Raw genomic sequence first — 112602 nt, 5'->3', positions numbered from 1 at the left:
CATCGGCTTCACCATCTATCCCGGCTCCAGCCAGGGGTTGGAGATGTTCGAGGAAATCTCCGCCATGCGCGAGGAAGCCGCCGCCAAGGGCGTGGCGACCGTCATCTGGTCCTATCCGCGCGGCGAGGCGCTCGACAGCGCCGGCGAAACCGCGGCCGACATCTCGGCCTATGCGGCCCAGATCGCGGCGCTTCTGGGCGCCCATATCATCAAGGTGAAACTCTCTACCGACCATCTGTCGCTGCCGGCGGCCAAGAAGGTCTACGAGGGTGAGGGGATCGACATCTCCACCCAGGCGGCGCGGGTCGCGGATGTGATGAAAAGCAGCTTCAACGGCCGCCGCATCGTCGTCTTCTCGGGCGGCTCCAAGAAGGGCGCGGACAGTGTCTATGACGATGCCCGCGCGATCCGCGACGGCGGCGGCAACGGCTCGATCATCGGCCGCAACACGTTCCAGCGCGAACGCGGCGAGGCGCTCGCCATGCTCGGCAAGCTGATCGAGATCTACAAGGGCAAGGCCTGACGCCACGCCCCGTGCAGGGCCGCCAGATGGCAGGCCCTGCACCTTCCTAGTAGTCCCCTCGGCGGCCACCCCAATATCTTGTAGGCCCCCGCCCGCGCCTGATGCAGAAAAGACTCACCGTGCGGCAAAGGTGAATCAGCCCGCGAAAATATGGGCTTGCAGGCCTCCACAGGGCCGCCGCGCTCTGCCATGATCGCCGGACCCCCGCGTCAGACGGGCTTAAAAGGTGGCATCGACAGTGGACAGCACAACCCGCAGAACCGGTCTGACCGACCTCCTCGTCTACACGGGGTCGCTGCTGCTCATCGTCTATTTCACCTATGCCGCCCTGCAGGGCGAATACGGGCTCTTCCGCCTCTTCATGGTGGAAGCCAAGGAACAGGCGCTGATCGACGAGCTGGAAAGCCTGCAGGCCGACCGCGCGGTGATCGCCAACAAGACGAAACGCCTGTCCAATTCCTATCTCGACCTCGACCTGCTGGACGAACAGGCCCGCCGCATCCTCGGCATGGCCCGCGGCGACGAAATCGTCATCCGCTGAGCGCGCATCCCGCGCGCCGCACCTGCCGCCCCTTCCCGATCAGAGCCTTCCCGCCTGCACATGACAGGGTTGCAAATTTTGACGTGCTTTTTCGCGGCAGTCTCATTATAATATCGTTCAATATTAAACTAATAGAAACTGCTCGGAAGGAAACGCCATGGCGACTGCGCGCCGCAGCAAGAAACCGAACGCGTCAAAGGAAGAGCTCCTCCACTATTACCGCGAGATGCTCCTCATCCGCCGGTTCGAGGAAAAGGCCGGCCAGCTTTACGGAATGGGCCTGATCGGCGGCTTCTGCCACCTCTATATCGGACAGGAAGCCGTTGTCGTCGGGCTGGAGGCCACGGCCAAGGATGGCGACCAGCGCGTCACCTCCTACCGCGACCACGGCCATATGCTGGCCTGCGGCATGGACCCCAAGGGCGTCATGGCCGAACTGACCGGGCGCGAGGGCGGCTATTCCAAGGGCAAGGGCGGCTCGATGCACATGTTCTCGAAAGAGAAGCATTTCTACGGCGGCCACGGGATCGTCGGCGCACAGGTGCCGATCGGCGCCGGCCTCGCCTTCGCCAACAAGTATCGCGGCAATGACAATGTCTCCTTCACCTATTTCGGGGACGGCGCCGCCAATCAGGGCCAGATCTACGAGACGTTCAACATGGCCTCGATCTGGAAACTGCCCTGCATCTTCGTGATCGAGAACAACCAGTATGCGATGGGCACCTCGCTCAAGCGCGCCTCCTCCTCGCCCGCGCTCTACACGCGCGGCGAAGCGTTCGGCATCCCCGGCGAAGCCGTGGACGGGATGGACGTGCTTGCGGTCAAGGCCGCCGGAGAGAAGGCCGTGGCCCACTGCCGCGCCGGCGAAGGCCCCTATATCCTTGAAATGAACACCTATCGCTATCGCGGCCATTCCATGTCCGATCCGGCGAAATACCGGACCCGCGAGGAGGTGCAGAAAATGCGCGAGGAGCGTGACCCGATCGACCATGTGCGCGAGATGCTGCTCGCCGGCAAACATGCGACCGAGGACGAGCTGAAGGCCGCCGACAAGGACATCAAGTCGATCGTCAGCGACGCCGCGAATTTCGCCCAGGAAAGCCCCGAGCCGGATCTCTCCGAGCTCTGGACCGACATCTACGCCTGAGGGAGGACAGACACCATGGCAACCAAGATTCTCATGCCCGCTCTCTCTCCGACGATGGAGGAAGGCACACTCGCGAAATGGCTCGTCAAGGAAGGCGACACGGTCGAAAGCGGCATGGTGCTCGCCGAGATCGAGACCGACAAGGCCACAATGGAATTCGAAGCCGTCGATGAAGGCACGATCGGCAAGATCCTCGTCGCCGAGGGCACCGAAGGGGTGAAGGTCAACGACCCGATCGCCGTCCTGCTCGAAGAAGGCGAGGACGCGTCCGCCGCCGACAATCTCGGCGACGACGCAGCCCCGGCGAAAGAGGAACCGGCCGCCGACGAACCGGCCGTCGCGCAACCCGCCGCCGCCCCGGTGGCCACCGTCGCGCCGCAGGCCGAGGAAATCCCCGAAGGCACCACCTTCAAGACGATGACCGTGCGCGAAGCCCTGCGCGAGGGCATGTCGGAGGAGATGCGCCGCGACGAGGACGTGTTCCTGATGGGCGAGGAGGTGGCCGAATATCAGGGCGCCTACAAGATCTCGCAGGGCATGCTCGACGAGTTCGGCGACCGCCGCGTGATCGACACGCCGATCACCGAACACGGGTTCACCGGTCTGGCTGTCGGCGCCGCCTTTGCGGGCCTGCGCCCCGTCGTGGAGTTCATGACCTTCAACTTCGCCATGCAGGCGATCGACCAGATCATCAACTCCGCCGCCAAGACGCTCTACATGTCGGGCGGCCAGATGGGCTGTCCGATCGTCTTCCGCGGCCCGAACGGCGCCGCCGCCCGCGTCGGCGCGCAGCACAGCCAGGATTATGCAGCCTGGTATGCCGCGATCCCGGGGCTCAAGGTCGTCCAGCCCTACAGTGCGGCAGACGCCAAGGGTCTGATGAAATCGGCGATCCGCGATCCGAACCCGGTTCTGGTGCTGGAGAACGAGATCCTCTACGGCCGCAGCTTCGAGGTGCCCGAGATCGAGGATTTCACCGTCCCGATCGGCAAGGCCCGCATCTGGCGCGAAGGCTCGGACGTGACGCTCGTCTCCTTCGGGATCGGCATGCAATATGCGCTCGAAGCCGCTGACCGGCTGGCCGAGGAGGGCATTTCCGCCGAGGTGGTCGACCTGCGTTCGATCCGCCCGATGGACACGGAAACGGTCATCAACTCGGTGAAGAAAACCAACCGCTGCGTGACAATCGAGGAAGGGTTCCCGGTCTGCTCGATCGGCAACCACATCTCGGCGGTCCTGATGGAACAGGCGTTCGACTATCTCGACGCGCCGGTCATCAACTGCACCGGCAAGGATGTGCCGATGCCCTATGCGGCCAATCTGGAAAAACACGCGCTGGTCACGACGGACGAGGTGGTCGAGGCCGCCAAGGCCGTGACCTATCGCTGAGGGGAGGGACAGATGCCTATCAACATTCTCATGCCCGCACTGTCGCCGACCATGGAGGAAGGCACGCTGGCAAAATGGACCGTCAAGGAAGGCGACAGCGTCGCCTCGGGTGACGTGATCGCCGAAATCGAGACCGACAAGGCCACGATGGAATTCGAGGCCGTGGACGAAGGCACGATCGGCAAGATCATCGTTCCCGAAGGGACCGAGGGCGTGAAGGTCAACGACCTGATCGCCGTGCTGCTCGAAGAGGGGGAAAGCGCCGACGATATCGACGCGTCCGCCGGCGCGTCCGGCGGCGACGCTGCCCCGGCTGCCGAAGCAAAGTCCGACGAGGCGCCCAAGGCAGAGGCTGCCAAAGCGGATGCCCCCGCGCCCGCCGCCGCGCCGGCCGCGCCCAAGGCCGCGGACGGGGACCGGATCTTCGCCTCGCCGCTTGCGCGCCGCATCGCGGCCGACAAGGGGCTCGATCTGGCCGCCATCAAGGGCTCCGGCCCGCATGGCCGGATCGTCAAGGCAGATGTGGAGAATGCGAAACCCGAAGCCGCGAAACCGGCCGAGGCCGCCGCGGCACCGGCTGCCAAATCGGCACCCGCTGCCGGACCGGATGCCGAGACCGTCCGCAAGATGTATGCCGACCGCGAGTACGAGGAAGTCACGCTCGACGGGATGCGCAAGACGATCGCCGCCCGCCTCTCCGAGGCGAAACAGTCGATCCCGCATTTCTACCTGCGGCGCGACATCCAGCTCGACGCGCTCATGGCCTTCCGCGCCCAGCTCAACAAGGCGCTGGAGCCGCGCGGCGTGAAACTGTCGGTCAACGACTTCATCATCAAGGCTTGCGCACTGGCACTCCAGCAGGTGCCCGATTGCAACGCCGTCTGGGCCGGCGACCGGGTGCTGAAGCTGAAACCGTCGGACGTGGCCGTGGCGGTGGCGATCGAGGGCGGGCTCTTCACGCCGGTCCTGCGCGACGCGGACAGCAAGTCCCTCTCCGCCCTCTCGGTGGAAATGAAGGACCTTGCCGGACGCGCCCGCGACCGCAAGCTCGCACCGCATGAATATCAGGGCGGCAGCTTCGCGATTTCCAACCTCGGCATGATGGGGGTGGAGAATTTCGACGCCGTCATCAACCCGCCGCATGCCTCGATCCTCGCGGTCGGCGCGGGCGTGAAGAAGCCGGTCGTCAATGCCGAGGGCGAGGTCACGGTGGCAACCGTCATGTCCGTGACGCTCTCGGTCGATCACCGGGTCATCGACGGGGCGCTCGGGGCCGAGTTCCTGGCCGCCGTCAAGGCCGCGCTCGAGGACCCGATGGGCATGCTCGCCTGACCGGATAGGCCGATTGGCTCGACAAACCGCCCCCGCCGCGCACCTGCGGCGGGGGTTTTTCGTGGACCCAGTGTCCGCGACCCCGGCCCCCATTGCATTTTCCGCCCGCGCCGATACCGTGACGCCGACAGCTTCCCCGCCGATCCGGATCCGCGCCCATGGCCCATATCATCACGCTGACGCTCAATCCCGCGCTCGACATTTCCGCCGATGTGCCGGAGGTCGTGGCCGGGCCGAAACTGCGCTGTGACAATGTGCGGCTCGATCCGGGCGGCGGCGGCATCAACGTGTCGCGCGCGATCCGCATTCTCGGCGGCTATTCGACCTGCCTGATCGTCTCCGGCGGGGCCACCGGCCAGATGCTCGAAGGCCTGCTCGCCAGCGAGGGCATCCGACCCGAAATCATCCCGATGGAGGGCGCCGTCCGCCAGAGCTTCGCGGTCACCGAAGCCGGGACCGACCGCCAGTTCCGCTTCGTCCTGCCCGGCCCGGCGCTCGGCCCCGACATGATGGACCGGATCACCCGTTCCCTCCATGACAGCGCGGGCCCGGGCGATCTCGTTGTCCTGTCCGGCTCGCTCCCGCCGGGCCTGCCCGTCGACGCGTTCCGGCGCATCGCGGACGGCGTCACGCGGTCCGGCGCACGGACCATTCTCGACACGTCCGGCCCGGCGCTCACCGCCGCACTCGACGGTCCGGAGGCACCCTATGACCTCTTGCGACTCGACGGCGGCGAGGGGGACGAACTCGCGGGCCGCGCGCTCGCGACACCGCAGGATGTGGTCGGCTTCGCACGCGGATTGATCGACCGCCGCGCCGCCCGCGCGGTCATCATCGCGCGCGGCGCCGAAGGCTCGGTCTGCGTGACGGAAGAGGGCGCGTGGCTCTGCCGCACACCGGATGTAGAGGTGATCTCGAAAGTCGGCGCGGGCGACAGTTTCGTCGCCGCGACCGTGCTTGCCCATGCCAATGGCGCGCCATGGGAAGAGGCTTTCATCCGCGGCACGGCCGCGGCCAGTTCCGCCGTCAGCACACCCGCGACCGCACTCTGCACAGCCGATCAGGTCGCGGCGCTGGCCGCGGGCTGCACGGTCACCGAACTCTAGGGGAAAGCCGCGCGGGCTTCAGTCGTCGATCCCGTTCAGGATCTGGTCCATCGACTTGGACGGCTCCGAACAGCCGGCCTCGCCCACGACGCGCGCCGGCACGCCGGCCACCGTCTTGCAGGGCGGCACTTCCTGCAACACCACGGAGCCGGACGCGATCCGGCTGCAATGGCCGACCTTGATATTGCCGAGCACGGCGGCCCCTGCACCGATCAGGACACCGTCACCGATTTTCGGGTGCCGGTCATCATCCTCCTTGCCGGTGCCGCCGAGCGTCACCGAATGCAGCATGGACACATTGTTCCCGACGACCGCAGTCTCGCCGATCACGACACTATGCGCATGGTCGATCATGATGCCGCGCCCGATCCTGGCGCCGGGATGGATATCCACGCCGAACTGCTCGGATGTCCGCATCTGGATGAAATAGGCCATGTCCTGCCGGCCCTGACCCCAGAGCCAATGCGCCAGCCGGTAGGTCTGCACCGCCTGGAACCCCTTGAAGAACAGGAGCGGCTGCAACAGACGGTGGCAGGCCGGGTCGCGGTCGAGCGTGGCCAGCAGGTCCGCCCGTGCCGCCTGCCCCAGATCCGGATCGGCCGCATAGGCCGCATCGAACAGGTCCCGCAACAGGCTCTCGGACATTTCCGGCGACGACAGTTTCTGCGCCATCCGGAACCCCAGCGCATCCTCCAGCGTCTCGTGATGCAGCACCACCGCATGGACAAGGCTGCCCATCAGCGGCTCGGTCCGCGCCATCTCGGCCGCTTCCTCCCGGATCCGGTCCCAGACCGGATCGACGGAGGCGAGTTTCGCTTGGGTCATGGCCATCGCGTCATCCTTTCGCTCGCGGCACAGGCATGCGCTGCGCCCGCGTTTGACAGGAGACATCATATCACAGAGGTTGGATTTCAAGACAAATCGTGATCCGTGAACACCATGTCCAGCAATCGTGAAGAGTATCGCCTGTTGCTCGAAGGCCGCGCCCGCGCGCTGTCCGACGCGGCGGCCACCAATGCCGACAGCCGGGCCACGGTGACGCTCGACCAGCAAAGCGTCGGCCGCCTGTCACGGATGGATGCGCTCCAGCAGCAGGCCATGGCGCGCGCGACAGACGCGCGGCGGCAGGCCGAAATGCTGGCGATCGAGGCCGCTCTGGCGCGTCTCGACGATGGCAGTTTCGGCCTCTGTGTCGAATGCGAGGAGCCGATTGCACCGGGACGCCTCGCGCTCGACCCGACGGTGCGCACCTGCCTCGATTGCGCCCGCGGCTGACCGGCACCCGCGCGCGTCCCTGCCGCGCAGGCGGACCGGCCTTACACCGCGCGGGGCGGCAGAAGCTCTGTCAGATGCAGGGCCAGCAGCACCGACCCGCCCGAAAAACTGCCTGCATCGGCACTGATTTCCATATCCGTTTCCGCATAGTAGGCCAGCGGTGAACCGGTCAGCCCCCGCGCCCAACTGCCGGCCCCGAGCCCCATGCCCGCGCCATAGCGGTCCGCGCTGCCCGCCACGCCGAGCGACCAACTCGCCACGCCCGATCCGGTGATCTCGCCCGTGACCCGCGCGGTGACACCGGTCACGAGCGCGCCCGCCGGTATCGCCGCTGCCACGGTCGAGACCGCGCCCGCGCCGATCGCATGGCTGATGCTCAGGACCCGGCTCACTGTCGCAGCCCCGCTCCCGTCGGGGGCAAGCGCCACCGCGCCCGCGATCCAGCCTGTCCCGTCGTACCGCCGCAACAGGCCGGCCTGCAGGTCCCAGGCCGACCATCCGGTGCCTGGCACCAGCTGCTCCCAGCCCCCGTTCGACCAGAGCGCGAGCATCCCGTCCCAGCCCGCCCAGTCGCCGCCTGCGCCTTCGCCGACGATCCAGACCGCGCCGTCTGCGGCGGCCCCGGGCGGCGTTGCTGCCTCGCCTTCTGCCACCATCTGCACCAGCGCATCGAGCCGCGACAGGCCTGCATTGACCGTCACATGTTTCTGCGTCTGTGCGCCTGCCAGATAGGGCAGACCCAGCCGTGCACTCTCAGCCATCAAATTCGCTCCCTTGCTCCGGCCCCGTCCCCCAAAGGGCGGAAACCTGCGCCACATCCCAGTGAAACCCGCCCGTCACGCCATCGACCGCCCGCATCGCTGCGTCATAGGTGAAATCCGGCTGCTCGGGCGCGGCATCGCGCACCACCTGCCCGCCCTGCCAGATCCGCACACGGTAAAGCTCGCGATCCTCCGACAGGGGCACATCCGCCGCAGCCCAGCCGTCACCGCCGACCCGCGTCCGCCGCACCCATGACAGATGGACACCGCCCGCCCCGTCCGGCCGCGCCGCCAGATGGACCGGGCGGTAGGGCCGCAGCCCCACGCCCTGCACCTCCCCCGCGAGCCCGATATAGGCGTCATGGTCATAGGGCAGCCCGGCGGGTCCAACCCGCACCATACGGGCGCTCCCCAGCGCCGCCGGCGGCAGATCAAGCGGCCGCGCCGCGCCGTCCAGCAACAGGAAATCCGCGCCTGCGCCATAGGTCCGCATCACCGCGTCCGTGCCCGCCTGCCCCCGCAACAGACCGGATATCTGCCACAGGTCCGGCGCCACCAGCACCGCCTCGCGGAACTGGATCACCTCCCAGGCGTCGCTGCCACCCGCCCGCAACGCCGCCGCATTGGCCCCGGCCAGGACATCCTCGGCCGTCCGCGACGAAAGGGTCCCACGCACAAGGTGCACCTGAAAGCCCGCCCCGCCCTGCCAGCGGTCCGCCGCCGCAGCGTCGAGACCGGTCGTCAACTGTCCGGCCGTGGCCGGCGCATCAAGGATCGCCGCGCGCGCAAATCCGGTGTCGGACGGCGACTGCCAGACCGCGACCGGACCCGGCCAGGGCACCGCCGTCGCGGCAACATAGGGCGCATGGGGCGGCTCGTCGCCGGCCAGAAGCGGCAGGTCGAGCCAGAGCGCATGGACAGGCACCGGCTGCACCGGCGCGGGTCGCCCGACCACCTCCAGCGCCGGTGTCTCGGCGCGGAAACTTGCCGGATCGATCCGCATGGCCTCCAGTTCGAGCCGGTCCGTGACCGTGACCCGGTCGATCCGGAACCGCATCGGTGTGCCGCCCAACTTAGTCTGGAGCACATCACCCGCATCGAGGCCCAGCCGCGACAGGGGCAGCGCACAGCTGAGCGTGTCGCGCCCGGCCTGTACCGCCGCCAGCCAGCCCCGCACCACGGCTTCGGCCTCCCATCCCGACAGGGCTACCGGCAGGTCGCGGGCCGCTGCCCGTGCCTCTGCCGCCTGCACATCGGGCAAAGCCGCCCGCGCGGCCCCCGCCTGATAATCCCGGTCGGGATCGACGAAAGTCAGGTCCACCGCTGCCGGTGTCTCGCCCTCGGGCTGGCGCACCAGATCGAAATCGAGCGTGTCGCCTTCGCCTTCGACCAGCCCGTCGCGCGACAGCGCGTCATCGGCCCGCCCGTCGCGCGAGCGGAACCGCAACCGGCCGCCAGCTTCATGCGCCTCGAACCGGTGGGCCTGCATCAACGCCTGCAACCGCGCCCGACCGCTCAGCCCCTGACTGTCGAGCGTCCCGCGCAGCCGTCCGTGAAGCCCCGACGTGTCCACCGCATGCAGCCCCGCCTCGGCGCAGATCTCGCGCACCGCCTGCCGCAGATCGACCATCTCCGAGCGTCCGTTCAGCCAGTGGCCGGTCAGATGGTTCGCCCCGTCCGACCAGCTGTCCAGCTGGCGCGGAAAATCCGGATAGGGCCGCGCATCCCACGCCCAGACATGGGCCTGCGACAGGTCGATCATCGGGCCGCCATAGGTCTGCGACACCGGATTCCGCCCCGGCGCCGCCCAATAGGACAGGACAGCCTGCAAGGCCGCCGCCTGCACCAGCGGATCCGGCCCCCCGCGCGAAAAATGCGGAAGCGCAGATTCCGAACTGGCCGGATCGACGAACAGATTCGGCTGGTTCGCGCCCTTGTCCACCGCCGGGCAGCCCAGTTCGGTGAAGATGATCGGCTTCATGCCCGGCAGCCAGCCGGTCGGCGCGGATGCCCGCTCCCCCCCGATCCGCTCGAAATGCAGCTTGCCCCACCAGCTGCGCAAATCCTTGTACCGGAAGACCCAGGGCTCGCCATGCGCCCCATCCGTGATCGGCACCCGCTCCTGCGCCAGCCGCGCGGTCTCGGACGGGTAATACCAGTCGAACCCCTCGCCGCCCTCTATGTTGGCCTGCAGATAGACCGGATCGGACCCGTGCCGCCACCTTTCGTCGGCATGATCCTCCCCGTCGCGCCAGTCCGACAGCGGCATGTAATTGTCGATCGCCACCGCATCGATCACCGGATCAGACCAGAGCGGATCGAGATGGAACCGCACATCGCCCGACCCGTCCTGCGGCTGGTGGCCGAAATATTCCGACCAGTCCGCCGCATAGGTCAGCTTCACCCCCGACCCGAGGATCGCGCGTATGTCCGCCGCCAGCTGCCGCAAAGCGGCGACCGCCGGATAGTGGCCGCCCGCCCCGCGGATCTGCGTCAGCCCGCGCAACTCGCTGCCGATGCAGAACATCTCCACACCGCCCGCCATCGCGACGAGATGGGCATAGTGCAATAGGCACCGCCTGTAGCTCCATTCCGGCGGCCCGGTATAGACCGGCGCATCGCCCGTCAGATCGAAATCCGACGCCTGCGCGCTGCCGAAAAATGCCGCCACCTCTGCATCGGCTTGCGCCGTCCCGTCCGGCGAACCGGCCTGCCCGGGCGCGGCTGACAGGGTGATCCGCCCGCGCCACGGCACAGAAGGCTGCTCGGATCCCGGCGCATGGGGATTGTCGCGCCCGTTGCCGGACTGGATGTCCATCAGGATGAACGGATAGAAGGTGACAGCCTGTCCCCGCCCCTTCAACTCGGCAATCGCCTGCAGGACGGACCTGTCGGACGGGGTGCCGCCAAAAGCGGGCCGCCCGTCCACCTGCGACACGATCTTCGCCGCGTCACGGCCAACGCCGCCGACGGACCAGGGATCGGCGCCGCCGGCCACCGCGGCATTTTCCGCCGCCGGTTCCAGCCGGCATGTCCCGCAGCGCAGATCGTCCCCGAACCAGCTCACCACCAGCGACACCGAGCGGCATCGCGGCAGGTCCGCCTCCAACTGGTCGAGCGACACGATCAGATCCGGCCGCCCGTCCCGGCTGTGCACATTTGCCAGCCGCGAGCGCCCCGGACCCTGATGCACCCGCACCCGGTCTGTCGACAGGGCATGTTCCCCCGACCCCGGGATCAGGGCAACGCCCTGAACCAGATCGGCCAGATCATCGAACTCGGCCGTCCCGGCCGGGACTCGCGGCCGGCGGAAAACCTCGACGGAGATCTGCGGAATCCGGTTGCCATAGTCACCGAGCGCGAATTCCTCGAACACCAGATAGGCCGTATCGCGATAGGCGGGCGCATCCGCGCCCTCGACCGCCGCAATGAGCGGGTCCGGCATCTGGTCGGCCGTTCCGCGATACAGCCGCCAGGTGACACCTTCGAGGCTGATCTCCTCCCCGTCGGCCCAGATCCGGCCGATCCGGCTCACCTCGCCCTCGCACAGCGCCAGCGCGAAGCTGATCGTGTAGCTGTAGCGCTCCACTGTGGCGCTCGGGCCGCCGCCCTTGCCCCCGCTGCGCGTGACCGACACATGCTCGCGAAACCGGCTCGACCAGATCAGGTGCCCGCCGACGCGCATCGCGCCCTGCACCCGCGCCAAGGGCGTGCCCTCGCCCGCCCCCATGATCCGCAGCCGCTCCTGCCGCCCGATCTCGACAGGGTCCGACCCCTGTCCCAGCACGCGCTGGTCGATCACGGCGCCAAGCGTCGCACCGATCGCACGCCCGATCACAGCCGCGGGCAACCCAAGGAGGCTGCCGCCGATCGATCCCCCGATCGCCCCGCCGATCGCTCCGAGCACAAGTGTCGCCATCAGTTCGCCTCCAAAGGCAGCCGGTATCGCGCCACCACCCGCCGGACCCAGGCAGGACCCAGCGGCACCTCGACCACGCCGCGCGGCTCATGGGCATGGATAAGCGTCGCCACCCTGTCCCGCGCCGCCGCGATGCCCAGATGTTTCGCCACCGCCCCGTCCCGCATCGCAAAGAGCAGCACATCCCCGGGCCGGACCACCGCGCCGTCCGCGCGCTGCAAATAGCGCTCCGCCGCGGACCGGAGCCGGTCCCGCCGCGCCACCTCGTCCCAGTCGGGCGTATAGGCCGGCACGGACACCGGCAGCGGTCCGACAAGCTCCCGCCACAGCCCGATCACCAGCCCCAGACAATCCGTGCCCGCACCCTTGCAGGCGCTCTGGTGCCGATAGGGCGTCCCGATCCAATCCCGCGCTGCCGCCACAACGCGCGCGCCGGCATCGTCCCTGAAGGTGCCCATCTCAGCGCCGTCCGCCATCATGCCGCCCGCCGGGCTTTGGATAGGTCACCAGCCAATCCTCGCCCGGCACATGCGGAAAGCCGCGATAGCTCATGTAATTGTTGAATTTTTCACGACAGGTCTCTGCCCTCTTGTCGCAACCGGCGATCAGTGTTCCGGTGTCTCCGGCCGCCACCGGACGGACCGGCGATCCGCGCAACTCGACGCGCCGGCGTTCGCCGCCCTGCGCATCGCGCCGCAAGCGCGCGGCACTCCCCGCATTGCCGCCGCCCGACCAGATGAGCTGCCCGTCGGCGAACCAGCCGTCGGGATAGCTGCCAGCCATCTCCAACTCCAGCCCGACCTCGGCCGACACGCTCACAACGGTCACGAAGGCGCGGAACGCCGCATCCTCAAGATCGACGCCGCAGGCCGTCTCGCCCAGCGCCAGCGGACAGGCCGGTCCGATCCGCCGCCCGGTCTCCGCGGCCAGCGCATCCGACAGGCCGCGCAGTTCCGCGTCGAACCGGTCCGGTCCCTGCCGGATCTCGCCCAGATGGCCGGAGAACAGCTGAAACCTGAGCTCCGGATCGCGCCAGTCCACGAGCCACTGCTCCACCGCCGCCTCGTCGAAGAGCCCGAGCGCGATCTCCTCCCCCGACAGGCTGTCATGGCGCAGCACGCCCGACACCGCCGCCGTGTCGACGCTCAAGCCCCCGCTCCATTCCACCGCGCCTGGCAACAGACCCGATGCCGCGCGGCAAACCACATCGCCCACGACCAGATCGCCGTCATGGTCGGTGAATCCGAACCGCTGCCCGTCCTTCCGCGTCAGCACCCATGCATGGCAGAGGTAGCTCACCCCCGCCGCCAGTTGCGCAGCCATGGCCTCCGGCAGGGCGCGCATCAGACACGCACCTCGACCACCGGAATATTCGGTATCTCGCCGGCCGCGAATGCCTCGACACTGGCCATGATCCGGTCCGTGTCGAACCGGACCGGCACGTCGAACTCGAACCCTGCCGTGATCGGGGCGCCGCTCGCGGGGGCATCCTCGAACCGAAGCACCCCGTCGGCCGGATCGAGCGTATAGACAAGCCCCGCCTCGACCGCATCGCCGCCGATCCCCACCAGCACCGTTCCGGCCACGGGCTTCGACACGGGCCGCGCCGTCACCGCCGCGCCCGAGCGATAGGTTTTCACCAGCGGCCAGTCGCGCGTCACCCCGTCCCCGATCCCGATCTCGCAATCGCGATGGTCCGGGTTAGCCGAGGGCGCGCAACTCTTGAAATCCGCCCAATCTTTCCAGCGGAATCCGTGCAACTGCCCGCGGCGGGCCTCGAAAAACGCCAGCACCTCAGCCAGATCGTCGAGCGACCGCAGCCCCATGCCCGCATCATAGCGCCTCCGCGCATGTGCCCAGGGGCTGTTGCGCTCCTCATGCCCGTTGGCGAGCGTGACGATGTCCGTCCGCCGCTCCGGTCCGCCTGCCGCCCCGAAGCTGAGCGCCGTGGGAAAGCGTGTCTCGTGAAATCCCATCATCCCCTCACAAATTGCGCTGGCCGCGCCGCATCATCCGCGTGACACCGGCTGCGATCTGCCCCTGCGAGCGCCGGAACCCCGCCACATCGGGCGTCACAACCTGCATCTGCACGGTGACAGGCCGCCCGCCACCCGCGCCGCCGGCGGCTACGCCAAGGCGCCCATCCGCCCCGCGCCGCAACGGCAGGATCGCTTCCGGTCCGGCCTCTCCCATCAGCCCCATGCCGCCGCGCATCGGGAAGCCGACCGGTCCCGACACGACGCCACCATCGGCAAAGGGCATCACGCGCCCCTGCCCGATCACGCCGCCGGCCGCGAACGGCAGGATGCCCGACAGGATCGACTGCATGCCTGCCCCCGCCAGATTGCCCAGGTGCGACTGCACAGGTTTCAGGGCCGCATCGAGCGCGATGCCCGACATGCTTTGTCCCAGCCGCGCCAGCACATCGCTCAGCCGCGCCCCGTCGAAGACAAGCGCATCGAAAGCACCGCGGAGCGACCGGCCGACCGACCCCGACATGCCGCTTGCGGCCCGGCCGGCATCCGCCATCGCCTCCCGCGCGCGGTCAAGCTCTGCCGTGAAAGCCGCCGTCATCGCCTGTGTCTCGGCCAGCCCTTCGGCCATGTCGCCAAGATCCAGCCCCTGATCCGTCTCATCCATCCGCCGTCCCCCCTTTGTCGGGAAATTTCGCGCAAAGCCCGTCGAGCGCCGCCCGGTCGACCCAATCGGGCGCCGCCGCCAATCCGGCCATGATCCGCAACTCTGCTGGCGTCATCGCCCAGAGCCGTTCGGGCGGCAGCCGCAATTCGGTCAGGCCGATGCGCAAGACCTCCGCCCAGTTCACGGCGCGTCGCCCGCTGCACCGGCCCGCGCACCCTCGGGCACGAAGGCGGCGGCCAGGAGCCGCGCACCGGCCTCCGCCAGTGCCACGGGCGACCCGTCTAGATCGAGCGCGGCAAATCCCGCGCGGTCGATGTCCCAGCCGCCGCCGCGCAGCCCCGCATGCAATAGCGCCATCAGGTCGCCGGCCGAAAAGGCTCCGCGCTCGAACCGGCCGACCAACTCGCTCACCGCGCCGGTGCCGAGCACCTCTTCCAGTTCGGCCAGCGCCTGCAGGGTCAGCCGCATGGTCCGCGACACGCCGCCGACCGACAGTGCCACCTCGCCCCGCCAGCGGTTCACGCTCACAGCGGATCGAACCCGAGCGCACCGGCCGAGACGAACGACATCTCGTAGCGCGCCTCGCCATCGTGATTGCCCGCATATTCCAGCGCGCTGATCTGGAACGGCCCCTCGATGATCCCGAAATCCGGCACGATCACCTGCACGGGCCGGATGTCGCCACCAAAGAAGAGCGCCCGCGCCCGCGCATCCGTGTCGGCATCGCGGAAGATCCCCGACCCGCTGACCGATGCGCTTTTGACGCCACCGCCGTCCAGCAATTCGCGCCACCCGCCGTCGCTTTCCAGATGGGTCACATCGATTGTCTGCGACTGGAAGGCGATGCGTGTCGCACGCAGCCCCGCCAGCGTCTCGAATGTCCCCGAACCGTCCATGTCGATCTTGACCAGGAGGTCCTTGCCCTTTTGCGCCACCATGGCTGCACCCCGCTTCAGTTTTCGTCTGATTCAACCACGGCACGGAAGGTCAGCCGGATCTGACGGCGCGCCGGTCCCGTCAGCCTGCGCGCCTCCGCCCGCAAGAACTGCATCCGCACCAGATGCGCCCCGTCAGGGTCACCTATGCCCGCCGGCGCGAGCAGCAGGTCGCCCACCCGCGCGGCCACCCGCTTCGGCAGGTCGAACCCGTCCCGCGCGCCGATGACCTCGACGGTGAACTCGTGCGTGGCCCCGTCCGATGTGGCCGACGCAAACGGTCGCACCCGTTCCGGCCCGATCAGCACCTGCACATCGGGCAGCGGTGCACCCGCCGCCGCCCCGTCCCGCACATGGCCCCCTGTCAGCCCCATCAGTTCCGGATCACCGGTCAGCAGCGCGAACACCCGCGCCTGGACCGCATGGAAATGCGCCAGCGTCATCGCGCCTGCCCCTCCCGCGTCCAGCACACAAGGTATCCCCCGCGCGGATCGGCCTCGGCCACCGCCTCGATATCGAAAAGGCGCGCACCGTCACGGAACCGCTGCCCTGCCTGCGGGCGTGCCGGGCTCGATCGCCTCTGGTTGCGGATGATGATGCGCACCCGCAGCCGCGCCAGATCGGTCGCGCCGATCCGCTCGCTGCGTCCCGCCACCGGATCAACAGCCGCCCAGACCAGCCCGAGCGGCGCCCATGTCCGCGCAATCCCGCCGATCCCGTCCGGGGCAGCCTCCGCCGCCTCCAGCACCAGCCGCCGGTTCAATCGCCAGCGCCGCGCCATCAGCCGGCCCCCAGAACACGGATCACGCGATGCGGATCGATGAGCGCCAGCACACCGACAGGCATGGCCAGGTCCGCCCCCGCTGCGCCGTCCCGCGCCGCATGATAATGCGCCGCGAGCAGGAACACCGCCTGCTGCAGGTCCGCAGGCAGATCTGTCCAGTCGGCCGCAAATCCGGCCGTGAATGTCACTTCTGCCACGCCACCGGCCGGAATGGCCGGCAACGGCCGACCGCCCGTCCCGACAAGCGCTGGTCGCGCGGTATCGGGTTCCAGGACCCATCCGCCCGGATCGCCCAGATCGGCGCCACCTGCGTCGCGCATCACGAACTGGCCCCCGCCATAGACCGGCGCCATCGGCAAAGGCTGCCGGTCTGACCGCCGCCACGCGGCAAGCGCGACGCGAAAGTCCCGCGCCAGAAGCGCCTTGCCGAGCCGCGCCTCCACCGCAGCCGCCGCCGCCCGCAACAGCATCAGCAACAGCGCATCGTCGCGGTCATCATCGTCAAAACCCGACGACATCAGCAGATGGTCGGCAAACGCCGCCACCGGCCAACGCGCATCGGGGATCGCCGTCACTTCGGTCAGAACCATCGTCACGCGGTCCTCCGCATCAGGGGAATGATTGGGGTCGGCTCCGCCGGACTGGGGGACATCAGCCACCTGCAAGGCGCAGGCGAACTGCGTGTCCGGCGAAGCCGGCGGCAGGCCCGGTCAGACCCGCCGCCACCGGCCCGTCAGGGCCGGATCAGCTGGTCGCGAATTTCAGGAGCTTGATCGCGGCAAAGTCGCTTACGTCGCCGCCCACACGCTTCGTCGCGTAGAAGAGCACGTTCGGCTTGGCGCTGAACGGATCGCGCAGGATCCGCAAATCCGGCCGCTCCGCAATCGTGTAGCCCGCGTTGAAATCGCCGAAGGCAATGGCGGTCGCATCAGGCGCAATATCGGGCATGTCCTCTGCCACCAGCACCGGATAGCCCATCAGCCGCGCCGGTTCGCCCGCCGCAAGCCCGTCGGACCACAGGAACCGCCCGTCCGCATCCTTCATCTTGCGCACCGCGCCCGCGGTCTTGGAATTCATCACGAAATGCGCATTCGCCCGGTAGCGCGCGCCGAGCGCATAGACAAGGTCGACAATCGCATCGGCCGGCTCGCCCGGGTTGAAATCGCCGCTCTCACCGGTGGCGACATAGCCCAGATTGCCCCAGCTCCAGCTTGCATCGGGCACCGCCGTGTAGCTCATCACGCCGAGCGGCTGGTCCGCGCCCGTCCCCGACAGGAATGCCGCGCCCTCGGCCCGCGCGAACCGGTCCGCAATCCGTTCCGCCAGCCAGCCTTCCACATCGAAGGCACTGTCATCGAGCAACCGCTGCGACGCTTTGGGCAGCGCCGACAATTCATGCAGCGGGATCGAGATGCGCTCCACCTGCGGCGTCGCCGTCTCGGTCGCATCTGCCGTTTCGTCGGCCCAGCCCGCACCGATATCTGTCACATCGACCAGCATGTCATAGGCCGAGGCCTCGACCTGCACGACCTTGGCAATGCTGCGCAGCGTCGCCGCTCCGCGCAGCACACCGTTGATCCGGTCGGCGGTCTGCGGATCGACCAGATAGCCGCCATCGGCCGCCACCGCCGTCGACAGGGCCTTTTCCTCGATCGGCAGCCCCCGCATCGCATCATCGTCGCCCGACCGCACATAGGCGGCAAACGCCTTCTGATGCGGGGCGGACAGGTCCTCTTCCCCGCGTGACAGAACCGGCCGGCCATAGCCGGCGGCAGCATGTTCCTGGGCGCCTGCGCGCTGCTCGCGTTCTTTCATCTCTACCTTCACCTTGTTCTTGAATGCATTGAAGTCCCTGACGAAACCCTGAATTTCGCTCGCCAGATCTGCTGCGCCACCACCCGGCAAACGGGTGACCTCCGCCTCATCCGTCATGTGCCTCGTCCTCACTTTCGATGGATGCACCCAGCCAGCGCCGGGCCTTCGCGAGCGCCGCGGCCAGTTCGGCCGCCTCCGCCGCGCCTCCAGCCGGTGCCACACGGGCCTCCGGCTGCATCGGGAAGGTCACGAGCGACACTTCCCAAAGGTCGATTTCCTGCAGCAGCCGCGTCCCGTCAGGATGGCGCTCCGCCCGCACCGTCCGGTAGCCGATCGACAGCCCGTCAATGGCCCCGGCCTGCAACAGCGCGAAAGCCTCCGCGCCCTGTGCCACGCCGGTCAGAAGCCGCCCGTCGACCGCCAGCCCCTGCGTATCCTCCGCCAGCCTGTCCCAGACGCCGATGGGCCGGCCCGGATCGTGCTGCCACAGCATCCGCACCTGCCGCCCCTCCTGCGCCAGCCGCGCCAGCGACGCGCCGTAGGCCCCCGGTGCTATCCGGTCCCCGCCCCGGTCAATGCGCCCGAACAGGGACGCATAGCCCCGGATCCGCGCATCCGCGCCCAGATCCAGTGCCGCCGTCGGTGCACAGAATTTCCGCTCCAGACCCGCAAGGTCCGGCCCCGTCATGCCTGTCATCCCGTCTGCCTCTCAGTTCGCCGCCGCCACCAGCGGATAGAATGCCTGCGCCGCCAGAAAGGCCGCACCGCCGAAGACCGCGAACCAGATCCGCCGCTCCAGCCGTTCGATCATCGCCTCGATGGCCCCGAGCCTGCGCTCCAGCCCGTCCCAGCGGGCCGCGAACACACGCTCCTGCGCCTCGAGCCGCGCCGCGGTCGCGTCGAACGGCTCGTAGAGGAACCGCGACCCGACCCGTTGCCCCGGTTCAGCCATCCGCGCCTCGGTCCGGCAGGCCCAGAAGCCGCCGTTTCTCCACATCGGTCAGGAAACCCGCCGCCGACACGCGCCGCCAGAGCGCCTCGCGCTCGCCCGCCAGCGCCGTCACACTGTCGAGATCGGCCACCAGCGACAGCTGCTCGCCGAACAGATCCGACAGCCAGGCCGCGATCGCCGTCGTCACCCGGTCCAGAAGCGGCAGCACCGTCAGCCGGTAGAAGGCACGATTAGCCTCCTGGTAGTTGGCGTAGCTGTTGTCGCCCGGCAGCCCCAGCAGCATCGGTGGCACGCCGAGCGCCAATGCTATGTCCCGCGCTGCCGCATCCCGCGTCCGCTGATATTCCATGTCCGCAGGCGAATAGCCCATGGGCTTCCAGTCGAGCCCGCCCTCCAGCAGCATCGGCCGGCCGGCATTGCGCGCGCCCTGATGATGCGCCTCCAGCTCGTCCACGAGCCGCGAATACTGCTCCTGGCCCAACTGTCCGGACCCGTCCGCGCCGGAATAGACGATTGCGCCGGATGGCCGCGCCGCATTGTCGAGCAGCGCCTTCGACCAGCGTCCGGCCGCCGCATGCAATTCGATCGCGCCCGCTGCCGCCTGCAACGGGCTCAGGCCGTAATGGTCGTCGGCCGGGTGGAAACTGCGCAGATGCAGCACCGGCCGGCCGGCCAGCATGTCGAACCGGATGCGCCGTCCGCCGACGCGATATTCATAGGCTTCCGGCCAGCCGTCCCGACCGGGCACGACCCGCATCCGGTCCGGCCGCAACACATGCAACTCCCGCGGCGGCGCGCCGTCCGGCCCCGCAGCTTCCAGATAGCTGTCCCCGCTCAAAAGCAGATGCGCCACCGCCGCCTGCAGGAAATCGGCGCGACCCTGCGCCGGATTGGGCCGGTCCAGAAGCGCCAGCGCCGGATGGGCGGTCAGCGCCGCCCCCTCCCGCCAGAGCGACAGCCCCACCGAGGCCGCCGCCTCCGCCACCATGGTCACGCAGCGATGGCCCACAGGGTTGCCCGCAAATCCGCTCCGCGCCAGCGTGCCGCTGTCCCGCGCCGCCCAGACCGGCCGCCCGCCGGCCATCCCGGCCACCATCGCTGACGTGCGCGAGGCCTTGGTCTCCGCCGTCGGCGCCGGCGCCACCACCGGCACCGGTCGCGACCGCGCCGGCGCAGCGGGTTTGAAAATCTTCTTCAGCATCGGACCTCCCGTGTTCCGCGCGCAGCCAGATTCACAGGCTGCGAAGCCGCGGCCGCACCTGCCGCGCGGCCGGGTCAATCATCAGATCGGTCAGCGCCCAGACGAGCGCATCCGCCCGGTCCGGCGACCCGGACCCCTGATAGCCCTGCGGGGTCAGCGCGCAGAGCTCGTCCTCGAGCGCATCGAACCGGCCCGCATGGACCACGCGGCCCTGCTCGTAGAGCGCCGCGACCGGCTCCGCGCGCAGCACCTTGCCGCGTTGGGCCCGCACCGCGCGCACCGGCACCAGCGGATCGACCTGCCCGATGACCGCGGCGACAAGATCGCCGCCCTGATTCACCTCCGCCACGATCCGGTCGGCTTTCCATTTGTGGAACAGCCCGACCGCGCGGCTCGCCCAGCCCTGCGGGCTCAGCCCCCCGACCGAGGCATCCTCCAGAAGATAGGCCCGCCAGTCCTGAACCGGCCCGTCCGTCACCGCCCCGCAGACAACCATCCCGCACAGATCCGCCGCCTTGCCGCAGCTAACCGCCGGATCGACGGCCACAACGATCCGGTCGAGCGGCGGCACCTCTGTGCTGCGTGTCGCATCGATCAGGCCCGGCTCCCACAGCGCGCCCTCCCATTCGGGCAGCAACTCGCCCTCCAGCTCCTGCCGCCCCTGCCAGGTCCCGGCATATTGCGCAGCCACCCGCTCGACGAAGCCCGGCGCCAGATTGGCGCGGTTCGCCGCCGTCGGCGCGGAAGTCACCACCGTGCCCTCCTGCCCCAGCAGGTCGCGCAACAGCGGACCGCGCCGCGGTGTCGTCGTGACGACCACCTGCGGCCGGTCACCGAGCCGCAGCGCAAATTGCAGCATGTCCCAGCAGTCCGCCCCGCGCTTCCACTTCGCCAGTTCGTCGCACCAGGCCGCATCGAATTGCGGGCCGCGCAGCGTCTCGGGATCCGACGCGGAATAGATCCGCGCCTCCGTCCCGTTCGGCCAGACCAGCCGCCGCTGGGTCGCCTGCCAGTCCGGCCGCCGGTCGGGCGGCGTCACCGCCAGAATGCCCGACGGGCCGTGGACCATGATGTCCCGCGCCTGATCGAGCGTCTCGCCGACCAGCGCGACACGGCGGGACCGCCCCGGCGCCTCCGCTGTCCCCCCTTCGACCTGTGTCCGCACCCATTCTGCGCCGGCCCGGGTCTTGCCTGCCCCGCGCCCGCCAAGGATCAGCCAGCGGTCCCACGGACCCTCGGGCGCCACCTGATGCCCCTCCAGCGCCCAATGCTCGAAGAGCCATGGCAGCGACAGAAGCGCATTGGGCGACAGCCCGTCCAGAAACCGCTCCAGCGCCTCAGGGCTCAGATCCCTGAGCGATGCGGGCAAGCCGCTGGGCAATTTCGGCCCGTGCGGTGTGCAGGTCGAATCCGCGTCCCGCGCCAGGGCCCGGTTCGGTCTGGTCTGATCGGTCAAGGCGGGCCTCCAGGTCGAGCAGGGTCTGCAAGGATTTCTGGTGCATCATCACGACGCTCTGCAAACGGCGCGCGGTTTCCGCATCGGCCGCGTCCGCGTTCAATCCGTGGATCGCGGCCACCAGCGCATCGCACAGGCTGCGATAGAGCATCCGGGCCGTTTGCAGCCGGTCGCGCTCGGCGGCCGGCGACGGATCGTCGGGCGGTGGACCTGTCGAAATCGAAACATTCCCTGAATGGCGTCAGGCATCGGCCCGCCGGATCCGGTCCGGCCGGCGCTGATACCTGTTCGCTGTGCATGATGCTGTGCGCGGGACGTGGCCGTGCCACCCCCCGCAAACGAGAAAGCGGCCCTGCATCTGCAGCGCCGCTTACCCAATTCGTCCAGCTTGCCCGACCTCTACATTAAGGCGTTCGCAGAGTCAAGAATTAAATCACAGGTTGTGTCAGTTTCCTGTCGCCCCGCCTGCATCTTCCTTCGCCGCGGCCGCTTCCGCTTCGGCCGCGGCCTTGGCGGCTTCTTCTTCGCGCTTCTTGGCTTCGGCGGCGCGTTCCCGTTCGATCCGGCGCCACGCAGCTACGTTTTTATTGTGCTCGTTCAACGTCTTGGCGAACGCATGTCCGCCCGTCCCGTCCGCGACGAAGAACAGGAAGTCCGTCTCCTCGGGATTGGCCGTCGCCAGAATGGCCGCCTTGCCGGGATTCGCGATCGGCGTCGGCGTCAGCCCGTCGATCACATAGGTATTGTAGAGCGTCGGCGCCGTCAGCTCGCTCTGCCGCAGGCCGCGACCGAGCTTTTCGCGCCCGAGCGTGATTCCGTAGCGCACCGTCGCATCCGCCTGCAGCCGCATGCCGCGATCCAGCCGGTTGTAGAAAACAGACGCCACCTTGGCCCATTCCTCGGCACCCCCCGCTTCGCGCTCGATGATCGAGGCCAGGATCAGCAGTTCCTCGGGCGAATTGAGCGGAAGGTCATCCGCGCGCCCTGCCCAGGCTTCGGCCAGAATCCGGGTCTGCGCCTCGCGCATCCGGTCGAGCACCGCCTGCCGCGGTTCCCCGCGATTGAACTGGTAGGTATCGGGCGCCAGCGTGCCCTCGGGCGGCACCTCGGTGATCTCGCCCGTCAGTTCGGCCACCGCATTCAGCCGCTGCACAGCCTCGAAGGAGGTGAACCCTTCGGGGATCGTGACCCGATATTGCACACCACGGCCCGAGGAAATCAGGTCGAGGATCGCCTGCATCGACGCACCGGCGGGCAGTTCATATTCCCCGAACTTCAGCGTCCGGTCATAACCCTGATAGCGGGCGCCCAGCCGGAAAATCGTCTCGTTGGAAATCGCACCGGCTTCCGACAGGCGGGCCGTCACGCGGTTCAACGTGTCGCCGCGTTCGACGGAAAAGAGCACCGGCTCGGCCAGCGGACCTTCATCTTCGAACTGGGACTTGCTCCAGCTCAACAGGATCGCGATCACCACCAGCCCGGCAATGATCAGCGTCAGCGCATTCGCAGCAATATGTCGGGCCATGAAAGGTCAGTCCACCTTCGCAAGGACGAGCGACGCATTGGTGCCGCCGAACCCGAAACTGTTGGACAGGGCCACGTTGATCTCCCGCTTGCGGGCCTCGAGCGGCGCAAGATCGATCTCGGTCTCCACCGCAGGCTCTTCGAGGTTCAGCGTCGGCGGTGCCACCTGGTCCCGGATCGCGAGGATCGAGAAAATCGCCTCGATCGCGCCCGCGGCCCCCAGCAGATGCCCGGTCGCCGATTTGGTCGAGGACATGGTCACTTTGCCGGCCGCATCGCCGAGCAGACGCGCAACCGCACCCAATTCGATCGTGTCGGCCATCGTCGAGGTGCCGTGCGCATTCACATAATCCACATCCGCTGGCGTCAGGCCGGCCCGCTTGAGCGCCGCTTCCATCGACCGGTAGCCGCCATTGCCATCCTCAGCCGGTGCGGTGATGTGATAGGCGTCGCCCGACAGGCCATAGCCCACCACTTCGGCATAGATCTTCGCGCCGCGCGCCTTGGCATGCTCATATTCCTCGAGCACGACACAGCCGGCCCCCTCGCCCATCACGAACCCGTCGCGGTCCGCGCTATAGGGCCGCGAGGCTTTCACCGGATCGTCGTTCCACTTGGTCGACAGCGCCTTGCAGGCGTTGAACCCGGCAATCCCGATTTCCGAGATCGGCGCCTCGGAGCCGCCCGCAACCATCACATCGGCATCGTCGAGCATGATGAGCCGCGCCGCGTCGCCGATGGCATGTGCACCCGTCGAACAGGCGGTCACGACCGCATGGTTCGGTCCCTTGAACCCGTAGCGGATCGACACCTGCCCCGAGCAGAGGTTGATCAGCGCGCCGGGAATGAAGAAGGGCGACACGCGCCGCGGCCCGCGTTCCTTGAGCGTCACGGCGGTCTCCGCGATCGACTGCAACCCACCGATGCCGGATCCGATCATCACGCCCGTGCGCAGCCGGTCGGCCTCCGCCTCGGGCTTCCAGTTGGCATCCGTCACAGCCTGTTCGGCCGCGGCCATGGCAAAGGTGATGAACTCGTCGACCTTGCGCTGTTCCTTCGGCTCCATCCAGTCGTCGGGATTGTAGGTCCCGTCCGACCCGTCGCCGCGCGGAATCTCGCAGGCATAGGTCGTCGGCAGATGCGAGGCATCGAACTGGGTGATGGTGCCGGCGCCGGACTGGCCCTTCAGGATCCGTGTCCAGGTTTCCTCAACCCCGCAGGCGAGCGGGGTGACCATTCCAAGGCCGGTTACGACAACTCTGCGCATCGGAGCTCCTCTGGGCATTTCTTTCCTACCGGGTTCTATCCCATGGCCGGACCGGAGCCAAGGCAGGATTGCCCGGACGACGCCCACCGGCGGCAGCCCGCCCGCGCCCGCAAATCCCGGCCCTGAAATGCAAAACGGCGCCCGATGGGCGCCGTCGCATTCAACCGATCGCGTGGATCAGGAATTTTCGGAGATGAATTTCACCGCGTCGCCGAAGGACTGGATCGTCTCGGCCGCATCATCGGGAATCTCGATGCCGAACTCTTCTTCGAAGGCCATGACCAGCTCGACCGTGTCGAGGCTGTCCGCACCCAGATCGTCGATGAAGGACGCATTCTCGGTCACCTTGGCTTCGTCAACGCTCAGGTGCTCGACGACGATTTTCTTTACGCGATCTGCGATGTCGCTCATGTCATTTTCCTCATTCTGGGGCGCGGCGCAGAGCGTCGCTATCGTGTTTTCCGTGTGTCCCGCCGCCGGCCCTTGGGACCACGGCGCCTGTGGCTGCAATTCGGTCTGTCAACCGGACCCGCCGCCACGTCAGGTCCGGCCTATAGCATAATCCATGGTGCTGGCAAATGCTTTCGCACCGGCGCTCAGAACATGGCCATCCCGCCGTTTACATGCAAGGTCTGGCCCGTCACATAGCCGGCTTCCGCCGACGCCAGATAGAGCGTCGCGGCCGCAATTTCCTCCGGCGTTCCCATCCGGCCGGCCGGGATTCCGGTCAGCAGTTGCGCCTTCTGGTCATCATTCAGCTTGTCGGTCATCGCAGTGGCAATGAAGCCCGGCGCCACGCAGTTGGCCGTGATCCCGCGGGTTGCAACCTCTTGTGCGAGCGACTTGGTCATGCCGATCATCCCGGCCTTGGAGGCGGCATAATTCACCTGCCCCGGATTGCCGGTGGCCCCCACGATCGAGGTGATGTTGATGATCCGCCCCCAGCGCGCCTTCATCATGCCCCGCATCACGCCGCGGCAGAGCCGCATCGATGCCGTCAGGTTCACGTCGATGACCGACGCCCAATCTTCGTCCGACATGCGCATGAAGAGCTGGTCGCGGGTGATGCCGGCATTGTTCACCAGAATATCCACCGACCCCATGAGGTCCGTCGCGGCCTTCGGCAGCCCCTCGACGCTTTCCGCATCGCTCAGGTTGCAGGTCGCATAATGCGCCCGCTCGCCCAGATCGGCTTGCAGAGCTTCCAGCTTCTCGGCCCGCGTGCCCGACAGGGTCACGGTCGCCCCCTGGGCGTGAAGGCTCCGGGCTATCGCTTCGCCGATCCCGCCCGATGCGCCGGTCACCAGCGCATTTTTTCCTGTCAGATCAAACATCTCTCTCTCCCTCAGGCCAGCGCTTCTGCGGCGGCTTTCACATCATCGGCAGTGTTCACGGCCCGTGTCTCCAGCGACCGGTCGATCCGTTTCACCATGCCCGACAGCGCCTTTCCGGCACCGATTTCCCAGGTTTCCGTCACCCCGTCAGCCGCCATGCGGGCCACGGATTCGCGCCAGCGCACCGATCCGGTCACCTGATCGACAAGGAAATTGCGGATCAGGTCCGTGTCCTGCGTCGGCTCGGCCGACACGTTCAGCACCACCGGCACCGCAGGAGCCTTGATCTCGACGGCCGCCAGCGCCTCGGCCATGACCCGAGCCGCCGGTTCCATCAGCGCGCAATGGAACGGCGCGCTCACCGGCAGCAGCAGCGCCCGCCGCGCCCCCTTTTCCTTGGCGATCTCGACCGCCCGCTCGACCGCCGCCTTGTGGCCCGAGACAACAACCTGCCCCGGATCATTGTCATTCGCCGCCTGGCAGACCTCGCCCTGCGCGGCCTCTTCGGCCACGCCGCGCACCGCATCGAAGTCGAGCCCGAGGATTGCGGCCATGGCGCCGACACCGACCGGCACGGCTTCCTGCATCGCCGATCCGCGCGTCCGCAGCAGCCGCGCCGTATCCTCCAGCGAAATGGCACCGGCCGCACAGAGCGCCGAATATTCGCCCAAAGAATGGCCCGCCACGCATTGCGCCGCCGTCACTTCGACCCCTTCGGCCTTCAGTGCCGCCATGGCCGCCAGAGAGGTCGCCATCAGGGCCGGCTGGGCATTGGCGGTCAGGGTCAGTTCCTCGATCTCGCCCTCCCAGATCAGCGCCGACAGCTTTTCGCCAAGCGCCGCGTCCACCGCGTCGAACACGGCCTGTGCCTGCGGGTAGCGCTCGGCCAGATCACGGCCCATGCCGATGGCTTGTGCGCCTTGTCCGGGAAAAAGGAATGCGCGCGTCATAGTCTCTCCTGTCACGCTGGTCTTCATGCTTGTGTCGGGGGGATCGGACGCCGCCGCAGCGCCGCGCGGGGCGACACCGGGGCGGCAGGCCGGTCAGAAGGTGATGCCGATGGGCTCGTAGCGCTTGGCATGCGCGATGCGCTGCCGCTTCTGCGACTGGCTCAGGCTCGGATTGTCCTGGATGAACTTGATCTGGTTGAGCTGCTGGAGCGAATATTGCCCCCATTCCTCGGGCCGCAGGCCAAGGCTGGCCTCCAGCTGCGTCGGTGCCGGTGCGGCACGGCTCGGATCGAGGACCACCTGGCGATTCTGCATTTGCTCCGCACAGGCCGTCAGACCCATCGCGACCGCGGCAATCAGGACAATTCGCATCCCTGTTCCCCTTGTCTGGCACCCGCCTCTCGCGGGGGCATTCCCATGTTGCAGCACATCATAACAGCCCCTGCCCCGAGGTCATCCCCAAACCGACCGGCCGGCGACCGCCATCGGCGCGGTCGCACGCTTGCGCGGTCTGCCGGTCCTGACCTAAGTTGAAGAAAATCAATGGCAGGAGCTGTCGATGACCCGTCTGAAGTCCCTATCCCGAAGATCCATGATCGGCCTGACCCTCGCGGCAGGCCTGCTCGCGGCATGTTCCGCCGATGTCGAGATGCCGGCCATCTCGTCGAGCGGCGACTACCGCCCCGGACAGGTGGTCTGGCGCGACCTCATCACCCCCGATGTGGCCGGCGCCAGCGAGTTTTACGGCCAGCTTTTCGGCTGGGACATCCGCGTCGCGGGCGACGGGTACAGCCTGATCCTGAAGGACGGGATCGCCATCGGCGGGATCGCCAATTCCGATGCGACGGATGACAATTACTGGCTGCCGCTCGTCTCGGTCAACAATGTGGACGGGGCCGTGGCACGCGCCACCGGCAACGGCGCGACCGCGCTCCTAGGGCCGGAGGATCTCGGCGCCCGCGGGCGCGGCGCGCTCCTGCGCGACCCGGACGGTGCCACGTTCGGCGTCGTGCGCTCCGCCACCGGAGACCCGGCCGACCTGCCCGAGAAACCAGGTTTCTGGGGCTGGTCGGAGGTCTGGAGCCTCGACAAGACCGCCGTCGCGCCCTTCTATGCGATGGTGACCGGCACCGTGCCCGCCACGCGGCAGATCGGCGGCGTGTCCTACCTGCACATGAAATCGGGCGACACACCGGCCTTCGGGCTCGTCGACCGGCCGAGCGAGGCCGTGCCCGCAACCTGGGTCAACTATGTCCATGTCGCCGACGCGGCCGCCACGGCTGCGCGCGCACTGGAACTGGGCGGGCGCGTGCTGGCCGAACCGACCGACGGTCCGGGCGGCGGCACCGTCGCGGTCATCGCGGACAAATGGGGTGGCGGCGTCATCCTGCGGCAGGAGAAATGACATGAACCGGATCATGACAAACAGAACCGACACCGGCCGCCGCATCGCAATGCTGGCGGGCCTCGGCCTCGCAGCGGCCATCCTCGTTGCCTGCTCGCCCTATGCGGGCGTCTCGGTCGGCGCCTCCTTCGGCAGCGACGGGCTTTACCTGTCGCCGCATGTCGGCGTCGGCGTGTCGATCTTCTGATCGCAACCACCAGGCGGTTGGCGGCCCTGCTGCCCTCCGCCCCACCATCCGGGCGGCATTTAACTGCCCCTGACCGGGTGATAGGGTCGCGGCGAATCTCCCTCATTTTCAGGAGCGCCAGCCCATGTCCCATCTCGACGCCGTCCTCGCCCATATCGATGCCGACCGCGACAATGCCGTCGCGCGGCTCTTCGATCTTCTGCGGATCGAGAGCATCTCGACCGATCCGGCCTACAAGGACGCCTGCCGCGCCGCCGCCGACTGGCTGGTGGACGATCTCGCGTCGATCGGGTTCGAGGCCAGCCGCCGCGACACGCCGGGTCACCCGATGGTCGTCGGCCATGGCGGCGCGGAGGATGGCAAGGCTCTGCTCTTCTACGGCCACTATGACGTGCAGCCCGTAGACCCGCTCGACCTCTGGGACAGTGCACCCTTCGATCCCCGCATCGACGAGACGCCCGACGGGCCGGTGATCCGCGCCCGTGGCGCGTCCGACGACAAGGGTCAGCTGATGACCTTCATCGAGGCCTGCCGCGCATGGAAGGCCGTCACCGGCAGCCTGCCGGCCCGCGTCTCGATCCTTTTCGAAGGGGAGGAGGAAAGCGGCTCCCCCTCGCTCGTCCCGTTCCTGACGGACAATGCCGACGAGTTGAAAGCCGATATCGCGCTCGTCTGCGACACCGGCATGTGGGACAAGGACACCCCCGCCATCAGCACCATGCTGCGCGGCATGGTGGGCGAGGAACTGACCATCACCGGCCCGTCGAAAGACCTGCATTCGGGCATGTTCGGCGGCCCTGCCCGCAACCCGATCCGGGTTCTGACGCGTATTCTCGCCGACATGCATGACGAGACCGGCCGCGTGACGCTTCCCGGCTTCTATGACGGGGTGCCGGACCTGTCGGACGAGATCAAGGCCCAGTGGGACAGCCTCGATTTCGACGCGGATGCGTTTCTCGGTGCGGTCGGCCTCTCGGTTCCCGCAGGCGAAGAGGGCTATTCCGCGCTCGAACAGATCTGGGCCCGCCCGACATTCGAGGTCAACGGCATCTGGGGCGGCTACACAGGCGCAGGCTTCAAGACCGTGCTGCCGAGCGAGGCAAGCGCCAAGGTCACCTTCCGGCTGGTCGGCGATCAGGACCCGAACGCCATTCAGGCCGCGTTCAAGTCTTACGTCGAATCTGCCCTGCCCGCCGACTGTTCGGTCGCGTGGAAATCGAAAGATTGCTCGCCCGCGACCACAATGCCCGTCGATGCGCCGGAATTCGCACTGGCCCGCGACGCGCTCAGCGACGAATGGCCGAACCCGGCGGTCTTTGTCGGCTCCGGCGGCTCGATCCCGATCGTCGGCCATTTCCGCCGCATCCTAGGAATGGATTCGGTGCTGATCGGCTTCGGTCTGGACGATGACCAGATCCATTCACCGAACGAGAAATACAGCCTGACGAGCTTTACCAAGGGCATCCGCAGCTGGGCCCGGGTGCTCGACGCACTCAGCCGGGCGTAATCCTGCGCCGCCCGCCGCGCCGCTTCGGCGCGGCGGCCCCCGCCTGCCCCTCGCGCAAGACGGCCTGCATCGGATGGTCCGCCGGCTCTGCCGCGTAGCGCGCGATCAGCAGGTTCAGATGACCCTTCACAGTCTCCGGCTCCATCCCGAGCGCCCAGTCGAAGAAGATCGTCCGGCAATCCGCTTCCGTGATGCCCTCGATGCGGAAGGCTTCGCGGATCAGGCCGCGCGGATCGGATGGATCGCTCTTGGTCATGACGGGTCCGTGCTCTGGAAGGTCGCCCGGTTCAATAGGGCGGAACCAGATCCAGCACAATGATTTCCGGCCGCACACGGAAGCGCATTGGCGGGAAAGACGTGCCGATCCCCGAGGTCACGAAGAGCCGCCGCCGCCCGTCGGAAAACCAGCCCTTGTCGAACGCCTTGTGCTGCATTGGCAAGCGCAGGGGTCCGATGAAGGGCAGATTGACCTGCCCCCCGTGCGACTGGCCGGCCAGCACCAGTTTCGGCCCGCCCCGCGCGGCGGGAAAGGCATCGGGCGAATGGGTGAGCGCCACCTGCGGCAGGACCGGATCGACCATCGCGTGCAGCCGGTCGAAATCGGGCTCCCGCCCCGACGAGATGTCATTATAGCCGATGACCTGCAGCGCCTGCCCCGACTCCGGGTCGCGCAGGACGACAAGCTCGTCCTCCAGCACCGTGATACCGACATCTTCCAGTTCCTCGCGGACGCGGTCGCCCGACCAGGCCCAGTCATGTGCGCCCAGCACCGCCACCTGCCCCATCGGGGCCTTGATGCTGCTCATCTCGTAGGCGATCTCCTCCATCACCGGCAGATGGCGCAACACGCGGCGTTTCAGGCGCGGAAACCGGTCGAGGAACCGTTTCGTCCGACCCATCGGCGCGTTGTAATAATCCCCGAGCCAGAAGACGACATGCGGCTCGAACCCCTGCACCCGCCGGAAGGCGCGGCGCAGCCGGTCCGTGTCCCAGTGGAGTGTGTTGGGCTGCAGATCCGACACGACGACCGCGGTTAGCGGCTTGGTGAGCCCGTCGATCGCGACCTCGTAGCTGCGGATGCGCAGCCAGCGCGGCTCGATCCAGAAGGACCAGACCAGAAACAGGAGGATCAGAAGCAGGAGAATCCAGGCCATCGCGTCACCGCCACCGGTCGCGCGGGGTCGGGCGGCGCATCACCGGCGCATCTCCACTCCCCAAAAGCCACACACTCACACTCAAAACGGGCCTCCAAGCCACAGGTCCGGCGCCGGACCGCACACCATATCCTGTGGTTCCGTTTCGCGAAACAGGAGCATCTGGTGGCCGAACCGGCATCCGTCACGCCGAAAAAAGGCGCAGACACAAAGATTTATCGTAAAAAGATCATCTAATTGCGGCAAGAAAAAGATCGCGGCGCGACTCCGGTGCGCGGCGCGTCACCCGTGCAACACCCGGTCGACGACCTGCGCGGCGCCCGCCGTCGCAGCGCCGAGCCCGGTCCGCAGGGCCTCCATGTCGGCGGCACCGGTTGCACGCAGCAGAAGGCCCTGCAAGGCCGGTCCACCCTCCTCGGGATTGCCGCCATCGGGCTGCGCGAGCCGCAGGATCTGCTGCAACGTGCCGGTCAGCCGCAGGGATTCGCCCAATGTCTCCGCCTCCGCGCCGTTCAGGAACCCGCAGGCCACCAGTTGCGGCAGCAGATCCCGCGCCTGCCCCTGCGGATGGGCGGGATGCAGAAGCGCGCCGGTCTGGACCAGCAGTTCCACATCGAGCATCCGCCCCGGACCGCGCTTCACCTCCCACGGATCGCCCGCAGCCTTCGCATTGGCCTGTGCCAGTCGCGCCCGCATCTCGCGCACATCGCCCAGCACCGCCGCGCGGTCGCGCGGCTTCTCCAGCGCGTGCCGCGCCGCGGCGGTCACGTCGGCGGCCAGCGTGTCATCACCGGCCACGACCCGCCCGCGGGTCAGCGCCAGATGTTCCCAGGTCCAGGCCTGGTTGCACTGGTAATCGGCAAAGGCCGCGAGCGATGTTGCCACCGGCCCCTGCTGGCCGGACGGCCGAAGCCGCATGTCCACCTCGTAGAGCGATCCTTCCGCGGTCTGCACGGTCAGCGCGGACAGGAGCGCCTTGGTCCACCGGGCATAGTAGGTGCTGACCGGCAGCGGGCGCGGCCCGTCCGACTGCTCGGCCCCCGCCGCGTCATAGACGACGATCAGATCAAGGTCGGACGAAACGGTCATCTCGCGCGAGCCGAGCTTGCCCATCGCAAGGATGGCCGCCCCGCGCCCGGGCGGCGGCCCGTGGCGGCGCGCGATATGAGCGGACACATGGGGCAAGAGCACGCGGATGCAGCATTCCGCCAGATCGGAATAGGCGCCCGCCGCCTCACCGGGGTCGGATATCTGCCGCAAGAGCAGAACGCCCACCTGAAACTGCTTTTCTTTCAGCCACTTGCGCGTGAAGTCCAGCACCTGCTCATAATCGCCCGCCTGCGCCACCTCGTCCTGCAATTCCGCTTCCAGCGCCGCTGCATCCGGCAGGGGCTCGAAGAAATCGGGGGTGAGCACAGCCTCCAGCACGCCAGCGTTCCGGCCCAGATAGCGCGCCAGTTCTGGCGCCAGCCCGCAAATGTCCGTCAGCAGGTCCAGAAGGCTCGGATTGGCCTCGAAGAGCGACAGGATCTGCACCCCGGCAGGCAGGCCGCGCAGGAAGGCATCGAACTCCGCCAGTGACGCATCGGGATCGCGCGACGCGCCGAGCCGTTCCAGAACGCCGGGCAGCAGACGGTTGAAAATCTCCCGCGCGCGCTGGGCCCGCAGGGCCGGCCGGCCCTGCCAGCTCTCGATCGTGGCAAAGGCCAGATCGGGCCGCGCGAAGCCGAACCGCGCCAGCCCCTCGGGCGTGCCCGGCGCGGTCTCCTCCTGCTTGTCGGGGGTGAAGAACCGCTCGGTCAGCCCGTGCACCTCGGCCAGCCGCGCTGCCAGTTCCGCCTCGAAACCGGCCAGATCGTCAGTGCCGCAGAAATGTGCGAGCCGCAGCCGCCGTTCCTCGGGCTCGGGGATCGCGTGGGTCTGCGCATCCTCCAGCATCTGCAACCGGTGCTCGATCCGGCGATGGTCCAGATAGGCGGCGTGAAGCCGGTCGCGGTCCGCACCCGCGACCCAGCCCTTGCCGACAAGCGCGTCGAGCGCCGCCAGCGTGCCGGGTGCGCGCAGGTCCGGATCCCGCCCGCCGCAGATCAGCTGCCGTGTCTGGGTGAAAAATTCGATCTCGCGGATCCCGCCACGGCCGAGTTTCATGTCATGGCCGGGAATGGTGATCGGGCCGGCCAGCCCCTTATGTTCCCGGATGCGCAGCCGCATGTCATGGGCATCCTGGATCGCCGCGAAATCGAGATGCCGCCGCCAGATGAACGGCTGCAAATCATTCAGGAAAGCCGCCCCCGCCGCCCGGTCACCGGCGCAGATCCGGGCCTTGATGAAAGCCGCGCGTTCCCATGTCCGCCCGAAGGATTCGTAATAGCGTTCGGCCTGCCCCGCGCCGATACAAACCGGCGTGACCGACGGATCGGGCCGCAGCCGCAGATCGGTGCGAAAGACATAGCCGTCCGCCGTGTTTTCCGACAGCAGCTTCACCATGCCCTGCGCGATCTTGATGAAGGCCGTGCGCACCTGCGCATAATCCTCCGGCGGATAGCGGCTTTCATCAAAGAGCAGGATCAGGTCGATGTCGGACGAATAGTTCAATTCCCCGGCGCCCATCTTGCCCATGGCGATGGCAAAGAGCCCGCCGAACCGGTCCTCCCCCTCCCCCGCGGGCAGGGTCAGCTTGCCGCGCGCCACAGCCGCGCCCACCAGATGGGCCAGGCTCGCCTCCACCGCCCGGTCGGCCAGCCGCGTCAGCCAGCCGGTCACCGCCGGCACGTCCCAGACGCCGCCCAGATCGCAAAGCGCGGTCAGGAGCGCGAGCCGCCGTTTGGCCTGCCGTAGCGATGCCCCGAGGGACGACAGGCTGTCGCCGCCGATCGCATCCAGCACCGCTTGCGCTTCCACCTCGGGCTCCTGCGCCAGCGCGGCGCCGAGCCAGTCGGCCTCGCGGCGGATCAACCCGTCGAGATAGGGGCTGCAGCCCGCCGCGCCCCGCAGGAGCGCATCCGCACCATCGGGCAGGTCGCGCGCAATGGCAGCCCGTGCCTCGTCCCCCCGCTCGGGATGGTGGGGGATCGGGTGTTCGGTGATCGCATCGGCCAGTCTCATGGGCCCGAGCATGCCGCTTGGCGCCTACAGGTCAAGCGCGCGTTTGGCGTGGCGTGCCGCCCCGTCGAACTGCACGACCCAAAAGGCCCGGACGCTCAGGTCCGGGCCTTTCCCAACTTGTCTGTGCCGCGCGTCAGCGGCCCTCGTAGCGTGCTGTCCGCTTTTCCATGAAGGCCATGACGCCCTCCAGAAAATCGCGCGTCTTGCCGGCCTTGCCCTGCAATTCCGCCTCCAGCCGCAGCTGGTCGGACAGGCTGTTGTCATAACTCTGGCGCAGCGCCCGCTTGATGTTCTTGTAGGCCACCGTCGGACCGGCCGCGAGATGCGTCGCCCGGGCCTTCACCGTCTCGGCAAATTCGTCATCGGCCACGGCTTCCCAGATCATCCCCCACTCGGCCGCCTGACGCGCCGGGATCTTGTCGGCAAAAAGCGCCGCTCCCATGGCGCGGGCAAAACCCACCTGCCGCGGCAGCCAGTAGGTGCCGCCGGCATCGGGGATGAGGCCGATCCGGGCAAAGGCCTGGATGAAACTCGCCGATTCCGCGGCAATCACCACGTCGGCGGCCAGCGCGAGGTTGGCGCCCGCACCCGCAGCCGGACCGTTCACCGCAGAGATGGTCGGGATCGGGCACTCGTAGATGGCGTTCAGGAGCGGCTCGTACTCCTCGCGCAGCGTGCGTTCCAGATCGATATCCGCCGACGAGCGCCGGTCGCCCAGATCCTGGCCCGAGCAGAAACCGCGGCCCGCGCCGGTGATGACCAGCACCCGCGCATCGTCGGGCGCATGTTTGACCGCATGGGTCAGGTCGAGGCGCATCTGCCCGTTCAGGCCGTTCATAACCTCCGGCCGGTTGAGCGTGACCGTGGCGACATCGTCGCGCACATCGTAGAGGATCGTCTGATAGTCCATGAATGTCGCCTCCGCTGCTTTGCGGGGTAACTTAGGCATGCGCGTGCGCCCCGCAAAGGGCAACGTGGCGTCATTGTTTCAAAAGTTCGGCCAGACGTTCCTCTTCATCCGCGCTCAGTTCCTCCTCCGCACGGAAGGCCGGGGCCCGGCGCCGGATAAAGACAAAGGCGATACCGCCACCGGCGAGCAGAAGCGCAGGTGCCGCCAGCCAGAGGATCAGGTTGCCGCCCCCGATGCGCGGCTTCAGCAGCACATAATCGCCGTAGCGGTCGACCAGATAGGCAATCACCTCGTCGTCCGTGTCGCCGGCCACCAGCCGCTCGCGCACCAGAATGCGCAGGTCGCGCGCCAGATCGGCATTGCTCTCGTCGATGCTCTCGTTGCGGCAGACAAGGCAGCGCAGCTCTTTCGACAGGTCGCGGGCGCGGGCCTCCAGCGCCGGATCATCGAGGATCTCGTCCACCTCGACCGCGGCGGCCGGTCCGGTGAAGACCCCGCCGGGACCGAGCAGAAGAAGCACAGCCAGACAGGCGGATATGATACGCATGCGACCGCTCCCTATTCTGCCGGAACCGCTGCGCCGCGCAGCTTGCGGCCCGCGGCGTGGCCGATCCGGTAGCGCCGGTCGGTCAGGCTCAGGATGCCGCCGAGCGCCATGACGATCGAGCCGGCCCAGATCCAGTTGGCAAAGGGTTTGATATAGGTGCGCACCGCCCAGCGGCCCGCGCCCTGACTGTCGCCCAGCACCACATAGACATCCCGGGTGATCCCGTAATTGATTGCCGCCTCTGTCGTGGGCATCTGCTGGACGGGATAGAAGCGTTTCTCGGGCCGCAGCACCGGTTCGCGCTTGCCGTCAAGCAGGGTGAAACTGCCGATCTCGGCGGAATAGTTCGGCCCCTGAACGGCCTCCACCCCGTCGAAGCGCAATTCATATCCGGCGACCGTGAAGCTCTGGCCGGTGTCGACGATGCGGATATCCTCCACTTCCCAAGCGGTAATCGCGGAAATGCCGAACATTGTCAGGCCGAACCCCGCATGGGCGACCATCTTGCCCCAGTCCGCCCGTGGCAGGTTGCCCGCACGCCGCAGGCTTTCCCGCCAACCGGCGCGGCCGAGTTTCACCCGTTGCGCAATGTCCGTGAGCGCCCCGAGCACCACCCAGAGCGCCAGCGCAATGCCGACCGGCGCCAGCATCGACCGGCCTGTCTGCAGCGCCCAGATGAGCGCGCCGAGCGCGACCGACAGCGCCAGCACGCCCCAGAGCGGCTGCATGACCCGCCCGATCTGGCCGCGTTTCCACGGCAACATCGCGGCGGGCGGCAGGATCACGGCCAGCGCCACCATGAAAGGCGTGAAGGCCAGATTGAAGAAGGGCGGTCCGACCGAAACCTTGTTGCCGGTCGCGATCTCCAGAAGGAGCGGCCAGATCGTCCCGATGAAAACCACCAGCGTCGAGACGGTGAGCAGCAGGTTGTTCATCACCAGCCCGCTCTCGCGGCTGATGGTGGAGAACATGGCGCCCGAGCGCAGATCCCCCGCGCGCAGCGCGAAGAGCATCAGCGAGCCACCGATCGCGACGGCCAGAATGGCAAGGATGAAGGTCCCGCGCTCGGGATCATTGGCAAAGGCATGGACCGAGGTGATGACGCCCGAGCGCACGATGAACGTGCCGATGAGCGAGAAGGAAAAGGCCATGATCGCGAGCAGGATCGTCCAGCTCTTCAGCGTGTCGCGCTTTTCCACCACGATTGCGGAATGCAGGAGCGCGGCCGCAATCAGCCACGGCATGAAGCTTGCATTCTCCACCGGGTCCCAGAACCACCAGCCGCCCCAGCCAAGCTCGTAATAGGCCCACCAGGAACCGAGCGCGATGCCGATGGTCAGGAACATCCAGGCCGCGAGCGTCCAGGGCCGCACCCAGCGCGCCCAGGCGGCATCGACACGGCCCTCGATCAGCGCCGCCACGGCAAAGGAGAAGGCCATCGAAAGCCCGACATAGCCGAGATAGAGGAAGGGCGGATGGAAGGCGAGGCCCGGATCCTGCAGGAGCGGGTTCAGATCGTTCCCGTCAAGCGGCGGCGTGTCGAGCCGCAGGAACGGGTTGGAGGTGAAGAGGATGAACAGGAGGAACGCCACCCCGATCATCGCCTGCACCGACAGGGCGCGGGCCTTCAGGCCGGGCGGCAGCGCCCCGCCCCAGAGGCCCACAGTCGCCCCGAAGAGCGCCAGGATCAGCACCCACAGGAGCATCGACCCCTCGTGGTTGCCCCAGACTCCGGTGATCTTGTAGAGCATCGGCTTTGCGCTGTGGGAGTTCATTGCCACAAGCTGCACCGAGAAATCCGAGGTCACGAAAGACCATGTCAGGGCAAGGAACGCGGCCAGCAGCAGCCCGCACTGCACCACCGCGCTCGGGGCCGCGACGGCCATCCAGTTGCTCCAGCCGCGCTGCGCGCCGACAAGCGGGATCGCCGCCTGCACAAGGGCCACGCCGAGCGCCAGTATCAGGGCAAAATGTCCGAATTCCGCAATCATGCGCCAACTCCGTCAAGCTGGCGCCATCATACCGGGCGGTGTTGGGGGTGCAATTCCCGCTTTGGTGAAGTGCGCATTGGTCGCGGCCCGATGTCCGACCGCGATGCGGCGGGTCCGTGGATCGCCGGGGCAAGCTGCGCGGGGCAGCATGGGCGGGGGCCGGCGGTCGATCCGCCGGCCCCAGCCCGCTTTCTCACCGGTCCTGACGCGACCGGCGCTTCCAGTCCACAAGGGCCGCATTGGGCGCATCGGCGCCCGGCACGCCGGTCACACGGGCAACCGGGCCCGCCGGCGCAGCTGGCGCTTCCCCTGCCGTCCCGTCCGGCGGGCCCTGCACCTGCCGGACATGGCGCAGCGCCTCGGCCAGTGCCGCGCCGGACACTGGCGGCATCCGCATCCGGAAATGGTGCAACTCCCGCGCGCCGAAATAGAAGGAGACAATGGCGCCGAGCAGCCACCAGAGCGGCTCGGGCACCAGTGCCAGTCCTGCCATCCGCGCGGCGAACCCCTCTGGCGCGGCCATCGCGTAGATGAAGAGCCCGAGCGTACCCAGCGCCAGCGCCGGCCGCGGCACCCGGTTCAGCCCGTCGATCAGCGCCGCGAACCGCCCCTGCGCGCCGGAAAACTCTGCCCCGAACTGGCCGAGCACGGCACGGAACGCCTCTGCCTCTGCCGCCTCGCGCGCCGCGCGATTGCCGGCCAGCGCCTCGGTCAGGTCGCGCACCGGCGCGGCCAGGCCACCACTGCCGCCCGCACCGGCCAGCGCTTTGACAAGTGCCATCAGCCCCATGCCGCCACCCGCGCCGCATGGGCGTCCCCGCTGAGGTGATAGCGCGGGCGGATGAATTCCTCCGCCCGGATGATCCAGCCGCCCTTGCCGCCATCGCGTCGCCGCGCATATTTGCGCAAGGGCGGCCGCGCATCGCCGAGCGCATAGTAATAGTTCCGCCGCGCGATCCCGTAAGCATCGACCAGCAGCGCGCCCGCATCGCGGGCCGCCGCCGCTGCCGCCGCCCGGGTGGCCGGCCCGACCGTGCCGTCAACCGCAACCGCGCGCCCGAAACCGCGCAGGAGCGCCTGCAATATCCGCACCGCCATCGCGCCCGCATTGACCTGCATGTCGAAGACCGGCGGCTGCAGCCTGTCGGGCAACCCGTCGAGCCCCGGCCCGTGGTAATAGTCGCGGATGAAGATCTGCGCGGCATCGGCGGCTGAGAGCCGTTTCAGATCGGCCAGATCGCGGTCCCCATCGCCGTCCAGATCAGGACCGGCCCGCCGCATCGTGGCCAACGTCACCCCGAAATTGGTCGGTCCGCCCGGATCGTCCGGGTCATCGACATATCCGCCCTCGCGGCGCACGATCTCCGCCGCCAGCTGTTGCACCGTTCGCATCGGCCCCTCCTTGAAAAGGGCGGGCCTGCCACAAATTGACTAAAATCCGATGAAAGCGGGTCAGCCGTCCGCCGGCTGGAACACGCCCTGTTCCTTCAGCGCGTCGGCCACTTCCTTGGGCATATAGGCCTCGTCATGCTTGGCCAGAACCTCGGTCGCGACGAAGATGCCACCCTCGATACTGCCGGTCACGATCGTGCCCTGCCCCTCCCGGAACAGGTCCGGCACGATGCCTGCGAACTGCACGGGGAAATCCTCGTTCATGTCGGTGATGGTGAACCGGTGCACGTCGCCCCGCTCCCAGCTGCCCTCTTTCACAAGGCCGCCGAGCCGGAACCGGTCGCCCTCCTCGGGCATCGCCTCGGCGATCTGCGTGGGGCTCTTGAACAGTTCGATCCCATCGCGGAACCCGTAGCCGACCAGCGCCGTCGCGGCCGCCAGCAGCACCGCGCCGATGACAATCAGCTGGATCCGACGTTTTTTCTTCAGTCCGGCCATCTTGAACTCCTTCGCCCCTATCTAGGAGCCTGTCGCGCCGCGTGCCAGAGGACGCGCCGTCGCATGCGCCTGTGGCGGCCCGTCAGCCCGGCGGGCCGTCTTCATCCTCGGCCGGATTGCCGATCAGCATCTCCTCGGCCTCCGCTTCCTCCTTCGCCTCGATGGCCGCGCGCTCCTGCGCGTCGAGCCGGCGGTGCAGGACCGCGTTCACTTCCGCCCCGAAAATCACCGAAACGCCGGTGAAATAGAAGACGAGCAGCGTCACGATCACGCCCGCGAGCGCCCCGTAGGTCAGCGCATAGGTGCCGACCGTCCGCAGGTAGAAGGAGAAGGCCGACACGGTGAGCGTGAGCAGCACCGCGCTCAGGATCACACCCGGCCAGAGCCGCCGCCGCCGGAACGGGCGACCGGTCAGGCCGCGATGGAGAAGCGCCAGAAACATCGACATGATCGTCATCGCCACCGCGGCGGCGCCCAGCTGCGCGGACAGCGGCACATGGAACACGTTGAACAGTTCCGCGATGATCGAGGAGAAGGGCAGAAGCACGAGGATCAGCCCCAGCGTCACCGCCAGCACCGACCCGATCAGGATGAAGCCGAGCGCGATCAGCCGCTGCACGATGATGCCGCGGGTCTCCTCGACCTCATAGGCGCGGTCGAGCGCCACGCGTAGCGCCCCGATCGCATTGGAGGCGACGAAGAAGGACACGAGGATCGAGAAGGCCGCCAGCCCCGACCGGTCCACCGACAGGACGTTGACAAGCACCGGCTCGATCGTCTTGGCCACATGGACCGGCGCCAGTTCAAACAGCGCATCGACCGCTTTCTGGCTGTTTTCCGGCCCGATGATGACCCCGGCCATCGATGTGGCGAAGATCAGGAAGGGCAGCAGCGCGAGCAGGGTCGAATAGGCGATATAACCGGCATAGGCCGACCCGTCATGGCGCACGAACCGGACGGCGGCCTCCGACAGAACCTCGTATGACCGCCTGATCCGGCTCACGGAAAGAGCGGCGCCATCATCAGGCCCTGCGTCTCGGGCAGGCCCAGCATCAGGTTGGCATTCTGCACCGCCTGCCCCGAGGAGCCCTTGGTCAGATTGTCGAGCGCCGAGAAGATCCGCGCACGCCCGTCGCGCCGGTCACGCACCACGCCGATATGGCAGAAATTCGAGCCGCGCACATGGCGCGTCGACGGGGCCTCGCCATAGGGCAGGACCACGATGAACGGTTCGTCCGCATAGGCTTCGGCCAGAACCTTGTGGATCTCCTCCGGTGCGCCCTTCACATAGATGGTCGCAAGGATGCCGCGGTTCTGCGGCAGCAGATGCGGGGTGAAAGTCACGGTCACGTCGCGGCCGGCCGCCAAGCTGAATTCCTGATCGAATTCCGCCGTGTGCCGGTGCCGCTCGATATTGTAGGCGTGGAACCCTTCGGACACTTCGGTATGGAGCGTGCCCTCCTTCGGCGCGCGCCCCGCACCGGAAACGCCGGTCGCAAGGTCGATGATGATCTCGTCCAGATCGACCACACCGGCCTTGACCACCGGCAGCAGGCCCAGAAGCCCGGTCGCGCTGTTGCAACCGGTGCAGGCCACGAGCCGCGCCCGCGCAATCTCGTCACGATAATATTCGGTCAGGCCGTAAACGGCCTCGGGCTGCAACGCGGGCGCCAGATGTTCGTGGCCGTACCATTCCGCATAGACCGCCGGGTCCCGCAGCCGGAAATCGGCCGACAGGTCGACCGTCTTCAGGTCGCGCGGCAGATCGCGGATCACCTCCTGCGAGGTCGCATGCGGCAGGGCGCAGAAAGCCAGATCGATGCCGCTGAAATCCACATCGGAAATCCGGCAGAGCTTCGGCAGGTCGAGATGGCGCAGATGCGGGAAAACCTCGGCCATATCCATGCCGGCCTTGCGGTCGGCGGTCAGCGCGGCGACCTCCATTCCCGGGTGGGTCGCAATCAGGCGCACGAGTTCCGCGCCCGTATATCCGCTGGCGCCAAGAATGGCGATCCGGGCCGGCCGGTCCATCATCTGTCTTCTCCCTCAGGCTTGTCCGATACGGGATTTAGCGGAATGGGTTGCGCGGTGCAATCACGCCGGCGCGAAGCTCCGGTCACGGCCGGTAAACCGTGCGGCGGCAGCGCCAACGGCATGCGGATCGCCGCTCGTCAGATAGGTCACACCGCCGCCCGTGGCCGCAAATCGCGGGTGGCGCTGGAGATAATCGGCAAGGCTGCGGGCCACGATCTGCGGTTGCGACAGGATCTCCGTCGCTGGTGGCAGATGCCGGGCGAAAATCCCAGAGACGAGCGGATAATGGGTGCAGCCGAGCACCACCGTCTGTGGATGGGTGACCGTTTCCAGCAATGTCCGGCAATGGGTGGCGACGAGCCGTTCGCTCTTGTCGCGGTCGCCCTCTTCGAGCGCATCCACCAGCCCCTCGCAGGCCACCTGTGTCACCGTCACCCCGCGGGCGCGGAACCGCATCTCGCGCGCAAAAGCGTTGGACCGGACGGTGGCGCGGGTCGCAAACAGGCCGACCGCCCGCGCGCCAAGGTCCCGCGGCGGCCCGTCCTCACCCCAGGCGCGGCCCGACAGAACCTCGATCATCGGCACGAAGACGCCCAGCACCCGGCGCGGCGGGCGCAGCCAGTCGGTCTGCAGATCGTGCAACGCGACCGCCGAGGCCGTGTTGCAGGCCAGGATCACCAGATCGCATCCCGCGGCGAAAAGCCTGCGGCAGCCCGCGCGGGTCAGTTCGTGAACCTCTTCCGCAGGCCGCGTCCCGTAGGGCGCCATCGCATTGTCGCCCAGATAGACGAAGGGCTGGTCCGGCAGCGCGGCGCGGAGCGCGTCGAGCACCGACAGGCCGCCAAGGCCGCTGTCGAACACGCCGATCGGCGCAGCGCCCGGAGTTCCACCGCCACCGCTCATGCGATCTCGCCGAATTCGTATCCGGGCGACAGGTCGGCCACCGGATCGGCGGCCAGCGCATAGGTTTGCGCCCGCAGCCACGCCATCAGCGCGCGCGGGTCGCCGGCGCGGGCGGCCACCTCGTTCGGGTCGAGCGGCGCGCCCACCGTCAAGTCCACCGGACGGTTGACGCGGCGCCGGAATTCCTTGACGAGCAGCGACAAGCGCAAAGTCGGGTGCATATGGCTGGCGATCTGGAACAGGCGACTGTTCGCGCCGTCAAAATGGACCGGCACGACGACCGCCCCGCTTCGCTGGATCATCTTGGCGGTGAAACGCCGCCATTCCGGGTCCATCGCGCGGCCCATCGGACGGGCCGCCGTTGACACCGTGCCGCCCGGAAAGACCCCGATCGCCCCGCCGCCCTGCAGATAGTCAACGGCGGTGCGCCGCGTCCGCAGGTTCAGCGCCTGTGCCGCGCGGTCGGGGTCGAAGCTGATCGGCAGGATCACATCTTCCAGTTCCGGTGCACGCGAAAAAACCTTGTGGGCGAGAATGCGGAAATCGGGCCGGACCCGCGCCAGCACATGGCCGAGCAGTAGCCCGTCGAGAATGCCGAACGGATGGTTGGCCACCATGACGAGCGGTCCGCGGCGCGGCACGGCCCCGAGGTCGCCCCGCAGGTTGGGTTGCACACGGTAGCGGTCCACCATCACCTGCCAGAAACAGGCCCCGTTCGCGACTTCCACCTCGTAGCCGCGCGCGCGGCGCATCAGCGCCGGCCGTCCGGTCAGGTTCTCGACCGACCGGATGAGCGCCCGTCCGCCCCGGCTGCGGGCCGAAGGTGCATAGCTGATTTCACGTGTGGCGCGGCCGCCTGCTCCGCCCATGGCCTGTCCTCTGCTCGTCCGCGCGGCCCGGTTTCTTGGTCCGGTCTCCGCTGCACCGGCAGGATAGCCTACTCCCCGTGACAGGAACATGAAAAAGCGCCGCGCCCCGCAGAGGGCCGGACAAAAGAAAAGGGCCGGTCCAGCGACCGGCCCTTTCCGAAATTCGGGGAAAAGCGAAAATCAACGCTTGGAGAACTGGAAGCTCCGGCGGGCTTTGCGCTTACCGTATTTCTTACGCTCGACCACGCGGCTGTCGCGGGTCAGGAAGCCGGCGGCTTTCAGCGCGGGGCGCAGCGACGGCTCGTAGAGCGACAGGGCTTTGGAAATGCCGTGCTTGACCGCACCGGCCTGACCGGAGAGGCCGCCACCCTTGACGGTGGCCTGCACGTCGAACTCGCCTTCGACACCGGCAACGGTGAAGGCCTGGCCGATCACCATCTGCAGCACCGGACGTGCGAAATACTTGTTCATCTCGCGGCCGTTGACGGTCACCTTGCCGGAGCCCGGCTTGACCCAGACACGGGCCACGGCGTCTTTCCGCTTGCCGGTCGCATAGGAACGGCCAAGCTCGTCACGGATCGGTTCGCGGGCCGGAGCGGCGTCGATGGCAACGGCGGCTTCGTCAGCCGACACGGCCTCTTTGAGATCTTCGAGCGTGTTGATCGTATCGGTCATTGTCATGCGCTCCGGGTATTTTTCTTGTTCATGGACTTCACGTCCAGAACCTCAGGGTTCTGCGCTTCGTGCGGGTGCTCGGTGCTGGCATAGACGCGCAGGTTGGTCATCTGCTGCTTGGACAGCGGGCCGCCGGGCAGCATGCGCTGGACAGCCTTGGTCACGACGCGCTCGGGGAACTTGCCTTCGAGCAGCTGGCCGGCGGTGCGGGACTTGATGCCGCCCGGGTGGCCGGTGTGCCAGTAGTAGTTCTTGTCCGTGCGCTTGTTGCCGGTCAGCTGGATCTTGTCCGCATTGATGACGATGACATTGTCGCCCATGTCCATATGCGGGGTGAAGGTCGCCTTGTGCTTGCCGCGCAGGCGCATGGCGACGATCGAGGCGAGACGGCCCAGAACAACGCCTTCAGCGTCGATCAGGATCCACTTCTTCTCGATATCGGCCGGTTTGGCAGAATAGGTTTTCATGTTTCGGGTCCGTTTTCGTTCGGAATTGACCATACGTCCCGCCTCCGCGGGTCGGATGGGTGGGTTCTAACGATCCTGACCCGGCAGTCAATCGCCTTTTGAGCGAATAAATCATTATAAAACAATGGCTTGATATTTGGGTATTATTTTACCCCACATCTTGGCACCGATTCAGCCCCCTGCCCCCGCCTTTTGCGGCGGAATGGCATAGGTCAGGGCGGCATGGGCCACCACATCGGCACTGCCTTCGCTCGTCAGCGTCACATCGCCCACCGACAGGCTCCGTCCGAGCTTCATCAGGCGCGCCTCGCCCAGCATCGCGCCGGGCGCGGGCTTACGCATGAAATTGATGTTGCAGTTGGTCGTGACCGTCAGCGCCTGCGGCCCGATCATCGCGAGCGTGACGATGTAGAAGGCCACATCGGCCAGCGCGAACATGGACGGGCCGGACACAGTGCCGCCGGGGCGCAGGTCGGCCTCCTGCATGCGCATCCGCACGCGGGCGCGCATCGGTGCAAGCTCCACGATCTCGAACCGGCCGGCCAGTTGAGGAAACACATCCGCCAGAAAGCCGGAGACCTCCTCCGCCGTCATTTTCAACTCGGCCATGCCTGCCTCCCTCGCATTCGTCTTTCCCGGCAGGCCGGCTTTGTGCCAGTCTGCGCCGGAGCCGGAGAATTGCACGCGGGAGGCACCCATGCCAGACGAGATTTTGCTGCGAGAGGATGCTGACGGCATCGCCACGCTGACGCTCAACCGGCCCGACAAGTTGAACGCATTGTCCGATGCGCTGCTTGCGGCGCTCCTGGCGGAAATGGACCGCTTGGCCGAGGATCGCGACACGCGCGTCGTCATCCTGCGCGGGGCGGGCAAGGCGTTCTGCGCGGGCCATGATCTGGCCGAGATGACGGCCAAACGGCAGGCGCCGGACCGGGGCGCGGAAGCGTTCCAGACGCTCTTTGCCACCATGGCGCGGGTCGCCACCGGCCTGACCCGCCTGCCCCAGCCGGTGATTGCCGAAGTGCACGGGATCGCCACCGCGGCCGGTTGCCAACTGGTCGCCAGCGCCGACATGGCGGTCGCGGCCGAGGGCACGCGCTTCGGGGTGAACGGTGTCAATATCGGGCTCTTCTGTTCCACGCCCATGGTGGCGCTCAGCCGCAACCTGCCGCGCAAGCAGGCGTTCGAACTGCTCACCACCGGCCGGTTCATCGACGCAAGCCGCGCGCTGGAACTGGGGCTCGTGAACAAGATTTGTGCCGCCGACGCGTTGGCCGATGAAACCCGCGCCCTTGCCGCCACCGTTGCCGCCAAACTCGATACGGCCGTGCGGATCGGCAAGCGTGCCTTCTACGACCAGATCGACCTGCCGCTCGATCAGGCCTATGCGCTGACCGCCGAGGCGATGGCGGTCAACATGCTCGACGACGGCACCGCGGAAGGCATCGCGGCCTTCCTTGAGAAACGCAAGCCGGACTGGACGCGCTGAGCCGTCAGGCGCGGGCGATCCGCTGTTCCGGCGGATAGCCCGCAAGGAACCGCGCCCGCAGGATCGAGACGAAGAGCAGCACCGCACCGAACTGGTGGATAATCGCCAGACCGACCGGCGCGGCATAGAGCACCGTACCGATCCCGAGCACCACCTGTCCCAGCATCAGCGCCATCATCCAGTCGAAACCGGTGCGCACGCCGGCCACGGCCGACCCGCGCGACCGCCACCAGACGAAGAGGCCGGCCAGAAACAGGATGTAGCCCACCACGCGGTGGTTGAACTGCACCAGCGCCGGGTTCTCGAAGAAATTGGTCCAGAGCGGCACATAGTCGAAACTCTCCGAGGGCAGGACCTGCCCGCCCATCAGCGGCCAGTCGATATAGCCGCGGCCCGCGTCGATCCCGGCCACCAGCGCGCCGAGCAGGATCTGGAAGAAGGCCAGCCCGACAAGGATGCCCGCCAGAGAGAAAAGCCGCGCCTCGCGCACGCGGCGGCGTTGCAGGATCTCTGCCGGTGCAAGGCGCAATTCGAAGATCGACCAGGCGATCAGCCCCAGGATCGCGAAAGCGAGCCCCAGATGCACCGCAAGCCGGTAGGAGGCCACTGCGATCATCTCGCCGGTCAGGCCCGAGGCCACCATCCACCAGCCGATCGCGCCCTGCAGCCCGCCAAGGGCGCCGAGTGTCAGCAGCCGGCCTGTCCAGCCGGTCGGGATCTGCTTGCGCAGCCAGAACCACAGGAAGCCGATCGCCCAGACCAGCCCGATCACCCGCCCAAGCTGCCTGTGCCCCCATTCCCAGTAATAGATCACCTTGAACTCGGAGAGGCTCATCCCCTTGTTCACCAGCTCATATTGCGGGATCGCCTTGTATTTCTCGAACTCCTCGGCCCAGTGGGCGTCGGACAGGGGCGGCAGCGCACCGGTGACGGGACGCCATTCGGTGATCGACAAGCCGCTGTCGGTGAGCCGGGTCAGCCCGCCCACCGCAATCATCACGACAACGAGCGCGAAGAGCGCCATCAGCCAGACCGCGATCGCCCGGCGTGCGCCGCTGCCCGTGCCTTTCGGGCCTTTGGGCGCGGTGGCTACGCTTGGCGGGGCCTCGGCGCCGACCTCTTCGAAAATGCTGCGCTGTGCACTCATCACTCTGCCTCCGACCGGGTGTCCGGTTCTACTTAAACCCTTTGCGCTTCTCGGCAAGCGCGCGGAACACGCCGTGCAGCGTGCGCACATCCGCTTCGGTCAGATTCATCCGGCTGACCATGTTGCGCAGGTTCTCCACCATGCTGTCGCGCTTGTGCTCGGGGAAGAAGAAGCCGACCGCATCCAGCCGCGCCTCCAGCCCTTCGAGCAGTTTCTGCAACTCGATCGCCTCGGCGAAACGTGTCTTGGCCATCTCCATAACCTCGGGCGCCGTATCGTCGCCCGACCGCCGCCATTCGTAGGCCGTCAGCAGCACGCATTGCGCAAGGTTGAGCGAGGCGAAGGCCGGATTGACGGGCACCGAGACGAGCGCATTGGCCCGCACGATGTCGCTGTTTTCCAGCCCCGCGCGTTCCGGTCCGAACATGATGCCGACCTTCTGGCCCGCGGCGGTCAGTTCCCGCGCATGCTGCATCGCGCGTTCGGGCGTCATCACCGGTTTTGTCAGGTCGCGGTCGCGGGCCGTCGTGGCGAACACATAGTTGAGATCGCCCGTGGCCTCCTCCACCGTGTCGCTCACCTGCACATGGTCGAGCACCCGCGCCGCGCCGCTTGCGGTGGCGACGGCCGCACTGTTCGGCCAGCCGTCGCGCGGTGCGACCAGACGCATTCGGTCACAGCCGAAATTCAGCATCGCCCGCGCGGCGGCGCCGATATTCTCGCCCATCTGCGGACGCACGAGGATGAAGGCCGGCGTCGGCCCGTCCCATCCGCTGTCCTGACCGTGGTCGGTTCCCGCCATTTCCGTCTCCTGTCTGTCCGTGGGCGTGATAGGATGAAGACCGGCGCGATGCAATCGTGACCGATGCCGCATGTGACAGACGGGGGGGACCTTTGCATGGCCTATGACGAAGCACTGGCGCAGAACCTGCGGGAGGCCCTCGACGGCCATCCGGGCATTTCCGAGAAGAAGATGTTCGGCGGCCTGTGTTTCCTTCTGCGCGGCAACATGCTGTGCGGCGTGCACAAGGATGGCGGCATGGCGCGGGTCGGCAAGGCAAACGAGGCACAGGCGCTCGAGATCGAGGGGGTGAGCCCGCTCTCCTTCACCGGCCGGCCGATGGGCGGGATGGTGGATATCGACGCCGATCTGATTGCGGACGCGTCCCGCCGCGGGGCCGTGCTCGACCTCTGTTTCGACTTCGTGGGCGGGCTGCCGCCCAAGTAACCGCGGCCTTTCACCGCCAAAGCTGTATACAGACGTATACCGGCCTTTCCTTCACGCCGCTTTTCCTGTAGAGAGCGGCCAATCCTGATTCAGACACAAAGCAGAGGGACCTCCATGACCAAGATCAAGGTTGAAAACCCCGTCGTCGAACTCGACGGCGACGAGATGACCCGCATCATCTGGCAGTTCATCAAGGACAAGCTGATCCTGCCCTATCTCGACATCGACCTGAAATATTACGATCTCGGCATCGAGGAGCGCGACCGCACCGATGACCAGATCACCGTGGACGCGGCCAACGCGATCAAGGAGATCGGCGTCGGCGTCAAATGCGCGACCATCACGCCCGACGAGCAGCGCGTCGAGGAGTTCGGCCTGAAGCGCATGTACCGCTCGCCCAACGGCACGATCCGCAACATCCTTGGCGGCGTCGTCTTCCGCCAGCCGATCATCTGCCAGAACGTGCCCCGTCTCGTTCCGGGCTGGACCCAGCCGATCGTCATCGGCCGCCATGCGTTCGGCGACCAGTATCGCGCGACCGACTTCCTGTTCCCCGGCAAGGGCAAGCTGACGATGAAATTCGTCGGCGAGGACGGCACCGTGATCGAGAAGGACGTATTCGACGCGCCGACCTCGGGCGTTGCCATGGGCATGTACAACCTCGACCAGTCGATCATCGATTTCGCCCGCGCCTCGATGAATTATGGCCTGTCGCTCGGCTGGCCGGTCTACCTGTCGACGAAGAACACCATCCTCAAAGCCTATGACGGCCGCTTCAAGGACCTGTTCCAGAAGGTCTATGAGGAAGAGTTCGAAGCCGAGTTCAAGAAGAAGGGCATCACCTACGAGCACCGCCTGATCGACGACATGGTCGCCTGCGCCATGAAGTGGAACGGTGGTTTCGTCTGGGCCTGCAAGAACTATGACGGCGACGTGCAGTCCGACACGGTTGCGCAGGGCTTCGGCTCGCTCGGCCTGATGACGTCGCAGCTGATGACGCCCGATGGCAAGATCGTCGAGGCCGAAGCCGCCCACGGCACCGTGACCCGCCACTATCGCCAGCACCAGAAAGGCGAAGCGACCTCGACCAACTCGATCGCCTCGATCTTCGCCTGGACCGGCGGCCTGAAGCACCGTGCCAAGCTCGACGGCAACGAGGCGCTGGCGAACTTCGCCAACACGCTGGAGAAAGTCGTGGTGGAAACGGTCGAATCCGGCCACATGACCAAGGACCTCGCCCTGCTGGTCGGACCGGACCAGAAGTGGCTCACCACCATGGGCTTCCTGGAAAAGGTCGACGAGAATCTCAACAAGGCGCTCTGAGCGCGCCCGTTCGACACGAATGCAAAGGGCCCCCGCGCGGGGCCCTTTCTTTTTTTGGCTCAGGGTTGGCGCCTGTCCCGCACCATGACTTGATCGCGGGAGAGATGTATCGCACGATGCCCGGTATGACGGACATTGACACACTCGACCGCAAGATCCTGCACCAGCTGCAACAGGATGCCACCCTCCCGCTGGAAGAACTGGGCAATCGCGTCGGCCTGTCCCGCAACGCCTGCTGGCGGCGCGTCAAACAGCTGGAGGATGCGGGCTTTCTGCGCGGCCGCGTGGCGCTTCTGGACCCCGAGAAACTCGACCTCGGCCTCAGCGTCTTCATTCAGATCCGCACCAACCGGCATGATGCCGACTGGCTGGCACGGTTCGCAAGCGCCACCCGCGCCATGCCCGAAATCCTCGGCGTCTACCGGATGAGCGGCGATCTGGACTATCTGGTCCGCGCTCGCGTGGCCGACATGAAAGCCTATGACCGCATGTATCAACGGCTGATCGAGAAGATCGAGCTCTCCGACGTGTCGGCGAGTTTCGTCATGGAGGATATCAAGGACACAACCGCCCTGCCGGTCCTCTGACCGGACCTGCGGAGCGGCGGCTCAGCCCGCCTCGACCACCACCAGATCACGTTCCGACGCGCCACGCGCATAGCTCAGCGCTTCCTGATAGGCGGGCGACTCGTAGCAGGCGACCGCGGCCTCGAAACTCGGGAAAACCGCCACGACATTGCGGGACCGGTCGCGGCCTTCAAGCTGCTTGTAGCGTCCGCCGCGCGCCTTGAACTCGCCGCCATGATCCGCAATCGCGACTGTCGCACGCTTGGCATATTCGCCGTAGGCCTCGGCATCTTTCACGTCGACATGGGCAATCCAGAACGCGGTCATGGGCGTCTCCTTCGGGTTGGCGGCACTAGGGCGATCAGGCCCCGTTCGGAGCCGGATCGTAGCCTTCGACAATCACGATGTCACGGATGGAATTCTTCAGGGCTATCGGCATGATTTCCCGATAGTCCGTTGATTCGTAGTATCTTTTGGCGCTCTCGAAATCGGGAAACTCGATCACGACATTGCGCGGGCGGCCCTGCCCTTCAAGCTGTTCGGCATGGCCGGCCTTCACCAGATAGCGGCCGCCGAACGCCTCGGCCACGCGCGGGGTCTGCCGCGCATAGTCGAGATAGGCGTCCAGATCGGTCACGTCGATATGGGCAATCAGATAGGCCGGCATCCGCACCTCCCGCATGGGCGGCCCGCACCGGGATGCGCCGGTGCCGGCCGGTTGGGGCGCGGTGCCGCAGGTCTTGCGTCAGCCGCGCAGGACGGCCTCCGCCGCCGCGATGGCCGCAGGCGCCTGGCTGGCATCCGCACCGCCGGCCTGCGCCATGTCCGGACGGCCACCGCCGCCCTTGCCCCCCAGAGCTTCCGCCGCCGCGCGCACAAGGTCAACCGCCGAGACACGCCCCGTCAGATCCTCGGTCACGCCGGCGGCCACGGCGGCCTTGCCGCCGGTATCGGCCACGAGCAGGATCGCGCCGGATCCGAGCCGCTGCTTGTGCGCATCGATGAGCCCGCGCAAATCCTTGCCGGACACACCCGTCAGCACCTGTGCGAGGAACGGCACGCCGCCCACATCCTGTGCCTCGGCCGGGGCCGCGTCGCCGCCGCCCGACATGGCCAACTGCTTGCGCAGATCCGCGACTTCACCCTGCAGCTGGCGACGTTCGTCCAGAAGCGCGGCAATCCGTTCGGCCAGTTCCTCGGGCCGCGCCTTGATCGCGGCCGACCCGGCCTTCAGCGCCTGCTCCTCGGCTGACACATGGTCGAGCGCCGCGGCGCCGGTCAGAGCCTCGACGCGGCGGATGCCGGCCGCCGATGCGCCCTCGCCCACCAGTTTGAAGAGCCCGATATCCCCGGTGCGCCCGACATGGGTGCCGCCGCAAAGTTCCAGCGAATAGGTATCGCCCTTGGCGCCGATGCCGCTGCCGTCGGCCTGCCCCATTGCAACCACGCGAACCTCGTCTCCATATTTCTCGCCGAAAAGCGCGCGCGCGCCGAGCGCCTGCGCCTCGTCGGGCGTCATCACGCGGGTCTCGACCGGCGTGTTCTGGCGGATGAAACCGTTCACCTCCGCCTCGACCTGCGCCAGCTCGCCCTCGCTCATGCCCTTGGCATGGGAGAAATCGAACCGCAGCCGGTCCTCGGACACGAGCGACCCGCGTTGCGCGACATGGTCGCCAAGCGCCCGCCGCAGCGCCTCGTGCAGGAGGTGGGTTGCGCTGTGGTTGGCACGGATCGCGCCACGACGCCCAGAGTCGATGGCCAGATCGACCGCATCGCCCTTGCCGATGCGCCCCTCCTCGACCACGCCGTGATGGACGAAGAGACCCGCCTTCTTGCGCGTGTCGGTGATCCGGACCACACCGCCTTCGGTGCGCGCCGTGCCGCTGTCGCCGACCTGCCCGCCGCTTTCGGCATAGAAAGGCGTCTGGTTGACGATGATCTGGACCGTGTCGCCGGCCTCGGCCGCATCGACAGCGCCCCCGTCGCGCACGAGCGCGAGGATCTGGCCCTCTGCCCGGTCCGTGTCATAGCCGAGGAACTCGGTCGGCCCGGTTGCGTCGGCAATATCGAACCAGACACTTTCATCCGCGGCCTCGCCCGATCCGGCCCAGGCGGCGCGGGCCTTGGCCTTCTGCTCGGCCATTGCCGCGTCGAACCCGTCCGTGTCGACCGTCCGGCCCTTCTCGCGCAGCGCATCCTGCGTCAGGTCGAGCGGGAACCCGTATGTGTCATAGAGCTTGAATGCCGTCTCGCCGGGCAGCGCCGCCCCCTCGGCCAGATCGCCAAGTTCATCCTCCAGCAGCCGCAGCCCGCGGTCGAGCGTGGTGCGGAACCGGTTTTCCTCCAGGTGCAGCGTCTCCTCGATCATCGGCTGGGCCTGGCCCAGTTCCGGGAAAGCCTGCCCCATCTGCGCCACAAGCGCCGGCACCAACCGATGCATGACCGGATCCTGCGCGCCCAGCAGATGCGCATGGCGCATGGCGCGGCGCATGATCCGGCGCAGCACGTAGCCGCGCCCCTCGTTCGAGGGCATCACCCCGTCGGCAATCAGGAAGGAGGTGGACCGCAGATGGTCAGCGATCACGCGGTGGTGCACATTCCCGTCGCCGTCGGGATCGACGCCCGTCACCTGCGCGCTCGCCTCGATCAGCGCCCGCATCAGGTCGGTGTCGTAATTGTCATGCTTGCCCTGCAGGATCGCGCCGATCCGCTCAAGCCCCATGCCGGTGTCGATGGACGGTCGCGGCAGATCCTCGCGCGCGCCGCTCTCGAACTGTTCATGCTGCATGAAGACGAGGTTCCAGATCTCGATGAACCGGTCGCCATCCTCATCCTTGCTGCCCGGAGGACCGCCCCAGATCTCTTCCCCGTGGTCGAAGAAGATCTCCGACGAGGGACCGCAGGGACCCGTCGGGCCCATCATCCAGAAATTGTCGTCGGTGGCGATGCGGATGATCCGCTCGTCGGGCAGGCCGGCAACCTTCTTCCAGATCTCCGCCGCCTCATCATCCGTGTGATAGACGGTGACGAGCAGCTTGTCCTTCGGCAGGCCGAAATCCTTGGTGAGCAACTCCCACGCGAAGGGGATCGCCTCATCTTTGAAATAGTTGCCGAAGGAAAAATTGCCGAGCATCTCGAAGAATGTGTGGTGCCGCGCCGTATAGCCGACATTGTCGAGATCATTGTGCTTGCCGCCCGCGCGCACGCATTTCTGGCTGGTCACGGCGCGGTTGTAGGGGCGCTGCTCCAACCCGGTGAACACGTTCTTGAACTGGACCATGCCCGCATTGGTGAACATCAGGGTCGGGTCGTTGCGCGGCACGAGCGGCGACGAGGCGACAACCTCGTGCCCCTGCCGGGCAAAATAGTCCAGAAAGGTGGAACGGATATCGTTCAGGCTCACCATCGTGCTTGGTTCCCTCGCGCGGGGGGTCGCGGGCATGGCCGCAAACCGGTCAAAAATCCTGTCGGATGTATCCCGAAGCCCGGTCGCTGTCCACCATGGAGGATGGCGAGGCGCCCGGTCAGAGCGGTGCCGGAACGGAAACGGGCGCGCCCCGGCAGAGGCACGCCCGTATCAGGATGGGACCTGTGCCGGCCGGTCAGTCCTCGACCACCGCCGCACTCTCATGGCTGATGTCGAAATCAAGCCCGTGGGCCGCCCGGATCTTGTCCTCGATCTTGAGCGAGATATCCTTGTTTTCCTTCAGGAAATTCTTCGCATTCTCGCGCCCCTGCCCAATCCGTTCGTCCCCGTAGGAGAACCAGGAGCCGGACTTGTCGATGATCCCGGCCTTAACGCCGAGGTCGAGAAGCTCGCCTGTCTTGGAAATGCCCTCGCCATACATGATGTCGAACTCGACCTGCTTGAAGGGCGGAGCGACCTTGTTCTTGACGATCTTCACGCGGGTCGCGTTGCCGACAACCTCATCCCGGTCCTTCAGCGCGCCAATCCGGCGGATGTCGAGCCGCACCGAGGCGTAGAACTTGAGCGCATTGCCGCCCGTCGTCGTCTCGGGCGAGCCGAACATGACCCCGATCTTCATGCGGATCTGGTTGATGAAGATGACCATGCAATTGGAGCGCGAGATCGCACCGGTCAGCTTGCGCATGGCCTGGCTCATCAGGCGGGCCTGCGCGCCGACCTGCGCGTCGCCCATATCGCCCTCGAGCTCGGATTTCGGCGTCAGGGCGGCGACAGAGTCGACCACCACGACCGAGACAGCGCCGGAGCGCACCAGCGTCTCGGTGATCTCGAGCGCCTGTTCGCCCGCATCGGGCTGGGAGATCAGAAGCTCGTCGAGATCGACGCCGAGCTTGCGGGCATAGGTCGGGTCGAGCGCATGTTCCGCATCGACGAAAGCACAGACGCCGCCTTTCTTCTGCTCCTCGGCGATCACATGGAGCGCCAGCGTGGTTTTCCCCGAGCTTTCCGGCCCGTACACCTCGATGATGCGCCCCTTCGGCAGACCGCCGATCCCGAGCGCGATATCGAGCCCGATCGACCCGGTGGAGGTCGATTCGATGTCCATCACCGGATTGTCCTGGCCGAGCTTCATGATCGAGCCCTTGCCAAAGTTCCGCTCGATCTGGGCCAGCGCCGAATCCAGCGCCTTCTGCTTGTCCATGCCGCGTCTTTCGTTCAAATCAAGGAGTGGGGCCGCCATTTCTGCACCTCTTATTTCACAAGTTGCCAGACCGGGCAATTCGTCTCGCAACCACTGCTCTGTTCGCCTCTTGTTCTCACGCAAGATGAGATCAAAACAAGAACAATGCAAGTTAAATTTTAGGGGTCCACCCTGCGGCCAAACCCTTACTGAACCATGAATCCGCGTGCGCCCGGTTCGATCTCCGTCATTTTTCCGGATTGGATCTGGTCGGCCACAACATCGCTAAGATCCTGCAACGAAAACGGTTTTTGTAGCAACCGCGTGTGAATGAGGCCGAGTTCGCGGTCTTCCAGAACCGATTCCGAATAGCCGGAAATGAAGATGACGCGCAGCGGTCCGTGGCTTTCCAGTGCCGCCCGCACCCAGCCCGGCCCGTCAAGACCCGGCAGCATGATGTCGGAGACAACCAGATCGACGGCGGAAGGCGCGTCCGCCAGCTTCTCCAGCGCCTCCTCTCCGGTGCCTGCCTCGATCACCTGATAGCCACGCAACTGGAGCGCACGGGCGGCAAAGGAGCGCACCGGCACCTCGTCTTCCACCAGCAGGATCGTGCCGCCGGCCTCGCTCTTGCGGATGATGGGCGCGAGCGCGTCGGGTTCCGCCGCGGCCTCCGCCGGTCCGGTATAGGCGGGCAGGTAAATGGTGAAACATGTGCCCTCGCCCTCGGAACTGTCCACGAAGATGAACCCGCCCGACTGTTTCACGATCCCATAGACGGTCGACAGACCGAGCCCCGTGCCCTCGCTCGGCGGCTTGGTGGTAAAGAAGGGCTCGAAAATCTTCTCGATCTGGTCGGGCGGAATGCCGACGCCGCGGTCGCGCACATCGATCTGCACATAGTCGCCCGCATGGATGCGCGCACGGTCGCGGACGGTCTCGGTCTCGAAACGCGTGTTGCGCGTCTCCACCTGCACCTCTCCACCCGCCGGCATCGCGTCGCGGGCGTTCACGACAAGGTTCATCACCACCTGCTCAAGCTGCCTGCGGTCGACCCGCACGCGGTGCAGGTCCTGACCGTGCACCATGCGCAGCGTGACATTCGCGCCCAGAAGCCGGTCCATCAGATGGGTGAGTTCCGAAAGGATGTCGCGCAACTGAAAGACAGACAATTGCAGCGTCTGCTTGCGCGAGAAGGCAAGCAACTGCCGCACCAAAGCGGCGGCGCGATTGGTGTTCTGGCGGATCTGCACCAGATCGCCATAGTCGCTGTCGCCGCGATGGTGGCGCAGCAGGAGCAGATCGCAATGGCCCGAGATCGCGGTGAGCAGATTGTTGAAATCATGCGCGACCCCGCCGGCCAGTTGCCCCACTGCCTGCATCTTCTGGCTCTGGACGAACTTCGCCTCCAGCGCCTTCAACTCCGTCGCATCGCTCAGCACGGCGATGATCCGGTCGCCGAATTCCGGCCCGGCAAGGCGCAGGCCCAGTTGCAGATAGGCTTCTTTCGCGACCCGGCGCTGGCGCGCGGTTTCGGTCCCGCCGCGGGTCCGCCCCTCCGCCAGATCGGTGAGCCGCGCGCCGATGGGCAGGCCCAGCCCTTCGAGCAGTTCGTCGAGCGGCGGAGGGTCGCGGGCCAGTTGCAGAAGCCGCCGCGCCTCGGGATTGGCATGCAGGATCGCCCCGTCCGCGGCCACTTCCATCATCGCGACCGGCACCGCGTCGAGGAGCTGCAGCAGCGCATCGCGCCCATCCGCCGGACCGACGGGCAGCGGATCGGCCGCCGCCTGCACCACAGCAAGCCTGCGCCCGCGTGGCAGGGCCACCAGCATGAGCGACCGCGCCTGGCCTGTCAGGTCGGGCACGGTGACGGTCGTTGCCTCCGGCGCGCCCTGCATGGCATCGGTCAGGTGGCTCGCAAGCGCGAGCCGGTCGAACAGGTCGGCACAGCTCCGGTTGGTGATCTGCGGCAGCCCGGCATCGTCGAGGATGAGCGCCGCCACCCCGTTCCGGTCGCAGGCCTCGATCATCGCACGCCCGACGGAGAGCGACCGGTCCCGATCGCGCATCCGGTCCCGCTGCACGGCGGCGAGCCCGGCCAGAGCGGCGGCGACGGCAAAGAAGATCATGTGCAGTTCCGGGCGGGCCACAACCGCCGCGAGCAGGAGCGCCAGTGATGCCAACATCAGGAGCGCCGACCAGCCGGTCGATGGCGGGCCGCGCCGGGTCAGCGCATCTGGCAGGGAAAGCCGCATGGATCCTCCGTCCCCGATGGAACCGGGTCTCCTGCAAGCTCCGCATGTAAAAAGTTAACGATCGGTAAAGCCGGTGCCTGTCCCACCCGGACGGGCAGCCCGATCAGCCGCGCCGCATCCGCGCCGCGTAGAAACCGTCGCCGCCGTCTTTCGGCGTCAGGACCAGATCATCCTCGATCGTGAAATCCGGGTGCCGGGCGCGAAACGCATCCACCTGGTCGCGATTCTCGCAAGCCATCAGAGAGCAGGTCGCGAATGTCAGGCTGCCGCCCGGCTTCACATAAGCACATGCCGCGTCGAGAATCCGCGCCTGCAAAACCAGAAGCTTCTCCATATCCTTCGCGGTCAGCGTCCATTTCCCGTCCGGATTGCGCCGCCACGCCCCGCTGCCCGAACAGGGCGCGTCGACGAGCACAAGGTCGCAGCGCGGTGGCGTGGCTTCCAGTGAGGCCGTGTCCCGCAGCTCCACCTTTGCGCCTGCACGGCTCGCACGTTCCGGCAGGTCTTTCATCCGGCGCGGGTTGCCGTCATGGGCGATGATCCGCCCCTGCCCGCCCATCAGCGCGGCCAGCGCCAGTGTCTTGCCGCCCCCGCCCGCGCAATAGTCGAGCACCGTCATGCCGGCCTCGGGCCGCGCAAAGCGCGTGACCTGCTGGCTCGACGCATCCTGCAATTCCACAAGGCCCGAGCGATAGGCACGGCTGCCGGCGACACGGCGGGGATTTTCCAGCACCCGAAGGGCGCCCGGCACCGCGGCGATCTCCTCCGCGCCGATCCCCTCCTGCGCCAGCATCACCTTGGCACCGCTCACCGTGCCGCGCAGCGGATTGACCCGAAGGTCGACAGGCGCACGGCTCTGCATGATCGTCAGGACCGGCTCCAGATCGTCACCCAGCGAGCGGCGCAGTTCCGGCAAAAGGAAGGCCGGCACATCGAGGCGCACATCGAGCGGCGCCTCTGCCAGCCGGTCGGGATCGATGGCCCGTTCCGCGTCGGTCAGCGCGTCGGGCGCGTAGCCGTCGCCGGTGAATAGCGTGTCAAGATCCTCCCCTTCGCCCCGCTGGTGGGCGATCACCATGGCGCGGCCCGTTTCGGCCCCGCCGATCCACGCGAGCGAGCGCCGGCGGCGCAGGATGTCGAACACGATGTCGCGGATCGCGGCCCGGTCACGCGACCCGGCGAACCGGCTCTGCCGCGCCCAGCGCACCAGCACCTTCTCGGCCGGCGCGCCGGCGAGGATATCGTCCATCAGCGCGATGGCGGCGGAAAGTCGGGCGGCAGGTGTCATGCACCCCCATCTGCCTTGAACCGGCGCCGAGCGCAAGCCGCTCCGCGCAGGTCCAAGCCCATGTCAGGCCGCGAAAATCAGCCCGGCCGCCAGCGCGAGCCAGAGGATGAGCAGCCCCACCAGCCCCAGCACGAACGCGTTGAACCGTGACGGCAGGTGGTTGGATCCGGCATGGACCCAGCGATGCAGCGCCCGGCTGACCGCATAGGTCAGCGCGCCCAGCGCCACGCCCCAGTTGACCGCGCCGGTCGCCAGCGCGATGCCCACGCCGGCATAGAGCAGCACCGGCGTCTCGAACTGGTTGCGCACATTGGCCTGCAACAGGCGCACATTTTCGGGATAGGCATCCGTCTCGATCGCGATATCGGCCATCCGGACCTGTTTCGCCTGCAGCGCCGCCAGACGACCCTGCCCCATGGCGATGATCGCCCAGAAGGTCAGCGCGACCTGAAAGAAAACCGCGCCGAGCGCCAGCCCGGCCGTCAGGGTCAGGTCAGACATGGCGGTAGTTCGGGCTCTCGCGGGTGATCTGCACGTCATGGACGTGGCTTTCCTTCAGCCCCGCGCCAGTGATCCGCACAAATTCCGAGTTCTGGCGCATTGCCTCGACGGTCGGTGCCCCGACATAGCCCATGGCCGCCCGCAGGCCGCCCACCAGCTGGTGCACGACCGCGCCCGCGGCCCCCTTGTAGGCCACCTGCCCCTCGATGCCCTCGGGCACCAGCTTGTCGGTGCTGACCTCTTTCTGGAAATAGCGGTCGGCTGAGCCGCGGGCCATGGCGCCCACCGAACCCATGCCGCGATAGGCCTTGAAGCTGCGCCCCTGATAGAGGAACACCTCGCCCGGTGCCTCGTCGGTGCCCGCGAGCATCGAGCCGATCATCGCGCAGGATGCGCCCGCCGCGATCGCCTTGGCGAAATCGCCGGAATATTTGATCCCGCCGTCGGCGATGACCGGATGGTCGCTGTCGGCTGCCGCCGCGGCGCAATCCATGATCGCCGTCAACTGCGGCACGCCAACGCCCGCAACGATGCGCGTGGTGCAGATGGACCCCGGCCCGATCCCCACTTTCACCGCATCCGCGCCCGCATCGATGAGCGCCCGCGTCGCCGCACCGGTCGCGACATTGCCGGCCACGATCTGCACGCCGGAATTGGATTTCTTGATCCGGGTGACCGCCTCGGCGACCGAGGCCGAATGGCCATGCGCCGTATCGATCACGATCAGATCGACCCCCGCATCAACGAGCGCCTCGGACCGCTCGAACCCGGCATCGCCAACGGTGGAGGCCGCCGCGACCCGCAGGCGCCCCAGCTCGTCCTTGCAGGCATGCGGGTTCAGAACCGCCTGCTCGATATCCTTGATGGTCAGAAGCCCGGTCAGCCGGTTTTCCTTGTCGACCACCAGCAGCTTTTCCAGTCGGCGACTCTCCATCAGGCTCTTGGCCTCGGCCAGATCGGCCGGTTCGCGCAGCATGGCCAGATTGTCCGACGTCATCATCACCGACACCGGCGTTGCATCGTCCGTGGCAAAGCGCATGTCGCGGTTGGTCACGATGCCGACCACGCGCCCTTCGGGGTCGACGACCGGGAAGCCGGTGATCTTGTAGCGTTCCTGCAGCGCCTTCGCGTCGGCCAGCGTTTGATCGGCCCGCAGCGTGACAGGATTGTAGACGGTGCCGGACACGAACCGCTTCACGCGGCGCACCTCACGGGCCTGAGCCTCGATGTCGAGATTGCGGTGGATCACGCCGAGCCCGCCCGCCTGCGCCATGGCGATCCCCATGCGCGATTCCGTCACCGTGTCCATGGCCGAGGACAGGAGCGGGATGTTGAGCGCGATGGAGCGCGTCACCCGCGTGCGGGTATCCGCCGTGGATGGCAGCACCTCGGAAGCGCCGGGAACAAGCAATACATCGTCGAAGGTCAGGGCCTCACGAATCTCCATCAGGTGTCTCCACTGGGGTTCGGTGTTGGCACGTCTCTATTTCACGGTGCCCGGCAAAAGGAAAGCCCCTTTGACCCGCTTGCGACCCGGTGCCGCCCGCAGGCGCCGCCAGCCGCCGGTCCGGCCCGCCCTTGCCTGTCGCAAATTCGTGATAGTCTGCACCGATGATGCGCGCGACCGGCTGAGTCGCGCCGCTTCCGCATTGCCTGCGCTTACCCGCCTTCCCGCCTATCCCATGCCGTTCCGCCTTTGGCTCCCCGCCGCTGCCGGTGCCGCGGCGCATCACACAACCGATGGAGATATCCGATGACCGACCTGATCCTGTCCCGCCGCCATTTCCTCGGCACCTCCGCCGCCTTCGGCGCGGCGGCGCTCCTGCACCCGTTCTCGGCCCGCGCGGCGGCCAATCAGGCGCATCTGCGGGTGCTGTCGACGACCGACCTTCACGTCCATGTCTGGCCCTATGACTATTATGCCGACCGGGAGGCAGACGGGCTCGGCCTTGCGCGGACCGCGAGCATCATCAACGAGATCCGCGCCGAGGCGACAAACTCGATCCTTGTGGACAATGGCGATTATCTGCAGGGCAACCCGATGGGGGATTATGTCGCCTATGAGCGCGGCATGCCCGAGGGCGCGCTGCATCCGGTCATGCAGGCGATGAACGTGCTGGGCTATGATGCCGGCACGCTCGGCAACCATGAATTCAACTATGGCGTCGAATTCATGGACAAGGTGAATGCCGGTGCCGATTTCCCGATCGTCTGCGCCAATTTCGCCGACAAGCTCGGCGACGGCGCGCGCAACGACACGCTGCACCTGAAACCCTATGTGCTGCTCGACCGGCAGATCACAGATGGCAGCGGCCAGACCCACGACATGAAGATCGGCCTGATCGGCTTCGTCCCGCCGCAGATCATGACATGGGACCAGCGCCACCTGCAGGGCAAGTTCGAGGCCCGCGACATCTTGCAAGCCGCCCGCGCCTGGGTGCCGGAGATGAAAGAGGCCGGTGCCGACATCATCGTCGCCCTGTCGCATAGCGGCATTTCCACCGCGCCGGAGAGCGAGGGGATGGAGAACGCGGCGCTGCATCTGGCCGGTGTGGATGGCGTGGACGCGGTCGTGACCGGTCACAGCCACCTTGTCTTCCCGTCGGAAGCCTACACGTCGGGCGACGGGATCGACGTAGGCGCCGGCACGCTGCAGGGCAAACCCGCCGCGATGGGCGGATTCTGGGGCTCGCATATGGGGCTGATCGACCTGATGCTGGAACATGAGGGCGGCGCATGGCGCGTGCTCACCTCCGAGAGCAGCGCCCGCCCGATTTCGGAGCGGGTGGAGCGCAAGACCGTGCCGCTGGTCGAGAGCGACCAGGCGGTGCTCGACGCCACGCGGCAGGCGCATGAGGAAACGCTCGCCTATATCCGCCGTCCGGTGGGCGAGACCTCGGCCCCGCTCCATTCCTATTTCGCGCTGGTGGCCGACGACCCGTCCGTCCAGATCGTGAGCCAGGCCCAGACCTGGTACATCGAACAGATGATGAAGGGCACCGAATGGGAGGGGCTGCCGATCCTTTCCGCAGCGGCACCCTTCAAGGCCGGTGGCCGCGGCGGGCCGGACTATTACACGGATGTGAAACCGGGACCGGTGGCCATCAAGAACGTGGCGGACCTCTACCTCTATCCCAACACGGTGCGCGCTGTGACGGCGACGGGCGCGACGGTGCGCGACTGGCTGGAACGCTCGGCCGGCATCTTCAACCAGATCACCCCCGGAGAAGCCGACCAGCCGCTTCTGAACCCCGCTTTCCCGTCCTACAATTTCGACGTGATCGACGGTGTGACCTACCGAATCGACCTGAGCGAGCCGTCGAAATACGACCCGAAGGGCGAGCTGATCAACCCGGACGCCAACCGCATCAAGGATTTGAAGTTCAACGGGCAACCGATTGACGACGCTCAGACCTTCGTGATCGCGACAAACAATTACCGGGCCGGCGGTGGCGGCAATTTCCCCGGCAATGACGGGTCGTCCATCATCTTCGTCGGGCCGGACACGAACCGCGACGTGATCGTGCGCTATATCGTCGAACAGGGCACGATCAACCCGTCGGCCGACGCCAACTGGTCCTTCGTGCCGATGGAGGGAACGAGCGTGCTCTTCGAGACCGGACCGGCGGGCCGCGACTATGCAGCCGAGGTGCAGGGCGTGTCGATCGAGGAGGCCGGCGAGGGCGCGGACGGGTTCGCGCAATATCGCATCCAGCTCTGATCGGGGGCCCCATGCGTGTCCGGTCCATGGAACATGGACCGGACGGCGCATGGCCTCCCTAGACCAGGGCCGAACGGCCGGTTCGGGTGCGATGCGTTCCAGACATCGCGCCAGCCGCCCACCGCCGTGCCGGACCGCGGCCGCCGCTCCGGATCGTGCGGCAGACGCGCCCATGGGCGCAGCTTTCCCGACCGGCCGGCGTCGCTACCGGTACGTCCGGGACAAGACCACCCTTCCGGCTGGCTGCCCCCCTGTCCTTGTTCTGGATCAAGTCAATGGCCCGCAGGCGGACCGTCAGCCGGTGCCGAGGTCGTCCGGCCGGCCCTTGAAGCCGGTGGCGATCACGAATTTCTCCGAACTGTCCTTGCGGCTCGACGGCGGCTTCACATGCACGACTTTCGTGAAATTCTTCTTCAGGAGCAGCAGCACGTCATTTTCCGCCCCGCCCGCGAGCACCTTGGCGATGAAGGTGCCGCCCTCTTCCAGCACGTCGAAGGCGAAATAGGCCGCGGCCTCCACCAGCGCCATGATCCGCAGATGGTCGGTCTGCTTGTGGCCCGAGGAAAAGGGCGCCATGTCCGACATGACCACATCGGCCGGTCCGCCGAGCCAGCCCTTGACCAGATCGTCCGCGCCCTCGTCCAGAAAATCGAGCTGGTGGATTTCCGCGCCCGCAATCTCGTCCACCTCCTGCAGGTCGATGCCGAGCACCTTGCCCACGGGTTTCGATGTCCGCTCGCCCAGCGCATTGGTGCGCTTCACCGCCACCTGGCACCAGCCGCCCGGAGCACAGCCCAGGTCCACCACCCGCGCACCGGGCAGAAGGAAGCGGAATTTCTCGTCCAGATCGAGGATCTTGTAGGCCGCGCGGCCGCGATACCCGTCGCGTTTCGCGGCGGCCACATACGGGTCGTTCAGTTGGCGCTGAAGCCAGCGGGTCGAGCTGGTCTTGCGCCCCTTGGCGGTTTTCACCTTCACCTTCAGGTCGCGCTGCCCGCGCCCCGAAGTGTTTTTCGGCGTGCCTGCTCGGCCCTTCTTGTCAGCCATTGGCCGGTCCCTTCGTCAAAACGCCGTCGCGGCTCATCATGGAAAAGAGAATCCCCTCGCGCAGGCCGCGGTCGGCCACGCTGATACTGTCGGTGGGCCAGATGCGCAGAAGCGTCTGCAGGATGGCGCTGCCCGACATGATGAGCTCCGCCCGGTCCTTGCCAAGTGTGGGATCGGCGCGCCGCCCCTCCGGCCCCGAGGACAGGTAGCGCTCGATCACCGTGTCGATCTGCTGGCTGGTCATCCGCATCCCGTCCACCTTGGTCCGGTCATAGCGCCGCAAACCCAGATGCGCGGCGCCCACTGTGGTGATCGTGCCCGAGGTGCCGATCATCTGCAAACCGTCCAGATGGTCTGAGATGGTTTCAGCCAGATAGGGGCCGAATTCGAGAATGTTCTCCTCGAAGAACCAGCTCATCAGCGCGAACCGCGCGGCATCATCCTCCACATCCGCATAGCGCTCATGGAGCGTGGCAACCCCGAGCGGCACGGAAATCCAGTCGACGATGCGGGCCTTGTGCTCGGGCCGCGGCTGCTTGCCGGGCCGGAGCGCGCCCACGGCCTGCACCCGCTGCTCATGCGGCACGTCGGACACGTCGATCCAGACCAGTTCGGTCGAGCCGCCGCCAATATCGATGACGAGCAGTTGCTTGGTGTCCGGCTCGATCAGCGACGCGCAGGAAATGACCGCAAGCCGGGCCTCCTCCTGCGGGGTGATGATCTCCAGCCGCAGGCCGGTTTCCTGTTCCACCCGGCGCAGGAAACGCTGGCCGTTGCGCGCGCGGCGGCAGGCCTCAGTGGCCACCAGCCGCATGTCGGCCACGCCGAAATTCTTGATCTTGGAGGAGCAGACCCGCAGCGCCTGCAATGTGCGCGCGATCCCCTGATTGGACAGCGCGCCCGTGCGCTCCAGATCGACGCCGAGCCGGACGGACTTGGAAAATGCGTCGACAATACGGAAATGCGGCCCGTCGGGCGTTGCAATCAACATCCGGCAGGAGTTGGTCCCGAGGTCCAGGGCGGCATAGAACGGGCCCGCATCCGGTTCCACGGCCACGGGCCTGCGCCCGTTTGCCCCGGTTCCGGCGCGCCCGTTCCGCGAACGTCTGCGTGCCATGTGTCAGCCAATCTCTGACCCGCATCGCGGCGGGTGTTTGACCTGACGCTATCGGATGCCCGGCCCGGGCGCAAGCGAAGCGCCACGTCACGTGGCGCCGCGCAAGGCCGTCCCGAAGCGCGTGTCCGGCCGGTCAGGCCGCGCCTGCGCCCTCCGCCAGACCGGGTGCCGCGGTGGCGATGCCGATCGCACGGCAGACATTGTAGGTCAGGTCCGGTTTGTTGAGCGTGTAGAAATGCAGGTGACCCGCCCCTTCGGTCAGCAGCGTGTCGCACAATTCCGCGGCAACAGCGGTCGCCAGCACGTCCTGCGCCTCCTGCCCGTCGGCATTGCGGAACGCATCATGCATCCAGTCGGGCACATGGGCGGCGCAGCGGCCTGCGAAATTCACCATCTTGGTGAAATTCTCGACCGGCAGGATGCCGGGGATGATCGGCGCGTCGATCCCGGCCTTCGCGCAGGCATCACGGAACCGCAGGAACGTGTCGGCCTCGAAGAAGAACTGGGTGATCGCCTCGTCCCCGCCGGCATCGAGCTTGCGTTTCAGATTGTCGATATCCGCCGCAAGGCTGTCGGCCTCGGGATGCTTTTCCGGATAGGCCGCGACCGAGATGCGGAAATCGCCCGCCGCGCGCAGGCCGGAGACCAGTTCGGCGGCGGAGGCAAACCCGTCTGCATGCGGGGTGAAACCGTCCGCACCCTTGGGCGGATCGCCGCGCAGCGCCACGATCCGGCGCACGCCGAGCGCGGCATAGCTGCGCGCGACATCGAGCGTCTCGTCCCGGCTGGCGCCGACGCAGGTCAGATGACCGGCGACCGGCAGGCCTGCGCGCTCGCGGATCGTGCGGATCGCCTTGTTGGTGCGATCCCTCGTCGTGCCGCCCGCCCCGTAGGTGACGGAAACGAAATCCGGCGCGAGCGGCGCAAGCCGTTCGACAGAGCGCCAGAGACGCGCGGCCCCTTCAGGCGTATTGGGTGGAAAAAATTCGAAGGACAGGCCGGGGGCCTGTTTGGAAACTGTTTCTGTGTGCATCGGTCCATACCGTCAAAGCGTTTTGCAGGGTTCCAAAATACCGGTGGAAAGCCGACCGATCAATGTCTAAATACGACGCGCCTGTCGCAGACCGGCCGCGCGATGCGAAAAAATGCCGGAACAAGCCCCCGCCGGGACTGTCGGCAGACGCGGAAAAGCGGCAGCCTGCCAGCGCCAGCACCCTTTGCCGGAAAGGACCCGAACCCATGCCAGCCGTCACCATCGTCTATTGGCGGGACATTCCCGCGCAGGTCATCGTCGGACGCGGCCGGCGCGGCACGAAGGTGCAACTGCCCGAGCGGTTCGAGCAGGCCATCGACCGCTGCGCCATGAAGGTTGGCGCGCGCGACACGGATGCCTATCTGGCCGAATGGCGGCGCGGCGCGCCCTATGATGTCGATGGTGACGACCATGATGTCGCAAATCGCGAAGCCGCGCGGCTCGATTCGGAGTTCGATCCCGAGACGATCAAGCGACTGATCGCCAATGACGGCTGGGCCGCGCAAGGGTCCTGACGTCACGGTGGTCTGGAACTGGAGCAGACGCATGGCAGCGACCATTCTTCCATTCGGGCGGCGCACCCGCCCCACAGGTGATGCACAGGGCACGCCCGCCGATCCCGATCAACTGGCCGGTTTCCTTGCCGGCTACTCGATCGAGGTGATGCCCCGCACCGCCGCGAAGATCGAGGATTTCCGCGCCATCCTGCCGCGGGGCACCCGCGTCTACATCGCCCATATCGACGGCACGCCGTTCGAGGATATGCGCCTGACGGCGCGGCGGCTCGTGGACGAGGGCTTCACGGTGATGCCCCACTTTCCGGCCCGGATCATTGCCGACAGTGCGGAACTCGACCGCCGCATCAACGCCTATCGCGACGAGGGCGTGACCGAGGCGCTCCTGCTCGCAGGTGGCGTCGACCGGCCCCAAGGCGTCTTCTCCGACAGTATGCAGCTTCTGGAGACCGGCCTCTTCGACAAGGCCGGATACACGCGCCTGCATGTCGCGGGCCATCCGGAGGGCAATCGCGACATCGACGCGGACGGCGGCGAGGATCAGGTCATGGCGGCACTGCGCTGGAAGAACGACTTCCAGTCGCGCACCGACGCGGACATGGCCATCGCCACGCAATTCTGCTTCGAGGCCGCGCCGGTCATCGCCTGGGCCGACCGCCTTCGGGCCGCGGGCATCACCCTGCCCATCCATATCGGGGCGGCCGGTCCGGCCAAGCTGCAGACGATGATCAAGTTTGCCATGGCCTGCGGCGCCGGTCCGTCGGTGCGCGTGCTCACCCGCCGCGCCAAGGATGTGACCAAGCTGATGCTGCCGTTTACCCCCGAACAGTTCCTGTCGGATCTGGCGGCCCACACGGCGTCCCATCCCGAATGTCAAATTGAACAGGTGCATTTCTTCCCGCTGGGCGGTATCACGGCGACCACCGATTTCACGGCCCGGTTCGGCGCGACGCGCCGGCAGGCGGCCCAAGCCTAAGTTCAGGGACTGACACACAGCATGACACGCACCATCGTCGAGTCGAAGACCAAGACCGCCATCATCGGTTTTGACCAGCCGTTCTGCGTGATCGGCGAACGGATCAACCCCACGGGGCGCAAGCTTCTGGCCGCGCAACTCGAAGCGGGCGATTTCTCCACGGTGGAGAAGGACGCGCTGGAGCAGGTGGCCGCAGGCGCCACGATGCTCGATGTCAACGCGGGCGTGGTCTACAATTCCAACCCGAACCCGAACGAGACCGAGCCACCGCTCATGCGGCAGATGATCGAGCTTGTGCAGGGTCTGGTCGACGTGCCGCTCTGCATCGACAGCTCGGTGCCCGGTGCGCTCGAAGCGGGGCTGGAGGTCTGCCACGGGCGGCCGCTCCTCAACTCGGTCACGGGCGAGGAAGAGCGGCTCGACCTCGTGCTGCCGTTGGTCAAAAAATACAATGTGCCGGTGGTCGCGATCTCCAACGACGATACCGGCATTTCCGAAGACCCCGACGTGCGTTTCGCGGTGGCCAAGAAGATCGTCGAACGCGCCGCCGATTTCGGCATTCCCGCGCATGACATCGTGGTCGACCCGCTGGTCATGCCGATCGGCGCCATGGCAACCGCGGGCCAGCAGGTGTTCGCACTCGTCCGCCGTCTGCGCGGCGAGCTTGGCGTCAACACGACCTGCGGCGCGTCGAACATTTCCTTCGGCCTGCCGAACCGGCACGGGATCAACGCGGCCTTCCTGCCGATGGCGATTGCGGCTGGCATGACGAGTGCGATCATGAACCCGGTCCGCCCGCAGGAGATGGAGGCCGTGCGCGCCGCCAACCTGCTGATGAACAATGACGCCCACGGCGCGGAATGGATCCGTTCCAACAAGGCCCCGCAGGCCGAGGGCGAGGCACCGGCCGGCGCGCGGGGCGCCCGTGGTGGCCGCCGGCGGCGCCGCAGCGCCTGATCCGTACGGCTTTGCGACGTTCGGGCCGCGCCTTTCGGGTGTGGCCCTTTTCGTATCCACCTGAAGCCCAAGCGCATTTGCCGCGCCCGGTCCCGGCCGGAGGGCCCTTCCCTCGGCCGCGCTTTGCGCGCAGACTGCGGCACAGACCGCACCGGCCGACAGGAGCCCCGCCCATGTCCCGTTCCAACGCGCTGCCCGACACGCCGCAGACCGGACCGCTCGCCGGGATCACGGTCATCGACCTGACCCATGTGCTGGCCGGTCCCTATTGCTCCATGTGCCTTGCCGATCTCGGCGCGACAGTGATCAAGGTCGAGCGCCCCGACGGCGGCGACGACACCCGCGCCTTCCCCCCTTTCCGCGACGGGGAAAGCGCCTATTTCGCGGCGATCAACCGCGGCAAGAAATCCATCGCGCTCGACCTGAAGGCAGAGGATGACCGCCGGATCTTCGACGCGCTCCTGACCCGCGCCGACCTTCTGCTGGAAAATTACCGCCCCGGCGTGATGGAGCGGCTCGGCTATGGCTGGGACGATCTGCACGACCGTCACCCGCGCCTGATCTACGGGGCTGTGTCAGGTTTCGGACATAGCGGTCCGTGGCGCGACCGGCCCTGCTACGACATGGTGGTGCAGGCGCTCGGCGGCGTCATGTCGATCACAGGAGAGGCCGGGCGCGATCCGGTCCGGGTCGGCGCCTCGATCGGGGACATTGTCGCGGGCATGTTCCTTGTGCAGGGTGTTTTGGCCGCCCTGTTCGACCGCGAGCGCGGCGCCGGCGGGCAGAAGATCGACGTGGCCATGCTCGACAGCCAGTTGGCCATTCTGGAACATGCAATCGCGATCACCGATGTAACGGGAAAGCCGCCCCAGCCGTCCGGCGCGCGCCATCCCTCCATAGCGCCGTTCGAGATGTACCGCGCCAGCGATGCGCCCATCGTCATCGCCGCGGGCAATGACAAGCTTTTCGCCCGGCTCTGCGAAACGCTCGGCGCGCCCGCGCTCGCCACCGATCCGCGCTTTGCCGACAATGCCGCGCGGGTGGCCAATGTGATGCCGCTAAAGCGCGAGATAGAGTTGCGGCTTCTGAACGACACGGCCGAGCAATGGTTGGCCGCCTTCGACGCCGCCGGCGTGCCCGCCGCCCCGATCCGCGATGTGGGCCAGCTTCTCGACGATCCGCAACTTGTGGCGCGCAACATGCTTGTCCGGACACGCGCAGAGGCCGGCCATCCAGCTTTTTTGGCCGCCGGCAATCCGGTGAAAATGTCCGCCCTGCCCGACAGCGACCAGCGCCCGCCGCCGCCCGCGCTCGACCAGCACCGGGACGAAATCCTCGCCTGGCTTGGCGACGCAGGGGCCTGATCCTGCGACGGTGCTGCCGCACCGCCTGTCGCCGCCAGCCCTTTCCTTCGCCGCCGTTCCGGCTATTGTCGCCCCCGAACGCGCGCCGGACGCAAGACCGGCGCTTGCAGCCGAACCTGAAGCCACGCCGAGAGCCCGACCCGCATGACCACCGATCCGCTCGTCATCTTCACCCCGTCCGGCAAACGCGGCCGCGTGCCACGCGGCACGCCCGTGCTGGCGGCGGCGCGCCAGCTTGGCGTCGATCTGGATTCGGTCTGCGGCGGGCGCGGCATCTGTTCGCGCTGCCAGATCACACCCGGCGTCGGCCAGTTCCCCAAGCACGGTCTGACGGTCGCGCCCGACTCCCTGTCGGACTGGAACGCGGTGGAAGAACGCTACAAGTCGATCCGCGGCCTGATCGACGGGCGTCGGCTCGGATGCCAAGCCAAGATCGAAGGCGATGTGGTCATCGACGTGCCGCCCGAGAGCCAGGTCCACAAGCAGGTGATCCGCAAACGCGCGGAGGTGCGCGACATCACGCTCGCGCCCGCAATCCGCAAGGTGCTTGTGGACGTGGCCGAGCCGGACATGCACGACCCGTCGGGCGACTTCGAGCGGCTCTGCGACGCGCTGGCCGAACAATGGGACATCCCGCGCCCCGAAGCCGCGCTGCCGGTGCTGGGCGAGTTGCAACCGGCGCTGAGAAAGGGCAAGTGGCAGGTCACCTGCATCCTGCACAGCGACCATCGCGATCGCCCGCCGACACTTCTGTCGGTTACGCCGGGGTTTGACGAGGACCCGCTCTACGGGCTGGCCGTCGATCTCGGTTCGACCACCATCGCCGCGCATCTGTGCAACCTCGACACGGGCGAGGTTGTCGCCTCCTCCGGCCTGATGAACCCGCAGATCCGCTTTGGCGAGGATCTGATGAGCCGCGTCTCCTACGCCATGATGAACCCCGGCGGCGCGGCGGAGATGACGGCGGCCGTGCGCGAGGGGCTCGGCCAGCTTGTGACCGAGATCGCCGCGGAAGCCGGCATCGGGACGGACCGGATCCGCGACGCGGTCTTCGTGGCGAACCCGGTGATGCACCACCTGCTGCTGGGCATCGATCCGGTGGAACTGGGTCAGGCACCGTTTGCACTCGCCACATCCGGCGCCCTGTCGCTCGCCGCCCGCGACCTCGACCTGCCGCTCCTGCCCGACACGCCGCTCTATATCCTGCCCTGCATCGCGGGGCATGTGGGGGCGGACGCGGCGGCCGTGGCCCTGTCCGAAGCCCCGCAGGAGAGCGAGGATCTGGTCCTCATCGTCGATGTCGGCACCAATGCGGAACTGCTGCTTGGTGACCGGACAGAGGTGCTCGCCTGCTCCTCGCCCACCGGTCCGGCATTCGAGGGGGCGCAGATCTCGGCCGGTCAGCGGGCCGCTCCGGGGGCCATCGAACGGGTGGAAATCGACCCGGACACCGGCACGCCGCGGTTCCGCGTGATCGGCAGCGACCTCTGGTCCGACGCGGACGGATTTGACACGTCGGTTCTGGCGAGCGGCATCACCGGCATTTGCGGCTCGGGCATCATCGAGGCGATTGCCGAGATGCGCCGCGCGGGCCTTGTCGATGCGGGTGGGTTGATCGGCTCGGCCGAACAGACCGGCTGCGACCGGATTATCACCGAGGGCCGGACCCATGCCTATGTGCTCCATGACGGGCGCGCCGACGGCGGACCGCTCATCACCGTGACGCAGGGCGATGTGCGCGCGATCCAGCTTGCCAAATCGGCGCTCTATGCGGGCGCGCGGCTCCTGATGGACCGGCGCGGGGTCGACCATGTCGACCGCGTGGTTCTGGCCGGCGCCTTCGGGGCGCATATCTCGCCGCGCCACGCGCTCATCCTCGGGATGATCCCCGACTGCCCCGAGGAGAAGGTTACCTCCGCCGGCAACGCGGCAGGCACGGGCGCGCGGATCGCGCTCCTCAACACGGCAGCCCGGTCCGAGATCGAGGCGCTCGTCACCCGCATCCGCAAGATCGAAACGGCCATCGAGCCGAAATTTCAGGCGCATTTCGTGGCGGCCAACCATATTCCCCATGCCGAGGACGGGTTCGAGGGCCTGCGCGCCTCCGTGCCCCTGCCCGAGCCGCGCTTCAATCAGCGCGACGAGGCGGAAGGCAAGACCCGCAGGCGCCGCCGCCGCGGCGCGGCCGGCGCGCCCGAGGGTGCCGGCTGACAGGTGTGCCGGGCGGTCCGCGCCCTGCATTTGCCGCTTGACCCGCCCCGCATCCGGCCCTAACTCAATGGGCAGAAGCGGGTATGGTGAAAAGGTATCACACGAGCTTCCCAAGCTCTTGTTACGGGTTCGATTCCCGTTACCCGCTCCAGCTTTTCACCCGAATTGACCGACCGGCCCCGATGGTTTCAGGGCATATGAAAAAGACCGGACGCTCGCGCGCCCGGCCTGTTCCGATCCCACGATGCGCAACGCGCCGCGGAAAAGTCACTTGTTGCGTTTGGACACCTGACCGCCGGTCAGTTTGCTGCCCTCATTGCCCCAGCCACCGGTGCCGCCACCGCTGACGAAGCTTGCCACGCCGCCATTGCCTTCAAGCCCGAGCGCGTCCTTCAGCGGCGAATTGTTGCCGCCACCGCCGCCCTTCAGCGCGGCTGCCATTGCCTGTGCATTGGCCTTGTTGCTCTTGTCGTTGGCCTGCGCCACGACCGGAGCGGACAGCGCCAGAACCATGGCTGCGAGTGTCAGTTTCTGCATATCATCCTCCTGTTTCAATGGAGGGCACTACGCCGCACCCTGCCTTTCGGATGCAGGTTTGCGGATCAGCGCGATCAAGTTCGGGTGAAGCCGCGCGAGGATCGCGTTACCAGCCGAGTGCCGCCAGTTCCTGCGCCAGAAGGGTTCCGATCGCGGCCTCTCCGGCGGCGTTCAGGTGGGTGTCGCCAACAGCCACATGCCAGGACAGATCATCGCCCGCAGTTACGTCCCCGCCGGTCACCATGTCCCGCATTCCCGCATAGAGATCCAGATAGGGGCAACCGCGCGACTGGGCCGCGGCCCGTTCAGCGGCACGTATGCCGGCGCGCAGCGGCTGCTCGGTCGCAAGCGTGTCCCCGCCGTTTGCGAAATTGAGGTAATGCGCGCCGATCACGAGAACGCGGGCGCATCCGGCCGCCTGCACGGCGTCAATCCATGCCTCGATATTGGCCTGCGTGTCCGGCGCCAGAAGGTCGTTCGCCTGCGGGGCCGCTGGCAAGGGGCTTGCCAGCGTCACCTGGCCGCCCGACAGGTCTGCGATTTCGCGCACCGCGCCGGCGACGGACACATGGCCGCCGACCGCGAGCCGCCCGGCCTCCGCGGCTGACACATGAAGCACCGTGTCGGTCGGCACGGGCGCGGCCTCGATCACCATCGCCCCGTCATTGCTGCCCGCATAGATGGTCGCGAAATCCGGCACGCCATCGGCCAAGAGCGCGGGCAGTTGCGCAACCATCTCGGCCGAACTGTCGCCCGATCCGCCCACATTGACCGCGACCACCCGACCGGCCCGCCCCGCCACCGCCTGCGCGGGATAGAACTCCGACGCAGCGAGCCCGTAGGAGACGTTGAACGTGTGGCTGTCCCCTTCCGCCAGAAAAAGGGCCGGCACAGGCGGCAGTTGCAGGCGGCGGATGCGGGGCAGCGGTTCGCAGATCAGCACCAGTTCCGACAGGATCCCGTCAAGCACCCGCAACACCTGATTGCCATAGCCGCCAATGCCGATGGTCGTCACCGGCCCCATGGCGAGCGTGGTCGTCTCGTCCGCCCAGATGCCGCCCGTGTCGACAAAGCTCTTGCCGAACGCGTCACAGCCGAAAAACAGTTCCTGCTCCACGCCCGGCACCCATGGCGTGCCCGAGATGTTCGTATCCGCCGCCGACCCGTCACCGGTCGCGAACCGCAGGTTGACGCCGGGCGTCGTGTAGGCCGCGAACCGGTCATTGCCGCTATTGTCGGCCAGCAGCACATAGCGCTGCTCGTCCGGATCGGCGGAAAACGGGGTGAAGCGCGCATAGACATGCAGCGCATCCGCGCGCCATGGCAGGCCCGCCGTGTCGAGGGCCAGTCCGAAGTCGCGCGCAGGGTCGAGCCGCACCCCCTGCCCCGGCTCTGTCAGCCACGGGTCGCTGCCCAGACGGGTCAGCAGGGCACTTGCCGCGCCCGAACGGTTGTTTGCCGGCTTCGTGGCGTCCTGCACCAGCATCCGGTCGTCGATGAAAGAGATGGCGACCCCGTCACGGGCCCCGAGGATCTGCGTCAGGCGGGAAAAGGATCCGGCGCGGGGCTGCCCGCCCCGCACGCCCGTGGAAAGGCCGATATGGGTCATGGATGATGCTCTGGTCTGGGGGCCCGGGGCACTTCTGGCCGGCCGGAAACTGGGGCGGGCGCCTAACATGATCTTGGTAAAATCGGCGTTAAAACGTTCCAGTTTCTCACGATATTGTTTGGCACGCGCGGCAGGCGGCGCTTGACCCGCTGCGGCTGCTGGCCCAAGTCAGGAGAACAAGATCAGGACCGCACATGACCGAACAGACTTTCTCGCCCGACCGGGCCCGCTCCTTGCGCAAATTCGAAGATCCAGACCTGACCGCGAAAGGGGAAACCCGTGCGCAGGTGGCGCTCGCGGGCCTCAAGACGCTCTGGTTCAACACGGGCACGCTCTGCAACATCGCCTGCACGCATTGCTATATCGAGAGCACGCCGCAGAATGACCGGCTGGTCTATCTGACCACAGACGAGATCCGCCCCTATTTCGAAGAGATCGAACGCGACCGGCTGCCGGTGACCGAGATCGCCTTTACCGGCGGCGAGCCCTTCATGAACCCGCAGATGATCGACATGGCCGAAGTGGCGCTCGCCCGCGGGTTCGAGGTGCTGATCCTGACCAACGCCATGCGTCCGATGATGCGCCCGCGGGTCCGCGACGGTCTGGCGCGGCTCAACGCGGCCTATCCCGGCAAAATGACCCTGCGCATCTCGCTCGACCATTTTCGCCGCGACCTGCATGACGAGGAACGCGGCGACGGCACCTATGACGTGACGCTCGCAGGCATGCGCTGGCTGCGCGACGCAGGGATTCCGATGGCGGTCGCGGGCCGGACCCTCTGGGGCGATACGGATGCGGAAAGCCGCGCCGGCTATGCCGCGCTTTTCAAGGCAGAACGGTTCGACATCGACGCTGCCGATCCGGGGCAGACGGTGCTCTTCCCCGAAATGGACGAACAGGCCGATGTGCCGGAAATCACCACCGCCTGCTGGGGGATCCTTGGCAAGCGGCCCGAGGATGTGATGTGCGCCTCCTCGCGGATGGTGGTCAAGCGCAAGGGCGCGGCGCATCCTGTCGTGCTCTCCTGCACGCTTCTGGCCTATGACACGGCCTTCGAGATGGGCCGCACGCTGCGCGACGCGGCGCGTCCGGTCAAACTCAACCACCCGCATTGCGCCAAGTTCTGCGTGCTGGGCGGGGCGAGTTGCAGCGCGTGACCGCGTCGCGCGCGCTGGCCTGGGGCGCGCTGGCCGTGACCATCTCCATCTGGGCCGGTTTTCTGGTGATGACCCGTGCGGCCACCGGTATCGCGCTCGGCCCGGTCGAGGTGGGGCTGATGCGCTTCGGCATTCCCGCGCTCCTCTTCGCGCCGCTCCTGTGGCGCAAGGGCCTGCTGCCCGATGGTGCGAACCTGACGGACATGGTGCTGATCGCGCTCGGCGGCGGGTTCCTGTTCGTCTGGCTCCTGACGACCGGGCTGCGCTTCGCACCGGTGGCCGACAGCGGCGTGTTCGGCCCGTCGCTCCTGCCGGTCTTCGTGGCGCTCCTGTCGGCCCTGTTCCTGCAGGAGCGGATCGACGGGCTGCGGCGCACGGGTTTTGTCATCATCCTGGCCGGTGCGCTTCTGGTCGGCGGCTGGCAGGCCGTGGCGGGCGCCGAGCCGGGCGCGTGGCGCGGCCATCTGCTCTTCATTGGCGCGAGCTTTACATGGGCGGTCTATCTGGTGCGGTTCCGCTTCTCGGGCATGGGGGCGAAAGAGGCCGCCGCGATGATTGCCTTCTGGTCGACGCTGGCCTTCCTGCTGGCAGCCCTTGTCACGGGCACGCGCTTTGCCGAGGTGCCAGTGCCGACGCTCCTCTTCCAGTTCGCCTTTCACGGGCTTCTGTCGGGTTTCCTTGCCGCGATCACCATCGGCTATGCGGTGCGGCACCTCGGCGCCAGCACAGCCGCGGCCTTTGCCGCGCTCGTGCCGGTGCTCGCCGCGCTCGGCGGATGGGTGTTTCTGGGCGAACCCGTCTCGGCTCTGAAAGCGCTCGGGATCGTTGCCGTGTCCGTCGGCGTGGCGCTGGCTGCTGGGGCGCGGTTACCCCGCCAGCGCGTCCTGCAGGACTGACCGGATCGGATCGACCGGCACATCCCGCGCCACGAACGCATCGCCGATCCCGCGGGCCAGAATGAAGGTCAGCTTGCCGTCCTGCACCTTTTTGTCCTGCGCCATCAGGTCGATCAGGCTGTCGGCATCGGGCAGGTCCCCCGGAATATCCGACAGGCGCCATTTCATGCCCATCTCCTGCAGATGGGCGCGCACGCGGCTCGGGTCCTCCTGCGCGCAATGGCCGAGCCGCTGGGACAGCTCAAACGCCAGAACGCAGCCGATCGCCACGCCCTCGCCGTGCAACAGGCGGTCGGAATAGCCCGTGGCAGCCTCCAGCGCATGGCCGAACGTGTGGCCGAGGTTCAGAAGCGCACGGTCCCCGCGCTCTTTTTCGTCACGCTTCACGATGTCGGCCTTCATCTCGCAGGACCGCCGCACGGCGCGCATCCGCGCATCCACATCGCCCGCAAGCAGCTTCGGGGCCTCAGCCTCCAGCCAACTGAAAAAGGCCGCATCGCCCAGAAGCCCGTATTTCATAACCTCGCCATAGCCGGATAGGAACTGGCGCGGCGTCAGGCTGTCGAGCACATCGATATCGGCCAGCACCAGATGCGGCTGGTGGAAGGCGCCGACAAGGTTCTTGCCCTGCGGCGAGTTGATGCCGGTCTTGCCGCCCACCGAACTGTCCACCTGCGCCAGAAGCGAGGTCGGGACCTGGATGAAGCCGACACCGCGCCGCAGGCAGGCCGCCGCGAATCCGGCCAGATCGCCGATCACGCCGCCGCCGAACGCAATGACCAGATCGTCCCGCTCCACCCGCTCGGACAGGAGCCATTCCACCGAGGTCTCCAGCGCCGCCCAGCTTTTCGTCTGCTCGCCCGGCGGCAGGGGCAGGGCGCGCATCTCAATGCCCGCCGCGGCCAGTCCGGCCTCCAGCGCCTCCAGATGCAGATCGGCCACCGTCTGGTCGGTCAGGACCGCCACCCGCGGGCGGCGCAGGAACGGCGCGATCCGCGCCCCGGCCGTGGCCAGAAGGCCCGGACCGATATCGATATCGTAGCTCCGCTCTCCCAGATCGACGCGAACCTGTTCCATGGGGCTGTCCTTCTTTCGGGGCCGCCGGTCAGACGGCGAATATCCTGCGCTCGGGGTGGCGGGCCTGATGGTCGCGCAACCCGGCAATGATGGCCTGCGCCATGTCGGAATGGGCGATCCCGGGGCTGCTGTCGACGATCACGTCGGCCAATGCATAGACCGGACCGCGTTCTGCCTGCAGCCGGTCGAGCACGGCCTTCGGATCGTCCACATCGAGAAGCGGCCGCCCAGGCTTGTTGCGCACCCGCTCAAACAGCGTATCGGTGTCCGCGCGCAGCCACACAGACAGGCCCGCGCCCGCGATGGCCTTGCGATTGTCGGGCGACATGAAGGCCCCGCCGCCGGTGGCAACGACGCGCGGCCCTTCGGTCAGCAACCGGCCCAACACGCGTTGCTCGCCCTCGCGAAAATAGCCTTCGCCGAACTGTTCGAAAATCTCCGGAATGGTCATGTTAGCGGCGGTCACGATTTCGGCGTCGGAATCCACGAAGCCGACATCGAGCATCTGTGCGAGCCTCCGCCCCACGCTGGTCTTGCCCGCGCCCATCAACCCGATCAGCACCAGCGGCACGTGCAAACGCGGCTTCGGTTCGCCCTTCTGCCCCGTCCCTGTCACGCCCGCGCCCACCTTTGGCAATTGATGATCGGACCCTGCCGCGTTACTCTGAGGCGATCCAGACCGCAGCAGAGAGCAGGCAATGTTCCGTATCCTGCGGTGATACCACGGTGTCCGCCCAAGGCAAGGCAGAAGAGGGGCACCACCGAGGAAGGAGCAGGCAGAGTGGGCACAATTCTGAAATTCCTGATGTTTCTGCTGGTTCTGGCAGGGCTGGCTTTCGTCGCCTATGCGGTGATCATGCCACTGCCGGCGCCCGAACGCGACGTCGTGATCCCGCTCGACGTCACGTCGGAATGACCGGCTCAGGCATGGCTGGACGGGGCGGGAAAGCCCTGGTCTTCACGCTGACGGCGGCGGCGCTGCTGGCGGGCGGCGGCAGCCTGCTGGCGCAGACCCGTGTGGCCCAGCCATTGACCGGCGCGCAGCCCGTCGGGTCGGCCGCGGCCCAGACCGCCGCGGCCGCGCCCGATGCGGCGCCGCGCTCGGCCATCCCGTGGCTGTCGGAATCCGTCCGCTCGCGCCCGGCCCCCCTGCCCGTCGATCCCGATGCTGAGCCCGGCACCGCCGATCCGGGCATCGAGACGAGCCGGCTCGACGGGTTCAGCCGCGACAGTGTCGGCCTTCTGGAGCCCCGCGCCTCCGGCTTTCCGCAGGACCTGTGGCGCGGCCTGACCACCGAGGAGGTGCAGGCGCGCCTTGCCCGCAGCCGCAGCGCCGGCGTGCCGGCGACACGCGCGCTCTATCGCAAGCTTCTGCTGGCACAAAGCACCGCGCCGGAAGGCGGCGAAAGCGGTGCGCCGACCGAAGGGCAGCTCTTCCTTGCGCGTGTCGACAAGCTGATGGAAATGGGCGCGCTCGACGAGGCCGACCTGCTGATCACCATGGCGGGCATCAGCGATCAGGACACGTTCCGCCGCCATTTCGATATCAGCCTTCTGACCAACCGCGCGAGCGATGCCTGCGGCGAGTTGGAAAGCTCGCCCGACCTCGGCCCGACGCTGCCGGTGCGGGTCTTCTGCCTCGCGCGCGGGGGCGACTGGAACGCTGCGGCACTGAGCCTGTCGCTCGGCACGGAACTGGGGCTCATCAGCCTCGAACAGAGCGATCTGCTGACCTATTTCCTCGATCCCGAACTGTTCGACGACGAGTTCGAGCCCGACATTCCCGAACCGCTGACGGTGCTCGACTTCATCCTGCGCGAGGCCGTGGCCCTGCCGCGGCCCGATGACACGCTGCCGCTGGCCTTCCTGCATGCCGATCTGTCCCCGCATATGCCGATGCGGGCGCGGATCGCAGCAGCTGAACGCCTTGTGCGCTCCGGCGCGATCACCGAACCGCTCCTCTTCGCGGCCTACCGCTCCGGTCGTCCGGCGGCATCTGGCGGCGTCTGGGACCGGGCTGAAGCCGTGCAGGACCTCGATCACGAGTTTTCCGCAGGCGAGCCGAAACGGATCATCGACGCGGTGAAGACCGCCGACGGGCTGATGCGCCAACGCGGGTTGCGCCTGCAGTTTGCCCGCGAATTCAACGATTTGCTGGCTGATCTTCGCGTCGTGGAAAGCGATCGCGACACCGCCCGCTGCATGGCGGAAATCCTGATCCTCGGCGGCCGGCCGGACGCTGCGGCCGACTGGCTCGAAGGCCACGAGGTGCCGCCGCGTCTGGCCCTGGCGCTGAGCCTTGCGGGGCGCGGCACGCCGCTTGAGGACATGGCCGAACCGGATGCCGCGCTCGACCGTGCTGTCTACCGCGCCTTCAGCGGCGCGCCGGATGATGATCCGGCAACCGCCGAATTGCTCGCACGGCTCGATCAGGGCAGCACTGGGGCGGTGATGCTCGACACGCTGGCGCTGCTGCAGGCTGGACCGGATGTCGATCCGGGCGATCTGGAGCGGGCTTTGCGTGTCCTCCTGACCGCCGATCAGGAACGCGACGCCCGCCGGATCGCCATCCAGACGCTGCTGCTCTCGCAGGGCATGCAGGGATGAGCGCCCCGCCGCCTGACCGCTGGATCGCACTCTTTCTTGAGGCGCAGCAGGCGGAACGGGACGCGGCGCGGAACACGCTTCTGGCCTACCGGCGCGACCTCGACCATTTCCGGGCAGCCCTGCACGCGGACGGCAGCGAGATCGACCGGGTCGAGCGCGACGCGATCGAGGCCTATCTCGGCACGCTTGAAGCCGAAGGGCTGGCACGCACGACCCGTGCGCGGCGGCTCTCCGCGATCCGGCAGCTTTGCCATTTCGCCTTTGTCGAGGGCTGGCGCGACAGCGATCCGGCGGCACGGATCAAGGGGCCGGGCAAGGTCCGCCGCCTGCCCCACAGCCTGAGCGAGGCAGAGGTCGACCGCCTGCTCGACGCGGCCCGCGCGACAGGCCGCAGCCCCGGCGACCGGGCGCGCAATGCCTGTCTGTTCGATCTGCTCTACGCGACGGGGCTACGCGTGACCGAACTGGTCTCGCTGCCGGTCTCCGCCGTGCGGGGCGATCCGCGCATGATCCTTGTGAAGGGCAAGGGCGGCAAGGAGCGGATGGTGCCCCTGTCGCCACCGGCGCAGGCCAGCATCCAGACATGGCTCACCCACCGGGACGCAGCCGAGGCGGCTGCGCGGGAGAAGTCCCGTCACCACGTGCCCTCGCCCTTCCTCTTCCCGTCGCGCGGCCGCAAGGGCCACATGACACGGGAGCGGTTCTTCCTGCTCGTGAAGGAGGTGGCCGCGTCGGCCGGGCTCGACCCGTCGACCGTGTCACCCCATGTGCTGCGCCACGCGTTCGCCACGCATCTGCTGGCCCACGGGGCCGACCTGCGCGCGATCCAGACCCTGCTCGGCCATGCCGATGTCGCGACGACCGAAATCTACACCCATGTCCTGCAGGAACGGCTCGCGGCGCTGGTTCTGGAAAATCACCCGCTGGCGCGGGACTGACCCGCAGGCGCGCGACGGAACGCGGGCGGAAGGATATCCTCGCTCGGCCACCAGCCGGAGCGAAGGGCTGTCTGGTAGCCCTGCGTCAGGCCCGCCGCTTCCATGGCCCGTGCCGCCCCTTCACAATCATACGCAAGCCGGTGCATCTGCACCCGCCCGTTCTGCACTATGGCAAAGGCCGTGCGCGGGTCGCCATCATGCGGCGGCATGCCGATCACGCCGGGATTGATCCATGACCGCTGACCAAGCTGCCGCTTGAACGGCAGGCCGCAATGGCCAGCAATGATCGCATCAACGGGGCCGGTAACGGCCTCGACAAGGGCAAACTGGTGCAGCAGGTCAGGCTCGGGCGCATCGGGCCAGATGAAGCGGGAAATATCATCCGCGCCGCCGTGGATCACCGCAAAGCGCCGCCCGGCATGGTCGAAAACAAGCCCGTCCGGCAAGTCGCCCATCCAGAAGCGCAGATCGTCACCGATCCGCGCGGATGCATGTGCATACCAGCCTTTCGACAGAAGGTCGCACTGGCTGCCCTCCTCGAACCCGCATCCGCAATCGGCTGCACCGTTGGCCAGTTGCCGTTCGCAATTGCCCGCCGCGACCGCCCAGCCCGCGTCTCGGACGCGCTCCGCGACCGCCACCGGATCGGCGCCATAGGCAACCAGATCGCCGGTGCAGATCATCGCACCATCCGCCACGCCCGCCGCGCGGGCCGCACCGGTCAGCGCGGCGAGCGCCTGAAGGTTGGAATAGGGACCGCCGAACAGGCAGAGCGGGCCGTCGATCCGTCCGAGATTGCGAAACTGCATGGGCACGTCGCTTGAAGAGACTGTATCGAGTGCCCATAAGGGAATGGCAAACCAACCCAATTCAAGGGCATTCGACAATGGAAAGCGAAACTGGCGCGATTGTGACCGGCGCATCGGCGCTCTGGGGCACGGCGATCGCCATTCTGGCGCTGCTGGGCTGTTCGGCCTTCTTCTCCGGTTCCGAAACCGCGCTGACCGCGGCCAGCCGCGGCAAGCTGCATGCCATGGCCGACAAGGGCAATGGCGGGGCCACGAGCGCGCTCAGGCTCACCGATGACAGCGAGCGTCTGATCGGCGCGATCCTGCTCGGGAACAATCTGGTTAACATCCTCGCGGCCTCGCTCGCCACGAGCCTCTTCACGACGCTTTTCGGCGACAGCGGCGTTGCGCTCGCGACCCTCATCATGACGCTGCTGGTGCTGATCTTCGCGGAGGTGATGCCCAAGACCTATGCCATTTCCAACCCCGAGACCGCGGCGTCCCGCGTGGCGCCTTTCGTGGCGATCCTCGTGCGGATCTTCGCGCCCGTGGTCAATGTGGTGCGTGCCGTGGTGCGGGTCGTCCTGTCGATTTTCGGGGTCAAGACCGACCCGGACGCGATGATCCTCGCGCATGAGGAAATTGCCGGCGCCATCGCGCTCCACCATTCTGAAGGTGCCGTGGAAAAGGACGACCGCGACCGCCTGCTCGGCGCGCTCGACCTGCGCCACCGCGAGGTGGAGGAGATCATGCTCCACCGCTCCCATATCGAGATGGTCGATGCCGATGACGATCCGCAGGACATTATCAGCCAGTGCCTCAACTCGCGGCACACGCGCCTGCCGGTCTACAAGGACAATTCGGAGAATATCGTCGGTGTCATCCACGCCAAGGACGTGCTGCGCGAGGTGGACCGCCTGATCCGCTCGTCGGAAAACGGGCTGGCCAATCTTGAGCGGTTCGACGTGCTCGATGTGGCGATGGAACCCTATTTCATTCCCGACACGACCTCGCTGGACGACCAGATGCGCCAGTTCCTGCGCCGCAAGTCGCATTTCGCACTGGTGGTGGACGAATACGGGTCGCTGATGGGCCTCATCACGCTGGAGGATATTCTGGAGGAGATCGTGGGCGAGATCGCCGACGAGCATGACAGCCCGGAGATCGAGTTCCGGCGGCTGAAGGACGGCTCGCTCATGGTCGACGGCGCGATGACGATCCGCGATTTCAACCGCGCGTTCGACAGCAATCTGCCGGACGAGGAAGCGAACACGATTGCCGGCCTCATCATCCACGAGGCACAGATCATCCCCGTGGTCGGGCAGGTGTTCAGCTTCCACGGGTTCCGGTTCGAGATCGTGGAGAAGGACCGCAACCGGCTGGTGCAAGTGAAGCTCCGCCGGCTCTGACCCGCGCCCGGCTCAGCGCCCGCGGAACAGGCTGCCCAGCACACCGCGGGCGAAGTTGCGGCCCGTCTGGGTGCCGAGCGAGCGGGCAAAGCTCTTGGCGAAGGCCTCGGTCACACTGTCGCCACGGCGCGCGGGCTTGCGCGCCGTAGTGCCGCCCGATCCGCCGCCATATCGCCGCGCATTGGCAAACTCCCTGTCCCCGTCACCGGCCGGTTCCGGCACCGCGTCGCTTTCGGCAGCCGCTGCCTCGGCGCGGCGCGCGAGGCGCTCGAAGGCGCTGTCGCGATCAACCGTCGCGTCATATTTGGCGCCCATCTCGGACGCGGCCAGCACCGTCTGTCGCTCTGCGTCGTCAAGCGGCCCCATCCGCGAGGATGGCGGGCGGATCAGCGTGCGCTGCACGATGCCCGGCACGCCTTTGCGCTGCAAAAGGGAGACGAGCGCCTCGCCTGTGCCGACCTCGGTGATCGCCGTTTCCGTATCGAAATCGGGATTGGGGCGGAAGGTTTCCGCCGCGGCTTTCAGCGCCTTGCGGTCGCGCGGCGTATAGGCCCGAAGCGCATGCTGCAAGCGGTTGCCGAGCTGCCCAAGAATGTCGGACGGCACGTCATCGGGATTTTGCGAGATGAAGTAGACGCCGACCCCTTTCGACCGGATCAGGCGGGCGACCTGCTCCACCTTGTCGAGCAGCGCCTTCGGCGCATCGTCGAACAGCAGATGCGCCTCGTCGAAGAAGAAGACGAATTTCGGCCGATCGGGATCGCCCACCTCGGGCAGTTGCTCGAACAGTTCCGACAGAAGCCACAGCAGGAAGGTCGCGTAGAGCCGCGGTGACTGCATCAGCCGGTCCGCGGCAAGGATGTTGATCCGCCCGCGCCCGTCAGGCGCCGTGCGGATAAGGTCGTCGAGCGCCAGCGCCGGTTCGCCGAAAAGCGCGGTTGCGCCTTCATTTTCCAGCACGATCAGCCGCCGCTGGATCGCGCCCACGGATGCGGTCGAGACATTGCCGTAGCGCAGCGACAGCGACTTGGCCTCCTCCCCGACCCAGACCAGCAGCGCCTGCAGGTCCTTCAAATCCAGAAGCGGCAACTCCTGCTCGTCAGCCACGCGGAAGGCAATGTTGAGCACCCCTTCCTGCGCCTCGCTCAGGTCGAGAAGCCGCGCCAGTAGGAGCGGACCCATCTCGGTCACGGTGGTGCGGACCGGATGGCCCTTCTCGCCGAACATGTCCCAGAAGGTGACGGGAAACGCCGCATGCGTGTAGGGGTCGAGCCCGATGGTCGCGCAGCGCTTGGCGAGCGCTTCGGCCAGACCAGGCTCAGGATCGCCCGGCACGGCCAGCCCCGAAAGGTCGCCCTTCACATCGGCAAGGAAGACCGGCACGCCGGCGGCGGAAAACCCTTCGGCCAGGATCTGCAGGGTCACGGTCTTGCCCGTGCCCGTGGCGCCCGCAATCAGTCCGTGCCGGTTGGCCTGATCGAGCGCCAGAAGCTGCGGTTCACCATAGTCCGCACCGCCGCCGCCGACGAAGATATGTGTCCCGTCCGTCATGCCATCCCCTCCCGTTTCTGCCGCGTTCATCCTGTCAGGCAGGGGCGGTCAAGGCCAGCCCCAGTCAACGCCGGTCGTGCCCCAAAGAGCCACTTGACCGAATCTCGAACCTGACCTAGCGTCGCTTTCACAAAAGGCTCGGCTGGTCCGACAGGGAAACGCTTACGCGCAAAAAAGGGTGCTCTCGGCGCCCTTTTTTGATGTCCGGCAGCAGGGTGCGTGGGCAAAGCGCGGGATTCCGCCGTTCAGGCCATTTCCATCCGGCAGCGATTGACACGGGGCCTCGATCCTGACACCGAATGTGCCAAACCGTCGAGCAACTTCAGACGAGATGAGGCAAAGATGATCCGCAAACCGATTTCCGCCCTGCTGACCGGGCTGGCCCTGTCCGGCATGGCCGCAGGCGCCGCGCTGGCACAGGATGCCGATGCCACGGCCGACGCGCCCGCCGCCGAAGCGCCGGCCGCGACCGGACAGGTCGACCCGAGCCAGTTCCCCGTTGGCGGCACGCCGACCCGGCCCGAAGAATTCGTGAAGGCCGAGCATGGCGAATGGGACGTGCGCTGCATCGGCTCCGACACGGAATGCGCGCTCTACCAACTGGCCGAGGATCAGGCCGGTAATGCCGTCGCCGAAATGACGCTGATCCGCCTGCCCGAAGGCCAGGATGTCGTCGCCGGCGTGACGATCATGACCCCGCTTGAAACCTTGCTGCCGGCCGGCCTGACCGCACAGGTCGATGCCCAGACGCCGCAGCGCTACGAGTTCCAGGTCTGCACCCAGCGCGGCTGCGCCGTGCGTTTCGGCCTCGATCAGGCGGGCATCGATGCGATGAAGGCCGGAGCCAAGCTGAACCTTGTGCTCTTCGCGTTCGGCCGCCCCGATCCGGTGCCGCTCAACGTGTCGCTCAGCGGTTTCACGGCCGCGTTCAACGAACTGACCGCGCCGCCGGCCCCGCAAGCCGCGCCGGAAGCCGCCGCCCCGGCCATCGGGTCGGCCACCGGCCAGTAAGCATCCGCCAGACATGGAAAAGGCCCCGCTTCGGCGGGGCCTTTTGCTTTGGTTAGGCTGTCGTTCAGACCTTTTGCAGGGCCAGAACCGCGTTCAGACCGCCAAAGGCAAACGCGTTCGACAGGACCGCCGAGACCGCGGCCTCCTGCGCCACGTTCGGCACGACATTCAGGTCGCAGTCCGGGTCGGCTTCCTCATGGTTGATCGTCGGGGCGATCACCCCGTCGCGCAACGCCATGATACAGGCCAGCAATTCCACCGCGCCCGTGCCGCCGATCAGGTGGCCGTGCATCGATTTGGTCGAGGAGATGCGCAGCGCGTCAGCGTGATCACCGAACACCTCGCGCACCGCGGCACATTCGGTCCGGTCATTCGCGGCCGTTCCGGTCCCGTGCGCGTTGATATAGCCGATCTCGTCGAGGTTCAGCCCCGCATCGGCCAGCGCGCCCTGCATGGCCCGAACGGCCCCGACCTTGTTCGGCATGACGATGTCGGACGCATCCGAAGTCATGGCAAAACCGGTGATTTCGGCCAGGATCTCGGCGCCCCGCGCTTTCGCATGCTCATATTCTTCGAGCACGAAGACCGCCGCGCCTTCCCCCTGCACCATCCCGTTGCGATTGGCCGAGAAGGGCCGGCAGCCGTCTTTCGACATGACCCGCAGCCCTTCCCAGGCCTTGATCCCGCCAAAGACCAGCATGCTTTCGGACCCGCCGGTCAGCATCACGTCGGTCATGCCCGAGCGGACCATCTGGAACGCCTGTCCGATCGCATGGTTGGACGAGGCACAGGCCGTCGCCACCGTGTAGGACGGCCCTTGCAACCGGTAGGCCATCGAGACATGGCTCGCGGCGGCATTGTTCATCAGCCGCGGCACCACGAACGGATGCACGCGGTTCTTGCCGTCCTCATAGACGGAACGGTAATTCTCGTCCTGCGTCTGCAACCCGCCGCCTGCCGTGCCGAGCACGACACCGGCCTGCCGCGACAGCGCATCAGTGACCTGAAGCCCCGATTGCTCCATCGCCTCGCGTGCGGCCAGAAGCGCCAGCTGGGTGAACTTGTCGAAAAGCACGATTTCCTGACGCGAGAAATGGTCCTCGGCCCGGTAGCCGCGGATCTGGCCGCCGATATTGATCGACAGCCGTTCCACATCCTTGAATTCGAGCGGACCGATCCCGCAGCGCCCTTCGGCCATGGCGCGCATCGTCTCGTCTGCCGACATGCCGAGCGCGTTGACCGCTCCCTGCCCGGTAATGACGACGCGTCGCATGATCGGTTCAGGCCGCCTTCTGTGCGACGAGCTTTTCCACCGCTGCGACCATCGAGGCCACATTGGTGATGTCGAACTCGGACTGGGCCGGGTCGTTCGCGTTGAACGGCACCTGGATGTCGAAGGTTTCCTCGATGGCGAACACCGCCTCCACCAGCCCAAGGCTGTCGATGCCAAGATCTTCCAGAGTCGCGTCCATCGCCACGTCACGCGGGTCCAGCACCGCCTGTTCGGCGATGATTTCCACAACCTGATCCTTTACCGATGTCGTCATGCGGATGCTCCGGTTCTCGTCTGCGTAGTCACTTACTCATTCGGGGCGGTCTTTGAAACCAGTTTCTGCAATTTCTCGACCTTGGCGACGAGCCGCGGCAGGCGCCGCAGGGCCTTGTAGCTTTCGACATTCAGGTCCATGCGCATGGCCGGATTGCCCATCACCACCCGGTTTGAAGGAACATGGGAGGAAATGCCGGATTTGCCAGCCGCGATCACGTCTGACCCCACGTTAAGATGGTCGGCAACGCCGACCTGACCGCCCAGTACCACACGGTCCCCGATGGTGGTGGAGCCGGCGATCCCGACCTGTCCGCAGAGCAGGCAAGTCCGCCCGACCGTGACATTGTGGCCGATATGGACCGCGTTATCGAGCTTGGTGCCGTCGCCGATCACCGTGTCCGCCACGGTCCCGCGGTCGATGGTGCAGTTGGCGCCCATTTCCACATGGTCGCCGATCACGACCGAGCCGAGCGAGTTGATCCGCACGAAGCCGGCCGTGCGGCTCGCCTCGGTGATCTGGCCGGTGGCACGGGCTTCCTCGACCGCGCCCGGTTTCGGCGTGACATAGGAAAACCCGTCCGCGCCGATCACGGTGCCGGCCTGACAGATGAACCCGTCGCCGATTCGCACACGCGCGCCGACCCGCACCCCGTTATAGAGCAGCGCATCCGCGCCCAGCGTCGCGCCCTCGGCGATCGAGCAATGCGACAGGATGCGCGCCCGCGCCCCGATCGTGACACCGGCCCCGATCACCACGAAGGGACCGATGGCCGCGCCGTCGCCGATCTGTGCGTCCGGGTCGATGATCGCGGTCGGATGGATGCCGGGTTCGACCTCCGGCGGCAGCTCGAAGACACGGGTGACGCCAGCCATCACATAGCGCGAGCGCGGCGCGATGATGACGCCTTTCAGCCCCATCGCCTGCCAGTCCGCATCGGGCCAGACGATGGCCGCGACCGCCTGCCCCTGCCCCAGCGTTTCACCGAACTTCGGTTCCATCGCGAGGGCCAGATCCTCCGGCCCGCAGCGGGCGGGTTCGGCAGGTCTGCGGATGGGAAGCGAGAGGTCGCCCTGGGCCTCTGCCCCGAGCGCTTCGGCCACTTGGCCAAGGGTCAACGGCATCAGAGCCTCCGGTCAGCGGGGTCGGGCCGGTTCATCCGGCCCGTTCGATCCCGCTTTTACCCCGCAATGCCAGCGATGGAAACTCCCGCCTTCCGCAGCGCATTATAGACCTTGCGGTCGCGCCCGTAGATGTCCGCACGATATTGCGGTTTGCCCTTCTCGTCGATGAAGGCGCTGTTGTAGCTGAGGTAGATCGGCACCGGCTGGGCGAGGCTGACCGTGCGCTCGCGCCCGGTCTCCAGAATGGCGTTGAACGTGCCTTTGGGATTGTTCACCTGCCTTGCGAGCAGCACCTCGGCCAGCTCGAACGGCTTCTGCACCCGCACGCAGCCATGGCTGAACGCCCGTGCATCCCGCGCAAACAGGCTCTTCGACGGCGTGTCATGCAGATAGATATTGTAACGGTTGGGGAACATGAATTTCACCCGGCCAAGCGCGTTGCCGCCGTTGGGGGCTTGCTTGATCAGGTAGGGGAAATTCTCCTGCGAGTAGGCGTTGAAATCGACCGAGGCCGGATTGACCGCCCCGCCATCGCGCGTCACCACCCGCATGTTCTTGCGCTGCAGGTAGGTCGGGTCCTCCTGGATTGCGGGCAGCAGTTCCTCGGTCGCGATGCTCGCGGGCACGTGCCAGGTCGGGTTGATGACCATATGGGTCATCGTGTCGTTGAATTCCTGCGTGCGGAACTTCGGCGTCTGTCCGGCGACGACACGGCTCTCGAAGGTGGTGCGCCCCTTGTCGATCACCTTCACGGTGAAATCGGCCAGATTCACATGGATATGCCGCGCACCACGGTTGAGGTTCAGCCAGCGCTCGCGCTCCAGATTGACAGCAACCTGCACGAGCCGATCCTGCGGGCTGGTGTTGATCGCGGCCAGCGTCCGGCCGCCCACAACCGCATCCGCGTTCAGCCCGTGATCGGTCTGGAACTTCTGCACCGCGGCCTGCAACCGAGCGTCATAGCCGGGCGCCGTCCCGAGGCGGCCATATCCCATACGGGTCAGGCGGGCACGCAAGGCCGGAATGCGCGGGCTCGACATGCCCGGCTTCAGGCTCGGACCGTCCCCCACCTCCGGCCCCCAGCCACCGCGGGCGATCAGTTTCTCCAGCCGGACTTTCTCGGCCAGAAGGCCCTTGTAGTTGGCTGTCGCAGGGGCCAAAGCGGCCAGATATCCGGCGGTGTTGCGATGTTTGTTGAGCCCGTTCAGCAGCGCCGCATCACTGCGGCGGGGGCGCGGAACGGACATCTCGCTGTCGATCCGGCGCGGCTCGACAAGGCCCGACGAAATGTCATGCGCATATTGCAGGAACATTTGGGTGGCGCGGATTTCGGCCGCCGCGCGGGCCGTCGTGCCGCGCGCAGCGTTCAGCTCTTTCTGGACCTGTCCGGCATTGTAGCGCGCCAGCGGCAGCGCATGGCTGTCCGCATCGGCCAGCGTGGCCACCAGCGCGCGCGACGCGGCCCGCTGGCCGACCCACACGGGCTTGAAGCCGCGCGCCTGATAGAAACCCATCAGATCCTCGGCCAGCTTGCCGGTCTTGCGAATCTCGGCATAGAGCGCGGCCTGTTCGGCATTCAGCGCCAGCTGGGAGGAAGATTGCGCCACTGCGGGCACGGTGGTGGCCGTCAGGCCGGAAAACACGATACTCGACGCAAGGAAAACGGAGGTCAGAACCCGTGACATCACTACCCCAATAATTTTTCTTGTAATTGCCGCCACCCTATCTTGACGGCGGGACGCCCTCCATCAGCCGCGCGCGCCGGGCGGCGAATTTTCGCCGCCCCGTGTGGAAAAAGTCGCACGAGAAGAAGAACGCAAAGGGAACATTGGCGAATCAGCGCAACAGATGCGCGGATTTCTGCCGGTTCCAAACGATTTTCTTGTGCTGAATCCGGCTTTTGGAGTATTTAGCTACCCGTAGGTAACAAGTACCCAAAGTGCGCCAATCAGACGTGCTGGACCCGGAAAACCGGGCCCGATAAAAGAACGAGGCAAGGATTTCATGACTGGTAACGCAAACGTGAAAACGTCACGTCGTGCTGTGCTTGGCGCATTCGCTGCTGTCGCCACCGTCCCCGCTGCTCCCGCCTATTCCAACGTTTTCGGCTTCCTCAAAGGCGCCGGCGACATCCGCTCGATCAAGATGTATTCGGGCCGGACAGGTGAATCGATCAACACAGTCTACTGGATCGAAGGGAAGTACATTCGCGAGGCGGTGAAGGAGATCAACTATTTCATGCGCGACTGGCGCACGGACGAGACGATCGATTACGACCTGCGCAATGTCGACATCATGGCCGCCGCCCATCAACTGATGGATACGAACGAGCCGTTCCTGCTGCTGTCGGGCTACCGCTCGTCGCGCACGAACGCGATGCTGCGCCGCCGCAGCCGGAATGTCGCGAAAAACAGCTACCATATCCGCGGCATGGCCGCCGATCTGCGGCTGAAGTCACGCTCCACCAGCCAGATGGCAAAAGCCGCCATCGCCTGCAACTCGGGCGGCGTCGGCACCTATGGCCGCTCCAACTTCGTGCATATGGACTGCGGCCCGATCCGCACCTGGCGCGGCTGAAGAACCCCTTCCCCCACAGGTAAAAAGCCCGCCAACCGGCGGGCTTTTTGCTGTTCGGCCGTGTGGCTGGTCGCGGTCAGGCGCGGACGGTGCCGTCGCCCTCGACCAGATATTTGAAACTGGTCAGCTGCGCCGCGCCCACGGGCCCGCGCGCATGCATCTTGCCTGTTGCAATCCCGATTTCGGCACCCATGCCGAACTCGCCGCCATCGGCAAACTGGGTCGAGGCGTTGCGCATCAGGATCGCGCTGTCCACACGGGCGAAAAACGCGTCCGCGGTCGCGTCATTCTCCGTCAGGATGCAATCCGTGTGATTGGAGCCGTAGGTCGAAATGTGATCGATCGCGCCGTCCACACCGTCCACGAGTTTTACCGCGAGGATCATGTCCAGATATTCGCGGCCCCAATCGTCGGCCGAGGCCGGAACGGTGCCCGGCTCGCCCTGCAACCCCTCGCCCACACGCAACTCCACGCCCTTGTCCTTCAATGCCGCAAGGAACGGCGCGCCATGCGCGGCGTAGTAAGCCCGGTCGATGAGCAGACATTCTGCCGCCCCGCAAATGCCGGTGCGCCGCGTCTTGGCGTTCAGGATCACCTTCATCGCCTTATCGGGGTCCGCATCACGATCGACATAGACGTGACAGATCCCTTCGAGATGCGCGAAAACCGGCACCCGCGCATCCGCCTGCACGCGACCGACCAGACCCTTGCCGCCGCGCGGCACGATCACGTCGATAAAGTCGGTCATCGTCAGCATCTCGCCCACCGCCGCGCGATCGCGGACCGGCACGAGCTGGATCGCATCCGCCGGCAGGTTGGCCGAGACGAGCCCGTCCACCAGCGCGGCATGGATGGCCTTGGAGCTGTGCAGGCTTTCCGAGCCGCCCCGCAGGATCGCGGCATTGCCCGACTTCAGGCAGAGCCCGCCCGCGTCCGCCGTCACGTTCGGGCGGCTTTCATAGATCACCCCGACCACGCCGAGCGGGGTCGCCACACGGCGGATATGCAGACCCGTCGGCATGTCCCATTCGGCCAGCACCGCGCCCACCGGGTCGCTCTGTTCTGCGACCGAACGCAGCCCGTCCACAATCCCGCGGATCCGGTCCTCGTCGAGCGCCAGACGGTCGATCATGGCCGGCGACAGGCCCTTTTCGCGCCCGAAGGCCAGGTCCTTCTGGTTTGCGTCGAGGATCTCGGCACGCCGCGCCCAGACCGCTTCCGACGCGCCGATCAGGGCGGCATGTTTGCGTTCCGCGCTGGCCGAGGCCAGCACCCGCGCCGCCGCTTTCGCGCGGGCGCCGATTTCCTGCATCAGATCGTGGATATTTTCCGTGGTCTTTCCGTCCATCCCGGTCACCCCTTTGTCCGTCAGATCGCCATATCGTCGCGATGGACCAGAGCGGCCCGCGCCGCATAGCCCAGACAGGCTTCGATATCGGCGCTGCGCAGCCCCTTGATCCGCCGCGCTTCCTCCGCATTGTAGCCCACGAGTCCGCGGGCGAGTGTCGCCCCGGCCTCGTCGATGATCTCCACCGGATCGCCGCGCTCAAACTGGCCCGACACGTCCGACACGCCGGCCGACAGGAGCGACTTGCCCGACCGCAGCGCCCGCGCCGCGCCCGCATCGACAGAAATCCGCCCGCGCGGCTTCATCGCCAGAATCCAGCGTTTGCGCGCCGCCGCCGGATCGCCCTGCCCGGCGAACCATGTGCAGGGCGCACCGTTGGCCAGCGCCGACAGGGGCCGGTCAACATCGCCGCGCGTGATCGCCATGGCGCACCCGGCCTTCAGCGCCAGTTTCGCCGCCGTCAGCTTGGTGCGCATGCCCCCGCGGGCAAAGTGCGATCCCGCGTCGCCGGCCATCGCCTCGATCTCGGGCGTCACCTCGGCCACATGGTCGAGCCGTTGCGCGCCCGCATCGACACGTGGATTACCGGTATAGAGCCCGTCCACATCCGACAGGAGCACCAGCACATCCGCGCCTGCGAGCGAGGCAATCTGAGCCGCCAGCCGGTCATTGTCGCCGAACCGGATCTCGTCGGTGGCAACCGTGTCATTCTCGTTCACGATCGGCACGACACCCAATTCCAGAAGCGTGCCGAGCGTCGCCCGGCTGTTGAGATACCGGCGGCGGTTCTCGCTATCCTCCAGCGTCATCAGGATCTGGCCGGCGCGAATGTCATGACGCGCGAGCCCCTGCTGATAGGCCTGCGCCAGACGGATCTGCCCCACCGAGGCCGCGGCCTGACTCTGTTCCAGCGTCAGCGCGCCCGATGGCAGGTCGAGGATGCGGCGGCCGAGCGCAATCGAACCTGACGAGACGATGACCACATGCTTGCCGGCGGATTTCAACGCCGCCACATCGTCGATCAGCCCGTCAAGCCAGCCCGTGCGCAACGCGCCTGTCTCGGCATCGACGAGCAGCGCCGAGCCGATCTTGACGACGATCCGCGCCGCGCGGTCGATCAAAGCCGCAGAGGTCAGGGTCGCCATCCGCCCCCGTCCCCGTCACGCGCGGCCTCGGCCGCTTCTTCTGCCGCCTTTTCCGCATCGTTGCGGGCGTCGATCTCGGCCCGCACGGCGCGGAGCACCTCGGTCACGCCCTGTCCGGTCGCGCCAGATAGCGCCATGACCGGCCGGCCCGACGCGGCCTCCAGCGCAGAACGAGCTTCTGCCAGTTCTACTTCGTCGAGCGCGTCGATCTTGTTGAGCCCGACAACCCGCGGCTTGGACGCAAGCGCGCCGCCATAGAGTTCCAGTTCCCGGTCAACGGTCGCGTAATCCTCGGCTACGGTTTCGGACGTGGCATCGACCAGATGCAGCAAGACCGCGCAGCGTTCCACATGGCCAAGGAACCGGTCACCGATCCCGCGCCCCTCGTGCGCGCCTTCGATCAGGCCGGGGATATCGGCCATGACAAATTCCGCATTGTCCACGCCCACAACGCCCAGATTGGGGTGCAGCGTGGTGAACGGATAGTCGGCGATTTTCGGACGCGCGTTCGAGGTCGCGGCAAGGAAGGTCGATTTGCCGGCATTGGGCAGGCCGACAAGGCCCGCATCGGCAATCAGCTTCAGCCGCAGCCAGATCGTGCGCTCAACGCCCGGCTGGCCGGGATTGGCGCGGCGTGGCGCCTGGTTGGTGGAGCTTTTGAAATGCAGGTTGCCGAAACCGCCATTGCCGCCCGAGGCGATCTGCACGCGCTGGCCGACCGCGGTCAGGTCGGCGAGCACCGTTTCCTGATCCTCGTCGAGGATCTCTGTGCCCACGGGCACCTTCAGCACGATATCGTCGCCATTCTTGCCGGCACGCTGCTTGCCCATGCCGGGCTGGCCATTCTTGGCGAAGAAATGCTGCTGGTAGCGATAGTCGATAAGCGTGTTTAGCCCGTTCACGGCCTCCGCCCAGACGTCACCGCCATTGCCGCCATTGCCGCCATCCGGACCGCCATATTCGACGAAGGCTTCGCGCCGGAAGGACACGCAGCCGTTTCCACCGGAACCCGAGCGGATATAGACTTTGGCAAGGTCGAGGAATTTCATCGGTCGGTCCTCAGATGGGCCAGCGTTGCGCCGGACAAGCGATAGAGCAGAAGCTGCGCGGGCTCAACCCGTGCCGGTGCCTCGGCCATGCGCGCGCCATCGGATTCGAAGCCGAGTTTGGCGAGCACAGCGGACGAGGCGGGATTGTCGGCAAAAGCCCCCGCGATCAGTTCGGTGATCTGGAAACGGCGGACCATCTCGGGCAGGAAGAGCTGCATCGCTTCCGTCGCAAGGCCCTGCCCCCATGCGTCAGGTGCGAGCGCATACATCAGGTGCATCGGCGTGCCGCCGATCCCGCAAATCCCGACCAACCCTCCATCCCGCGCTGTAATGGCGGCGCAAAAGCCGGGGCGGCCGCGAAAGGGCCGGTCCGCCAGATAGGCGGCGGCCGCGTCACGGTCCATCGGGGCCGGGAAGCTGACCATGTTGCGTGCCACTTCGGGCAGCCGCGCGAAGGCGTGAAACGCGTCCGCATCGGATGCGCCAAGCGGCCGAATGCGGATACGGTCGCTCGACAGGTCAAGCGGCAGTGCTGCCGCCCAGTCCTCCCGCGTCAGGGTGAAGTCGCGCCCTGCCACCTCTTCGTCGCGCGCGGCGCAAAATCCGCTGCTCTCTCCGGACTGCGTGAAGCCGGCCTTTTCCAGCACGCGGGCGGAGGCGGGATTGTCGGTCCAGACCGATGCCTCGACACGCTGCATCGAGGAATGCCGGAACCGGTCGTCGACCATGGCACGCACGGCGCGGGTTGCGATGCCACGCCCCCACAGGGCCGGCGTCAGCATATAGCCCAGATGGCTGCCCACGAGCCCGATCGTGCCCGCAAACGCGCCCTGCCAGGTGATCACGCGCACCAGCCCCGCCTGAGCCTCGGCCGTGTTCATCCGCATCAGCGTGAAAGCCGGATCGGCCGGCACGGGCCATGTCGCTGTCATCCGCGCCACACGGTCCTCCGACGCCATGGCATGCATCGGCTCGAAATCCGCGCCACGGATGGGGCGCAGCGCGACATCCCCGTCGGTGATGGCGGACATCTCAGCCATCGTCGAAATCCAGCCGGTAGAGCCACACATCGACCGTCGCATTCTGCGCGACCGAGAAATGCGCATCATCCCCCACATAGTGGAAACCGACCTTGCTCAGCACCTTGGCCGAGGCCGGATTGTCCTGATGCGCGCTCGTCTCCATCCGCGTCACGCCCTGCGCGCGGGCATGATCGATGACGGCGCCGGCGGCCTCTGTCATGTAGCCCGAATTCCAGAAGGCCGGCGCCAGCCAGTAGCCGAGCTTGGCGACCGTGCCGTCGAGATCATAGGAGATCACACCCACCAGTTCGTCCGACGGGCTGCCGGTCGGCACAATGGCCCAGACCGGCCCCGCCGCATCCGACGCCGTCGACCGGGCGATAAACTCCTCGGCCGCGCCTTTGGGATAGGGAAAGGGCACGACGGCAAGGTTGCGCGCCACGCGACGGTCGCCGACATGCAGGGCGATCGCCGCTGCGTCGCTGTCGCGCAGCGGCCGCAGGTGCAGGCGTTCGGTCGTCAGTTCAGGTGCCACGGTCATGTCAGACCCCTTTCCAAAGCACGAAGGCGACGCTGGCCACGGTCAGCAGCGCCAGAACAATCATCAGGCCGCGTTCGGCCCGGGTGCCCGCGATCCGCTGGGCGATCAGTGCGCCCGCGGCGCACCAGAGCGGATGCAGGACAAGCTGCAACCCGAGGAGCGTCGCCGCGATGGCGAGCGTCGCGGGCAGTGCCGGCGTGCCGGGCGCCACGAAATTCGAGAAACCCGCCGTCACCAGCGCCCAGGCTTTCGGGTTGAGCGGATGGACGATCAGCCCGCTCCAGAAACTGGGCGGCGTGGTCACGCCTGCTGCCGGCACGATCCGCGCCGAGGCGATCCGCCAGGCCAGATAGATGATATAGGCAGCCGAGAGGTATTTGAGCGCCAGAAACAGCCCCGGTGCCGCCGTCGCCGCCGTCATCAGGCCGAGCCCGACGGGCCAGATGATCGCCTGTTTCGACAGCGCCACGCCGATCACGAAGGGCATGGACGCCCGCAGACCGAAGCCCGCCCCCGCGCTCAGAAGCACCATGTTGGCCGGACCCGGCGTGGCCACCATGGCCCCGGCGAAAACGGCAAAACTGACAATATCGACACTCATGTCCCGTCCCTGTTCTGTCAGACCTGACCGGCGGTCCGGCGGGTCCTGTCCTGCGCCCGCCCCGTCTGCGCGGGGCCTTGGAATCGCAAAGGGGACCGGCGTTTCCGCCGATCCCCCTAATCTTTTACCATCAAGCCGGGGTTCGGCTTATTCCGCAGCCTCCGCGGCTGGCAGAACGGATACGAAGGTGCGGCCCTTCAGGCCCTTGTGAAACTTCACATTGCCTTCGACGGTCGCAAAGATGGTGTGGTCGCGGCCGATGCCGACGCCCTGACCCGGATACCATTTGGTGCCGCGCTGACGGATGAGGATGTTGCCCGGGATGACGGCTTCGCCACCGAACTTCTTCACGCCAAGGCGACGACCGGCCGAGTCGCGGCCGTTACGGGACGAACCGCCTGCTTTCTTATGTGCCATCTCGCTCTCTCCTTACTTCGCTTCAGCGGCGAAATCGGTCGCCTGCTGGATCCAGTTGTCGCGCTCGATGCGGCCTTTGAAGGACAGTTTGTCGTCCATGTAGGCCACTTCGTCAGCCGACCATTCGGCGATCTGCCAGAAGTGGTAGACACCGTTTTCGTTCAGAAGGCCTTCGAGCTTCGGACCAACGCCGGAGATCTTCTTCAGATCGTCCGCGTCGCCCTTGGCGGCTTTCAGAAGGTTCTTCGGCGCGGCGCCGGTGGCGGCAGCAGCCTCGGCCTTCTCGGCTTTCTTCGGTGCAGCCTTCTTCTCGGCGGCTTTTTTCGGCGCGGCTTTCTTCGGAGCAGCAGCGGCGACCGGTGCAGAGGATGCACCCAGAGCGGCTTTCACGCCCGATTTCTCGGCGCCGGATGCCAGAATGTCCGTGACCTTGATCACGGTCAGGTGCTGGCGGTGGCCCTTCTTGCGCTGCGAGCTGTGCTTGCGGCGGCGCTTGACGAAGGAAATCGTCTTCGGACCACGGGTCTGATCGAGGATTTCAGCCTGCACGGCAGCGCCGTCCACGAAGGGCGCACCAACGGTGACCTTGTCACCACCGAGCATCAGAACTTCGTTGAACTGGACGGTTTCACCTGCATCGGCGGCCAGCTTCTCGACCGTCAGAATCTCGTCTTTGGCAACTTTATACTGTTTGCCACCAGTCTTCAGTACCGCGAACATCCGCGTCTTCCTTTTCCATTCGCGTCCTGCGGCCCACCCTGCGGGTGCGTTTTGCGGGGTGTTCCCGCGCCTTCGAACAGCGCGCCCCGAGCTTCGGAGCGTCCACAAGAAACCCCGGCCGGAATCCAGTTCCGCCGGAGGAACGCGGTATATCCGGCGGCGGGCCCTGAAAGTCAAGCGCTAATCGGCCTGTTTCTGCCGGTCCTCACCCTCGTCCCCGATATCGCCTTCGGCCATGGCTGCCGCATCCGGCGCCGCGCTGGCAGCTGCCTCCTCCGCCTGCTCCGCATCTTCCTGAACGGCCTCGGCCATGGAGGTCGTGGCCGCAACGGAGGTCACGGCAATATCGGACGGGACCGGCACGCTCGTATCGGGCGCCGCGCGGGTGCGCCAGCGCAGGCCGGACAGGGCCGCCATCAGGAGCGAGGCCAGCACGATCACGAGCGGCAGGGCCACCCCGCCAACGAGCGGCACGGCTGCCGCCACCAGCATCGGGCCTGCAATCGAGCCGAGCGACCAGAAGAGCAGAATGGTCGTGGCCACCCGCACCAATGTTTCGGGCGAAGCCCGGTTGAAGGCCAGCGACTGTGCCACCGCATAGACCGGCATCGACAGGCCGCCGAGCAGCCCCACGATCAGGAGCGGGATGGCCACGCTGGCGACCCCGCCGCCGCCCGCGCCCACGGGTTGTGCATTGATCACCAGCACCACGCCCGCCACGCCGACCAGCGCAACCCCGAGCGACAGGCCGAGGATGAGGCGCCGGTTGTCGGTGCGGTCGGCGGCCACGCCGATCGGCAGCTGGAAGAGCAACCGGACGGCGAAGATCGTGGCCACCGCAATGGCGATCCAGTTGGTGGAAGTTCCGTTCTCCGACAGGAGCGACGGCAACACGGAAGTCAGGCTGGTCGCAACCAGCCCCGAATAGAAGGCCGCCGCCACGGCTGTGGCCGACGGCACCGCAATCGCGCCCCGCATCCGCAGCCGCAGCCCGCGCGGCTGCGCCATGACCGGCCCGAGGGAGATGTCGGGCGCGGCACTGCGGGTGAGCGCGACGAGCACGAGGCTCACGTTGAAGGCGATCGCCAGCCCGCCCATGAAGACCGGCGACAGGCTGTCGGCCACGAGGATCACCAGCTGGCTGAAGATCGACCCGAGGCTGATGCACCAGGCGTAGACGGCAATCACGCTCCCGCGGATCGCGGACGGCGCGGTCGCGTTGATCCAGCCATCGGTCGAGGCGAGGATCGAGGCGATCGCCATGCCCATGCAGAGCCGCAGGAACAGCCAGAGCCAGAGCCCCGTGGCGAACGCATAAAGGATCGTCGCGATGGTGCAGACGGCGGCGGCGGCGGCAATCGCACGGATATATCCCACACGCTGGATCCGCGGCGGCTCGGTAAAACAGCCCAGCGCGAACCCGATCGCATAGGCCGCGGCAAGGAGCGCCGCATCGGACTGGTCACCCCCTTGGGCGATGAGCTGCAGCGGAAGCACCGTGGTCATAGTTGCATTGGCCACCTGCACCAGCACGGCAGCGGCGATCAGTGTCGAGAGCGAAGCTATGATACGGACCATTTTTTGACCCTTTCGCACGGCTGCATGCGGGCCGCACGAGCGGCCTGGCACCTGCTCCGATATACAGGGCGGACCAGCGGGCGGAAAGCCTTGCGGACCGGGGGCCAAAGAAATTGCGCCGCGCCGCGCGTCAGAGGTTTACAATCCCCCGCGCCCCCATTATTCACCCGTTCGCAGCGGGCAGGTGGCAGAGTGGACGAATGCGCCGGTCTCGAACACCGGTGAACGTGCAAGCGTTCCGTGGGTTCGAATCCCACCCTGCCCGCCATAACCTCCAAGGTTTTTCAGCCGAATTTGATGACGCCGAGCCGCCGCATTCCCTGCAGCCGAAACTGGCATTCTTGCGGGCCGCTGGCTAGTATGAGCGACGCAAAGTAGCGACCGGCAATACGCGGGCCAAGCCAATTGGCCTTGTCCTGTCACCACGCGCATATCGGCCGCCTGACCGCCCGATACAGTCCCAATTGCCCTCACGTACAGAAACGCGCCTCTTCTTTGCGGGCGCACATTTGCCCAACGCGACCCGGACGGGATGCGGGGCAAGATTAGGAGTTTATGACATGACGCACCTGTTTCCGTCCCTCCCGAAGACCGCAACGCTGGGCAGCGTCTATCAAGCCTTTTCGGACAAACTTGGGCCGCTCTGTGCCTACGAAAGTCTGGTCATGCGGGGGGAGAGCGATCTGTCTATGGCCGAGCGCGAACTGATCGCGGCCTATGTCTCGGGTTTGAACGCGTGCAGCTATTGTCATGGCGCGCATACTGTCTTTGCCAGAGCCTATGGCATCGACGTGGAAACGATCGAAGCTTTGATGGCGGATCGGGACACTGCTCCGGTACGCGAAGAACTGAAGCCGGTCCTCGCCTATGTCGAAAAGCTCACGGTCTCGCCCGCGCGCATGACGGAAGCGGATGCACAGGCCGTCTATGCGGCAGGTTGGTCGGAAGCGGCGCTGTTCGATGCGATCCAGGTTTGCGGCGTGTTCAATCTTGTAAACCGCTTCATCGAAGGAACCGGCGTGCAAAGCCCCGGCACCGAACCGCGGGACGCCGATGAGGCGACTCTGGACAGATGCCGGAGCGATACATTCTACACCGACTTTGGCCGCCAGAACGGCCTCGATGTTTAATGCCGCGGCCGATGGCGGCGGCACGTGTTTCGCAGGAACGGGTTCTCGCCAGCATCGCTCAGTACAGAATCGCAAGCGAACGAGAACCGTTGACGATCGCACTAGCCTGAAACCAAGTGCCCCTCTCAGTTCGAAAGGCAAAATCGCCTACTCAAAAGCAAGTATCTGCTCGTGAGATATTGTTGCCGACGAGAGTGATACGCATTCAGGCCAATGACCGAACCGTTCAACCTGCCTTCTGCCATCGGGTTTTTCTGCGATACGACGGCTACTTCGTGAGGCGCACGTCTGATGTCGACAGCATGACGACAGACTTTCCCGGAACCTGCTTCAGGCCGCAGCTTTTCAGCATGGCTCGCGACGGTGCATTGTCCCGCGCCACGAACTCCATCGTCGACGACCCGCCCAGATCCTCGATCGCGGCAAGGTTGGCGATGGCGTCGACATATTTTCCAAATCCGAGACCGCGATAGGCGGCGTCCACCCCGATCAGGCCGACCCACGCCGAACCGAAGAGCGGGCTGTGCCGGTTATGTGTCATGGCCGCAAATCCTGCAGCAACGATCCTGCCGCGCGCATCTTGAAAGGCGATCAGCCGTGCGGGGAACAGACGGCCGAGAAGGGCATCGGTCGAAAAGGGTGAGACGCCGAGCCCGGTCAGGAAAGCCTGCACCTCCCGGGCTCTCTTCGGGGTCAGGTCTTGCCCGTCCAGACACTCGACACCGTCAGGGGCGCCATCTTCGATGATCGGTCCGCAAACGGCACGAATGGTCTGCGCGTCTGCCATGAACAAGTCCCAATGGTGCAGGACCGGATGGAAATCGGCCAATTCGCGGAGCGCCTTTTCGATGGTGGCATCATCGATCCCCCGGAGCGAAATCACGCCATCCTCGGCCATGGCCTCACGCAATCTGTGCCACCCCAGTTTCGCAGGATCATCGCTCGCAAACACCCGGCCATGAACGACCGCACCCGGCAGGTCTTTCAGTTCCGCCACCTGAAGGTCGCGCTTCCTTTGAAGCGCCATGATCTCCGGCGCGCCGAAATAGGGGGAAAATTCTTGCTCCATTGGCAGCCACCCCTGGGTCACTGTCCGTCCAGACTACCAAAGGTCTTGATCCCTGTCAGCACAGGCTGTTCCGGCGGCCTGACGGTGCCGATAGCCAAGAGCTGGTTCTACGCATCCCTACCAGACAATCCTATCGTCTACGTCAGGCCTGATCTGTGCCGCCGGACTGCAGAAGCAAGGACAAAGCGGGCGCAGCTTGTGGACAAGTTGGCGGTGAATCCGCGACGTCGGCGCCAAGGGTGCGAACCTTTAACACCACTGGCGCTTTTCCTACCGAAGTCCCGCATCGTAAATAGCGCGGCGCCCGTCGGAGCACCGCGCCTCTTCATGAAGTTCATTCCGTCATGAAAGGGAAAGTCTATCCGGCCAGCCGAAACGCGATATGAAGATCGGCACGTAATCGCCTTGTTGGCTTGCGCCTTTCCTATTCACGGCAGCGCAAGCCTTGGCTGCAACGGGCCGTCGCGCTAGTCTCCCCCCATGCTCACCGGTTCCTGCCATTGTGGTGCCTTGCGCTGGCGCATCGACGATGTTCCGCCGCGGGCAACGGCCTGCAACTGCACAGTCTGCCGCCGGTTCGGCGCGCTCTGGGCCTATGGCTGGCTTGGGGAAGATGTGGCGACCGAGGGCGACGGCATCGCCTATTTTCGTGACGAGCGGGAACTCGGCTTCCACCATTGCCCGACATGCGGCTGCGTCGTCTGGTGGCAGGCCGCAGCGCCGGATGCGGAGGGGCGGGTCCGCATCGCGGTCAATTTGCGCATGTCGGACGATCCAACTACCGTGGCCGCGCTGCCGATCCGGCATTTCGACGGGCTCGACAAGTTCGAAGCGCTGCGAGAAAACGGGTGTCAGATCCGGGATCTGTGGTTTTGAGCAACATTTGGCGTTCCGGGACGCCCGCCGGCATAAAGTAACGAAAAAAAGGCCGCCGGTTTCCCCGGCGGCCTTGCTGGTCCCTGCGTTGCCCCCTACTGAAGCGACTTGTTCATGAACTCTTCCACGATGTTCGACATATCAAATGAGGTGCCGCCCTGCACCGGCGGGTAGTCTGCCAGCGTCTTGAGATGCTCGTTCATCAGCACGCCCATCGGCTGGATCAGCCAGGACACTTTCTGCATCAGATGCCCGTAGGCGTCGGTCGTGTCATAGCTCTCGAACGGGTCCATGCGGATGTTGAATACCAAAGGCACAGTGCGCGGGATCACGTTGGCATAGTAATCCTCTTTGGTGGAGAAGTGGAATTTCCACGGCCCCATGCGCACCGCCGTGAGCACGCTCTCATAATAATGGAAGATATGGGTCCGGGCGGACCGTTCGGCCTCCCCTTTCCAGTAGGGCAGGTTGTTGACCCCATCGATATATTGCTGGTCTTCCTCCATCACCTCGGCGGCGACATCCTCGATCCCGGCAGCCGCGGCCAGCGAGGTGAACATGTCCTGATGCGCCTGAATGCCGTTCAGCACCGTGTCCTCGGGCAACACGCCCGGCCAGCGGATGAAGGACGGGACGCGCACGCCGCCTTCATAGGTGGTCATCTTCTCCCCGCGGAAGGGTGTCGTGCCGCCATGCGGCCAGGAGGCATGTTCCGGACCGTTGTCGGTCGAATACCAGACGATCGTATTATCGGTGAGCCCCTGCTCGTCGAGCCAGTCGAGCACCAGCCCGATATCATGGTCATGCTGCAACAGGCCCGAGCCGTACATGTCGGCCTCCGACGTGTAGGTTTCCGCTGCATAGCGCCATTCGTCATTGAGCCGCGTATAGAGATGCATCCGGCTGGTGTTGAGCCAGACGAAGAACGGCTCCCCGGCCTCCTGCGCGGCGGCCATGAAATCGAGCGCGAGCGGGATCACTTCCCCCTCGTCGAAGTTTTTCATCCGCTCCTGCGTCAGCGGGCCGGTATCCTCGATTGTCTGCATGCCGACGACGCCGAAGCGCGGATGCTCGGTCTCGTCCATTTCCTCGGTGGCGAAACTGTGGATCACGCCGCGCGTGCCGAACTGTTCCTCATAGGCTTCAAGCGACCCGGCATATTCCTCTCCGAAACGCTGGTAGTCGCGCTGCTCGGCCTCCTCCTGCGTGTTGAGGTGGTAGAGATTGCCGAAAAACTCGTCGAACCCGTGCATCGTCGGCAGATGTTCGTTGCGGTCGCCCAGATGGTTCTTGCCGAAATGACCGGTCCGGTAACCTTCCTGCTTCAACTGCTCGGCAAGCGTGGGCGATGCCGCCTGTAGCCCGAGCGGTGAGCCCGGCTGGCCCACCGTCGTCATGCCGGACCGGATCGGATATTGCCCGGTGATGAAAGCGGCGCGACCGGCGGTGCAGCTTGGCTGTGCATAATGGTCGGTGAACCGGATCCCCTCATTCGCGATGCGGTCGAGGTTCGGCGTCGTGTAGCCCATCGTGCCGCCGCTGTAACTCGACAGGTTTTCCCAGCCGATATCATCCCCCCAGATGACAAGGATATTGGGTTGATCCGCATCCTGCGCGGCGGCGGCGGTGCCGAGCGCAAGGCAGAGCGGTAATGCAGTTGAAGAGAGAATGTTGCGAACCATGTCACGTCCTTTCGCTGGCAAAGCTGTTCGGTCGGGCAGTCGGTCGAACGTGGATCGTAGCGGTTTTCCCGATTTTCTCCAACCGGATCGTGCGCAATCCGCCGATCAGACAGCGTGCAGGGACGGAATCAGAAGGTCACGCGCAACCGGAGGCCAGCCGTCACCACCTCGTCGAAGGCGGGGTTTGCGGCGGGGTTCTGCACCCACTGGATGGCGGGTGTGATGGTCACGTTCTGCACCAGCGTGAAGCGGTAGAAGGCTTCCGCCGTCAGCTGTTCGCGCAGCGCGTCGCTCGACGGATCACCCCAGCTGAGCGCCAGCCCCAGCACGTCGCTCGCCGCGCGGTGCTTCGTGTCGAAGGCGATGCCGAGCCCGCCGGTCACATCGGTCTTCATCAGCGTGGCCTTGCCGTCCGAATGCCCCGCAATCACGAAGGGAAACCAGCGGTCGTTGATGAGCGTGCTGGCCAGGAACGTCGCGCCCTGCCCTGCAGGCACGCCCTTGGCACTGAGCGCATCCTGTTGCCAGAATTGCAGGCGCACCACGTCCCACTTCCGCCGGTCGGGCGTGGTCGGCCAGTAGCGGAACTCGACGGATTTGTAGAATTCCCCTTCCCCGATCGTGTCGAACGGATTGCCGGCCGTCTTGGCATTGGCATCATGGATGCCCGCCACCATGCCGAACCGTTCGTTCAATTCGAAGGCAACGCCGCCGCCCAGACCGCGCCCCGGCGCCGGTTTGGTCAGGCTGCTCTGGAGCGCAAGGTTCTGGAACCCGCGTAGCGACGAGGAGAGCGCGTGGCCGTTATACCAGGACAGGGCGCTGATCTTGCCAAGGACGAAGCGGAACCGCCCCTCCAGCAGGGACTGCCGCCAGGCCAGTTCGCTGAGCGCGGTGCCGAAATCGCTGAATCCGCCCGACGGCGTGATGCCGCCATACTGGTAGTTGAGGCTGGTCGGCGGGATGTCTGAGCCGAGCGTGCGGCGGTTCTCCAGCCGGAAGGTGAGCGTGCCGGTGTTTTTCGTGCCACGCCCGACCAGTGCCCAAGACCCCTGGATCTGCGCCCGCGATGCCGCCGCATTGTCCGCGCCGAGCGTATCGCTCAACTGCTGGTGCAGCGTCTGGTAGCTGAATTGCAGCTTCAGGCCGTATCGGTCATTGATCCGCCGCTTCCAGTCGAACCAGGGCGCGACCGCAGCTTCGATCTTCGGGAAACTCAGGACGCCGTCGACGCGCTGATCATCGACCGCCAGATCCTCGGTGACGCTGTCCCCCGTTTCCAGATCCGAAGTGGCGCGGTAGCCCGACAGGGTGGCCGGGCCGGCCGATTGCGCGGCGGCACTTCCTGCGAGCCACAGTGCCGCGATCGCGACACTGAGCGATTTCGCGGCGCTGGCCAGGGTCACTGACCGCCAGCCTCGTAGCGGGTGTAATACTGGCGCAGATCGTCACCCACCATATGGACCGGCGTGTCGCTCGACCCTTCGACGGTCAGCGGCGCATCCAGCGTCACGATGTCAAAGCGCCATCCCTCCGGCGGTTGCAGCTGGTCCACAAGGTTGGACGGATCACCGTCCGTCACCTGCCCGCCATAGGCATTGAGGAGGTAGGTCTGCCCCTCCGCATCCGTCAGCTGGTAGACGGGCTGCCCCGCCTCGACGAAGAAGGTCTGGTCCTTGGCGCTAGTGAAGGGCGTGTAGGGATCGGCGCCTTCGCCCGAGCCCACCGCGCTGAGCGGCAGGGTCGCGCCATAGCGCGCGTCGATCCCGCCGAAGCTCTTCGTTTCGCCCAGGGAAATGTTTTGCGCGTCCACTGCCCAGAATTTCGGGCCGTTCAGCTGCGCCTTGACCGCACCATTTTCCGCCGCGAGCGCATCGACATCGAGCGCGTCCCACTTGTCCGCCGGGCACCCGTCGGAGGCAGATGTGTTGTAGATCTCGACGCGGTCGTCGTAGATCAGCAGAAATTCGCAATATCTCATCCCGCGAATGTCCGACAGTTCGACAGGCTCCACCGCCTTGTCGGCCCACGCGCCGGTCGGCAAGAAAATCGCGGCGCACATCAAAGCCAGAACGGCGGCACTGAAGTCCGCGCGTCGGATCGTCCAAATTGAAGGCGTCATCAGATCATCCCCTTTGTCCAATAAACGGGATCCGGGCATCTGGAACATGCCCGCTGATATTACGCCCTTGCCCCAAATTTTCCTAGAAATATTAGTCGTCTGCGAAAGACACGGCCCGCTGACGGTCGCGATTGACGGTCAGGTGCAGGACATCCGGCCGCGCATAATGGCCGGTCGCGTCGAACTTGCGCCGGGCGGCGGCGGCCTCGGCCGCGTCGATCTCGGCCGTGAGCAGACCCTTGGTGGCGTGCATCGGTCCGGCCAGAACGCCACCGAACGGCTTGTAGATCACCGCGTCGCCGGGATTGATCCACTCGTCGGCATCGGGGAAAATCCGGTCGCGATGCGGCACATCCTCCGGCACGTCGCGCGCTTCCAGCGCCGTGGCGCATCCGATCACCCAGCACCCGCCCTCGCGCGCGATATGCTGCATGCTGGCCAGCCAAGTCTCGCCGCTGTCCCATGTCGGGGCACAGTAAATGTCCATATTCTGGGCGTAGAGCGCTGCACGGGCGAGCGGCATGTAGCTTTCCCAGCAAATCAGCGCGCCGATCCGCCCGACGCCCGTCTCCACCACCCGCAGGCCGGCCCCGTCGCCAAAGCCCCAGACCATCCGCTCCGGGTTGGTCGGCATCAGCTTGCGGTGGATGTTCAGGACCTGCCCGTCGCCGTCGATCGTGGCGCAACTGTTGAAGATCGTGGACCCGCTGGCGCTGCCGTCCACCTCCTGAAAGCCGATCACGACAACCGTGCCATGCTCCTTTGCCGCCGCGCAGACCGGGCCAAGCCCGCCGGCACCTGCATCCACCGAATTGGCCAGAAGCCGGGCGTAGAGCGTGTCGGTGACGCCCATTTCCGCGCCGGGCTTCAGCCGCCAGACAAAGGTCGGGTAGCCCGGCAGCCAGGCTTCGGGAAACACCACGAGCCCAGCGCCATCCGCGGCTGCGCGGCCGATCAGGTCGGCCGCCCGTTCGAGCGATTTCGGCAGGTCGAGATAGACGGGCGGTTCCTGCACCACGGCAACTTTGGTCATGACATCCTCCATGCGTTCCTGCCTCCGATGGGCGCCTGCGGAGATCCGGCCAGAGCCGGCGATCCGTCTCCGCAGGCTGGACAGCACACCCATGCTGCCGTTCGGGACAAGGGTTAAGACCTTGATAAATATTGCGCTTTCATGCATGCTCCGGTCAATTCGCGACGGATCGACACTGGCTGTGCAGAAATCGCCAAGCCACCATCACGGTCCGGACGCGCTGCGGACCGGTGGAGGTCAGGCATGGACTGGGACGATATCCGCATCTTTCTTGCCGTGGCGCGGGCCGCGTCGATCAGCGGCGCGGCACGGCGGCTGGGCGTCCAGCATTCCACCGTTTCCCGCCGGATCCGCCAGATGGAGGAGCGGCTCGGCACCACCCTGCTCGACCGCAGCCACGGGCGCTTCGCGCTCAGCGAGGCCGGGGAGGAATTGCGCTTCTCCGCCGAGCGGATGGAGAGCGAGATCCTTGGCTACGAGAGCCGCCTCGGCGGGCTCGACAGCGAGGAAACAGGCACGCTCCGGCTGTCCACCGTCAGCAATCTGGCCGCCACGATCCTGATGCCGATGCTCACCGGTTTTTCCGACGCGCATCCCGGCATCACGCTCCATGTCGATGTGTCGAACGATTTTGTCAGCCTTGCCAACCGAGAGGCCGACGTGGCGATCCGCCTGACCAACACCCCGCGCGAGACGTTGATCGGTGCGCGGCTCGGCACGGTCGCGTCAGCCGTCTATGGCAAGCGCGGGCGGGCGGGCGGGCTGGATGCGCCGCCGCCGTGGCTCGGCGTGTCCTGTTGCGACCTGCATGTCGGGTGGCTGCGGGAAAACTGTCCCGACGGGGATCACCGGTTCTTCGTCAACGACACGCTCCTGACGCTGGCTGCCCTGCGCGAAGGCGCGGGCATGGCCCACCTGCCCTGTTTCATGGGCGATGCCGATCCGCTGCTCGAACGCCTGTCAGCGCCCGACCGGCGGCATGATCTCGACCTCTGGCTGCTCTACCATCCGGAACTGGCGCGCACCCAGCGCGTCCGGGTCTTCCGCCGCCACATGATCGACCGGTTCGCGCCCTTGCAGGACCTGCTCGCAGGCAAGGTGAAAGCCCCGCAGGGTCCGCGGGGGATCGCACAGCCGGGCTGATCTTCAGACGACCTTGGCGCAGCGTTCGATGATGATCTGCATCACCTCATCCGGATCCCGTTTCCACCAGTCGAGGGCGGAGAAGATCTCTACCTCCGTCAGGCCGGAGAAGCCGACGCTTTCGACCTGCGCGCGGATGGCGGGAATGTCGATCACCCCGTCGCCCATCATGCCGCGATCGGTCAGCATGTCGCGCGTCGGCACCAGCCAGTCGCAGACATGGAAGGCCAGCATCCGCTCGGTGCCGGTCCGCTCGATCTGTTCGGCCAGATCTGGGTCCCACCAGACATGGTAGACGTCGCAGGCCACACCGATGCCGGGCCCCAGACGGTCGCATATATCGAGCGCGTGGCGCATGGTGTTTACGCAGGCCCGGTCGGCCGCATACATCGGATGCAGCGGCTCGATCGCCACCGGCATCCCGACCGAGCGCGCATGCTCAAGCGTGCGCGCCAGCCCCTCCTCGACCAGACCATGGGCAAGGCCGATATCGCGGCTGCCCTTGGGCAGGCCGCCGACCACCATCACGAGGCAGGCGGCGCCGATCTCGGCCGCTTCATCCACCGCGCGGATATTGTCGTCGATCACCGCAGGCGTCAGCGCGCCTTCTTCGGTGAACCAGCCTCCGCGGCAGAGGCCCGACACCGATAGACCCGCCGCGCGGATCGCCCGCGCGGCCCTGTCGACACCCATCTCCTGCAACTTGTCGCGCCACGGCGCGATGCCGCCGAACCCGTGGCGCTGGCAGCCGTCGATACAGTCCGCGAGCGACCATTGCTCTCGCAGCGTGGCTGTGTTGAGCGAGATCCGGTCCGGCGTGACGGGTGACAGGGCCATATCAGACCTCCAGCCCGCGGGTGGCGAAGACCGGTCGTGCCCGCGCCGCGGCAAGGTCGGGATCGGTAAAGAGCCCGGCCGCATTGGCCAGCCGCACGATCTGCGCCAGATGCAGGGTGGAGCGCGCGCTTTCCTGCCCGCCGATCATCGTGAAATGGTCCTGATGCCCGGTCAGATAGGCCAGAAAGACGACTCCCGTCTTGTAGAAGCGGGTCGGCGCCCCGAAAATGTGGCGCGACAGCGGAACGGTCGGCCCGAAGGTGGCGTGATAGGCGTCCATGTCCCCGTCCGCCAGATGGCCGAGCGCCACCGCGGCCGGACCGGCGATCGGGTCGAATATGCCCAGCAGCGCATCGGAATAGCCCTGATCGTCGCCCGCAATAAGGTCGGGATAGTTGAAATCGTCGCCGGTATACATGCGCACGCCTTCCGGCAGGCGCCGGCGCATCGCGATTTCCTTCTCCGCCGACAGGAGCGACACCTTGATCCCGTCCACCTTGGCGGCATTCGCGCCGATCACCTGCAATGCCGTGTCCATGGCGGCCATATGGTCGCCGTGGCCCCAGTAGCCGGCCAGTGCCGGGTCGAACATGTCGCCGAGCCAGTGGAGGATCGCGGGCTGCGCCAGTCCCGACAGGACGCGGTCATAGACCCGGATGTAATCATCGGGCCCTTTGGCGGCGGCGGCAAGCGCGCGCGAGGCCATCAGGATGACCGGCGCGCCCGCGGCCTCGACCGCCTCGCACTGGGTCTCGTAGGCCGCGATCACATCATCGACGGTCACATCCGGTCCGGGCGCCAGATGGTCGGTGCCCGCGCCGCAGGCAATCGCATGGCCGCCCGCCTTGGCGAGCGCCGTGGAACGCTGGATCAGCTCCAGCGAGGTCGGCCAGTCGAGCCCCATACCGCGCTGCGCCGTGTCCATCGCCTCGGCCACGCCGAAGCCAAGCGACCAGAGATGGGTGCGGAAGGCCAGCGTCCGGTCCCAGTCGACCGCGCAGTCGATCCACGGATCGGCTTCGGCCAGCGGATCGGCGACCACATGGGCGGCGGCAAGGGCCGTGCGCGTCCAGCGGACGCCCTGTTTCGGTGCGGGACCGGCCACCAGATCGACGGCACCGCCGGGCAGGTTCAGTCGCGCCATGGGTCAGACCTCCAGTTCGGGCAGATCGACCCAGCGCCGCTCACGCCAGCTCTGGTAGCCCGCTTCGGCCAGTTGCACGCCCTTCGCGCCCTCGGCCAGCGAATAGCTCCACGGGCCGTCCTCGACCACATGGCGCAGGAACTGCTCCCACTGCACCTTGAACCCGTTGTCGAGCACCATATTGTCCGGCACCTCTTCCCAGTCGTCATAGAAATTCATCTGTTGCGGCTGGTCGGGATTCCAGACCGGCTTGGGCGTGTTGACCCGGTGCTGAGAGAAGCAGCGATGCAGGCCCGCGACCGCCGATCCGTGCGTTCCGTCCACCTGGAAGGTCACCAGATCGTCGCGGCGCACGCGGGTACACCAACTGGAATTGATCTGGGCGATGATCCCGCCCTCCAGTTCGAAGGTCGCATAGGCCGCATCGTCGGCATCGGCCTTGTAGGGGGCATCCGCCTCGTCCCAGCGTTCGGGGATATGCACCGCGCCGGTGCAGCTCACCGACTTGACCGGTGCCACCACATTGTCGAGCACATAGCGCCAGTGGCAGAGCATGTCGGAGATGATCCCGCCGCCATCATCCTTGCGATAATTCCAGCTCGGCCGCTGCGCGGGCATCCAGTCGCCCTCGAAGACCCAATAGCCGAAGTCGCCTTTCACCGAGAGGATCCGGCCGAAAAAGCCCGAGTCGCGCAGGCGTTTCAGCTTCACCAGTCCGGGCAGGTCGAGCTTGTCATGGACAATGCCGTTCTTCACGCCGCGTTCGCGGGCGAAGCGGGCGATTTCGACCGCCTCGTCCAGCCCTTCGGAGATCGGCTTCTCGCAATAGACATGCTTGCCCGCCTCGATCGCCTTGCGCAGCAACGCCGGACGCAATTGGGTGGACGCCGCATCGAAGAAAATCTCGTCCTCGGGATTGGCGAGCGCCGCATCGAGGTCGGTGGTCCAGCGGTCCACCCCGTGACGCTTGGCCAGCGCCTCGACCCGGTCGGCATTGCGGCCGACAATCTGGATATCAGGCACCAGAACGGACCCGTCTTTCAGCGCCAGACCGCCCTGATCGCGGATGGCCAGCACCGACCGGATCAGATGCTGGTTCATGCCCATGCGCCCGGTGACGCCATGCATGATGATGCCAATTCGCCTCTGTTTCACGTCTTGTCCTTTCGTTCAGAATTCAAGTTCGGGGGTGCTGGCGAGGTCCGGCTGGACCGCGGCACCGAAACCTGTGCAGTCGAGCGAGCCGATCGCGACCCGCCCGTCCGTGATGCGAAGCTGCGGCCCGGCCGGGCCGTCGCGATAGATGTCACCGTGCCGCGAGAGGAACGCCGCCTTCTCCGCGTCGGACGCGCCCTGCATGCCGCCGGCGAAATAGTGGCCGTTGCGCTCGCTGTGGGTGGCGCCGATCGCGGCCGCCATCAGCGTGTCCTGCTGCCAGGACAGGCCCGGCTGGCAGGTCAGATCCTCGGATGTCAGGATGATCGGCCGCCCCTCCGCCGCACGCCGGCGCGCCAATGCGAAGTTTTGCACCGCCCGCAACACGCCCTTGCAGCTCTTGACCGAACTGCCCGACCAGCCGAGCGCCAGCGCGCGGTAGAGCGCATCGGGCGCGTCATCGGCCTCGTCGATCACGATGGGAACATCTGCGCTGACAGGATGCGCAGCAACAAGCGACAGCTCGCGCGGGAAGGGCTGCTCGACGAAGAGCAAATCGGCGCGCAGGCCCGCAAGCGCGGGCGCCGCCGTCAGTCGCGCGGTGAAATCCGCAAAGCTCTCGGGCGCATATTGCTCGTTCGCGTCGAGGCTGATCTTCAGCCCCGGCCCGAGCGGCGCGAGGATCGCCGCGACCCGTTCGAGCCATGCGATATCGGCCTCCGGATCGCCCTTCAGCTTGATCTTGAACGCCCGGACGCCCCATGCCCCGATCACGTCCTGCAATGCAACCGGCTGACCGTCTGTGGGGCGGTCCGTCACATCCGCCGCCGTCAGCGGCACGCCGTAGCCGACCGTGTGACGGATCATCATCCGGTCGGGGGTGTGCAGGTCAGCAAGGGCTGCCTGCATCGCATCCGCCCCGAGCCAGTCCGGCGCGGCCTCCACCAGCCCGAAAATATCGGCGCGCGCAGCGGCCACGAACGGCAGGTCCGCACCACGGCAGGCCGCGTCGATCAGGGCGGCTTCGAGCAGCGCCGGACCGAAACCTGCCGCTAGCCCGGGCGTGTCGGGGGGCAGATCGTCGCGCACCGATGCGCGGAGCTCCCCGCCGAGCCGCGCTACCGTACCCGACCGCCCCGGTGCCAGCCGCGCCACGCTGCCAAGCGTTGCCTTCAGTTCCGCGACCGTCGCGTCATTGTCGAGCGCCGGGCGCTTGTCGAACCAGCGCGGCACCATCAATTGCGCGGCGGTGCCCTTCTGCACGCCCTCCGGCCCCTCGACCGTCACCCGCAGATAGGCTTCCTGCGCCGCCCGCACTTCCG

General features: G+C 66.7%; 113 protein-coding genes and 2 tRNA genes (2 of these 115 running past the window's edge). 33 read left to right on the top strand and 82 right to left on the bottom strand.

Features of this window, described 5'->3' with window-relative positions:
- The 6 genes from GSH16_RS12835 to GSH16_RS12810 all read left to right on the top strand — a co-directional run.
- A protein-coding gene (locus GSH16_RS12835; RefSeq protein ID WP_160855703.1) for a class I fructose-bisphosphate aldolase crosses the window boundary here: on the top strand, positions 1 to 523 show its 3' portion. Its footprint begins 407 nt before the window's first position; 523 of the gene's 930 nt are visible here — the last part of the coding sequence; its start codon lies off the left edge, out of view; its stop codon occupies positions 521 to 523.
- A 238-nt stretch (positions 524 to 761) separates the two neighbouring features.
- Positions 762 to 1064, top strand: coding sequence for an FtsB family cell division protein (locus tag GSH16_RS12830; protein WP_160855702.1), 303 nt, complete (start codon positions 762 to 764; stop codon positions 1062 to 1064).
- 157 nt (positions 1065 to 1221) lie between these two features.
- On the top strand, positions 1222 to 2211 hold the full coding sequence (pdhA, locus tag GSH16_RS12825) for a pyruvate dehydrogenase (acetyl-transferring) E1 component subunit alpha (protein ID WP_160855701.1): 990 nt from the start codon (positions 1222 to 1224) through the stop codon (positions 2209 to 2211).
- A gap of 15 nt (positions 2212 to 2226) precedes the next feature.
- Positions 2227 to 3600 carry a pyruvate dehydrogenase complex E1 component subunit beta gene (locus GSH16_RS12820; RefSeq protein ID WP_160855700.1) on the top strand — a complete coding sequence of 458 codons (1374 nt, stop codon included), beginning with the start codon at positions 2227 to 2229 and terminating at the stop codon, positions 3598 to 3600.
- 12 nt (positions 3601 to 3612) lie between these two features.
- The gene (locus GSH16_RS12815) at positions 3613 to 4932 is read left to right on the top strand and encodes a pyruvate dehydrogenase complex dihydrolipoamide acetyltransferase (RefSeq protein WP_160855699.1); all 1320 of its coding nucleotides are present in this window, start codon (positions 3613 to 3615) and stop codon (positions 4930 to 4932) included.
- A 158-nt stretch (positions 4933 to 5090) separates the two neighbouring features.
- Positions 5091 to 6038, top strand: coding sequence for a 1-phosphofructokinase family hexose kinase (locus GSH16_RS12810; protein ID WP_160855698.1), 948 nt, complete (start codon positions 5091 to 5093; stop codon positions 6036 to 6038).
- A gap of 18 nt (positions 6039 to 6056) precedes the next feature.
- Here the strand turns inward: GSH16_RS12810 and cysE are convergent, their stop codons facing one another.
- Positions 6057 to 6869, bottom strand: a complete 813-nt coding sequence (gene cysE / locus GSH16_RS12805) for a serine O-acetyltransferase (protein ID WP_160855697.1) — start codon at positions 6867 to 6869, stop codon at positions 6057 to 6059.
- Positions 6870 to 6977: 108 nt separating this feature from the next.
- Here cysE and GSH16_RS12800 point away from each other — a divergent pair, with 108 nt between their 5' ends.
- Positions 6978 to 7313: a TraR/DksA family transcriptional regulator gene (locus tag GSH16_RS12800; protein WP_160855696.1), complete on the top strand. Its 336-nt coding sequence runs from the start codon at positions 6978 to 6980 to the stop codon at positions 7311 to 7313.
- A 41-nt stretch (positions 7314 to 7354) separates the two neighbouring features.
- On the opposite strand, the gene GSH16_RS12795 is transcribed toward GSH16_RS12800, so the two are convergent.
- The 24 genes from GSH16_RS12795 to GSH16_RS12680 form a co-directional block, all read right to left on the bottom strand.
- Positions 7355 to 8074 carry a DUF2793 domain-containing protein gene (locus GSH16_RS12795; RefSeq protein ID WP_160855695.1) on the bottom strand — a complete coding sequence of 240 codons (720 nt, stop codon included), beginning with the start codon at positions 8072 to 8074 and terminating at the stop codon, positions 7355 to 7357.
- A complete protein-coding gene (locus GSH16_RS12790) occupies positions 8067 to 11993 on the bottom strand; it encodes a baseplate multidomain protein megatron (RefSeq protein WP_160855694.1) in 3927 nt (1308 codons plus the stop codon). Before GSH16_RS12790 ends, GSH16_RS12795 begins: the two co-directional genes overlap by 8 nt.
- Positions 11993 to 12451, bottom strand: a complete 459-nt coding sequence (locus GSH16_RS12785; protein ID WP_160855693.1) for a C40 family peptidase — start codon at positions 12449 to 12451, stop codon at positions 11993 to 11995. Before GSH16_RS12785 ends, GSH16_RS12790 begins: the two co-directional genes overlap by 1 nt.
- A gap of 1 nt (position 12452) precedes the next feature.
- Positions 12453 to 13337, bottom strand: coding sequence for a DUF2163 domain-containing protein (locus tag GSH16_RS12780; protein ID WP_160855692.1), 885 nt, complete (start codon positions 13335 to 13337; stop codon positions 12453 to 12455).
- Positions 13337 to 13969 (bottom strand): DUF2460 domain-containing protein, encoded by a 633-nt coding sequence (locus tag GSH16_RS12775; protein WP_160855691.1) that lies wholly within the window; start codon positions 13967 to 13969, stop codon positions 13337 to 13339. Before GSH16_RS12775 ends, GSH16_RS12780 begins: the two co-directional genes overlap by 1 nt.
- A gap of 7 nt (positions 13970 to 13976) precedes the next feature.
- Positions 13977 to 14633: a phage tail tape measure protein gene (locus GSH16_RS12770; RefSeq protein WP_160855690.1), complete on the bottom strand. Its 657-nt coding sequence runs from the start codon at positions 14631 to 14633 to the stop codon at positions 13977 to 13979.
- Complete coding sequence (locus GSH16_RS16095) at positions 14626 to 14817, bottom strand: rcc01693 family protein (protein ID WP_160855689.1); 192 nt, start codon at positions 14815 to 14817, stop codon at positions 14626 to 14628. Before GSH16_RS16095 ends, GSH16_RS12770 begins: the two co-directional genes overlap by 8 nt.
- The gene (locus GSH16_RS12760; protein ID WP_328803228.1) at positions 14814 to 15161 is read right to left on the bottom strand and encodes a gene transfer agent family protein; all 348 of its coding nucleotides are present in this window, start codon (positions 15159 to 15161) and stop codon (positions 14814 to 14816) included. The genes GSH16_RS16095 and GSH16_RS12760 overlap by 4 nt, the downstream gene beginning before the upstream one ends.
- The gene (locus tag GSH16_RS12755) at positions 15158 to 15571 is read right to left on the bottom strand and encodes a phage major tail protein, TP901-1 family (RefSeq protein ID WP_160855688.1); all 414 of its coding nucleotides are present in this window, start codon (positions 15569 to 15571) and stop codon (positions 15158 to 15160) included. The genes GSH16_RS12760 and GSH16_RS12755 overlap by 4 nt, the downstream gene beginning before the upstream one ends.
- Positions 15572 to 15585: 14 nt before the next feature.
- On the bottom strand, positions 15586 to 16038 hold the full coding sequence (locus GSH16_RS12750) for a DUF3168 domain-containing protein (protein WP_160855686.1): 453 nt from the start codon (positions 16036 to 16038) through the stop codon (positions 15586 to 15588).
- Positions 16008 to 16349: a head-tail adaptor protein gene (locus tag GSH16_RS12745; protein WP_160855684.1), complete on the bottom strand. Its 342-nt coding sequence runs from the start codon at positions 16347 to 16349 to the stop codon at positions 16008 to 16010. Before GSH16_RS12745 ends, GSH16_RS12750 begins: the two co-directional genes overlap by 31 nt.
- Entirely contained in the window at positions 16349 to 16942 is a 594-nt protein-coding gene (locus GSH16_RS12740) for a head-tail connector protein (RefSeq protein ID WP_160855792.1), read from the bottom strand. The genes GSH16_RS12745 and GSH16_RS12740 overlap by 1 nt, the downstream gene beginning before the upstream one ends.
- A gap of 154 nt (positions 16943 to 17096) precedes the next feature.
- A complete protein-coding gene (locus tag GSH16_RS12735) occupies positions 17097 to 18284 on the bottom strand; it encodes a phage major capsid protein (RefSeq protein ID WP_160855682.1) in 1188 nt (395 codons plus the stop codon).
- Positions 18274 to 18855, bottom strand: a complete 582-nt coding sequence (locus GSH16_RS12730) for an HK97 family phage prohead protease (protein WP_160855680.1) — start codon at positions 18853 to 18855, stop codon at positions 18274 to 18276. The genes GSH16_RS12735 and GSH16_RS12730 overlap by 11 nt, the downstream gene beginning before the upstream one ends.
- A 21-nt stretch (positions 18856 to 18876) precedes the next feature.
- A complete protein-coding gene (locus GSH16_RS12725) occupies positions 18877 to 19119 on the bottom strand; it encodes a GTA head formation protein, RCAP_rcc01685 family (RefSeq protein WP_160855678.1) in 243 nt (80 codons plus the stop codon).
- The gene (locus GSH16_RS12720) at positions 19112 to 20320 is read right to left on the bottom strand and encodes a phage portal protein (protein ID WP_160855676.1); all 1209 of its coding nucleotides are present in this window, start codon (positions 20318 to 20320) and stop codon (positions 19112 to 19114) included. The genes GSH16_RS12725 and GSH16_RS12720 overlap by 8 nt, the downstream gene beginning before the upstream one ends.
- A gap of 31 nt (positions 20321 to 20351) precedes the next feature.
- Complete coding sequence (locus tag GSH16_RS12715; RefSeq protein WP_235913194.1) at positions 20352 to 21701, bottom strand: DNA-packaging protein; 1350 nt, start codon at positions 21699 to 21701, stop codon at positions 20352 to 20354.
- On the bottom strand, positions 21658 to 21927 hold the full coding sequence (locus tag GSH16_RS12710) for a hypothetical protein (protein WP_160855674.1): 270 nt from the start codon (positions 21925 to 21927) through the stop codon (positions 21658 to 21660). The genes GSH16_RS12715 and GSH16_RS12710 overlap by 44 nt, the downstream gene beginning before the upstream one ends.
- A gap of 294 nt (positions 21928 to 22221) precedes the next feature.
- Positions 22222 to 23301, bottom strand: a complete 1080-nt coding sequence (mltG, locus tag GSH16_RS12705; protein ID WP_160855672.1) for an endolytic transglycosylase MltG — start codon at positions 23299 to 23301, stop codon at positions 22222 to 22224.
- 6 nt (positions 23302 to 23307) lie between these two features.
- Complete coding sequence (gene fabF, locus GSH16_RS12700) at positions 23308 to 24567, bottom strand: beta-ketoacyl-ACP synthase II (protein WP_160855670.1); 1260 nt, start codon at positions 24565 to 24567, stop codon at positions 23308 to 23310.
- 177 nt (positions 24568 to 24744) lie between these two features.
- Positions 24745 to 24978: an acyl carrier protein gene (locus GSH16_RS12695; RefSeq protein WP_160855668.1), complete on the bottom strand. Its 234-nt coding sequence runs from the start codon at positions 24976 to 24978 to the stop codon at positions 24745 to 24747.
- A gap of 185 nt (positions 24979 to 25163) precedes the next feature.
- Complete coding sequence (gene fabG / locus GSH16_RS12690) at positions 25164 to 25901, bottom strand: 3-oxoacyl-ACP reductase FabG (protein ID WP_160855666.1); 738 nt, start codon at positions 25899 to 25901, stop codon at positions 25164 to 25166.
- A gap of 11 nt (positions 25902 to 25912) precedes the next feature.
- Positions 25913 to 26851 carry an ACP S-malonyltransferase gene (gene fabD / locus GSH16_RS12685; protein ID WP_160855664.1) on the bottom strand — a complete coding sequence of 313 codons (939 nt, stop codon included), beginning with the start codon at positions 26849 to 26851 and terminating at the stop codon, positions 25913 to 25915.
- A 93-nt stretch (positions 26852 to 26944) separates the two neighbouring features.
- Positions 26945 to 27223, bottom strand: coding sequence for a hypothetical protein (locus tag GSH16_RS12680; RefSeq protein WP_160855662.1), 279 nt, complete (start codon positions 27221 to 27223; stop codon positions 26945 to 26947).
- A 187-nt stretch (positions 27224 to 27410) separates the two neighbouring features.
- On the opposite strand from GSH16_RS12680, the gene GSH16_RS12675 reads away from it, so the two are divergent.
- From GSH16_RS12675 to GSH16_RS12665, 3 genes are all read left to right on the top strand, one after another.
- On the top strand, positions 27411 to 28256 hold the full coding sequence (locus GSH16_RS12675) for a VOC family protein (protein WP_160855660.1): 846 nt from the start codon (positions 27411 to 27413) through the stop codon (positions 28254 to 28256).
- Between the two features lies 1 nt (position 28257).
- Positions 28258 to 28443: a hypothetical protein gene (locus tag GSH16_RS12670; RefSeq protein WP_160855658.1), complete on the top strand. Its 186-nt coding sequence runs from the start codon at positions 28258 to 28260 to the stop codon at positions 28441 to 28443.
- Between the two features lie 124 nt (positions 28444 to 28567).
- Positions 28568 to 29950 (top strand): dipeptidase, encoded by a 1383-nt coding sequence (locus tag GSH16_RS12665; RefSeq protein WP_160855656.1) that lies wholly within the window; start codon positions 28568 to 28570, stop codon positions 29948 to 29950.
- Here GSH16_RS12665 and GSH16_RS12660 read toward each other — a convergent pair.
- The 16 genes from GSH16_RS12660 to GSH16_RS12585 all read right to left on the bottom strand — a co-directional run bounded on the left by GSH16_RS12660 (position 29937) and on the right by GSH16_RS12585 (position 45104).
- The gene (locus GSH16_RS12660; RefSeq protein ID WP_160855654.1) at positions 29937 to 30206 is read right to left on the bottom strand and encodes a hypothetical protein; all 270 of its coding nucleotides are present in this window, start codon (positions 30204 to 30206) and stop codon (positions 29937 to 29939) included. The genes GSH16_RS12665 and GSH16_RS12660 overlap by 14 nt on opposite strands.
- Positions 30207 to 30237: 31 nt before the next feature.
- On the bottom strand, positions 30238 to 31104 hold the full coding sequence (locus tag GSH16_RS12655) for a metallophosphoesterase (RefSeq protein WP_160855652.1): 867 nt from the start codon (positions 31102 to 31104) through the stop codon (positions 30238 to 30240).
- A gap of 282 nt (positions 31105 to 31386) precedes the next feature.
- Positions 31387 to 34221 carry a bifunctional [glutamine synthetase] adenylyltransferase/[glutamine synthetase]-adenylyl-L-tyrosine phosphorylase gene (locus tag GSH16_RS12650; RefSeq protein WP_235913192.1) on the bottom strand — a complete coding sequence of 945 codons (2835 nt, stop codon included), beginning with the start codon at positions 34219 to 34221 and terminating at the stop codon, positions 31387 to 31389.
- Positions 34222 to 34342: 121 nt separating this feature from the next.
- Entirely contained in the window at positions 34343 to 35119 is a 777-nt protein-coding gene (locus GSH16_RS12645) for an enoyl-CoA hydratase-related protein (RefSeq protein ID WP_160855650.1), read from the bottom strand.
- Positions 35120 to 35189: 70 nt separating this feature from the next.
- Positions 35190 to 35666, bottom strand: coding sequence for a cytochrome c-type biogenesis protein (locus GSH16_RS12640; protein WP_160855648.1), 477 nt, complete (start codon positions 35664 to 35666; stop codon positions 35190 to 35192).
- Between the two features lie 11 nt (positions 35667 to 35677).
- Positions 35678 to 37657, bottom strand: a complete 1980-nt coding sequence (locus tag GSH16_RS12635) for a heme lyase CcmF/NrfE family subunit (protein ID WP_160855646.1) — start codon at positions 37655 to 37657, stop codon at positions 35678 to 35680.
- A gap of 193 nt (positions 37658 to 37850) precedes the next feature.
- Positions 37851 to 38438, bottom strand: coding sequence for a holin family protein (locus tag GSH16_RS12630; protein WP_160855644.1), 588 nt, complete (start codon positions 38436 to 38438; stop codon positions 37851 to 37853).
- On the bottom strand, positions 38438 to 39049 hold the full coding sequence (locus GSH16_RS12625) for a holin-associated N-acetylmuramidase (protein WP_160855642.1): 612 nt from the start codon (positions 39047 to 39049) through the stop codon (positions 38438 to 38440). The genes GSH16_RS12630 and GSH16_RS12625 overlap by 1 nt, the downstream gene beginning before the upstream one ends.
- 60 nt (positions 39050 to 39109) lie before the next feature.
- Positions 39110 to 39547: a cytochrome c maturation protein CcmE gene (gene ccmE, locus GSH16_RS12620; protein WP_160855640.1), complete on the bottom strand. Its 438-nt coding sequence runs from the start codon at positions 39545 to 39547 to the stop codon at positions 39110 to 39112.
- An 82-nt stretch (positions 39548 to 39629) separates the two neighbouring features.
- Positions 39630 to 40550, bottom strand: coding sequence for a YihY/virulence factor BrkB family protein (locus GSH16_RS12615; protein ID WP_160855638.1), 921 nt, complete (start codon positions 40548 to 40550; stop codon positions 39630 to 39632).
- The gene (argC, locus tag GSH16_RS12610) at positions 40547 to 41581 is read right to left on the bottom strand and encodes an N-acetyl-gamma-glutamyl-phosphate reductase (protein ID WP_235913189.1); all 1035 of its coding nucleotides are present in this window, start codon (positions 41579 to 41581) and stop codon (positions 40547 to 40549) included. The genes GSH16_RS12615 and argC overlap by 4 nt, the downstream gene beginning before the upstream one ends.
- A gap of 60 nt (positions 41582 to 41641) precedes the next feature.
- The gene (locus tag GSH16_RS12605; RefSeq protein ID WP_160855636.1) at positions 41642 to 42484 is read right to left on the bottom strand and encodes a glutamate racemase; all 843 of its coding nucleotides are present in this window, start codon (positions 42482 to 42484) and stop codon (positions 41642 to 41644) included.
- Positions 42481 to 43353 carry a lysophospholipid acyltransferase family protein gene (locus GSH16_RS12600; protein WP_160855634.1) on the bottom strand — a complete coding sequence of 291 codons (873 nt, stop codon included), beginning with the start codon at positions 43351 to 43353 and terminating at the stop codon, positions 42481 to 42483. The genes GSH16_RS12605 and GSH16_RS12600 overlap by 4 nt, the downstream gene beginning before the upstream one ends.
- A 180-nt stretch (positions 43354 to 43533) precedes the next feature.
- Positions 43534 to 44028: a 30S ribosomal protein S9 gene (gene rpsI, locus GSH16_RS12595; RefSeq protein WP_160855632.1), complete on the bottom strand. Its 495-nt coding sequence runs from the start codon at positions 44026 to 44028 to the stop codon at positions 43534 to 43536.
- 2 nt (positions 44029 to 44030) lie between these two features.
- On the bottom strand, positions 44031 to 44495 hold the full coding sequence (gene rplM / locus GSH16_RS12590) for a 50S ribosomal protein L13 (RefSeq protein ID WP_160855630.1): 465 nt from the start codon (positions 44493 to 44495) through the stop codon (positions 44031 to 44033).
- A 171-nt stretch (positions 44496 to 44666) separates the two neighbouring features.
- Entirely contained in the window at positions 44667 to 45104 is a 438-nt protein-coding gene (locus GSH16_RS12585) for a PaaI family thioesterase (protein ID WP_160855628.1), read from the bottom strand.
- Positions 45105 to 45192: 88 nt separating this feature from the next.
- Here GSH16_RS12585 and GSH16_RS12580 point away from each other — a divergent pair, with 88 nt between their 5' ends.
- A complete protein-coding gene (locus GSH16_RS12580; RefSeq protein ID WP_160855626.1) occupies positions 45193 to 45984 on the top strand; it encodes an enoyl-CoA hydratase in 792 nt (263 codons plus the stop codon).
- A 4-nt stretch (positions 45985 to 45988) separates the two neighbouring features.
- Here the strand turns inward: GSH16_RS12580 and ctaA are convergent, their stop codons facing one another.
- Both ctaA and GSH16_RS12570 read right to left on the bottom strand, forming a co-directional pair.
- On the bottom strand, positions 45989 to 47131 hold the full coding sequence (gene ctaA, locus GSH16_RS12575) for a heme A synthase (RefSeq protein ID WP_160855624.1): 1143 nt from the start codon (positions 47129 to 47131) through the stop codon (positions 45989 to 45991).
- A gap of 28 nt (positions 47132 to 47159) precedes the next feature.
- On the bottom strand, positions 47160 to 47933 hold the full coding sequence (locus tag GSH16_RS12570) for an RNA methyltransferase (protein ID WP_160855622.1): 774 nt from the start codon (positions 47931 to 47933) through the stop codon (positions 47160 to 47162).
- Positions 47934 to 48029: 96 nt separating this feature from the next.
- Between GSH16_RS12570 and GSH16_RS12565 the strand changes: the two genes are divergently transcribed.
- The 3 genes from GSH16_RS12565 to GSH16_RS12555 all read left to right on the top strand — a co-directional run bounded on the left by GSH16_RS12565 (position 48030) and on the right by GSH16_RS12555 (position 50269).
- Entirely contained in the window at positions 48030 to 48359 is a 330-nt protein-coding gene (locus tag GSH16_RS12565; protein WP_160855620.1) for a TfoX/Sxy family protein, read from the top strand.
- 114 nt (positions 48360 to 48473) lie between these two features.
- Entirely contained in the window at positions 48474 to 49682 is a 1209-nt protein-coding gene (locus tag GSH16_RS12560; RefSeq protein ID WP_160855618.1) for an NADP-dependent isocitrate dehydrogenase, read from the top strand.
- 125 nt (positions 49683 to 49807) lie between these two features.
- A complete protein-coding gene (locus tag GSH16_RS12555) occupies positions 49808 to 50269 on the top strand; it encodes an Lrp/AsnC family transcriptional regulator (protein WP_160855616.1) in 462 nt (153 codons plus the stop codon).
- A gap of 21 nt (positions 50270 to 50290) precedes the next feature.
- Here the strand turns inward: GSH16_RS12555 and GSH16_RS12550 are convergent, their stop codons facing one another.
- From GSH16_RS12550 to guaB, 8 genes are all read right to left on the bottom strand, one after another.
- Entirely contained in the window at positions 50291 to 50575 is a 285-nt protein-coding gene (locus GSH16_RS12550; RefSeq protein WP_160855614.1) for a DUF1330 domain-containing protein, read from the bottom strand.
- Positions 50576 to 50609: 34 nt separating this feature from the next.
- On the bottom strand, positions 50610 to 50915 hold the full coding sequence (locus GSH16_RS12545) for a DUF1330 domain-containing protein (RefSeq protein WP_160855612.1): 306 nt from the start codon (positions 50913 to 50915) through the stop codon (positions 50610 to 50612).
- Between the two features lie 78 nt (positions 50916 to 50993).
- Complete coding sequence (gene alaS, locus GSH16_RS12540) at positions 50994 to 53654, bottom strand: alanine--tRNA ligase (protein WP_160855610.1); 2661 nt, start codon at positions 53652 to 53654, stop codon at positions 50994 to 50996.
- Between the two features lie 196 nt (positions 53655 to 53850).
- Positions 53851 to 54915: a recombinase RecA gene (gene recA, locus GSH16_RS12535; RefSeq protein ID WP_160855608.1), complete on the bottom strand. Its 1065-nt coding sequence runs from the start codon at positions 54913 to 54915 to the stop codon at positions 53851 to 53853.
- Between the two features lie 146 nt (positions 54916 to 55061).
- Positions 55062 to 57110, bottom strand: a complete 2049-nt coding sequence (locus tag GSH16_RS12530; protein ID WP_160855606.1) for a PAS domain-containing sensor histidine kinase — start codon at positions 57108 to 57110, stop codon at positions 55062 to 55064.
- 103 nt (positions 57111 to 57213) lie between these two features.
- A complete protein-coding gene (locus GSH16_RS12525; RefSeq protein ID WP_160855604.1) occupies positions 57214 to 58398 on the bottom strand; it encodes an RsmB/NOP family class I SAM-dependent RNA methyltransferase in 1185 nt (394 codons plus the stop codon).
- 63 nt (positions 58399 to 58461) lie between these two features.
- Complete coding sequence (locus GSH16_RS12520) at positions 58462 to 58899, bottom strand: MAPEG family protein (RefSeq protein ID WP_160855602.1); 438 nt, start codon at positions 58897 to 58899, stop codon at positions 58462 to 58464.
- A complete protein-coding gene (guaB, locus tag GSH16_RS12515; RefSeq protein WP_160855600.1) occupies positions 58892 to 60346 on the bottom strand; it encodes an IMP dehydrogenase in 1455 nt (484 codons plus the stop codon). The genes GSH16_RS12520 and guaB overlap by 8 nt, the downstream gene beginning before the upstream one ends.
- Positions 60347 to 60652: 306 nt before the next feature.
- Here guaB and GSH16_RS12510 point away from each other — a divergent pair, with 306 nt between their 5' ends.
- Positions 60653 to 62620 (top strand): bifunctional 2',3'-cyclic-nucleotide 2'-phosphodiesterase/3'-nucleotidase, encoded by a 1968-nt coding sequence (locus tag GSH16_RS12510; protein ID WP_160855598.1) that lies wholly within the window; start codon positions 60653 to 60655, stop codon positions 62618 to 62620.
- 294 nt (positions 62621 to 62914) lie between these two features.
- On the opposite strand, the gene GSH16_RS12505 is transcribed toward GSH16_RS12510, so the two are convergent.
- The 3 genes from GSH16_RS12505 to metF form a co-directional block, all read right to left on the bottom strand.
- Positions 62915 to 63667 carry an RlmE family RNA methyltransferase gene (locus GSH16_RS12505; RefSeq protein WP_160855596.1) on the bottom strand — a complete coding sequence of 251 codons (753 nt, stop codon included), beginning with the start codon at positions 63665 to 63667 and terminating at the stop codon, positions 62915 to 62917.
- On the bottom strand, positions 63660 to 64784 hold the full coding sequence (locus tag GSH16_RS12500; protein WP_160855594.1) for a Ppx/GppA phosphatase family protein: 1125 nt from the start codon (positions 64782 to 64784) through the stop codon (positions 63660 to 63662). Before GSH16_RS12500 ends, GSH16_RS12505 begins: the two co-directional genes overlap by 8 nt.
- 133 nt (positions 64785 to 64917) lie before the next feature.
- The gene (gene metF, locus GSH16_RS12495; protein WP_160855592.1) at positions 64918 to 65817 is read right to left on the bottom strand and encodes a methylenetetrahydrofolate reductase [NAD(P)H]; all 900 of its coding nucleotides are present in this window, start codon (positions 65815 to 65817) and stop codon (positions 64918 to 64920) included.
- A 206-nt stretch (positions 65818 to 66023) separates the two neighbouring features.
- Here metF and GSH16_RS12490 point away from each other — a divergent pair, with 206 nt between their 5' ends.
- The 6 genes from GSH16_RS12490 to GSH16_RS12465 all read left to right on the top strand — a co-directional run bounded on the left by GSH16_RS12490 (position 66024) and on the right by GSH16_RS12465 (position 71991).
- A complete protein-coding gene (locus GSH16_RS12490) occupies positions 66024 to 66332 on the top strand; it encodes a virulence factor (RefSeq protein WP_160855590.1) in 309 nt (102 codons plus the stop codon).
- Between the two features lie 31 nt (positions 66333 to 66363).
- Positions 66364 to 67308, top strand: a complete 945-nt coding sequence (locus GSH16_RS12485; protein ID WP_235913186.1) for a methylenetetrahydrofolate reductase — start codon at positions 66364 to 66366, stop codon at positions 67306 to 67308.
- Between the two features lie 21 nt (positions 67309 to 67329).
- Positions 67330 to 68265, top strand: coding sequence for a methyltetrahydrofolate cobalamin methyltransferase (locus GSH16_RS12480; protein WP_160855588.1), 936 nt, complete (start codon positions 67330 to 67332; stop codon positions 68263 to 68265).
- A 173-nt stretch (positions 68266 to 68438) separates the two neighbouring features.
- Complete coding sequence (locus GSH16_RS12475) at positions 68439 to 69629, top strand: CaiB/BaiF CoA transferase family protein (protein WP_160855586.1); 1191 nt, start codon at positions 68439 to 68441, stop codon at positions 69627 to 69629.
- A 144-nt stretch (positions 69630 to 69773) separates the two neighbouring features.
- Positions 69774 to 71840 carry an ASKHA domain-containing protein gene (locus GSH16_RS12470; RefSeq protein ID WP_160855584.1) on the top strand — a complete coding sequence of 689 codons (2067 nt, stop codon included), beginning with the start codon at positions 69774 to 69776 and terminating at the stop codon, positions 71838 to 71840.
- A gap of 77 nt (positions 71841 to 71917) precedes the next feature.
- Positions 71918 to 71991 (top strand) — tRNA-Gly (locus tag GSH16_RS12465).
- Between the two features lie 116 nt (positions 71992 to 72107).
- On the opposite strand, the gene GSH16_RS12460 is transcribed toward GSH16_RS12465, so the two are convergent.
- Positions 72108 to 72377 (bottom strand): hypothetical protein, encoded by a 270-nt coding sequence (locus GSH16_RS12460; protein WP_160855582.1) that lies wholly within the window; start codon positions 72375 to 72377, stop codon positions 72108 to 72110.
- 106 nt (positions 72378 to 72483) lie between these two features.
- Positions 72484 to 73986, bottom strand: a complete 1503-nt coding sequence (locus tag GSH16_RS12455; RefSeq protein ID WP_160855580.1) for an SGNH/GDSL hydrolase family protein — start codon at positions 73984 to 73986, stop codon at positions 72484 to 72486.
- 194 nt (positions 73987 to 74180) lie between these two features.
- On the opposite strand from GSH16_RS12455, the gene GSH16_RS12450 reads away from it, so the two are divergent.
- On the top strand, positions 74181 to 75143 hold the full coding sequence (locus GSH16_RS12450; RefSeq protein WP_160855578.1) for a radical SAM protein: 963 nt from the start codon (positions 74181 to 74183) through the stop codon (positions 75141 to 75143).
- The gene (locus tag GSH16_RS12445) at positions 75140 to 76039 is read left to right on the top strand and encodes a DMT family transporter (protein ID WP_160855576.1); all 900 of its coding nucleotides are present in this window, start codon (positions 75140 to 75142) and stop codon (positions 76037 to 76039) included. The genes GSH16_RS12450 and GSH16_RS12445 overlap by 4 nt, the downstream gene beginning before the upstream one ends.
- Here the strand turns inward: GSH16_RS12445 and aroB are convergent.
- Together aroB and GSH16_RS12435 are read right to left on the bottom strand one after the other, a co-directional pair.
- Positions 76010 to 77116, bottom strand: a complete 1107-nt coding sequence (gene aroB / locus GSH16_RS12440; protein ID WP_160855574.1) for a 3-dehydroquinate synthase — start codon at positions 77114 to 77116, stop codon at positions 76010 to 76012. The two genes, GSH16_RS12445 and aroB, sit on opposite strands and share 30 nt — an antisense overlap.
- 28 nt (positions 77117 to 77144) lie before the next feature.
- A complete protein-coding gene (locus tag GSH16_RS12435) occupies positions 77145 to 77732 on the bottom strand; it encodes a shikimate kinase (RefSeq protein ID WP_328803227.1) in 588 nt (195 codons plus the stop codon).
- Positions 77733 to 77897: 165 nt separating this feature from the next.
- Here GSH16_RS12435 and GSH16_RS16015 point away from each other — a divergent pair, with 165 nt between their 5' ends.
- The 3 genes from GSH16_RS16015 to GSH16_RS12425 are packed head-to-tail and all read left to right on the top strand — an operon-like array spanning position 77898 to position 80661.
- Positions 77898 to 78032 (top strand): hypothetical protein, encoded by a 135-nt coding sequence (locus GSH16_RS16015; RefSeq protein WP_268893969.1) that lies wholly within the window; start codon positions 77898 to 77900, stop codon positions 78030 to 78032.
- A gap of 11 nt (positions 78033 to 78043) precedes the next feature.
- Complete coding sequence (locus GSH16_RS12430) at positions 78044 to 79723, top strand: hypothetical protein (RefSeq protein ID WP_160855572.1); 1680 nt, start codon at positions 78044 to 78046, stop codon at positions 79721 to 79723.
- The gene (locus tag GSH16_RS12425) at positions 79720 to 80661 is read left to right on the top strand and encodes a tyrosine recombinase (RefSeq protein ID WP_160855570.1); all 942 of its coding nucleotides are present in this window, start codon (positions 79720 to 79722) and stop codon (positions 80659 to 80661) included. Before GSH16_RS12430 ends, GSH16_RS12425 begins: the two co-directional genes overlap by 4 nt.
- Here the strand turns inward: GSH16_RS12425 and GSH16_RS12420 are convergent.
- A complete protein-coding gene (locus tag GSH16_RS12420; protein ID WP_160855568.1) occupies positions 80640 to 81470 on the bottom strand; it encodes a metallophosphoesterase family protein in 831 nt (276 codons plus the stop codon). The two genes, GSH16_RS12425 and GSH16_RS12420, sit on opposite strands and share 22 nt — an antisense overlap.
- A 77-nt stretch (positions 81471 to 81547) precedes the next feature.
- Here GSH16_RS12420 and GSH16_RS12415 point away from each other — a divergent pair, with 77 nt between their 5' ends.
- The gene (locus GSH16_RS12415) at positions 81548 to 82858 is read left to right on the top strand and encodes an HlyC/CorC family transporter (RefSeq protein ID WP_160855566.1); all 1311 of its coding nucleotides are present in this window, start codon (positions 81548 to 81550) and stop codon (positions 82856 to 82858) included.
- Between the two features lie 12 nt (positions 82859 to 82870).
- On the opposite strand, the gene GSH16_RS12410 is transcribed toward GSH16_RS12415, so the two are convergent.
- A complete protein-coding gene (locus GSH16_RS12410; RefSeq protein ID WP_160855564.1) occupies positions 82871 to 84409 on the bottom strand; it encodes a helicase HerA-like domain-containing protein in 1539 nt (512 codons plus the stop codon).
- A gap of 342 nt (positions 84410 to 84751) precedes the next feature.
- On the opposite strand from GSH16_RS12410, the gene GSH16_RS12405 reads away from it, so the two are divergent.
- On the top strand, positions 84752 to 85420 hold the full coding sequence (locus tag GSH16_RS12405; RefSeq protein WP_235913184.1) for an invasion associated locus B family protein: 669 nt from the start codon (positions 84752 to 84754) through the stop codon (positions 85418 to 85420).
- 64 nt (positions 85421 to 85484) lie between these two features.
- Here the strand turns inward: GSH16_RS12405 and GSH16_RS12400 are convergent, their stop codons facing one another.
- The 4 genes from GSH16_RS12400 to GSH16_RS12385 are packed head-to-tail and all read right to left on the bottom strand — an operon-like array spanning position 85485 to position 89776.
- Entirely contained in the window at positions 85485 to 86693 is a 1209-nt protein-coding gene (locus tag GSH16_RS12400; RefSeq protein WP_160855562.1) for a beta-ketoacyl-[acyl-carrier-protein] synthase family protein, read from the bottom strand.
- Between the two features lie 7 nt (positions 86694 to 86700).
- Entirely contained in the window at positions 86701 to 86967 is a 267-nt protein-coding gene (locus GSH16_RS12395; RefSeq protein WP_160855560.1) for an acyl carrier protein, read from the bottom strand.
- A gap of 32 nt (positions 86968 to 86999) precedes the next feature.
- Positions 87000 to 88091 carry a UDP-3-O-(3-hydroxymyristoyl)glucosamine N-acyltransferase gene (gene lpxD / locus GSH16_RS12390; RefSeq protein ID WP_160855558.1) on the bottom strand — a complete coding sequence of 364 codons (1092 nt, stop codon included), beginning with the start codon at positions 88089 to 88091 and terminating at the stop codon, positions 87000 to 87002.
- A gap of 56 nt (positions 88092 to 88147) precedes the next feature.
- Positions 88148 to 89776, bottom strand: a complete 1629-nt coding sequence (locus GSH16_RS12385; RefSeq protein WP_160855556.1) for a L,D-transpeptidase family protein — start codon at positions 89774 to 89776, stop codon at positions 88148 to 88150.
- Positions 89777 to 90113: 337 nt separating this feature from the next.
- Between GSH16_RS12385 and GSH16_RS12380 the strand changes: the two genes are divergently transcribed.
- The gene (locus GSH16_RS12380) at positions 90114 to 90668 is read left to right on the top strand and encodes a YcbK family protein (protein ID WP_407941071.1); all 555 of its coding nucleotides are present in this window, start codon (positions 90114 to 90116) and stop codon (positions 90666 to 90668) included.
- Positions 90669 to 90744: 76 nt separating this feature from the next.
- Here GSH16_RS12380 and GSH16_RS12375 read toward each other — a convergent pair whose 3' ends face one another.
- The 9 genes from GSH16_RS12375 to GSH16_RS12335 form a co-directional block, all read right to left on the bottom strand.
- Positions 90745 to 92016: a glutamate-5-semialdehyde dehydrogenase gene (locus GSH16_RS12375; RefSeq protein ID WP_160855552.1), complete on the bottom strand. Its 1272-nt coding sequence runs from the start codon at positions 92014 to 92016 to the stop codon at positions 90745 to 90747.
- A gap of 20 nt (positions 92017 to 92036) precedes the next feature.
- Entirely contained in the window at positions 92037 to 93161 is a 1125-nt protein-coding gene (proB, locus tag GSH16_RS12370) for a glutamate 5-kinase (protein ID WP_160855550.1), read from the bottom strand.
- Positions 93149 to 94210: a GTPase ObgE gene (gene obgE, locus GSH16_RS12365; RefSeq protein WP_160855548.1), complete on the bottom strand. Its 1062-nt coding sequence runs from the start codon at positions 94208 to 94210 to the stop codon at positions 93149 to 93151. Before obgE ends, proB begins: the two co-directional genes overlap by 13 nt.
- Positions 94207 to 95250, bottom strand: a complete 1044-nt coding sequence (locus tag GSH16_RS12360; protein ID WP_160855546.1) for a GNAT family N-acetyltransferase — start codon at positions 95248 to 95250, stop codon at positions 94207 to 94209. The genes obgE and GSH16_RS12360 overlap by 4 nt, the downstream gene beginning before the upstream one ends.
- Entirely contained in the window at positions 95243 to 95773 is a 531-nt protein-coding gene (locus GSH16_RS12355; protein WP_160855544.1) for a GNAT family N-acetyltransferase, read from the bottom strand. The genes GSH16_RS12360 and GSH16_RS12355 overlap by 8 nt, the downstream gene beginning before the upstream one ends.
- Position 95774: 1 nt before the next feature.
- Positions 95775 to 96374 carry a LysE family translocator gene (locus tag GSH16_RS12350; RefSeq protein ID WP_160855542.1) on the bottom strand — a complete coding sequence of 200 codons (600 nt, stop codon included), beginning with the start codon at positions 96372 to 96374 and terminating at the stop codon, positions 95775 to 95777.
- Positions 96375 to 96521: 147 nt separating this feature from the next.
- A complete protein-coding gene (gene rpmA, locus GSH16_RS12345) occupies positions 96522 to 96791 on the bottom strand; it encodes a 50S ribosomal protein L27 (RefSeq protein ID WP_160855540.1) in 270 nt (89 codons plus the stop codon).
- 12 nt (positions 96792 to 96803) lie between these two features.
- Positions 96804 to 97511, bottom strand: coding sequence for a 50S ribosomal protein L21 (locus GSH16_RS12340; protein ID WP_160855538.1), 708 nt, complete (start codon positions 97509 to 97511; stop codon positions 96804 to 96806).
- Between the two features lie 180 nt (positions 97512 to 97691).
- Positions 97692 to 99089, bottom strand: coding sequence for an MFS transporter (locus GSH16_RS12335; RefSeq protein ID WP_160855536.1), 1398 nt, complete (start codon positions 99087 to 99089; stop codon positions 97692 to 97694).
- A gap of 178 nt (positions 99090 to 99267) precedes the next feature.
- Here GSH16_RS12335 and GSH16_RS12330 point away from each other — a divergent pair.
- A tRNA-Ser gene (locus tag GSH16_RS12330) sits at positions 99268 to 99357 on the top strand.
- A gap of 292 nt (positions 99358 to 99649) precedes the next feature.
- On the top strand, positions 99650 to 100219 hold the full coding sequence (locus GSH16_RS12325) for a carboxymuconolactone decarboxylase family protein (protein WP_160855534.1): 570 nt from the start codon (positions 99650 to 99652) through the stop codon (positions 100217 to 100219).
- 268 nt (positions 100220 to 100487) lie between these two features.
- On the opposite strand, the gene GSH16_RS12320 is transcribed toward GSH16_RS12325, so the two are convergent.
- Positions 100488 to 101288: a GNAT family N-acetyltransferase gene (locus tag GSH16_RS12320; protein ID WP_160855532.1), complete on the bottom strand. Its 801-nt coding sequence runs from the start codon at positions 101286 to 101288 to the stop codon at positions 100488 to 100490.
- Between the two features lie 480 nt (positions 101289 to 101768).
- Here GSH16_RS12320 and GSH16_RS12315 point away from each other — a divergent pair, with 480 nt between their 5' ends.
- A complete protein-coding gene (locus GSH16_RS12315) occupies positions 101769 to 102164 on the top strand; it encodes a GFA family protein (protein WP_160855530.1) in 396 nt (131 codons plus the stop codon).
- Positions 102165 to 102259: 95 nt separating this feature from the next.
- Here the strand turns inward: GSH16_RS12315 and GSH16_RS12310 are convergent, their stop codons facing one another.
- The 4 genes from GSH16_RS12310 to GSH16_RS12295 form a co-directional block, all read right to left on the bottom strand.
- Positions 102260 to 103846: an arylsulfatase gene (locus GSH16_RS12310; RefSeq protein WP_160855528.1), complete on the bottom strand. Its 1587-nt coding sequence runs from the start codon at positions 103844 to 103846 to the stop codon at positions 102260 to 102262.
- 128 nt (positions 103847 to 103974) lie between these two features.
- Positions 103975 to 105252, bottom strand: a complete 1278-nt coding sequence (locus tag GSH16_RS12305; protein WP_160855526.1) for a carbohydrate porin — start codon at positions 105250 to 105252, stop codon at positions 103975 to 103977.
- Complete coding sequence (locus tag GSH16_RS12300; RefSeq protein ID WP_160855524.1) at positions 105249 to 105968, bottom strand: hypothetical protein; 720 nt, start codon at positions 105966 to 105968, stop codon at positions 105249 to 105251. Before GSH16_RS12300 ends, GSH16_RS12305 begins: the two co-directional genes overlap by 4 nt.
- 91 nt (positions 105969 to 106059) lie before the next feature.
- The gene (locus tag GSH16_RS12295) at positions 106060 to 107001 is read right to left on the bottom strand and encodes a carbon-nitrogen hydrolase family protein (RefSeq protein ID WP_160855522.1); all 942 of its coding nucleotides are present in this window, start codon (positions 106999 to 107001) and stop codon (positions 106060 to 106062) included.
- Between the two features lie 243 nt (positions 107002 to 107244).
- Here GSH16_RS12295 and GSH16_RS12290 point away from each other — a divergent pair, with 243 nt between their 5' ends.
- A complete protein-coding gene (locus GSH16_RS12290; RefSeq protein WP_160855520.1) occupies positions 107245 to 108144 on the top strand; it encodes a LysR family transcriptional regulator in 900 nt (299 codons plus the stop codon).
- Between the two features lie 3 nt (positions 108145 to 108147).
- Here the strand turns inward: GSH16_RS12290 and GSH16_RS12285 are convergent, their stop codons facing one another.
- The 4 genes in view from GSH16_RS12285 to GSH16_RS12270 are tightly spaced (at most 15 nt apart) and all read right to left on the bottom strand, a layout consistent with a single transcriptional unit that may run on beyond the window.
- Positions 108148 to 108981 carry a sugar phosphate isomerase/epimerase family protein gene (locus GSH16_RS12285; RefSeq protein ID WP_160855518.1) on the bottom strand — a complete coding sequence of 278 codons (834 nt, stop codon included), beginning with the start codon at positions 108979 to 108981 and terminating at the stop codon, positions 108148 to 108150.
- 1 nt (position 108982) lies between these two features.
- Positions 108983 to 110125: a dihydrodipicolinate synthase family protein gene (locus tag GSH16_RS12280; RefSeq protein ID WP_160855516.1), complete on the bottom strand. Its 1143-nt coding sequence runs from the start codon at positions 110123 to 110125 to the stop codon at positions 108983 to 108985.
- A gap of 3 nt (positions 110126 to 110128) precedes the next feature.
- Complete coding sequence (locus GSH16_RS12275) at positions 110129 to 111280, bottom strand: Gfo/Idh/MocA family protein (protein ID WP_328803225.1); 1152 nt, start codon at positions 111278 to 111280, stop codon at positions 110129 to 110131.
- A 15-nt stretch (positions 111281 to 111295) separates the two neighbouring features.
- Positions 111296 to 112602, bottom strand: the 3' portion of a protein-coding gene (locus GSH16_RS12270) for an enolase C-terminal domain-like protein (RefSeq protein ID WP_160855514.1). 85 nt of this gene lie beyond the right edge of the window; the window shows 1307 of its 1392 coding nt (coding positions 86-1392); the start codon falls outside the window, past its right edge — the gene reads right to left on this strand; the stop codon is at positions 111296 to 111298.

The organism is Oceanomicrobium pacificus (assembly GCF_009833495.1).
GTDB lineage: Bacteria > Pseudomonadota > Alphaproteobacteria > Rhodobacterales > Rhodobacteraceae > Oceanomicrobium > Oceanomicrobium pacificus.
This window is presented reverse-complemented; position numbering and strand designations above follow the sequence as displayed.

Coding starts and splice junctions, on each gene's coding strand:
- proB (WP_160855550.1), bottom strand. CDS start 93,161: ATGGCGACCCTGACCTCTGCGGCTTTGATCGACCGCGCGGCGCGGATC.
- GSH16_RS12605 (WP_160855636.1), bottom strand. CDS start 42,484: ATGAGCGGTGGCGGTGGAACTCCGGGCGCTGCGCCGATCGGCGTGTTC.
- GSH16_RS12420 (WP_160855568.1), bottom strand. CDS start 81,470: ATGCAGTTTCGCAATCTCGGACGGATCGACGGCCCGCTCTGCCTGTTC.
- GSH16_RS12790 (WP_160855694.1), bottom strand. CDS start 11,993: ATGGCGACACTTGTGCTCGGAGCGATCGGCGGGGCGATCGGGGGATCG.
- GSH16_RS12455 (WP_160855580.1), bottom strand. CDS start 73,986: ATGACCCATATCGGCCTTTCCACGGGCGTGCGGGGCGGGCAGCCCCGC.
- GSH16_RS12755 (WP_160855688.1), bottom strand. CDS start 15,571: ATGGTGGCGCAAAAGGGCAAGGACCTCCTGGTCAAGATCGACATGGAC.
- GSH16_RS12320 (WP_160855532.1), bottom strand. CDS start 101,288: ATGGAGCAAGAATTTTCCCCCTATTTCGGCGCGCCGGAGATCATGGCG.
- GSH16_RS12290 (WP_160855520.1), top strand. CDS start 107,245: ATGGACTGGGACGATATCCGCATCTTTCTTGCCGTGGCGCGGGCCGCG.
- GSH16_RS12360 (WP_160855546.1), bottom strand. CDS start 95,250: ATGGCTGAGATGTCCGCCATCACCGACGGGGATGTCGCGCTGCGCCCC.
- GSH16_RS12285 (WP_160855518.1), bottom strand. CDS start 108,981: ATGGCCCTGTCACCCGTCACGCCGGACCGGATCTCGCTCAACACAGCC.
- GSH16_RS12450 (WP_160855578.1), top strand. CDS start 74,181: ATGACCGAACAGACTTTCTCGCCCGACCGGGCCCGCTCCTTGCGCAAA.
- GSH16_RS12480 (WP_160855588.1), top strand. CDS start 67,330: ATGACACGCACCATCGTCGAGTCGAAGACCAAGACCGCCATCATCGGT.
- cysE (WP_160855697.1), bottom strand. CDS start 6,869: ATGGCCATGACCCAAGCGAAACTCGCCTCCGTCGATCCGGTCTGGGAC.
- GSH16_RS12725 (WP_160855678.1), bottom strand. CDS start 19,119: ATGGCTGAACCGGGGCAACGGGTCGGGTCGCGGTTCCTCTACGAGCCG.
- GSH16_RS12670 (WP_160855658.1), top strand. CDS start 28,258: ATGAACCGGATCATGACAAACAGAACCGACACCGGCCGCCGCATCGCA.
- GSH16_RS12630 (WP_160855644.1), bottom strand. CDS start 38,438: ATGGCACTTGTCAAAGCGCTGGCCGGTGCGGGCGGCAGTGGTGGCCTG.
- GSH16_RS12395 (WP_160855560.1), bottom strand. CDS start 86,967: ATGACGACATCGGTAAAGGATCAGGTTGTGGAAATCATCGCCGAACAG.
- aroB (WP_160855574.1), bottom strand. CDS start 77,116: ATGGAACAGGTTCGCGTCGATCTGGGAGAGCGGAGCTACGATATCGAT.
- GSH16_RS12665 (WP_160855656.1), top strand. CDS start 28,568: ATGTCCCATCTCGACGCCGTCCTCGCCCATATCGATGCCGACCGCGAC.
- rpsI (WP_160855632.1), bottom strand. CDS start 44,028: ATGACCGATACGATCAACACGCTCGAAGATCTCAAAGAGGCCGTGTCG.
- GSH16_RS12800 (WP_160855696.1), top strand. CDS start 6,978: ATGTCCAGCAATCGTGAAGAGTATCGCCTGTTGCTCGAAGGCCGCGCC.
- GSH16_RS12795 (WP_160855695.1), bottom strand. CDS start 8,074: ATGGCTGAGAGTGCACGGCTGGGTCTGCCCTATCTGGCAGGCGCACAG.
- GSH16_RS12460 (WP_160855582.1), bottom strand. CDS start 72,377: ATGCAGAAACTGACACTCGCAGCCATGGTTCTGGCGCTGTCCGCTCCG.
- GSH16_RS12550 (WP_160855614.1), bottom strand. CDS start 50,575: ATGACCGCGTTCTGGATTGCCCATGTCGACGTGAAAGATGCCGAGGCC.
- GSH16_RS12315 (WP_160855530.1), top strand. CDS start 101,769: ATGCTCACCGGTTCCTGCCATTGTGGTGCCTTGCGCTGGCGCATCGAC.
- GSH16_RS12785 (WP_160855693.1), bottom strand. CDS start 12,451: ATGGGCACCTTCAGGGACGATGCCGGCGCGCGCGTTGTGGCGGCAGCG.
- ccmE (WP_160855640.1), bottom strand. CDS start 39,547: ATGGCCGGACTGAAGAAAAAACGTCGGATCCAGCTGATTGTCATCGGC.
- GSH16_RS12570 (WP_160855622.1), bottom strand. CDS start 47,933: ATGGCGGGAACCGACCACGGTCAGGACAGCGGATGGGACGGGCCGACG.
- GSH16_RS12355 (WP_160855544.1), bottom strand. CDS start 95,773: ATGACCGTGGCACCTGAACTGACGACCGAACGCCTGCACCTGCGGCCG.
- guaB (WP_160855600.1), bottom strand. CDS start 60,346: ATGGAGATTCGTGAGGCCCTGACCTTCGACGATGTATTGCTTGTTCCC.
- fabD (WP_160855664.1), bottom strand. CDS start 26,851: ATGACGCGCGCATTCCTTTTTCCCGGACAAGGCGCACAAGCCATCGGC.
- GSH16_RS12545 (WP_160855612.1), bottom strand. CDS start 50,915: ATGCCGGCCTATCTGATTGCCCATATCGACGTGACCGATCTGGACGCC.
- pdhA (WP_160855701.1), top strand. CDS start 1,222: ATGGCGACTGCGCGCCGCAGCAAGAAACCGAACGCGTCAAAGGAAGAG.
- GSH16_RS12405 (WP_235913184.1), top strand. CDS start 84,752: ATGATCCGCAAACCGATTTCCGCCCTGCTGACCGGGCTGGCCCTGTCC.
- GSH16_RS12325 (WP_160855534.1), top strand. CDS start 99,650: ATGACGCACCTGTTTCCGTCCCTCCCGAAGACCGCAACGCTGGGCAGC.
- GSH16_RS12475 (WP_160855586.1), top strand. CDS start 68,439: ATGTCCCGTTCCAACGCGCTGCCCGACACGCCGCAGACCGGACCGCTC.
- GSH16_RS12310 (WP_160855528.1), bottom strand. CDS start 103,846: ATGGTTCGCAACATTCTCTCTTCAACTGCATTACCGCTCTGCCTTGCG.
- GSH16_RS12430 (WP_160855572.1), top strand. CDS start 78,044: ATGGCTGGACGGGGCGGGAAAGCCCTGGTCTTCACGCTGACGGCGGCG.
- GSH16_RS12400 (WP_160855562.1), bottom strand. CDS start 86,693: ATGCGACGCGTCGTCATTACCGGGCAGGGAGCGGTCAACGCGCTCGGC.
- GSH16_RS12775 (WP_160855691.1), bottom strand. CDS start 13,969: ATGGGATTTCACGAGACACGCTTTCCCACGGCGCTCAGCTTCGGGGCG.
- GSH16_RS12585 (WP_160855628.1), bottom strand. CDS start 45,104: ATGGCCGAGTTGAAAATGACGGCGGAGGAGGTCTCCGGCTTTCTGGCG.
- GSH16_RS12500 (WP_160855594.1), bottom strand. CDS start 64,784: ATGGCACGCAGACGTTCGCGGAACGGGCGCGCCGGAACCGGGGCAAAC.
- lpxD (WP_160855558.1), bottom strand. CDS start 88,091: ATGCCGTTGACCCTTGGCCAAGTGGCCGAAGCGCTCGGGGCAGAGGCC.
- GSH16_RS12655 (WP_160855652.1), bottom strand. CDS start 31,104: ATGGCCTGGATTCTCCTGCTTCTGATCCTCCTGTTTCTGGTCTGGTCC.
- GSH16_RS12815 (WP_160855699.1), top strand. CDS start 3,613: ATGCCTATCAACATTCTCATGCCCGCACTGTCGCCGACCATGGAGGAA.
- alaS (WP_160855610.1), bottom strand. CDS start 53,654: ATGGTGAGCCTGAACGATATCCGTTCCACCTTTCTGGACTATTTTGCC.
- GSH16_RS12625 (WP_160855642.1), bottom strand. CDS start 39,049: ATGCGAACGGTGCAACAGCTGGCGGCGGAGATCGTGCGCCGCGAGGGC.
- GSH16_RS12675 (WP_160855660.1), top strand. CDS start 27,411: ATGACCCGTCTGAAGTCCCTATCCCGAAGATCCATGATCGGCCTGACC.
- GSH16_RS12300 (WP_160855524.1), bottom strand. CDS start 105,968: ATGACGCCTTCAATTTGGACGATCCGACGCGCGGACTTCAGTGCCGCC.
- GSH16_RS12770 (WP_160855690.1), bottom strand. CDS start 14,633: ATGGATGAGACGGATCAGGGGCTGGATCTTGGCGACATGGCCGAAGGG.
- GSH16_RS12340 (WP_160855538.1), bottom strand. CDS start 97,511: ATGTTCGCGGTACTGAAGACTGGTGGCAAACAGTATAAAGTTGCCAAA.
- GSH16_RS12375 (WP_160855552.1), bottom strand. CDS start 92,016: ATGGACGGAAAGACCACGGAAAATATCCACGATCTGATGCAGGAAATC.
- GSH16_RS12295 (WP_160855522.1), bottom strand. CDS start 107,001: ATGACCAAAGTTGCCGTGGTGCAGGAACCGCCCGTCTATCTCGACCTG.
- fabG (WP_160855666.1), bottom strand. CDS start 25,901: ATGTTTGATCTGACAGGAAAAAATGCGCTGGTGACCGGCGCATCGGGC.
- GSH16_RS12555 (WP_160855616.1), top strand. CDS start 49,808: ATGACGGACATTGACACACTCGACCGCAAGATCCTGCACCAGCTGCAA.
- GSH16_RS12650 (WP_235913192.1), bottom strand. CDS start 34,221: ATGCTCGGGCCCATGAGACTGGCCGATGCGATCACCGAACACCCGATC.
- GSH16_RS12415 (WP_160855566.1), top strand. CDS start 81,548: ATGGAAAGCGAAACTGGCGCGATTGTGACCGGCGCATCGGCGCTCTGG.
- GSH16_RS12710 (WP_160855674.1), bottom strand. CDS start 21,927: ATGCTCTATCGCAGCCTGTGCGATGCGCTGGTGGCCGCGATCCACGGA.
- GSH16_RS12565 (WP_160855620.1), top strand. CDS start 48,030: ATGGCCTATGACGAAGCACTGGCGCAGAACCTGCGGGAGGCCCTCGAC.
- obgE (WP_160855548.1), bottom strand. CDS start 94,210: ATGAAATTCCTCGACCTTGCCAAAGTCTATATCCGCTCGGGTTCCGGT.
- metF (WP_160855592.1), bottom strand. CDS start 65,817: ATGCACACAGAAACAGTTTCCAAACAGGCCCCCGGCCTGTCCTTCGAA.
- GSH16_RS12510 (WP_160855598.1), top strand. CDS start 60,653: ATGACCGACCTGATCCTGTCCCGCCGCCATTTCCTCGGCACCTCCGCC.
- GSH16_RS12740 (WP_160855792.1), bottom strand. CDS start 16,942: ATGGTTCTGACCGAAGTGACGGCGATCCCCGATGCGCGTTGGCCGGTG.
- GSH16_RS12780 (WP_160855692.1), bottom strand. CDS start 13,337: ATGCGCGCCCTGCCGGAGGCCATGGCTGCGCAACTGGCGGCGGGGGTG.
- GSH16_RS12680 (WP_160855662.1), bottom strand. CDS start 27,223: ATGCGAATTGTCCTGATTGCCGCGGTCGCGATGGGTCTGACGGCCTGT.
- GSH16_RS12485 (WP_235913186.1), top strand. CDS start 66,364: ATGGCAGCGACCATTCTTCCATTCGGGCGGCGCACCCGCCCCACAGGT.
- ctaA (WP_160855624.1), bottom strand. CDS start 47,131: ATGAGTGCACAGCGCAGCATTTTCGAAGAGGTCGGCGCCGAGGCCCCG.
- argC (WP_235913189.1), bottom strand. CDS start 41,581: ATGATGGACCGGCCGGCCCGGATCGCCATTCTTGGCGCCAGCGGATAT.
- GSH16_RS12525 (WP_160855604.1), bottom strand. CDS start 58,398: ATGACACCTGCCGCCCGACTTTCCGCCGCCATCGCGCTGATGGACGAT.
- GSH16_RS12635 (WP_160855646.1), bottom strand. CDS start 37,657: ATGATTGCGGAATTCGGACATTTTGCCCTGATACTGGCGCTCGGCGTG.
- fabF (WP_160855670.1), bottom strand. CDS start 24,567: ATGCGCAGAGTTGTCGTAACCGGCCTTGGAATGGTCACCCCGCTCGCC.
- GSH16_RS12280 (WP_160855516.1), bottom strand. CDS start 110,125: ATGGCGCGACTGAACCTGCCCGGCGGTGCCGTCGATCTGGTGGCCGGT.
- GSH16_RS12645 (WP_160855650.1), bottom strand. CDS start 35,119: ATGGACTATCAGACGATCCTCTACGATGTGCGCGACGATGTCGCCACG.
- rplM (WP_160855630.1), bottom strand. CDS start 44,495: ATGAAAACCTATTCTGCCAAACCGGCCGATATCGAGAAGAAGTGGATC.
- GSH16_RS12350 (WP_160855542.1), bottom strand. CDS start 96,374: ATGAGTGTCGATATTGTCAGTTTTGCCGTTTTCGCCGGGGCCATGGTG.
- GSH16_RS12335 (WP_160855536.1), bottom strand. CDS start 99,089: ATGGTCCGTATCATAGCTTCGCTCTCGACACTGATCGCCGCTGCCGTG.
- GSH16_RS12505 (WP_160855596.1), bottom strand. CDS start 63,667: ATGGCTGACAAGAAGGGCCGAGCAGGCACGCCGAAAAACACTTCGGGG.
- GSH16_RS12410 (WP_160855564.1), bottom strand. CDS start 84,409: ATGACGGACGGGACACATATCTTCGTCGGCGGCGGCGGTGCGGACTAT.
- GSH16_RS12735 (WP_160855682.1), bottom strand. CDS start 18,284: ATGACGGATGAGGCGGAGGTCACCCGTTTGCCGGGTGGTGGCGCAGCA.
- GSH16_RS12720 (WP_160855676.1), bottom strand. CDS start 20,320: ATGCTGAAGAAGATTTTCAAACCCGCTGCGCCGGCGCGGTCGCGACCG.
- GSH16_RS12470 (WP_160855584.1), top strand. CDS start 69,774: ATGACCACCGATCCGCTCGTCATCTTCACCCCGTCCGGCAAACGCGGC.
- GSH16_RS12425 (WP_160855570.1), top strand. CDS start 79,720: ATGAGCGCCCCGCCGCCTGACCGCTGGATCGCACTCTTTCTTGAGGCG.
- GSH16_RS12695 (WP_160855668.1), bottom strand. CDS start 24,978: ATGAGCGACATCGCAGATCGCGTAAAGAAAATCGTCGTCGAGCACCTG.
- GSH16_RS12745 (WP_160855684.1), bottom strand. CDS start 16,349: ATGGCGCGGCGCTGGCGATTGAACCGGCGGCTGGTGCTGGAGGCGGCG.
- GSH16_RS12730 (WP_160855680.1), bottom strand. CDS start 18,855: ATGACGGGGCCGGACCTTGCGGGTCTGGAGCGGAAATTCTGTGCACCG.
- GSH16_RS12530 (WP_160855606.1), bottom strand. CDS start 57,110: ATGCGGCTTTCCCTGCCAGATGCGCTGACCCGGCGCGGCCCGCCATCG.
- GSH16_RS12600 (WP_160855634.1), bottom strand. CDS start 43,353: ATGGGCGGAGCAGGCGGCCGCGCCACACGTGAAATCAGCTATGCACCT.
- GSH16_RS12580 (WP_160855626.1), top strand. CDS start 45,193: ATGCCAGACGAGATTTTGCTGCGAGAGGATGCTGACGGCATCGCCACG.
- GSH16_RS12490 (WP_160855590.1), top strand. CDS start 66,024: ATGCCAGCCGTCACCATCGTCTATTGGCGGGACATTCCCGCGCAGGTC.
- GSH16_RS12520 (WP_160855602.1), bottom strand. CDS start 58,899: ATGTCTGACCTGACCCTGACGGCCGGGCTGGCGCTCGGCGCGGTTTTC.
- rpmA (WP_160855540.1), bottom strand. CDS start 96,791: ATGGCACATAAGAAAGCAGGCGGTTCGTCCCGTAACGGCCGCGACTCG.
- GSH16_RS12820 (WP_160855700.1), top strand. CDS start 2,227: ATGGCAACCAAGATTCTCATGCCCGCTCTCTCTCCGACGATGGAGGAA.
- GSH16_RS12560 (WP_160855618.1), top strand. CDS start 48,474: ATGACCAAGATCAAGGTTGAAAACCCCGTCGTCGAACTCGACGGCGAC.
- recA (WP_160855608.1), bottom strand. CDS start 54,915: ATGGCGGCCCCACTCCTTGATTTGAACGAAAGACGCGGCATGGACAAG.
- GSH16_RS12810 (WP_160855698.1), top strand. CDS start 5,091: ATGGCCCATATCATCACGCTGACGCTCAATCCCGCGCTCGACATTTCC.
- GSH16_RS12385 (WP_160855556.1), bottom strand. CDS start 89,776: ATGTCACGGGTTCTGACCTCCGTTTTCCTTGCGTCGAGTATCGTGTTT.
- GSH16_RS12640 (WP_160855648.1), bottom strand. CDS start 35,666: ATGCGTATCATATCCGCCTGTCTGGCTGTGCTTCTTCTGCTCGGTCCC.
- mltG (WP_160855672.1), bottom strand. CDS start 23,301: ATGGCCCGACATATTGCTGCGAATGCGCTGACGCTGATCATTGCCGGG.
- GSH16_RS12660 (WP_160855654.1), bottom strand. CDS start 30,206: ATGACCAAGAGCGATCCATCCGATCCGCGCGGCCTGATCCGCGAAGCC.